We start from the raw sequence: 83,827 nt of genomic DNA, 5'->3' as shown, positions 1-83,827 counted from the left end.
GTCATCGGGGCGGCCCGGCCCGCCCAGTAGCTGACGGCCGCGGACAGCACGTCCGCGGCCGTCGCCGCGTCGGCGGGAGCCGACCGCGCGAAGGCGTCCCAGCCACGCACGAGGAGGAGCCGCCCGTGCTCCGGCGTATCGGTCCAGCCCAGGTCGGTGAGGGCGTCGGCGAGTCCGTCCCAGTCGTGGCCGAACCGCTCGGGGAAGCCGAGGGTGTCGGCACAGCGGGCCACGAATCCGGAGCCGTCGCCCACCCCGCTCAGGTCCACCGCACGGCTGTCCCAGCCGGCCTCCTCCGGCCCGCGGGAGGGCCCGGGGTCACCCGCGGAGGGGCGCCACCGGTAGAGGCCGGGGGGCAGTGATCCGTCGAGCACTCCGGTGAGGTCCGCTTCGGGGAGCGGGCCGGGTGTCTGGGGGTTGGTCATGGGGTCACCACCGATGTGAGGGTCTCGTCGTGCGGGCTCGCGGGTGCCGCCGTGCCGGCGGGAGGCACGCGGGCACCCCCGCCATGCTGTCAGCCCACCCTGCCCGGGCTCGTTAGGCTGGCCGCTGCAACGATGCCAGCGATCAGGAGGTTCTGACGTGACCGAGCAGAAGCGGCGTCCACTCCCCCACGACTTCCACCCGCCGGTGGCGTCCTTCACCGTCGTCAGCGACGACGTGCGTGAGGGAGCGGAGCTGAAGCCTGATCAGGTGCAGGCCGGGGGCAACACCTCGCCGCATCTGCGCTGGGAGGGGTTCCCGGAGGAGACGCGCAGCTTCGCGGTGACCTGCTTCGACCCGGACGCCCCCACCGGCAGCGGATTCTGGCACTGGACGGTGTTCGACATCCCGGCCTCCGTGACGGAGTTGCCCGCCGGTGCGGGCGGTGGCGACTTCGCCGGGCTTCCGCCGGGCGCCGTCCACGTGCGCAACGAGTACGGCGACAAGGAGTTCGTCGGGGCCGCGCCGCCGCCCGGGGACGGGCCGCACCGCTACGTCTTCACCGTCTACGCGGTGGGGGACGAGAAGCTCGGCCCCGACTCCGACGCCAGCCCGGCCGTCGTCGGGTTCAACCTGCGGTTCAAGGCGATCGGGCGTGCCCATCTGATCGGTGAGTACGAGGTGCCCGCCGGCTCCTGAGCCCACCGGCCGCCCTGTGCCCCCGTCCCGGAGGCGGGGCACAGCGGCGCCGGGCCACCGGCGCACGGCACCCGCGCACCGCCCTTCGCCCGGCCGCCCGCTCACCGTCCGCCGGTGGTCCCGCGCACGTCACCCGCCGTACACGGCGGGGAAATTGCGTTGTCCACGGAATCCCGCAGCGGCACAGTGGGGGCGTCCCGCAGCCGGGCGGGGCGCCGGGGAGGTGGACGGGATGCGCGAGACGCTGATTCTTAACGCGAGCTTCGAGCCGTTGTCGACGGTGTCGCTGCGACGGGCCGTGGTGCTCGTGATGCAGGACAAGGCCGTCGTGGAACAGTCGCATCCCGGGCTGCGGGTGCGGGCGGCCAACGTCGAGCTGCCGGTGCCGCAGGTCATCAGGCTGCGGCGCTACGTGCGGGTGCCGTTCCGACAACGGGCCTCGTGGTCGCGGCGCGGTGTGCTGGTGCGGGACCGGCACCGGTGTGCCTACTGCGGGCGGCGCGCGACCACGGTGGACCACGTCGTGCCCCGGTCGCACGGCGGCGGCGACACCTGGCTGAACACGGTGGCCGCCTGCGCGGAGGACAACCACCGCAAGGCCGACCGCACTCCGGCCGAGGCGGGCATGCGGCTGCTGACGCGACCGTTCGAGCCCACCCCGGCCGACGCGCTGCTGCTGGCCCTGCGGCTGAGGGACGGCGAGACCCTGCCGGAGTGGCTGGCGCTGCCGACTCCCGCGTGACGCTCCCCCGACGGCGGGCGGACGTGCGCGTGGCCCCGGCGAACCGTGCGGTTCGCCGGGGCCACCGGCATGTCCGTGGGTGGTACGGGTCAGTCGATCTCCGGACGCTCCGGGGGGCGCTTGCTCATGCCCGGGGTCGGTGCGGGGATCGTCGGCCCGGCGTCTCCACCGTGCTTCTTGAAACCGTCCAGCGCACCCCCGAGGCCCTTGAGGGCGTCGCCGATCTCGCTGGGGACGATCCAGAGCTTGTTCGCGTCGCCCTCGGCGATCTTCGGCAGCATCTGGAGGTACTGGTAGGAGAGCAGCTTCTGGTCCGGGTCGCCCGCGTGAATGGACTCGAAGACGGTGCGGATGGCCTGGGCCTCACCCTCGGCGCGCAGGGCGGCGGCCTTGGCGTCACCCTCGGCGCGCAGGATCTCCGACTGCTTGTGGCCTTCGGCCTGGAGGATCTCGGACTGCCGGACGCCCTCGGCCTGGAGGATGGCGGCGCGCTTGTCGCGGTCGGCGCGCATCTGCTTCTCCATCGAGTCCTGGATGGAGGTGGGCGGCTCGATGGCCTTGAGCTCCACGCGGTTGACGCGGATACCCCACTTGCCGGTGGCCTCGTCCAGCACGCCGCGCAGCGCCGCGTTGATCTCCTCGCGGGAGGTGAGCGTGCGTTCCAGGTCCATGCCGCCGATGATGTTCCGCAGCGTGGTGACCGTGAGCTGCTCGATGGCCTGGATGTAGCTCGCGACCTCGTAGGTCGCCGCCCGGGCGTCCGTCACCTGGTAGTAGATGACGGTGTCGATGTTCACGACCAGGTTGTCCTGGGTGATCACCGGCTGCGGCGGGAAGGGGACGACCTGCTCACGGAGGTCGACCCGGTTGCGCACCGTGTCGATGAACGGCACGACGATGTTGAGGCCCGCGTTCAGGGTGCGCGTGTAGCGGCCGAAGCGCTCCACGATGGCCGCACTCGCCTGCGGGATGACCTGGACCGTCTTGATGAGCGCGACGAAGACGAGCACCACCAAGATGATCAGGACGATGATGACGGCGTCCACCGTGCCCCCTGGACTCGTGTGTTGACGTGTGTAGTTGACGGACCGTGTCGGTCCGGTCCCGCGTGGGCCATCACATCACGACGGCGGTGGCGCCGTCGATCTCCACCACATCGACCTTACGTCCCGGCTCGTAGGCGTCGTCGGCCTCCATCGCCCGGGCGGACCAGATCTCGCCCCCGATCTTGACGCGGCCACCGCTGCCGTCGACCCGTTCGACCACGACGGCCTGCCGCCCCTTGAGGGCGTCCACACCCGTCGCCAGTTCGGGGCGCTCGGCGCGCATGCGCCGGGCCATGGGCCGGACGACGAGAATCAGGGCCGTCGAGACGACGGCGAAGACGACGACCTGCGCGACGAGACCCCCGCCGAGCGCCGCGACGAGCGCTCCCCCTCCGGCGCCGACCGCGAGCATGCCCAGCTCGGGCATCGCGGTCATGACGAGCGGGATACAGAGCCCTACGGCTACGACGAGCCACCACACCCATGCGTCCACACAGGTCATCATAGGTGCCCGGGACCGCGCGGGACAGGGGCCCGGCGGACCGGTCCAACCTCAGGACAGCGGAAGGCCGTTGGCGGTCCAGCGGTCGCCGATCCGCTCGACCACGAGCGGGAGGCCGAAGCAGCGGGAGAGGTTGGAGGAGTTCATCTCCGTCTCCAGCGGACCGGCGGTCAGCACCCTGCCCTGACGGATCATCAGTACGTGGGTGAAGCCCGGCGGAATCTCCTCCACGTGGTGGGTGACCATGATCATCGAGGGGGCGAAGGGGTCCCGGGCGAGGCGTCCGAGCCGACGGACGAGGTCCTCGCGGCCCCCGAGGTCCAGTCCGGCGGCGGGCTCGTCCAGAAGCAGCAGCTCGGGGTCGGCCATCATCGACCGGGCGATCTGGGTCCGCTTGCGCTCCCCCTCGGAGAGGGTGCCGAAGGAGCGGTCCACGAAGTCGTTCATACCGAGCCGGTCCAGGAAGGCGCGGGCGCGCTCCTCGTCGACGGCGTCGTAGTCCTCGTGCCAGCCGGCGGTCATGCCGTAGGCGGCGGTGAGGACGGTCTGGAGGACGGTCTGGCCGGGGGGCAGCTTGTCGGCGAGGCCGCTGCTGGAGACACCGATGCGGGGGCGCAGCTCGAAGACGTCGACGGAGCCGAGCCGCTCACCGAGGATGGTGGCCTGCCCGGCGGAGGGGAAGAGGTAACTGGAGGCCAGGTTCAGCAGTGTCGTCTTCCCGGCGCCGTTGGGGCCGAGGATGATCCACCGCTCGCCCTCCTTGACCGACCAGGAGACGTCGTCCACCAGAGCCCGACCGTCGCGGACCACGGATACGTCCACCAGCTCCAGTACATCGCTCATGAGCGCGGTTTCTCCCATTGCAGTCGCTTCGCCCGTGCCGGTGGGCACAGTCCCCAGGGAAAACCTACGCCACGTGTCGCCCGCGACGGCGGTCAGGCTTGTCGGGGCCGGGTTCTAGTCTGAAGGGATGCTGGAAGAACCACGTTCGGGGCGGCTGGCCGCCTGGGGGAACGCGCTGCTGGCCGGGGAGGCGTCGCCGGACGAGGCGGCGGTCCGCGTCGTGGCGGAGGACGCCGTCCACCGGGTGAGCGGGCTGCCGGGGGAAGCGGGTCCGGTGGGCTGGACGCTGGCGCTCGGCCGACTGCGCGCGCTCGGGGCGGTGGCCCTGCGGGTGGCGCTCCCGGCGCCGGGGCATCCGCTCGGGTTGAGCGGTCCGCCGGAGTTCAACGCCGCCGCGCTGGAGGCCGGGGAGGCGGTGCTGGCCTCCGGAGCGGCGCTCGGGCTGGTGCCGGACGTCGCGGAGGCGGGTCCGGCCGGGGACGTGCACGTGGAGGTGGTGTGGCGCTGTCTGCCGGTGCGGGAGGCCCCGCCCGCGGACGTGCCCTCGCTCGGGGAGGCCGAGCGGGAGCTCCAGCAGGCACTGCGGGAGGCGACGGAGGCGCTGACGCGGCTGGACGTCGCGGGTTCGGGGCCGGTGGCGCAGGCGGCGCTGGCGGCGTACCAGGCGCGGGCCGAGGCCGGGCGGCGGCTGCTGGCGCCCGGGTATCCGGGCCGGGCGGTCCGGGTGCTGGAGCTGGCGCAGCGGGTGGCGGCGCTGGTGAACATCGCGGAGGCGGTCGAGCCGGGTGCGGCGGTGAGCGCGGGGCAACTCGCGATGCGGGCGGACGTGCTGCGTCCGGTGGAGCGGATGGCGCGGCGGGCGCAGGTCGCGGCGTACAACGCGTACGCGGAGGAGCTGGAGCGGCGGCGCGGCTGAGCCGCGCCGCCGGCGGGGTGCCCCCGTCAGTCGTTGACGCAGGTGTTCCCGAAGGTGGGGTTCAGCGCGGCGATGACGTCGACGGTGTTCCCGCACAGGTTCACCGGGATGTGCACCGGGACGGTGACGACGTTGCCGGAGGCCACGCCCGGGGAGTTGGCGGCCACGGCCTGGCCCTCGGCGTCGGCGAACGCGGTACCGGCCGCACCGCCCACGGCGGCGCCCGCGGCTGCGATGGTGACGGCGACCTTCTTGGCTGCGTTCATGGAAGTTCTCCTGAAATCGTCGACAGGGTGCCTGGCCTTGCGCCTCGGCACGGATACGCGGCGGAGCCGCACGCTGAGCAACGTCGGCGGGCGATGGGCGACACGGGCGCCGGGGCGCCGCCCCCCGTTCGGAGCAACGGCCGGGCACGCCTCGGCCCCCGGGCACGGTGCCCGGGGGCCGGAAGGGCGGCCCCCGGGGCCGCGGGGGTCAGGCGTTGAGGCAGAAGGTGCCGAACGTCGGGTTGAGCAGGCCGACGACGTTGACCGTGTTGCCGCAGAGGTTCACCGGAACGTGCACCGGGACCTGCACCACGTTGCCGGAGCCGACGCCGGGGGACTGGACGGCCGCGCCCTCGGCCGAGGCACCGCCCGACGTGGCGGAGGCCGCTCCGGCACCGGCGGCGACGAGGCCGCCGGCCAGCATGGTGACGGCCGTGATCCTGTTGAACTTCTTCACTTTCCGAGCCTCCTTGGGGGCCGCGACCGGTCGTCGCGGCACGCCCTGGAGAACGGGTGCGGACCGCTCGGGTTGCGGCCTGCGGGCGTTCATCACACGACGGTATGAATCATTCGTAGGAAGAGAACCACGGGCCGCTTCCCGGCGTCTCCGTCGTCCTCACTCCGTGACGCCGTGCCGGACGGCCCACAGGGCGGCCTGGGTCCGGTCGGCCAGGTCGAGCTTCATGAGGATGTTCGAGACGTGCGTCTTGACGGTCTTCTCCGACAGCACGAGTGCGCGGGCGATCTCGCGGTTGGAGCGGCCGTCCGCGATGAGGCCGAGCACCTCGCGTTCCCGGTCGGTCAGCCCCGAGGAGCGCCCCGGGGCCGGCGGCGTGCCCTCCTCGGTGAGCAGCGCCGCCGCCACCTCCGGTTCGAGGATCACGTGACCGGCGTGCACCGAACGGATCGCGCCGGCCAGCGCGTCGGGGTCGATGTCCTTGTACAGGTACCCGGACGCGCCCGCGCGCAGGGCCGGGACGGCGGTGCGCTGCTCGGTGAAGCTGGTGACGACCAGGACGCGGGCGGCGCTGCGCACCTCGCGCAGCCCGCGCAGCGCCTCGATGCCGTCGCTGCCGGGCATCTTGACGTCCAGGAGGATGACGTCGGGGGCCAGCCGCCGGGCCTCCTCCACGCCCGCCGCGCCGTCGGCCGCCTCCCCGACGACCTCGATGTCGTCCTGCACCTCCAGGAAGGTGCGCAGCCCCCGGCGCACCACCTGGTGGTCGTCCACGAGCAGGACGCGGATGCGCTCAGCCACCGGGCACCTCCATCTCGACGCGGGTGCCCTTCCCGGGCTCGGAGCGCACGGTGAGCCGGCCGCCGACGGAGGCGGCGCGGTCGCGCATGGAGACCAGGCCGAGGTGGCGGCCCGCGCGGCGCACCGCGCCGGGGTCGAAGCCCCGGCCGTCGTCGGCGACGCACAGCACGGCGCCGCCCGCGCCGCGCCGTTCCAGCGTGACGGTGACGCCCGCGGCCCCGGAGTGGCGCAGGGCGTTGTGCAGGGCCTCCTGGGCGACCCGCAGGACGGCTTCCTCCTGCGCGGCGGGCAGCGCGCGGACGCCGTGCACGGTGAAGCCGACGGCGGCCGTGTGGGCCCGGTCGAGGACCCGGACCTGGGTGCGCAGGGTGGCGACGAGCCCGTCCTCCTCCAGCGCGGCGGGGCGCAGCTCCACCACGGCCGCCCGCAGTTCGTCGGCGGCGTCGGCGGCGAGCCGGGTGATCTCGTGCAGCTCCGCCTTGGCGCGTCCCGGATCGCGGTCGACGAGCGCGGTCGCCGCCTGGGCGGTGAGGCGCAGCGAGAAGAGCTTCTGCGCGACGGCGTCGTGCAGCTCGTGGGCCAGACGGGCCCGCTCCCCCGCGACGGTCAGCTCGCGGGCGCGCTCGTAGAGGCGGGCGTTGGTGAGGGCGATGGCGGCGTGCTCGGCCAGCAGGCGCAGCAGGTGCTCGTCCTCCTCGGTGAAGGAGCGCTCGTCGTGCGGGCCGGAGGGGCGCTTGTTGGCGAGGAAGAGGGCGCCGAGGACCTCGTCGCCGTCGGCCACCGGCATGCCGAGGAAGTCGGACAGCTCGGGGTGGGCGGCCGGCCAGCCCTCGAAGCGCGGGTCCCGGCGGACGTCGGCGAGGCGCTGCGGGGCGGCGTCGTCGAGCATGGCGGCGAGGATGCCGTGCCGCCGCGGCAGGGGGCCGATGGCCTTCCACTGCTCGTCGCTGACGCCGGCGACGACGAACTGGGCGAAGCCGCCGCGGTCGTCGGGGACGCCGAGGGCGGCGTACTCGGCGTCGAGCAGGTCGCGGGCGGAGTGCACGATCGTCTGGAGGACCTCGCGGACCTCGACCTGGCGGTTCATGGCGAGGAGGGCCGCGCTGACGGCGGCCAGCCCGCTTCTGATCACCATGTGATCACCGTACTCGTATCCGTCGCGCGGGCGCCGGACTCCCGCCGGGCGGCCCCGGTCGGGACGCCCGGCGGGAGGAGGCGTTCACTCGCGCATGACCTCGGGCTCGTGGCGGCGCAGGAGGCGGGAGACGACGAAGCCGCACAGGACCGCCATGCCGAGGAGGACTACCATGTTGAGCAGCCACGCGCTCAGCTCCGGCTCCCACAGCGGGTCGCCGCCCGCCTCCGGGTCCCAGGGCAGCAGCACGTTCAGGTCGGCGGTGTTGCCCATGCCGGCGACCGCCCAGCGCGAGGGCATCAGCCAGGCGAGCTGCTCGATGCCCGCCTTGCCGTAGATCTGGAACAGGACGCCGGTGAAGACGACCTGGACGATGGCGAACATGACCAGCAGCGGCATGGTCTTCTCGGCGGTCTTGACCAGCGAGGAGATGATCAGGCCGACCATCATCGAGGCGAGGCCGAGGGAGATGACCACGAGCGTCATCTCGAGGCCCGGGGAGCCGGAGAAGAGCACGCCCTCGTCGGGCATCTCCCGGGGCAGGAAGCCGATCACACAGATGATGACGCCCTGGACGGCCGTGATCACCCCGAGCACGATGACCTTGGACATCAGGTACGCGGAACGGGACAGGCCGGTGGCGCGTTCCCGTTCGTAGATGACCCGTTCCTTGATCAGTTCACGGACGGAGTTGGCCGCCGCCGAGAAGCACATGCCGACCACGAGGATGAGCATGATGGTGCTCGCGTCGCGGTTGGTCCTGCCCTTCTCCGCCGGGCCGTAGCCGAGCCCGAAGTCGGACGGGATCACGACGCTGACGACGCCGAGCACGGCGGGCAGGATGAGCATGAGGGCCATGAAGCCGCGGTCGGAGGCGATGACCGACGCGTAGCGGCGCATGAGCGTCCACAGCTGCGAGCCCCAGCTCTGCGGTTTCTGCAGCCCGGCCTGGGCCTGGTGCCAGTCGACCTGGACGGGCTGCGGGGCGACGGAGTCGATGTCGGCGGCGTAGAGCTGGTAGTGCTGCGAACCGCGCCAGCGGCCCATCCAGTCGTAGTCACGGTAGTTCTCGAAGGCGGAGAAGACGTCGGCCCAGGAGTCGTAGCCGAAGAAGTTCAGCGCCTCCTCCGGCGGTCCGAAGTAGGCCACCCCGCCGCCCGGTGCCATGACGAGCAGCTTGTCGCACAGGGCCAGCTCGGCGACCGAGTGGGTGACGACGAGGACGGTGCGGCCGTCGTCGGCGAGGCCGCGCAGGAGCTGCATGACGTCGCGGTCCATGCCCGGATCGAGGCCGGAGGTCGGCTCGTCGAGGAAGATCAGCGACGGCTTGGTGAGGAGCTCCAGCGCGACCGAGACGCGCTTGCGCTGTCCGCCGGACAGGGAGGTGATCTTCTTGTCCGCGTGGATGTCCAGCTTCAGCTCGGCGAGCACCTCCTCCACGCGGGCGTTGCGCTCGGCCTCGGCGACGTCGCCGGGGAAGCGGAGCTTGGCGGCGTACCGCAGGGCGGTCCGGACGCGCAGGGCCGTGTGCAGGATGTCGTCCTGCGGTACGAGGCCGATGCGGTGCCGCAACTCGGCGAAGTGCGTGTACAGGTTGCGGTTGTCGTAGAGGACCTCGCCCTGGTTGGCGGGTCGGTAACCGGTGAGGGCCTTGAGCAGCGTCGACTTGCCCGAACCGGAGGGGCCGATGACGGCGATGACCGACTTCTCGGGGACGCCGAAGGAGACGTCGTTGAGGATGGTCTTGCCGCCGTCGACCTGCACGGTCAGGTGCCGGGCCGCGAAGGAGACCTCACCGGTGTCGACGAACTCCTCAAGCCGGTCGCCGACCAGCCGGAAGGTGGAGTGGCCGACGCCGATGATGTCGTTGGGGCCGATGCGGCGGCGGTCGTTGCGCGGGAGCTGCTGACCGTTGACGTAGGTGCCGTTGTGGCTGCCCAGGTCGCGGATCTCGAACAGGCCGTCCGGTCCGGCGAGGAACTCGGCGTGCAGCCGGGAGACCTGGAGGTCGGAGACGACCAGCTCGTTCTCCAGCGCACGACCGATGCGCATCACTCGTCCGAGTGACAGCTGGTGGAACGTCGTCGGGCTGCGGTCGCCCCGGCCGGCGCCCTGGACCTCGTGGAGGGAGGCCCCCTGCTGGGCGGGCACCGCGTGCTGCGGCGCGTGGTGCTGGGGGGCATGGTGCTGGGGCGCCGGCTGCCAGCCCTGCGGCTGCGATGCGTAGGCGGCCTGCTGCGGCGCCGCCTGCTGCTGCGCCCAGCCGCCGTGCGGCTGCTCGGCCTGCTGCGCCTGCTGCGGAGCCGTCGCGGGCGCGGTGAACACCAGGCGCGGCCCGTCGGTGGCGTTACCCAGATGCAGTACCGTGCCGGGGCCGATCTCCAGCTGCTGGACGCGCTGCCCCTGCGTGTAGGTGCCGTTCGTGCTCCCCGGATCGTCGATCACCCAGGAGCGGCCGCCCCACCGCAGCGTGGCGTGCCGCCACGAGACGCGTGCGTCGTCCAGGACGAGATCCCCCTGGGGGTCACGCCCCAGTACGTACGACCGGGACGGGTCGAGCGTCCAGGTCCTGCCGTTCAGTTCCAGTACGAGTTCCGGCACTCCATGCCCCACAGATTTCTTCCCCCGAGCTACCCCCTGCCTGGAGGGTCTAGGGATGGCGAACATCGTGGGGAACTATTCCAGGCCGGGCCCGTGGACAGGAAGTCGGGCCACGCGAACCCGTGCCCCGACCCGGCGGAATCCGCCGCGAGCACACAAGGCGGACATCCGCGAGCGCCGGCGCGGGCACCCGTCCGGGGTACGGACAGGAGTACGAGGGGGCGGCACCTGCCGATACGGTGGAACCACCATGAGCGCGACGCAGACTCCCCCGCTCCCGCCCGGCATGCCCGGCGAGGACGCTCCCACCCTGCTGGTCAAGATCTTCGGCAAGGACCGTCCCGGCATCACGGCGGGCCTCTTCGACACCCTGGCCGCCTACGGCCTCGCGGTGGTGGACATCGAGCAGGTCGTCACCCGGGGCCGGATAACGCTGTGCGCCCTGGTCACGGCGCCGGACGGCACGGGCTCCGGGACGAGCGAGGGGGCGCTGCGGGCCACCGTGCACAGCTGGGCCGAGTCGCTGAAGCTCCAGGCCGAGATCATCTCCGGGCACGGGGACAACCGGCCGCGTGGTGTGGGCCGTTCGCACGTGACGGTGCTGGGCCAGCCGCTGACCGCCGAGTCGACGGCGGCGATCGCCGCCTGCATCACCGGCGCGGGCGGCAACATCGACCGCATCTTCCGACTGGCCAAGTACCCGGTGACCGCTGTGGAGTTCGAGGTCTCCGGCGCGCTGACGGAACCGCTGCGGACGGCGCTGGCCACCGAGTCGGCGGCCCTCGGCGTGGACGTCGCCGTCGTCGCCTCCGGGTTGCAGCGGCGCGCCCAGCGGCTCGTCGTGATGGACGTCGACTCCACCCTGATCCAGGACGAGGTCATCGAGCTGTTCGCCGGGCACGCGGGCTGCGAGGACAAGGTGGCCGAGGTGACGGCGGCCGCCATGCGCGGTGAGCTGGACTTCGAGGAGTCGCTGCACGCCCGCGTCGCCCTGCTGGCCGGGCTGGACGCCTCCGTGGTGGACGAGGTCCGGCGGCAGGTGCGGCTCACGCCCGGCGCGAACACGCTCGTGCGCACGCTGAAGCTGCTCGGCTACCAGGTGGGCGTGGTCTCCGGCGGCTTCACCCAGGTGACGGACGAGCTCAGGGAACGGCTGGGGCTGGACTTCGCCTCGGCCAACACACTGGAGATCGTCGACGGCAAACTGACCGGCCGGGTGACCGGGGAGATCGTGGACCGTGCGGGCAAGGCGCGGCTGCTGCGCCGGTTCGCCGAGGAGGCGGGCGTCCCACTGGCGCAGACCGTGGCCATCGGTGACGGCGCGAACGACCTGGACATGCTGAACGCCGCCGGTCTGGGCGTGGCCTTCAACGCCAAGCCGGTCGTGCAGGAGGCCGCGCACACGGCCGTCAACGTGCCGTTCCTCGACACCGTGCTGTACCTGCTGGGTATCACCCGGGAAGAGGTGGAGGCGGCCGACGCGGCCCGGTGACCCGGGCCGGGCTCGGGCCCGGCCACGGTCCGGCCCCGGTCTCAGGCGTGCGGGGCCGGACCGGCGCGGTCAGGCGTGCGGGGCCCAGAAGTCCACGAGACGGCCGGCGCCGGGCTCCACCGACTTCCAGGAACCCTCCACGGTGAGGACCGCCATCGCGGAGGTCGGGAAGCCGCGCTCCATGCGGCCGCGTGCCTCCGGCTCCGCGGAGCCGGTCAGGACCTCGGCCAGCCCCTGCATCCCGGGGTTGTGGCCGATGACGAGGAGCTCGCGGACGTCGTCGGGCACCTCGTTGACCACGGCGATGATCTCGCCGGGCGACGCGTCGTACAGACGCTCCTCGTAGACGGTCCTGGGGCGCTTGGGCAGCTGCGGCACGAGCAGCTTCCACGTCTCGCGGGTGCGGGCGGCGGTCGAGCACAGGGTCAGCTCGGGGCTGATGCCCTGCGACGCCAGCCAGCCACCGGCCAGCGGGGCGTCCTTGCGGCCGCGTTCCGCCAGCGGCCGCTCGTGATCGGGTACCTCGGGCCAGTCTGCCTTGGCGTGTCGGAGTAGGACCATCCTGCGGGGCTGATCGACGCTCATGCCTTCCAGCTTCGCACGAAACCGACCACCGGGCTCAGGCTGTTGACGACTTGCGTCCCTCAGGCGGAGCCGAGGCCGTTCAGCTTCTCCCACAGCGCGGAGGCCACCTCTCCGAAGCCGCTCGCCGTGTCGGTTGCCGCGCCGCCTGAGCCCTGCCCGCCGCCGAGCAGCAGCAGGGCCAGCAGGAGCGTGAAGACGGCCACGGGGAGCGGGAGGGCCCACCAGCGCAGCCGCGGACCCGTGGCTCCGTCGTGCCCGCGGCGGGGGGTCGGGTGGGCGCCGGCGGCGGTCGTCATCGGCTCGCCTTTCGTCGGGGCGTTCGGTGCGTCGAGCGGTACCTCGACGCTAGGCCGCGCGACGGCACGGGCCTACCCGGGAAGCCACCCACCCGTCCCTGACCTCGCCCCCCTAGGGGTCGGTGGGGCTACCCCCACCCCTCCCGCCGTCTGCGGTCGGACGCGCGTCACGGGCGGTGCGTCGCCGTCCCACGGCCCGTGCCGTCGTCCCACGGGGTGCCAAGCCGGTCCAGGACGGCCTCGGCCAGCTGACGGAACTCCCGGTAGCAGGTCTTCACGTACTGCTGGGTACTGCCCAGCGCACCGTCGGCCGGACGCAGGTCGAACATCGGTTTCCGGGCGTCGTGGGCCAGCGGCATGAGGCTGCGGTAGTTGCGCAGGGTGGCGATGCGGTGCCGGTCGTCCTTGGCCGGGGACGACTCTCCGAGCACGGCGGCCGTGTAGACCCACGGGATGCGCTGGAGCCATCGCTGGTACGCCTTGACGGGGCGGTCAAGACGCATTTCGGGCTGCATGATCACGTAGCCGAGGGGGCGCATGTCCGCGTTCGGTGCCGAGATACCGGCGGGTACTCGGGGCAGGACGAGCGTCTGCCAGTCGGTTCGCCACTGGCGCAGCGTCGGTCCCAGGTTGCTCAGGCCCTTCAGGGAGAAAAGATCCGCCGCCAGGGGCATGAGCACGGTGTCGGCCGAGATGAGTGCGGCGCGGTTGATCGCGCCGAGGTTCGGCCCGACATCGATCAGGACGACGTCCGCCTCCACTGCGGCCACGGCCTGTTCGATGATGCGGTGGAACGCGGTGGAGGTGCGGATCGCCGCGATGTCTCCTCCGTAGGCCCGGGACCACTCGTTGGACAGCTTGTCCTCGAACCGACTCAGGTCCAGGCTGCCGGGAAGCAGCCACAGACCCGGTTCGAGCTGAGCGGGCTCGACGTGTGCGACGTCACCGGTGCCCTCCATGATCGGCCGAACCGCGTCGGCGATGGTCTGGCCGCTGCGCACCCGGCCGGTGCCGGGCGGGCCTCCCGGAGCGGCCCCCTGATCGATGAGCTCGGAGCTGTTCTCCCACAGCTCCTCGATCTCCGTCTCCTCCAGGCACATCGAGGTCAGGTTCGCCTGCGGGTCGAGGTCCACCGCCAGCACGGTGAGCCCGAGCCGTCGGATCATGTGGGCCAGGTGGTAGGACAGGGTCGTCTTTCCCACACCGCCTTTGTTGTTGAACAGCGCGATCGATGTCATGCCGCACTCCGGATGACGACGGCCCACGAGAAGTCGTCGACCTGGAACTCGGCCGCCGGGTTCCCGTTGTTCTCCAGCGCCTTCCGCACCCGGCCCACTCCGCGGCCGAACCGGTTGACGTATCCGAGCCCCTTCATCGCAGCGGCGAGGGAAGGATTGCGGTAGTCCGTCACACGGTCGAAGTTGTCGGCGCGCACCTGGCCGAACGGACCGCCGGGGTTGGTCACCTCGATCCTGTCCTCGAACCAGACGATCCGCGTCGGGGCGTAGGACGTCTCGTAGTTGCGGTGCATCAACGCGTTCATGCAGACCTCCCGCAGTGCCTCCAGCGGATAGTCCGGCCGGGGCGTCTCACGGAAGCCGTCCTCCGTGAGACGCGTGCGCAGGTTGCTGCGCAGCAGGGGTTCGAGGCGGGCGGACAGCGCGACCAGGTTCTGTCGCAGTTCCTGCTCGTCCGCGACCGGGGCGTCGAGGTCCGTGCCCTGGTAGCGGACGAACTGCACGTAGGCGCCCGGAATGTAGCTGCCCGGATCGAGGCCGATGGCGAGCAGGCCGAGCGCGGTGGGGCGACCGTCGGGAGCGACGAGGTTCAAGGAGGAGAGCTGGACCTCGATCGGCCGACCGTTCTCCTCGATCACCTCAGGGGCGACCATCGAGGGCAGGTAGGACTGCCGAAAGACGTCCAGGTCCAGGTCGTCCTGGTGAGCCAGGGTGACGGGCCGCGTGTCGAACGGCTGGTCCGCTGCCCTTCTGCGCTCCTCCAGGACGCGCTCGTCCTCCCGTCCGGCTCGGCGGGTGGTCGGGCCGGGGCGCACCCAGACGACGCCCTCGAAACGCACCGGTGGGGAGGCGCTGGCGCTGACCCGGACGCGGACCACCGGCTTGCCCCGGAACCGTCCGCGCTCGACGGTGAGCGAAGGGCGGTCAAGGATGCGACCGTCGTCCCGCAGATCGGTGAGTTGCAGCAGCGCTCGGTCACTGTCATCGACGCCGTCCACGGGTTGCCCCGTGTCGTCGACCCCGATCAGGACGTCCCCGCCGCCGTGCCCGCAGAGGTCGTTGGCCATGGCGCACACGGCCTTCCCGATGGCGTCACCGCATCTCCCCTCCCGCTTCGCGGTGCTCTTGAACTCCAGCGTGGGGCCCTCCTGCGTGCCGAGGAGGTCGGCAAGGTCTACGTCGTCTGCGCTCACGGGCGCCATTGTGCCGTGTCGACGGAGGCGGAAGGGCCGGTCGGTCGGCGCGGCCGGGGCGTCAGGGGCGGGGTGGGCGGGGGGTGAGGACGGCCCAGACGGTCTTGCCGCCGGGCGGGCAGGGCTCGGTTCCCCAGGCGTCGGCGAGGGTCGTGACGAGCATCAGTCCGCGTCCCGTCTCGTCCTCCGCGCCGGGGGTCGGGGCGCGCAGCGGGACGTGGGTGCCGCGCGCGTCGGTGACCTCGGCGAGGACGCTCCCGGCGACCGGGTCGTGGGTGAGAGCGACCCGGAAGTCCCGTCCCTGGACGCGGCCGTGGAAGAGGGCGTTGGCGGCCAGCTCGGCCACGACGACCTCCGCCCGTTCCGCCACCTCCGGCGGCACGCCCCAGGTGCGGAACTGGTCGGCGGCGAGCAGGCGGGCGAGCCGGGCGCCCCGGCGGGTCGAGGAGTAGAGCTGGCTGAACGTGCGGACGGCGGGGCGGTGCTGGCGTTCCAGGGAGTCCATGAGGGCCACTTTGGTGGCCCCTCTACGCCGTTGACCAGGCATGACGCTCGTACCTAGGGTCACCGTACGCTGACGCGGAGTCGCGGGTACGGCAACGGCAGGGCGGGCCTGTAGGAGTGCTGCGCCGGGGTGGGCGCGCTACGCACCGCGATGCTGGTTATCGTACCGGTGACCGGGGGGAACGGGCCAGGACGTGAGGGTGGGGGCGTCGCGTGCGACTGACCGAGCACATCGCCGCCGTGCGGGCGGGACAGGGCGACCCGCACGCGATGCTGGGCGAGTTCCGCAGAACGCCCGTGCTGCTCCCGCACCCGGAGGACGGGCTGCGGGTGGGGACGTGGGGCGGGTTCCAGTGGATCTACGCCTTCACGGACGAGGAGCGGCTCGCCCGGTTCGTGGTGGCGCGCGGCGCGCGGCCGGACGAACCGGTGGCGTACCGCTCGGTGCTGGGCGCCCGACTGCTGGACGCCGTCGTGCCGAGCCTGGACGCACCGACCGGCGTCGCCCTCGACGTCGACGACGAGGCGACGTCGATGCTGTTCCCGCCCGTGCGCGGCATCGTCCCCGACGGGGCGGCCGTCGACCGTACCGAGGACACGACCGCGCGAGAGGCGCAGCGATGAGCGGCGAGAACGACGACCTGCGGGTCGCTCCGGAGACGGTGCACCTGCTCACCAAGGGCATCAACGACGCGATGGCCGAGCTCCGCACGTTCACCTCGGAGACGAGCGCGCTGCGCGGCTCCGGGTTCAACGACCTGACGCTGACGACGATGGAGGCCGGCGCCCCGGGACTCGCGGAGGCCCTCGACGGGTTCTGCGGGAACTGGGAGTGGGGGGTGCGCGGGCTGATGGCGCGGGCGAACCTCGTGGCCGAGCGGCTGGACCTGGCGGCGGGTCTGGTCTGGGCGGAGGACGCGTACTGGTCGGCGAAGTTCAAGTACGCGCTCAACGGCTTCTCCCCGACCGGCAATCCGCACCTGACGCAGGAGGAGGTCGCCGAGCAGAGCTACGCGGACATCCTCACCCCCGACGCCCCGGACTTCAGCCCGGAGTCGTTCGCGCGGGCCCGCGAGGACATCAAGGGCACCTGGACGGGCGAGGGGCCCGGCGCGGGCGGTGAGGGCTGATGCCCGACTTCCTCGACGACGCCAAGGACTTCGTGGGGGAGAAGAGCGGCAACGTCGTCGACGACCTGGGGGACGCCGGGGCGGCGGGGCTGGACTTCGTCGGCGCGGAGGGTGTGGCGGACACGGTCCGGGAGAAGTCGGACTCGGCGGCGAACTGGCTGGGCGCGGACGTCGCCGAGATGGCGCTCGGCGACACCGACGACGCGAAGAAGCTCGTGCACGGCAGCCCGGGCAAGCTGCGCTCCACCGGGCAGCACCTGCTGAACCTCAAGGACGCGTTCGACACCGTCGGCGCCGGCATGAAGGGCGTGGACCCGAGCGATCTGCGCGGGGAGACGGCGCAGGCGTTCGAGGAGAAGATCTCGGCCGAGCCCAGGAAGTGGTTCGAGGCGGCGGACGCCTGCCAGATGGCGGGACAGGCGCTGAAGGACTTCGCGGACACCGTGGAGTGGGCCCAGGGCGAGGCCGCCTCGGCCATCGAGCTCCACCGCCAGGGGCAGAAGGCTTCGAAGGAGGCGCGGGCGGCGCACGAGAGCGAGGTCGAGGCGTACCGCCTGGCCTTCATCGCCCACAACTTCAACCGCGACAACCCCCTTCCGTCGGAGCCGAAGCCGTTCTCCGACCCCGGCACGGCCGACGTCGAGGCCGCCGTGGAGAAGCTGGAGGAGGCGCGGCGGCAGCGCGACGAGGCGGCCCGTGCGGCGCAGCGCATGGTGGCCGCCGCCCGGGACGCGGCGCCGCCCAAGCCGTCGCTGAAGGAGCAGATGGACTCCGACGCCGAAGGGATGAAGCTGGGGGTCCAGCACTTCGGGGGCGGCGTCCTCGAAGGCGGCACGGACCTGTTCCTGTGGGGCCGCAAGCACAGCGTGATCGACCCGTACAACCTCACCCACCCGGGTGAGTACCTCACCAACCTCAACTCCAGCGTCCACGGCATCGCGACGACCGATCCGCGCACCATCCCCAGCACGATGATGCAGGCGATGCGCAACGACCCGGCCGAGTTCCTCGGCACGCTGGTGCCGGAGCTGATCGGCACGAAGGGTGCGGGGCTGCCCGGCAGTGCCGGGCGGCGGGCGGCGGGCACGATCGACGACGTCGCCCCCAGCCGGCCGCACGTCGAGCGGAAGGAGCCGGGCCAGGCCGAGACCCAGAACAAGCAGAAGTCCACGGACAACACGGACCCGGTCGACCTGGCGACCGGCATGATGTTCCTGCCGCAGACCGATGTGGCCCTGCCCGGCGCCCTGCCGCTGGTCTTCAGCCGCCAGGTCGACTCCGGCTACCGCTCGGGCCGCTGGTTCGGGCCGTCCTGGGCCAGCACCGCCGACCAGCGGCTGGAGATCGACGCGAAGGGCGTCATCCTCGTCACCGAGGACGGCCTGCTCCTGGAGTACCCCCACCCCGCGCCGGACGTCCCCACCCTCCCCGCACGCGGGCCGCAGTGGCCGCTGGAGCGGCACCCGGACGGCGACTACACCCTCACCGACCCGGACACCGGGCACGTGCGCCGCTACACCGGCCTGGAGGAACCGGGCGCGAACGGCGTCGCGCTCCTGGCCGAGATCAGCGACCGCAACGGCCACACCCTCACCTTCAGCTACGACGAGGCGGGCACCCCCACCGCCATCGCCCACTCCGCCGGGCACGTGCTGCGCCTGACGGCGTCCGAGGGCCGCATCACCGCCCTGGACCTCGTCACCGACGACGGCCGGGCCACCCCCGTCGTCCGCTACGGCTACACCGACGGCGAACTGACCTCCGTCACCGGCTCCTCGGGCCTGCCCCTGCGGTTCGAGTACGACGCCGAGCACCGCGTCATCGCCTGGATCGACAGCAACGAGCGGCGCTACGACTACGTCTACGACGACCGGAACCGCTGTATCGCCGAGGGCGGCACCGAGGGCCACCTGTCGATCCGGCTCTCCTACGACGAACGCGACGAGGCGACCGGCCACCGCGTCACCACCCTCACCACCGCCGAGGGCCACGTCACCCGCCACCTCGTCGACGACGCGGGCCGGGTCGTCGCCGTCACCGATCCGCTCGGGCACACCACCCGCACCTCCCACGACCACCGCGGCCGCGTCCTCACCCGCACCGACGCCCTGGGCCGCACCACGGCCGTCGAGCGGGACGCGGCGGGCCGCCCGGTCACCGTCACCCGGCCCGACGGCACGCGCACCGCCGTCGAGTACGACGCCCTCGGGCTGCCGCTGACCGTCACCGGGCCCGACGGCACCTGGCGGCACACCTACGACGAGCGGGGCAACCGCACCTCCGTCACCGACCCGGCCGGCACCACCACCCACTTCGGATACGACGACGCCGGGCACCTGGCGTCGGTCACCAACGCCCTCGGCGCCACCACCCACGTCACCTGCGACGCCGCCGGGCTGCCGCTGACGATCACCGACCCGCTCGGCGGCGTCACCCGCTACGCCCGCGACGCGTTCGGCCGCGTCACCCGCGTCACCGACCCGCTCGGCGCCGTCACCCACCTGGAGTGGAACACCGAGGGCAAGCTGCTCTCCCGCACCGGCCCGGACGGCGCCACCGAGCGGTGGACCTACGACGGCGAGGGCAACTGCGTCGCGCACACCGACCCGGCGGGCGGCGTGACGACGTACGAGTACACCCACTTCGACCTGCTCGCCGCGCGCACCGGCCCCGACGGCGTGCGCTACGCCTTCGAACACGACACCGCCCTGCGCCTGCGTCAGGTCACCGACCCGCAGGGCCGGGCCTGGAGCTACACCTACGACCCGGCCGGGCATCTGACGTCCGAGACCGACTTCGACGGCCGCACCCAGGCTTACGCCTACGACCCCGCAGGCCACCTCATCGCCCGCACGGGCCCCCTCGGGCAGGTCAGCCGCTTCGCCCGCGGCCCGCGCGGCGAGATCCTGCGCAAGGACGCCGACGGCGCCGTCACCGACTACACCTACGACACCGCCGGACGCCTGCTCAGCGCCGTCAGCCCCGAGGCGGAGCTCTACCTGCACCGGGACCGGGCGGGGCGCGTCAAGTCCGAGACGGTGAACGGCCGCACCACCGCCTTCAGCTACGACCGGCTCGGCCGCCGCACCCGCCGCGTGACGCCCATGGGCGCCGTCACCACCTGGGAGTACGACGCGGCCGGCCGCCGCACCGGCATGACCTCCGGCGGGCGGAGCCTGACCTTCGCGCACGACGCCGCAGGCCGCGAGACCCACCGGACCATCGGCGACGGCCTCGCCCTGACCCAGCACTGGGACCCGGCGAACCGCCTCACCGAGGCCGTCCTCACCGGCGCGGCCCCCGACCCGGTCACCCACCGCAGCTACGCCTACCGGCCCGACGGCGCGCTGACCGCCGTCCACGACCTTCACACCGGCAGCCGCCGCTTCGACCTCGACGCGGCGGGCCGCGTCACCGCCGTCCACGCGGCCGGGTGGACCGAGTCCTACGCCTACGACGACACCGGCAACCAGACGCACGCCGCCTGGCCCGCCGAGCACCCCGCCCACGAGGCCACCGGCCCGCGCACCTACACCGGCACCCGCATCACGGGCGCCGGCCGCGTCCGCTACGAGCACGACGACGCGGGCCGCCTGGTGCTGCGCCAGAAACCCCGCCTCTCCCGCAAGCCCGACACCTGGCGCTACACCTGGGACGCCGAGGACCGCCTCACCGCCGTCACCACCCCCGACGGCACCCGCTGGCGCTACCGCTACGACCCCCTCGGCCGCCGCACGGCAAAGCAACGCCTGGCCGCCGACGGCGAGACCGTCGTCGAGGAGGTGCTGTTCGCCTGGGACGGCCCCACCCTCATCGAGCAGACCACAACCGCACCGGACCTCCCCCACCCCGTCACCCTCACCTGGGACCACCAGGGCCTGCACCCCGTCGCCCAGACCGAACGCCTCACCGACGCGACCGGTCAGCGCGAGATCGACAGCCGCTTCTTCGCCATCGTCACCGACCTCGTCGGCACCCCCACCGAACTCGTCGACGAGACCGGCGCCGTCGCCTGGCGCACCCGCTCCACGCTCTGGGGCCACACCACCTGGAACACGGACGCCACCGCCTACACCCCGCTCCGCTTTCCCGGCCAATACAGTGACCCCGAAACCGGCCTCCACTACAACGTCCACCGCTACTACGACCCCGAAACCGCCCGCTACACCACCCCCGACCCCCTCGGCCTCTCCCCCGCCCCCAACCCCACCACCTACGTCCACAACCCCCACACCTGGACCGACCCCCTCGGCCTGGCGCCGGACTACGAGGACTCTCGCGAGAGGTTGTATCGAGCGCCGCACGCTGGAAACCGAGAGTCCGAGGCGTTTGGGCTCGATCCGAGCAACCACCCTCATACCGAACTGGGCGGGCCAGGAACCGCATACCTCGGCGACTCGGAAAGAGTTGCCCAACAGTATGCGGCGCAAGGAGTGTACGAGGACGGCTACCACGAGTACGTGATGAAGTCAGAATTTCGTGAGTCTTTTCCCCCAGAACAGTACCGCACCAGCCACGACAATAAGCCTGGCGAACACCAGTGGATTATCCCTCAAAGCGAAATCACTCGCTTTAACGAATTCATCGAAGAAGTGCACTGGATAAACTTCTACAACGGATACACCTGGAAGGGGTGACTCGAGAGCATGTCCACCAACGCCATTCCATCACCCGCTAACCCATCTCCAGGAGATGTACACCGGGGAGTCGTGCAAGAAGTCACAGATTCCGGCGCATTCATTTCATTTCAAGGATGCATCGGCTTGGTGACAGTGCCGAATCTCGCATGGACACGCATTGATTCGCCGCGCGACGTCATCTCTGTCGGAGACGACGTGACGGTGGTAGTGCTGGCTGTAGACGAAGCGCGCAGTAGAATTTCTCTCTCAATCAAAGATCTACAACCCGATCCATTGCTCGAGTTCGCTACTCAGTTTTTGGGAGAAGAGATCAGTGGCAAGGTTACGAAGGTTGCCCCGATCGGCATCTTTCTGAGAATCTTCCCCGGCCTCGAAGGACTGCTACCGGCAGAGGAGTTGCACCAAATGCAAACAGATTGGCACAATCTGCGAAGTGGAACCGTCATGGATGTCAAGGTATCGGCCGTCAACGTTCAGCTACGTAGAATCGCTCTGTCTCTGACGAAACGAGCGAACTAACTCTATCAGCCGCCGGAGTGCAGCGGCTCATCGGGCGCATCGCACGGTACGAAGCCCGATTCCGAGCAGACAGGATTCTCGGGGAACGCGAGTATGTCCGCAGCGTGGAGTCGTGGGACTACGGCCGGGCCACTGGGATGGCACGGTGGGTTCTGGCGGCGCGCTACTGCACCCTGAAGGAAGCAGAATGGTGACCGCGTTCCACATCCTCGTGACGGAACCTGAGAGCCCTTGGTTGACGATTCCATGGAAATGACTGTGGGAAGTGCAGACCTTGACGGTGAGGAACCAACACCTCCTGTCTGCGGGCTCGACCGGTCAGCCGGGCACGACAGCTCCAGCTCACACCACAAATGAGAGGCGCTGATGACCGCCAATTTGCCGCACTTCCGCTATCACCCGGACCCACTCTCGACCGGGTCCATCAGTGCGTCCACAGAAACGTGTGCCTGCTGCAGGCGAGACAGAGGGTGGATCTACACGGCGCCCTTCTACACAGCTCAGGACGTCAGCGGGCGTTTCTGCCCCTGGTGCATAGCGGACGGGAGCGCCGCTGAACGCTTCGCAGGTGATTTTGTCGACTCTTACGGACTCGTCGGTGTCAGCCAGGACGTCTTGCACGAAGTCACTCGCCGCACCCCAGGTTTCAGTGCCTGGCAAGACCCGTACTGGCTCGTCCACTGCGGCGATGCAGCAGCCTTCGTGGGCGAGGTGGGATACGCCAAGTTGGCAGCGCACCCCGAAACGCTCACCCGGTTGCGAGACGACATGCGTGTCGATGGCTGGCACGACGAAAGACGACTCGAGTGCTTTCTCGCGGGCTTGGGCTCTGGGCCAATGGCCATGCTCTTCCGCTGCACCGAGTGCGGCACTCATCTTGCCTACCCCGATGTTCCGTAAAAAAACTCATGCCTCTCTGATGCGCCAGAAGCCGAATGTCATCACGAGGACCCGGTTGGGCCTGGCCCGCGGCTGAGACCGCACGTGGGTTCAGTAGCTCTGCGTGAGGCTGACTCATTAATGACGCCGCATGGCAAGTAGTTGACAGGTGATTGCTGTCCGGGCTGTGCGCTGCCTACGCTCCGGTGGAGCACGACTTCTCATCGGATTTCACGGCAACGGGGGTTCTACGTGGTACTGGAGAGTACGAGCACGCTCAGCGAAACGGTGCCGAAGGTCGACGGCCGAGCGGTCATCGGAAACACCTGGGAGTTCAAGAAGGACCGCCTTGAACTCTTCCAGCGCACGTTCGAAACCTGTGGCGACCTGGGGGTCTACTCGCTCGCCGGTGACGACGTCTTCCTGGCCAACTCCGTCGAGTTGGTGCACGAGATCCTGATCAAGAACGGCAGCCTCTTCGAGAAGACCGACCGCTTCCGCGCGTTCGCCCGGCCGCTGTTGGGCGACGGGCTCCTCACCGCCACGAATGAGGACCACAAACGGAATCGCAGGCTCATCCAGCCGAGGTTCCGCACCGCTGTGATCCGGAACTCCGCCGACTCCGCCGCCCAGGTCGCGGGAACAGTGGCAGAACGGTGGGAGGACGGCAGCGTCATCGACGTGCGCCGGGAGATGGTCCGGCTGGTCCTGGGCATGGTCGGCCGGAACCTCTTCAGCAAGGACATCCTGGGTGAGGCGGACGATCTCGGCAACGCCCTCACGGACGCCATCCACGGGTTCGACTCGCAGGCCAGCGCACTCGTCCCGCTGACCATCGGCTGGCCGACACCGGCGAACCTGCGCTACCGCAGCGCCATCCGGCGGCTGGAGCGCACCTTCTACACGTTCCTCGCCGAGCGTCGCGCCATGGACGAGAAGCCGGACGACTGGCTGAACCTCCTCATGGAGTGCACCGACGACAACGGGATGCCCTTCGACGACAAGGAGATCCGCGACGAGGCGCTCAACATGTTCATGCCCGGGCATGAAACCACCGCGACCGGCCTGGCCTGGAGCTTCCACCTCCTGAGCAAGCACCCCAAGGTCTACGACAGGCTCCTCGCGGAGTCCGACGAGGTGCTGGGTGGCCGACTGCCGACCCTGGAGGACCTCGACCGACTGCCCTATGCGCTCCAGGTCTTCAAGGAGGCCATGCGGCTGTATCCGCCGGTCTACATGTTCTCCCGGCAGGCGATGGCCGACGTGGACATCCTCGGCCATCGCATCCCGGCCGGCGCCAGCGTCATCTTCAGTCCCTACGTCCTGCACCGGCGCGCGGACTACTTCCCCGACCCGCAGCGCTTCGACCCCGACCGGTTCGCCCCGGAGGCCGAGAAGACGATGCGGCGCCACGCCTACATCCCGTTCGGCGCGGGCCACCGGGTCTGCATCGGCAACCACCACGCGCTGCTCGGTGGCCACGTCGCCCTGGCCACCATCGCCGGTCAGGTGCGCCTGGAGTCGCTTCCCGGGCCATCGCCGGTCAAGGAACCGATGGTCACCCTGCGTCCCAAGGGCGAGCTGCGCATGCGGGTCACGCGTCGGAACCGGGGCACCACGGCGACAGCGGCCCCGCCGCCTCGCACGGCTGAGACCGACGCCGCCCCGGCCTGCCCGTTCGGACATCAGGCCGAGACGACGTAGGCGGAGCGACTCCACGCCGCAGGCTCCGTGTCCGTCCGGATCGCCGGTGAGGGATGGTCCTCCCTCCCGGCGAGGGCACGGAGCACGTGGCGTGGTGAGCGGTGGTCAAGACCTGCGGTCGTGAGCAGGGATGGGGCTTCTGCCTCCACCGAGGCCGCGCCCTCGGGACATGCCGATGCCGCACGCCCGACGCGGGTCAGGTCACGGGGGCATCGGCTTGTGCCGGTACGGTGCGCGGGCGCAGGACCATGAGCGAGTCCTCTACAGCCGCCACCATGGCGAAGGGGAACCGGTCGAGCTCAAGGCAGAGTGCGACGTCGTCAGGATGCGTTCCCTGACGCACCCCCTCCGCGAGCTCGGCGGCGGCGCGCGACTCGGCAGCTCGGCGGAGGAACGGAGAAGCGTCCACCTCCGCGCCGTTCGACCTGCGAGCGATGTACTCAGCACACGCCAGGTCTTCGTCGGCCTGTCCGTCTTCGCCGGTGACGACGAACGTGACGCTGCCGTGCCCGCGCGTCCGCAGGAGCCGAGCCGTCGCCTCCGCCACCACGAAACCGGCGCACAGCACCAGCGCCGCGTCCTTCACGGCAAGGGCGCCGACCGTCCCTGCGGTGGTCTTCTGCACGACAGTCCGTCCATGAAGGTCGGCTGCGCGCAGCACTCCGGGAGAGTTGACCAGGTCGAACCCCTCAGCGGGCGGGCCGTCCTTGAGTGCCACCCAATCCGGGTGGCGGGTCTTGAGTGCCCGAGCGTCGTCCAACGACTCGGCGAGCACGATCTTTTCCGCGCCCTGGGCAAAGGTCCAGGCGGCCACGGTGAAGGCCCGCATCACGTCGACCACGACCGCCACGGACGGGGCTTCGACCAGCCCGGCGATACCAACGAAGCGAGCGTCTGTTCCGGTCATGCCAGCGCAGCGTACTCAGGCTGCTCGCGCCTCGGTGCGTGCGACCAGTCGGCCCGTTGTCGAAGATCAACTGCCCGAGGGCTCAGATCCTTTGGCCAGAGCTGCGGTCCGTACGGTACGTCAGCGTACGGGCACTCACGGTGGACAGTACGACGTGGCGCGCGTCACGCTGGTGTGTGGTGAGCGGGAGCGTTCGGGCTCACGCACGGTGGCGAAGGGGCCGCACATGTGGACAGGGGATGTCGTCGGTTCGGTGGCGGAGAGCGAGCGGGAACCGGACCCGTCGGACAGTCTGCGGACGTTCGGCGCCGTCGTCCAGGCCCTCCGCGAGCACGCGGGGCTCAGCCGCGCCCAGTTCGCCGAGCACGTCCGGTTCTCCAAGCACACGGTCGAGTCCGTGGAGCTGGGTCGCCGCATGCCCGACGAGCAGTTCATCGAACGGGCGGAGGCCGTCCTCGGCAACACCGGCGCCCTGCGCCGCGCGGCCCGTCACCTCACACGCGGCGAGCCCGGCCTCGCAGCCTGGTTTCGCCGCTGGGCCCGCCTGGAGCGCGAGGCCGTCAGCCTGTGCACGTACGAGTGCCGCCTGGTCCCGGGCTTGTTGCAGTCGGAGGCGTATGCGCGAGCTGTCTTCGACAACGGCATCCCTCTGCTGACGGACGAACAGCTTGAGGCTCAGGTCACGGCGCGACTCGAACGGCAGAAGATGCTGTCCGCACGCCCGCAGGTGCCGTTCAGCTTCATCGTGGAGCAGGCAGTCTTTCACCGAAGGCTCGGGGGTGAGGAAGCACGGCGGGAGTTGATTGATCACGCATTGGAGCAGTCCCTGCCGCGCAACGTGACACTTCAGCTCGTCCCCCTGGACGCCGAGTACCACGCCTGCCTTGACGGCCCGCTCCAACTCCTGGAGACGCCTGACGGCAGACGGCGTGCGTACTCAGAGGGTCAGCAGAACGGTCGGCTCATCACCGAACCGAAAGAGGTGAGTTTGCTTCACCAGCGGTATGACACACTGCGCTCGCAGGCCCTACCCCCGAAGGAGTCGAGGGCCGTGTTGGAGCGACTGCGAGGAGAGCTGTGAGCATGAACGAACTCACCTGGTTCAAGTCCAGCTACAGCGGCACCCAAGGCGACAGCTGCGTAGAGGTGGCCGTCAGCAAGGCCGTCGTGCACGTGCGGGACTCCAAGGACTTGACGCGTCCTGACTTTGCTGTCTCTTCTGAAGGTTGGGCACAGTTCGTGAGGTTCGCGACCGGCGCGTAGCGGACTCGACTGCGGGAGGGTCATGAGGACGAACGACGAGGCGTGGGTCAAGTCCAGCTACAGCAGTGCGCAGGGCGACGACTGCGTAGAGGTCCTCGTCAGTGGGCCTGCTGTGCTCGTGCGGGACTCCAAGGACGTGACGCGTCCCCATGTCGGCGCCTCGCCTGCGGCGTGGGCCTCTCTCGTGGGCTTCCTCGGCGGTCGGTGACGGTGCTCGCCGTCGTGTGACGGCGAGCACGGGCGCCGGACAGGCGCGGTTCTCGCGCGGGCTGCTCGTCCCTACAGTGGGAGCGCCAGGAATCCCCACGCGAAGGACTCCCGCATGGCTTCACGCACCCCGCTCTTACGGCGGCGGACCGCCCGGCTGATGCAGGCCGGGGCCGTCGCGCTCGCCACGCTCACCGCGCTCGTCGTCCACGCACCCACGGCCGCCGCCTCGGACGTCTGCGGTCGTCAGGTCGGCGGGGACATCCTCGTCGCCTACAACGCCACCGGCGGTCAGGGCGGGCCGCTCGGCTGCCCCACCACCGACGAGCTGGCCACCCCCGACGGCATCGGCCGCTACAACCATTTCAGCGGCGGCAGCGTCTACCTCTGATCTTGGCCAGTGCTCCGCCCTTCAGAGCGGGGGTGAAGGCCATCCTTGACGCGCAGGCGCGAAGCGCCGGAGTTCGCTGCGCCTTTGCCATGACGGTCAGACAGGCCGCTTCTGGTTCTCGATGTACTGCTTGACCACGGTCAGCGGTGCGCCGCCGCAGCTTCCGGCGAAGTAGGAGCCGGACCAGAAGTGTCCGCCCCACAGGTACCGCCGGACGTGGCTGTCGTACTCCTTGCGCAGCATCCGGGCGGATACCCCCTTGAGGGAGTTGACCAGCTTGGAGAGCTGGACCTTGGGCGGGTAATGCACCAGGAGGTGCACGTGGTCGTCCTCGCCGTTGAACTGCTTGAGCTCGGCCTCGAAGTCCGCGCACACCTCGCGCATGATCTCCTCGCACCGCGTCAGCATGGCGCCAGTCATGGCCTTGCGCCGGTACTTCGTGACAAAAACCAAATGCACATGAAGGTTGTAGACGACGTGACGGCCCTTGCGCACATCGGGATCGGGGTTCCATCGTGGTGACATAAACCAAAGGGTATAGTGATCGGCGTGCAGCTTCGGTACAGCTTCCGCGTGTACCCGAGCGCCGGTCAGCGTACGGCGTTGGCGAGGGCGTTCGGGTGTGCTCGGGTGGTTTTCAACGACGCCCTTCGGGCTCGTGAGACCGCCCGCGCCGCCGGGTTGCCGTTCATCCCGTCCGGCGAGTTGTCCAAGCAGCTCACCGCCTCGAAGAAGACTCCCGAGCGGGCATGGCTCGCCGAGGTGTCGTCGGTCGTGTTGCAGCAGTCCCTGCGGGACCTGGACACCGCCTACAAGAACTTCTTCGACGGCCTCAAGGGCAAGCGGCCGAAGATGGGGCCGCCCCGGTTCAAGTCCCGCAAGGACACCCGACAGTCGGTCCGGTTCACCGCGAACGCCGGGTGGAAGATCACGACCGGCGGGAAGCTCCGGCTCCCCAAGGTCGGCGACGTGCCGGTCAGGTGGTCACGCTCCGTGCCGTCCGTGCCGTCCACGGTGACCGTGGTCAAGGACAGTGCCGGCCGGTACTTCGCCTCGTTCGTGGTCGGGACCGAGACCGAGACGCTGCTCGCCACGGATAGCGTGGCCGGCATCGACCTGGGGCTGACCCACTTCGCGATTCTGTCGGACGGCACGAAGATCGACAGTCCCCGCTTCCTGCGCCGGGCCGAGAAGAAGCTCAAGAAGGCGCAGCAGGATCTCAGCCGCAAGGCGAAGGGGTCGAAGAACCGGGCGAAGGCCCGGATCAAGGCTGCACGTGCCCACGCGCGGACCGCCGATGCGCGGCGCGAGTTCCACCACCAGCTCTCCACGAAGATCATCCGCGAGAACCAAGCGGTTGCAGTGGAAGACCTGGCGGTCAAGGGCCTCGCCCGCACCCGCATGGCCAAGTCCGTACATGACGCCGGATGGTCGGCGTTCACCACGATGCTGGAGTACAAGGCCGCCCTGTATGGGCGCACCTTCCACCGCATCGGCCGCTTCGAGCCCACGTCTCAGGTGTGCTCGCAGTGCGGCGTCAAGGACGGCCCCAAGCCCCTGCACATCCGAACGTGGACATGCGGGGCCTGTGGGACACACCTTGACCGGGACATCAACGCGGCGGTCAACGTCGCGAAGGCGGCCGGACTGGCCGTGTCAGCCTGCGGAGCGCGGGTAAGACCGGGACTCGTCCCGGCACAGCGCGAAGAAACAGGAACCCACCCGAAGACGAGCCGGGCATCCGGCAGCCAGGCGGGAATCTCCGCCCTTTAGGGCGGAGAGGATGTCAACAGCGCTACTCGAAGAACAACCTCAGCCTGTTCTGGTCGGCGGGCAACGGTGTCGAGGGCTGCCACGGCGAGTGCGTCGGCTACTCCGGCACCACCGGTACGGACTGGTTCCGCGAAGTCCGCGTGGAGATCCCGTACGGCACGAGCCACGTCGTCGTGCGCGCGTTCCCGACCGAGGCGGGGTTCCACCACGCGCGCACCGACTTCCAGGGCGCCTGGTACCAGATGTGGTCCCTCGCGCCCTACCCGAACGACGTCAGTCAGAGGGAGCACAACTCCCTGTACCAGCAGCACGCCTGCCACGCGAAGTTCGCCGCCCAGCTGCTGCCCGGCGGGTGGAACACCGACGAGAGCTTCGACCTGGAGTCGTGGCTCCGCGACATCGGCATGGAGGACGCCACGAGCCTGACGAAGTTCCTCGACCACACCTGCCAGTGGGACTGACCGGGAGCCCCTGAGCGCACGTCCCCGGCCGCCGAGAGGCGTTACGGGGGGCGGGGCGGGCGTCGGCAGGGACGGGTCAGGGGGCGAAGATCGAGGCGATGACGCCGATGACGACGCAGATGCCGATCATCGCGCCGAAGACGTACAGCAGCTTCTTCTGACCGTTGCCGGGGTTGGGGTCGAGCACAGGCATGGCATCAGTGTCGCACCCGGAGGTCGTCCTCCACGCACCGGTTCCGTCCGGCGACGAGGCCGACGCCCAGCTGGACCACCATCAGGACGGCGAGGAGGGCCAGCGGGGCGTCCCAGCCGCCCGTCGCACCGTGCAGGGCGCCGACGAGCAGCGGGCCGGGGATGGAGATGAGGTAGCCGGTGCTCTGCACGAACGCGGAGAGCTGGGCCACTCCCCCGCTGGTCCGGGCGCGCATGCCGATCATGGTGAGGACCAGCGGGAACGCGCAGTTGGAGACGCCCATGAACAGCGCCCAGGCCCAGGCGCCCTCCGCCGGGGCGAGCCACAGGCCGGTGTAGCCGGTCAGGCCGCACACGCCGAGGAGGAGGACGAGGGGCGCCTGGTGGCTCAGCCGGGCCGCCACCCGGGGCAGGACGAAGCTGAGCGGGATGCCGAGGCCCATGGTGACGGCGAGCAGCACCCCGGCGGTGGAGGCGGACAGCCCGGCGTCGCGGTAGATCTGCGGCACCCAGCCCATGGTGACGTAGGCGGCGGTGGCCTGGAGGCCGAAGAAGCAGCCCAGTGCCCAGGCGATGCGGGAGCGGGTGACGCGTAGCGGTGCGGACGGCGGGGTGTCCTGGGCTCCGGCCCCGCCCGTCCCGCCCGGCCCGGTGGGCTTCACGGGATGGTGGTCGCGGTCGTGGTGGCGGTCGCGGAGGAAGACCGCGAACCAGGGCAGGAGGGCGAGCGCGGCGAGGACCGCCCACAGGCCGATGCCGGTGCGCCAGGTGCCGCCGAGGGCCTCGGTGGCCGGGACGGTCAGGGCCGCCGCTGCCGCCGTGCCCAGGGAGAGGGCCATGGAGTACAGGCCGGTCATGGCGCCGACGCGGTCGGGGAAGTAGCGCTTGACGATGACGGGCATCAGCACGTTGCTGACGGCGATGCCCGCGAGCGCGAGGGCGGTGGTGAGGAGGAAGACCGTCGTGCCCCCGGCCAGCGGGCGCAGGGCGAGCCCGGCCGTGATGGCGGCCATGCCGGCGAGGACGACGGCGGCCGGGCCGTGGCGGCGGGCCAGGCGGGAGGCGACGCTGCCGAAGACGGCGAAGCACAGGGCCGGCACGGAGGTGAGGACGCCGGCGACGGTGCTGCTCATGCCCAGGCCCGTGCGGACCTCTTCGAGCAGGGGCCCGAGACCGGTGACGGCGGGGCGCAGGTTGAGCGCGGCGATGACGAGGCCGAGGACGACCAGGTGCGGCGTCCAGCGTGCCGCCGTGGAGGCGCGCCCCGGGCCGCCCGGGGCCGCCGGGCCGCCCGCGTCCCGCGCGTCGCCCGCACTCCCCGGGGCCCGTGCGGCGCGGGGGCCCGGTGGGGCGGGCGCCGGGGCGGAGGGGGCGGGCGCGTCGAGGGTCGTCGGGTCTTCCTGAGGCATGGCGCCCATCATAGAATCATCGGATGAATCTGAGCCAGCCGCTGTCCCGCCACCAGTCCCCCGAAGGGCGATGAGCCGATGCCGCTGAACTCCCCGCGCCGCTCCGCGCTGGCCGACCAGGTCATCGACGCGCTGCGCGCGCAGATCACCTCGGGCGAGTGGCCGCTCGGCAGCCGCATCCCCACCGAGCCCGAGCTCGTCGAGCAGCTCGGGGTGGCGCGCAACACCGTCCGGGAGGCCGTCCGGGCGCTGGCCCACAACGGGCTGCTGGACATCCGGCAGGGCTCGGGCACCTACGTCGTCGCGACGAGCGAGCTGGCGGGCGTCATGCACCGGCGCTTCGCGCAGGCCGATCCGGTGCACATCGCGGAGCTGCGCGCGACGCTGGAGGCCGAGGGGGCCCGGCTGGCCGCGCTGCGCCGCACCGAGCAGGAGGTGGCCCAGCTGTACGCGCTGCTGGAGCGGCGGGAGGAGGCGTGGGCCTCGGGGGACGTGGAGCGGTTCGTCGGCGCGGACGCCACGCTGCACCTGGCGGTGGTGCGGGCCTCGCACAACGAGGTGCTGACCGCCCTGTACTCCGACGTCGGCTTCGTGCTGCGGGACTACCTGCGCCGGGACGTCGGGGAGGAGCTGCGGCCGGAGGAGCACCTGGACCACGCCCGCATGATCGACGCCGTCCGCGACGGGGACGCCGAGCTGGCCGCCCGCGAGGCCGCCTCCTACACCGCCCACTGCCGGGGGTAGCGCGGCCCGGCGGGTCGGAGGAGTCCCAGGACGCCCGACCGTCGGGATGTGCCGACGCGGAAGGACTGCCGTGGTCACCCGAATGGAGCACTTCCCCGTGCGACGACCCCGCGCCCCAGGGACGCTGGGTGCAGAGGTACGTGAGCACATCAGAAGATGACGATCGGGCTCCCTGCGCCGTCGTTCGTGAACGCACGTTCTCCGGAACGACGCGGAAGGCGACGTCCGGCACCGCAGCGCCGTGCTCACCGTTTCATGCGTGCCTCCCTGTCCTAGACCAAAGGGAGAACACCCCCATGCGCACACTGCAGATCACCCCGAAGAACGGGCCCGCGCCCTCCGAGGACGACGTGCATCGCGCCGCCTCCTCGCTCTCCGACCTCGAACTCGTCGAGGTACAGCCCGTGAACGGCGGGCTTGGGGTCCGCTACTCGGGGGCGGAGAAGCCCAGCACGCTGCTGTCGCACCTCGCGGAGACGACCGAGACGGACGTCGACGCCTGGGAGATCCCCTGGGACGTCGACCAGCCGCTGGAATCGATCTTCGGGGCGACGACGCGGAACATCAAGATCACGATGGACTCCGAGACCGTCAACACCCTGGCCCAGCAGCAATACCGCCTCTTCGCCTTCAAGGCCGTCAAGTTGGAGCCAGGCTCGACGTCCCCCGGAGCCGAGCCGCTCGTGTGGTTCAGCTCTTCGAAGTTCTCGGAGAAGACCGTGGTCACCTGGGAGTCGGTGTACGAGGCGTACTGGTCCGACACGCAGATCGTTCCGAAGGGCACGGTCGAGGCCTCGTGTGCCAGGCCGATCGACCTCGGGCAGACGTTCAACGTCACGGCCGACCGGGGATGCGACGTCTCGGGATCACGGGACGCCAACCAACCCATCTATCTGGCGAGCCAGGCCGGCGAGGCCCGCACGTGCGGCATCGGTCAGCAACTGCCCGCCGGGATGCAGGAACTGTGTGCCCTGCCGATCAACGACCGCACCCGGATCGCGGTCAGGCCCGTCGAGAAGATCCTGCTGATCTTCGCCCAGGAGAAGTACAACACCGGCACGGTCATCGCCCAGGCGTTCGCGCCCGGGGCCTGTATCGACCTCACGGACCAGTCGTTCCGCGAGGTCAGCTTTCAGCTGAACCCCACCAAGTGGGGGCCCGCGAAGCCCTGGCTCGAGCCGGTCAGCGAGAACGACACCCTGGACTTCCTGATCGAGCGCTGACCGGTTAACGGCCCCGGAACCGAGGGGAACGACATGACGACCACGGAGACGAGTCCGTTCACAGCGGCGGTCACCCTCACGGGCTCGGTGCGCTCACAGCCCATGGCGCAGGACGCCTTCGTCGCGTTCTGGGAGGGCGAGATCGAGTCACCCAAGCGCCGGGCCAGCGTGAAGCAGGCCGTCCAGCAGGCGTTCATCGGGAAGGGCAAGCCCACGGGGTGGACCTTCTCGGGGCGGAAGGTCCACCACGCCAGCGCGGGCTCGGTGGGGAAGGAGGTCAGCGCCACGGTGTTCTTCGTCGTGGACGACGTCCGGCAGGACATCGCCGCGGTGATCGCGCTCGGCGCCCACGTCACGCCGGACACGTACGAGATCTGCGACTGGGGTCAGCCCAGCGGGGACTTCAAGTTGGGCCGCACGGTACGCATCTGAGGAGGAGGCGGCCCGGCACGGAAGTGAGGTGGACGGCGATGACGACTCTGGTGGGTTTCGCCAGTGCCCACGGCTCGACGGCCGAGATCGCCGAACGCGTCGGCGCGGGGCTGCGGGCCCGGCACGTCGAGGTCGACGTGCGGGCCGTTGCGGAGGTCGGCGATCCGTCGCGGTACACGGCGTTCGTCCTGGGCAGCGCGGTGCACGACATGGCCTGGCTGCCGCAGGCGACGGACTTCGTCGCGGCGCACGAGGACCTGCTCGTCACGCGCCCGGTGTGGGTCTTCAGCGTGGGCATGCCGGCGGCGTTGCGCGGCCCCTGGAAGGCCTTCGCCCCGCGTGAGGAGCAGCACGTGGTGGGCGAGCTGCTGGCGCGGCTGCGGCCCCGTGGGCACGCCCTCTTCTCCGGTGTGGTGGCCGAGGACCACCTGCCCCCGGCGGGCCGGGCGATCTTCCGGGCGATGGGCCTGCGCTTCGGCGACTACCGCGACTGGGGCGCGATCGACGCCTTCGCGGAGGACGTAGCCCGGGTGCTGGCCCCCGCGCCCCCGCCGGGGACGCCGCCGGAGGGTGGGGCGGGCCGGGGGACGCCACCGTGATCCGCGTCCTCGCCGTGATCCTGCTGCTGGCGCACGGCTGGGTCAACATCCAGGTCTGGGTGGCCCGGCCCAGGCCCGGCGGCGAGCCCCCGTTCGACCCCGGTCACTCGTGGGCGCTGGCGTCCGCCGGGGTGCCCGACCATCGCGCCCGATCGACGGCGAAGGCGCTGGCGGTGCTCACCGGTGTCCTGGGGATCGCCGCCGGCGCCGCCCTGATCGCGGGGGCGGGCTGGTGGGCCCCGGTGGCCGCGGTCTCGGCCGGGTGCGGGCTGGTGCTCAAGCTGCTCTGGTTCAACCCGTGGCTGCTGCTGGGCGTCGCGCTCGACGCCGGCATCCTGCTCGCGGTGGCGCTGGGCTGGCCCGCGTCCCTGTACTGACCGGGCGGTCCGCCGTGCGACAACGGGCAGGTCGGGCGGGGAACGTGGGGCACCGGACGCCGGGGCGGGGAACCGGGGTCGTTGCTGGGGGATCCACCGGGGCGGACGGTGGCGGCACCAGCCAGGATCGGCGTCCGGGGCACGCCGGGCGGAGGCGGCCAAGGGCCGGCGCGCCCGGAGAGGAGTGCTCGTCTTGCTGTTCGAGGATCTCTACATCGCTGGTCTCGGTGCCTGCCTTCCCCCACGGGTGTCCGTGCGCCACGCCGTGGAGCAGGGCTGGTACGACGCGGCGGAGGCGGAGAGCCTGGAGTGGGAGTCGGTCGCCGTGGCCGGGGACCGTCCGGCTCCGGACCTGGCCGTCGAGGCCGCGCGGGAGGCGCTGGCGCGGTCCGGCCACGCGGCCGAGGACGTGGCCGTCCTGCTGCACGCCTCGTGCCACCACCAGGGACCGGATCTGTGGTCGCCGCAGCACTACATCCTGCGGCACACCCTCGGCGGCACGATCCCCGCCCTGGAGATCCGGCAGGGCTGCAACGGCTTCCTCGCCGCGATGGAGCTCGCGGGCAACCACCTCGCCGCAGCGCCGGGACGCACGGCGGCCCTGATCACCTCGGCGGACAACTGGGGGGACCCCCTGATCGACCGCTGGCGCGCCACGCCCGGCGGGCTGTTCGGTGACGCGGCGACGGCCGCCGTCCTCTCCCGCCGCGCGGGCTTCGCCCGGCTGGTCAACGTGTGCGCCACCTCGCTGCCCGAGTTGGAGGAGCTGAACCGCGGGGGCGAGCCCCTGTTCCCGGCGGGGTGCAGCACCGGCGTGCGGGTGGACCTGCGGGAGCGGGCGGCCACCTACCAGGGCGAGCAGGACCTCGTGCACGCCGGACGTCTGATGGGGGAGACCCAGCGCGACCTCATCGCGCGCACGATCGAGGAGGCCGGGCTCACGCCCGACGCCGTCACCCGCGTGGCGCACCAGTTCGTCGGGGACCGGCAGGTCCTGCGGCGGCTGCTGGAGCCGTTCGGCGAGGACGCCGTGGACCGGGGGGTGTTCGACTTCGGCCGAGCGCTGGGCCACACCGGCGCCAACGACCAGACCAGCGGCCTGTACCACCTCCTGACCACCGGCGGCGTCGCACCGGGCGACCATGTGATGCTGCTGGGCGCGGGCGCCGGCATCGCCTTCTCGTGCGCCGTCGTGGAGATCGTCGACGTGCCCGCGTGGGCGGGTGCCTCGGACGGTTCCGCGTGACCGTGGGCACGTCCGCGCTCCGGGACGCGTCCGAGCGGTGGGTCCTGCGGCCCGTGGAGTCCACCGGCCCGCCGGGCCGTGGGCGGGCCGCCCCGCTGCTGCGGCTGGTCTGCGTGCCCTACGCCGGGGGCGGCGCGGCCGCCTTCCACGGCTGGTCGCGGGAGCTGCTCCCGGCCATCGAGCCGTGGACGCTCCGGCTCCCGGGCCGGGAGGCGCGTCGGCAGGAGCCCCTGCCGACGGACCTGGTGGCCGTGGCGCGGGACGCGGCGCGGGCCCTGGCCTCGCTGCTCACACCGCCGTTCGCGCTGTTCGGGCACAGCCTGGGGGCCTTCCTGGCGTTCGAGACGGCGCGCGCGCTGCGCGACACGTGGGGCATGGAGCCGGCGCTGCTGGCGGTCTCCGCGCGCAACGCACCGCAGGAACCCACGTACCGGGGCACGATCCACCAACTGCCCGACGAGGAGTACCTGGAGGTGCTGGACCGCCGCTACGGGGCCATCCCCCCGATCATCCGCGAGGACGCGGGGATGCGGGCCCTGTACCTGCCCATCCTGCGGGCGGACACCGCCCTGCTGGAGACCTACCGGTACGTGGAGGGCTCGCCGTTGAGCTGTCCCATCGCGGCCTACGGCGGCACCGAGGACCCGGAGTCCTCGCACGCCTCGCTGGCCCGGTGGGGCCACCAGACGACGGCCGGGTGCACCACGAGCCTGCTGCCCGGCGGGCACTTCTTCCTCCAGACCCAGCGGGCCCGGCTGCTCGAGAGCCTGCGGGAGGAGGCGCTGCGCTCGCTGGTGCCCTGAGATCCGACGCGCGCGGGATCGGGCGGTGGGCGGGGCGGGGCTGAGGGGCCCGCCCCGCCCGACACTCATGAGCGGTCGTAGTACCAGTTCAACGGGGCCGCGGTGGCCGGGGTTCCGGCGGGGGCTTCGGCCGGGGCTTCGGCGGGGGCGGGCGTCCGGTCCTCGGCGGGCGCGCAGCGGCGGCGGAGTGCGTCGAGTGCGGGGAGGGCGTCGAGGACGGTCTGGAAGGGCAGGCCGAAGTCGACGAGGCAGGCCACCTCGTCGACCCCGATCGAGCGCAGCCGCTCCACGGTCGCCGCGCACTTGTCGGGCGTCCCCAGCAGCGAGCGGCGCGCGTAGTAGTCCTCGGCCATCAGCTCGGCGACCTTGTCCTGTTCGGCGGCCCCGGAGTCGCGCTTGGCGCCACCGACCGCCTCGTCGGCGCGCTTCTGGGTCATGAACGAGGCCAGGTACCGCTTGACCGGTTCGTGCACGAGGTCCCGTACGGCCTGCTCGTCCTCGCCGACGAACGTGTGCATGCCGACCGTGACCACGCCGCCGTGCGGGTCGTGGCCGGCCCGCTCCCGTGCCGTGCGGTAGGAGGCGATGTTCTCCTCCAGCTTCTCCCAGCTGGTGAGCAGGGAGAGGACGTTGAGGTCGCGGCTCCCGGCCTCGATCCACGTCTGGGGGTTGGAGGTGTGCACGAGCCACAGCGGCAGTTCGGGCTGCCGGGGCCGGGGGTAGGTCCGCACGTCCAGGTCGCGCCCGCCCGGGCCCGGGAAGGCCACGGTCTCACCGCGCCACAGCGAGCGGAGCGTGGCGACGTGGTCGAGGGTGTACTCCCGGCGCCCCTCGTAGTGTTCGGGGTAGAAGACGAAGTCGCCCTGGTGCCAGCCGGTGGCCACACACACCCCCGCCCGTCCGCCGGAGAGCTGGTCGACGAGCGCCCACTCCTCCACGACGCGGACGGGGTGGTGGTGGGGCAGGACGACGCTGCCCGCCCGGATGCGCAGGTGGTCGGTGGCGACGGCGAGCGCGGCGGACAGCACGGCCGGGTTGGGGAAGCTCCCGCCGAACTCCTGGAAGTGCCGCTCGGGGGTCCAGATCGCCGTGAAGCCGTGGCGGTCGATGAACCGGGCCACGTCGAGGATGAAGCGGTAGCGCTCCCCGAAGTCGTGGCGGTCGTTGGCGGAGAAGAAGTAGACGCTGAAGTCCATGGGTCGCGATCACCTGCTGCCGTTGGGGGAGGCGGGGGAGAGCGTCGCCGGGAAGAGGCTGCCCGGGAAGTCCTGCCGGCGCAGGAGCGGGGTGAGGGTACGGGCGATCCGCCCGAGGTTGTCGTTGTGCGCGATGGTGTGGTGGTCGGCCGTCATCTCGTGGATGGTGAGCAGGTCACCGACGTGTTCGGCGAAGCCGTTGGACCGGTCGTCGCTGGTGCGCGGCACGGCGGGCAGGCCGTTGTCGTTGCCCGGCGCGAGGAAGCCCTGGGTGGCGTGGAAGAGGGTGGTGGGGACCGGACTCTGCAGCGGCTCGGGCCGGTACTCCTGGAGGAGGTCGCCGTTGCGGAGCATGACCTCGTGCCGCACGAGGACCTGCCGCTTGATCACCTCGGGGTCGGGGCGCGCGGCGGAGCGCTCGTTGATGTGCCGGGCCACCACGTCGAGTTGCCCGTCCAGCTCCAGCCCGGCCAGGGAGTCGAGGGTGATCTGCTCGGCGACGCCCCAGCGCTGGCACATCGCGTTCCCCAGCATCACCAGGGAGAACGCCTCGGCCTCGACGGCGGTCACCGTCCCCCAGTCCACGCTGTCCCACGCCTCGGTGCCCGGCATGATCGGGTCGATGGCGATCAGGTGGGTGACCTCCTCCCCGGCGCACTGGAGCTGCCGGGCCATCTCGTAGGCGAGCACCCCGCCGAAGGAGCACCCTCCGAGCAGGAAGGGCTCGCCGGGGAACTGCTCACGCAGCTCCCGCACGTAGTGGCCGGCCATCTCCTTGACGGAGGCGTAGGCGTGGGGACGGGCCGCCGTGGGTCCCACGCCGAGCTGCTCCAGTCCGACGACGGGCTTGCGGGCGCCGAGGTGGCGGGAGAGGTAGATGGCGTAGCTGACCTCCCCGTACAGGTTGTGGGCCCAGATCGACCGCCGGTCGGCGCCGTGCCGGTTGATGGACACGACGGGCGAGGGTTCCTCCCGGGCGGTGGCCAGCGAGGGGCGGCGGGCACGCGAACGGGCGGTCTCCGCCGCGCCGTGGGGTGAGGCCAGCCGCCACGGTTCGACGTCCAGCTCGTGGACCACCGGCGGCGGAGCGATCCAGCGGTCGTAGCCACCCGTCGGCACCCGCACGCCCCGGACGGCGCGGACCACGCCGGCGGACCCCAGCCCGCTCACCGGACGGGCGTGGTACGCCTGGGCGGACCGCACCAGGGCCTCGCGCCAGCGCACGGCCGTGGACACCCAGTGGTGCAGCCGCTCGCGGTCCATGGGGGCGTGGGCGGCCAGCCCCCGGACGGCGTCGGCCACCCGTTCCCGGGCCTCCTCGGACTTCCCTGGCTCCTGGTCCTGCGGCCGGACGGGCCGGTCGGGGGCGCCCCACACGGCGGCGAACACGTCGGTGACCTCGGCGACGGACGCGGCCGGGGTCTCGCGGGCGAACCCGAGGCCGGGTTCGGGGGTGCCAAGGAGCAGGAGTTCGGCGACCTCCACGCCCCGGTCCTGGAGCCGGCGCGCGGTCTCGGCGGCGACGAGCCCGGCCAGTCCGTGGCCGACGACCCGGCAGCCCCCTCCCGCGTGCCGCCGGGCGATGGCCTCGGCGCAGCGGTCGGCCAGGATGTCGATGCCCTCGACCGGAGCCGCTCCCGTCGCGAAGCCCGGCGCCTCCAATCCCCACACGGGCCCGGCCTCGGCGAGGTGGTCGCGCAGGTGGAGGAGCCAGCTCAGCTCCCCGGTGTCGCCGAAGAGGCAGTAGGCGGGCGTCCCGCCGTCGCCCTCCGCGAACGGGACGAGGCCCACCGGGTCGGGTTCCGCCGCCGGGGGCGCTTCGGCGGACGGGGACTCCCCCGGTGTCTCGTCGGCCGGGGGCACGGCGTCGGGCAGGACGTAGGAAGCGTCGAGGTGGGTCGTCAGCCGGTCGATGGTGGGGTGTTCGAGGATGGCGGCCATCGGGATGTGGTCGCCGTAGCGGGCCTGGATGGTCTGCATGATCCGCATGGCACCGATGGAGTCCACCCCGTAGCTCGCGAACTCCCGTGCGGGCTCGACCTCGTGGGCGGGGATGCCGATGCCGTCGGCGACGGCGTCGAGCACGTGCCGACGCAGCCGGGCCAGCCGGTCGTCGTCGGGGCCCGCCCCGGCGGGTTCACCGGCTGCGGCCGGTTCCGGTACCGGGGTGCCGCGCCGGGGGGCCTCGGCGGGGCGGGGCCCGGACGGCGGGACGGGCGGGCCGACGGCCGGACGGCGAACGGGGGCGGGAGCCGAAGCGGGAGCCGGAGCCGGGGCGGGAGCCGGAGCCGGGGCGGGAGCCGGAGCCTGCGCCGGCTCGGGCCGGGGGCGCGCGTCGGCTTCGGCGGGACGCTCGGCGGCACGGCGCGGCCGGGCCGGCGGCAGCCAGTGGCTCTCGGGGGCGAACGGGTAGGTCGGCAGGGACAGCCGGGCACCGCGTCGCGCGGGCTCGAGCGTCCGCCAGTCGACGTCGGCGCCCGCCACCCACAGTTCGGCGAGCCGCTCGAGGTCGCCCCCGCGCGCCCGGTCCAGGGCATGGGCGATGTCCTTGGCGTCCCGGGCGTCCTGGGCGTCCGGGCGACGGCCGGGGCGGGGCGGGGCGGAGTCGGTGACGTGCAACCGGTGGTCGTCCCCGCCGTCCAGGTGGGTGCGCAGGACCTCCGCCAGTTCGGTCAGGGTCGAGGCCGCGACGGCCAGCCGCACCGGCAGCGCGGTGCGTCCGACCTGGAGGGTGTGGGCGACGTCGGCGGCGGACGTCCGCCCGAGCGAGCCGTCCGCCGCACGCCGGGCCACCCAGGCGTGGAGGCGCTGCGCGTACGCGCGCAGCCGCTCAGGGTCGCGGGCGCTGAGCACGTAGAGCCGGGGCCGCCCGGCCTCCTCCGGTCCGCGCTCCTCCGGTCCGGGCTCCGCGCCGGGACGGTCCGGGGCCTCCTCGACGACCAGGTGCGCGTTGGTGCCACCGAAGCCGAAGGAGCTGAGCCCCGCCCGCCGGGGCAGGGCACGGCCGGTGGCCGCGTCGGTGCGGAGCGGCCACGGCCGTGCGGTGGTGACGAGGTGGAAGGGCGAGCCCGCCAGCTCGATGCGCGGGTTCACCTGCCGGAGGTGGAGCGAGGGCGCCAGCATGCCGTGCCGCAACTGGAGGAGGACCTTGACCAGCCCGGCGATGCCGGCGGCCGTCTCCAGGTGCCCGATGTTGGTCTTCACCGTGCCGAGCCCGCAGTACTGCTCGGGCGCGGCCGACCCGAAGGCGCCGCGCAGCCCGGTCACCTCGATGGGGTCGCCGAGGGCGGTGCCGGTGCCGTGGGCCTCCACGTAGCCGATCGTTTCGGGTGCGACGCCCGCCCGTTGCTGCGCCCGGGTGATGACCTCGGACTGGGCGGCGGGGTTCGGCGCCGTCAGCGAGGCGGCCCGGCCCCCGTGGTTGGTCGCGGTCCCGGTGATGAGGCCGTGGATGTGGTCACCGTCGGCCCGGGCCCTGCTGAGCGGCTTGAGCAGGACGGCCCCGACGCCCTCCCCGCGCACGTAGCCGTCCGCCCGGTCGTCGAAGGTCTTGCAGCGGCCGTCGGGGGCGAGCATCCCCGAGCGGGTGAAGGCGTCGAAGCCCGTCGGTCCGACGATGACGTTGACGCCCCCGGCGACGGCCAGGTCGCACTCCCCGGCCCGGATGGCCTGGACGGCGCGGTGCACGGCCACGAGCGAGCTGGAGCAGGCGGTGTCGACCGGTTCGCTCGGACCGCGCAGGTCCAGCAGGAACGAGACGCGGTTGGCGAGAACGCTGTGGTCGTTGCCGGTCATCAGCTGACCGTCGATGTCGGCGCCCCGCTCGCGGGCGAGTTCGCCGTACTCGGAGGAGGCGACGCCCACGTACAGCCCGCAGGAGGACCCGGCCAGGTCCGTGGGGTCGTAGCCGGCCTCCTCGATGGCCGACCACACCGCCTGGAGGAAGAGCCGCTGCTGGGGGTCCATGACGCGGGCCTCGCGCGGGGTGATCTGGAAGAAACCGGCGTCGAAGCGGTCGACGCCGTCGAGGAAGCCGCCCCAGGGGCCGGGCTCACCGGTCTCCGCCTCCTCCGTCGCCCCGAAACGGTCGGCGGGGGCCCGGGTGATGAGGTCGTGCCCGGAGACCAGGTGCTCCCAGAACGCGTCCACGTCACTCGATCCGGGGAACGCGCCCGCCATTCCGACGACCGCGATGGGGTCGGGCGTGGATCCGGCGGGCGCGGGCGGGGCCGTCGGTGCCGGGGCCGGGGCCGGCGTGCCGGGGGGCTCGGGCGCGGGGGGCGCCGCCGGTCGGGGGCTTGGCGGCCGCGCGGCGGCCGGGGCCGGGGGTTCCGGGGACGGCGGTTCCGGGGACGGGGCTTCGCGGGTCTCGGCGACCAGGTGCGCCACGAGGGAGGCGAGGTCACGGAAGCCGTAGAGCAGCATCGGGCTCAGCTCGGTGGCGAACCGGTCGGAGAGGCGGTCGGCGAGCTGCACCATGGTGATCGAGTCGAAGCCGAAGTCGCTCAGGTGGTCGCCGGGATCGATGTCGGCGGGGGCGACGCCGAGCAGCCCGCAGATGACGTTGATCACCACGGCCTCCACGGACTCCACGGCCTTCGCGTCCGGGGCGTCCGGGGCCGTCGGGGCGGCGCCAGGTCCGGGGGCGTGCGGGCCCTCCTCGGCCGGCAGGGGTGTGGTCACGGCGGGCTCCTCGGTCTCGCGCACGGGGGTGTGCGGCTGCTCGGGCTCGGCGGGCGGGGTCGCTTCGGGGCGTTCCAGCCAGTAGCGGGCGTGGGCGAAGGGGTAGTGCGGCAGATCGACGACGTCTCCCGGCCTGCCGCCCCGGTCGGGCGCCTCGTCCGAGGCGACGCCCTCGGTCCAGGCGCGGCCGAGTGCCAGCAGCGTGTCCTCGGTGGCCCGTGCCGGGGGCGCGGGCAGGAACCCGCCGCGCTGGTCGGCCGGGCGGGCCCGCCCGGTCAGGCATCGGCGGTCCTCGCGCCCCGAGGCGTGGGCGTCGAGCACCTCGGCCGCTTCCGCCACGCCGCGCACCACGACCACCAGGCGTGCGGCCAGGGGTTCGCGCCCGACCCGGAGCGTGTGCACGACGTCCGCGAGCGGGAGCCGGGCTCCGGGCCCCCGCAGGTGGTCGGCGAGCCTGCGGGCCGCGGCGCGCAGCCGGTCGGGCCGGCGGGCGGAGAGCGGCAGGAGCATCGGCTCCCCGGTGTCGTCCGGCCGGGGGGACGCCGTCCGGTCCGGTGCCTCCTCAAGGATGACGTGGGCGTTCGCGCCCCCGGCCCCGAAGGAGCTGACGGCGGCGCGACGCGGTGTGCCGTCCGCCGCCCGCTCCCAGGGGACGGGTTCGCGGACGACCCGGAAGCCGTCCGGCGCGGCGGGTGCGCCGCTGCCCGGCGTGGGGGCGAGCGTCGAGTGGCGCAGCTGGAGGAGGACCTTGGTCAGCTGCAGCAGGCCCGAGGCCGCCTCCAGGTGGCCGGTGTTGGGCTTGACGGAGCCGACGTCGAGCCGCCGTCGGCCGTCCAGACCGTAGGCGCGGCGCAGCGCGGCCAGCTCCACCGGGTCGCCGACCGGTGAGCCCGTCGCCTGGGCCTCGACGTACTGGACGGAGTCCGGCTCCACGCCCGCGGCGTGCAGCGCCCGGCGGATCACCGCGACCTGGGCCGTCGTGCTGGGCACGCCGTAGCCGTCGGAGGGGCCGTCGGCGTTGAGGGCGGAGCCGAGGACGCAGGCGTGCACCCGGTCGCCGTCGCGCAGGGCGTCCGAGAGGCGCTTGAGGACGAGCGCGCCGACGCCCTCCCCGGTGACGATGCCGTTCGCCCCGGGGTCGAAGGCCCGGCTGTGACCGTCCTCCGAGAGCATGCCGGAGGCCGCCAGGGCCGTGTGGTGGCTGGGGTGCAGGATGAGGTTGACGCCGCCGACCACGGCCGCCGAGCACTCCCGCTGACGCAGGCTCACCGAGGCCAGGTGCAGGGCGGTCAGCGCCGACGAGCACGCGGTGTCCACCGCCATGCTGGGGCCGGTGAAGCCGAAGGTGTGGGAGATCCGGTTGGCGACGGACCAGGCCGAGGCGGCCGGGACGGGACGGTGGCCCCGGCCCCACTGCTCCGCCGCGAGGAGCTGGTACTGGTGGTGCATCACACCGGCGAAGACCCCGACGCCGGGGGCGCCGGGCGTGGTGGCCGCCCGCAGGGCGGAGGGGGGCAGGGCGGCGTCCTCCAGCGCTTCCCAGGTGACTTCGAGCAGCAGGCGTTCGGCCGGGTCCATACGTTCCGCCTCGCGGGGCGAGACGCGGAAGAGGAGGGGGTCGAACCGGTCCACGCCGTCGAGAAAGCCGCCCCAGCGCTGCGCGTCGCGCTCCGGTGCCACCCCCTCGGGGCCCGCGTGCTCGGCCAGGTCCCACCTGCTCGGGGGCACCTCGCCGACGGTGCGCCGTCCTGCGCGCAGCCCGGCCCAGAGGGTGGCGAGGTCCGCCGCTCCGGGGTAGCGGCCCGCGACGCCGACCACGGCGATCGGCTCGTCCGCCCGGCGGGCGGCGGCGGGTCGGGGGGCGGCGGCGGGTCGGGGGGCGGGCTCGTCCGGTGCGGGGTCCTGCTGGCGGGCGGCCGGGTCCTGCGGGCGGGGAGCGGGCTCCGGGGCGTCGGCGGGGGCGCCGGCGTCGGCCGGCGGGCCGCCCGTCCCGGCGGCTTCCGCCGCCGCGTCCGGCCAGCGCCGGGCCAGCGCCGGGCCCATCGCTTCCACGAGCCCCTCGGCGACCGAGCGGACGGACGGGCGGTCGACGAGCAGACCCTTCGGTACCGGGCCGAGGTCCCGCTCCAGCCGTTCGACCGCTTCCATGGTGGTGAGGGAGTCGCTGCCGTAGGAGGTGAGCGGGGCGCCGGGGTCCAGCTCCTCGCTGTCGAGCCTGAGCAGTTCCGTGTAGAGGCGGGTGAGGTGCTCCACGGCACGCTCCACGAGCGGGTGCTGGGCGACCTCCCGTTCCCGCGCGGCGGCCCGGGGTTCCGGGCCGGCCGGTGTCGGGTCCTGACGGGGGGTCGGCCCGTCGTGGCGGTCGCGCCCGGCGGGCCCGGTCGCAGGGACGGGCGCGGTGCGCTCCCGCCAGGCTCCCCGCTCGGCGACCAGGAGGTGCTGGCCCGCGCGGTGGTCCGACCAGCCGTCGACGGCGAACCGGCGGACGCCGCGCAGGCCCGCGTCGACGAGCAGCGCCGACCAGGCCCCCGGTCCGAGCAGCGGGGAGTGCGGCAGCCTCAGCTCGTGGTCCCGGGCGAGCCACCAGCCGTCCGTGAGGCCGAAGACGGGCGTGATGCCGTCCAGCACCCGGGTGGCCTCGTTGAGGACGAGTACCGCGCCCGGCCGCATGAGGGCGGCGACGTTGCGCAGCGTGCGCCGGATGTCGGCCGTGGCGTGCAGGACGTTCGTCGCGACGACCACGTCGTAGCGGTCGCCGCCGAAGCCCTGGGCGTGCAGGTCGCCCGCGATGTCGAGGACGCGGAAGGCGGCGTGGGGCCGCCCGGTGCCCAGCCGTTCGCCCGTGGCGCCCACCAGGGTCCCCGAGAGGTCCGTGACGTCCACGTGGAGCCGGTCGGCGTAGGCGTCCAGGGCCGCGAGCACCGGTTCGGTGGTCCCGCCGGTCCCCGCGCCGATCTCCAGGACGCGCACGGGGGCGCCGTCGGCTCCGTGGCCGGGTCGCAGCCGTTCGTGCACGGCGGTCCGGACGGCGCGGGCGCTGAGGGCGTTGAAGTGCCGCGTGCGCGGGTCGTCGTGGTAGAGGGCGGCCACCCGTCGGTCCGAGCCGCCGGGGAAGAGGACGTCCAGCCCCTCTCGCGCCCCGGTGAGGACCTCGGGCAGGGCGGCCACGCAGTCGTCGAGGAGTTCGAGCAGCGGCCGCACGTGGGGGAAGCGGCCCAGGAGCACGGCGCGGTCCGCCGCGAGGTCGCCGGGGGCGGTCGCCCCCGGCGTCTCGGGCGGCACCCGGAACGCCTCGCCGTCCGCGTCGAGGTGGCCGCCGTGGGTCAGGGCCGCGAGCAGCGCCTCGAACAGCCGATGGCGCTGCGGCACGACGCGGTGGCGCCGGGCGAGTTCCGCCGTCGTGAGCCGCTCCCCCGGCCTGCCGAGCCCACCCGGGGACGAGGTGAGGGCGGTCAGCACCGCCCGGCGAGCGTAGTCGTCCACGGCGTCGAGGTAGTCCCCGTCGTAGGGTTCGCCGCGCTCGGCGACCTCGGCGCGCAGCGCCGCGTCGAGCGCCGGGAGCAGGGACACGGCGGGGGGTTCGGCGTGGTGGACGGTCTCCGTGGCCACCGGCGTCACCTCGGCCAGGGCCGTCGAGGCCTTGAGCGGGACGATGTGGCCGTCTCCCCCGGCCAGGCCCTGCCGGAACGCGGTGACGCCCTCCTCGGCGGACAGGGGTGCCACGCCCCACCGCGCGAGCCGGGCGCGGTGCTCCCCGGTCGCCACGGCGCCCTCCTCGCCCCAGTACCCCCAGTCGAAGACGGTGACGGGCCAGTGCAGGCGGGCGGCCAGGTGGCGTCCGTAGGCGTCCTGGAACGTGGAACCGGCCGCGTAGTTGGACTGGCCCGGGTTTCCGGTGTGGGCGATGGCGGACGAGAACAGGGCCAGGAAGTCCAGCGGTTCGGTGCTGAGCGCGTCGCCGAGCGCCACGGTGCCGCGCACCTTCGGGTCGAGGGCCGCCCGGAACGTCGCCTCGTCGGCGGCGGCGATGGTGCGGTCGGCCAGCACGAACGCCGTGTGGATGACGCCGTCGACGCCGCCGAAGCGTTCGCGCATGTGGGTGACGGCCGACCGCAGGGCGTCGGGGTCGGTCACGTCGGCCCGCAGGTACGCGGCCTCGCCCCCGGCGCTGCGGAGGTCGGCGAGGACGGCGGGGTCCAGGTCCTCCTCCGCCCGGCGCCCGACGAGCAGCAGCCGGGCGCCGTGGACGGCGGACAGGTGGCGGCCGATGACCCGGCCGAGGCCGCCCGCCCCGCCGATCAGCAGGTAGCGGCCCTTCTCGCGCAGCGGCAGCCGCTCGGGCCCGGCCTCGGGGAGACGCGCGGGTTCGAGCCGCTTGACGAACCGGGCGCCCTCCCGCCAGGCGACCTCGGCGAAGGGCAGGCGTGCGGGCTCGGCGGCGACGTGGGCCAGCAGGTGCCCCCAGTCGCCCGACGCCGCCGCCCGCGCCAGGTCCGGGCCGGCCAGGTCCAGACAGACGGTGTCGAGGAAGGGCAGCTCGCGGGCGAGGGTGCGGGTCATGCCGTGCAGCGAGGCGGCGAACGGGTTGAGGGTCGGCACCAGGGGGTCGACCTGCTGGCTGTCGCTGGTGAGGACGACGAGGCGGGTGCCGCGCGGGCGCACCTCGGTCAGGGCCCGGGCCAGGTGGAACAGGGCCAGGCAGCCGCGGCGCTGGGCGTCCTCCAGGTGGTCGAGGTCGGTGGGCGAGTAGCGCCGGTCCTCCACCCCGCCGAGGAAGTACACGGTCGCGGGTTCCCCGGCGTCGGGCAGGACGCGGGCGTAGTCGGCGGGCGTGCGCAGGCCGGTGAGGTCGAGGAGCCGGGCCCGGTCGCCGTGGTGGGCCGTCAGCGCGGCGCCGAGTCCGTGGTCGTGCCCGCCGGAGAGGACGAGGACGGGCCCCCGGTGGCTCAGGTCGCCCGGCGGGGCGGGCGGGTCCACGCGCCAGACGGGCCGGTAGTAGGGGACGGGCTCCGCCGCCCGTGCGGGGCGCACCACGGTGAGTCCGGTGAAGCGCACCAGGGCGCGGCCCCCGGCATCGCACAGGGTGACGTCGCAGCGCACGGTGGACCGGTCGGGGTCGGCCGAGACCAGGCGGGCATGGGCGAAGCGCGCGGTGTGCGGCCGCTCCCACAGGTCGATCCGCTCGATCGAGGCGGGGCGGGTGGGCGGCTCCTCGACCTCGGACAGAGCGCCGTGGAGGGTGTGCAGGGCGGCGTCGGTCACGCCCGGTTCGAGCCACCAGCCGGTGCGGGCGGCCTCCGGTGGGGAGGCCAGCTCGGCGAGCGCCTCCCGCTCCCCGTGGTGGAGGTGTTCGACGAGGCGGTAGGAGGGGCCGAAGCGCAGGCCGTCGTCCTCGGCCCGGCCGTAGAGGGTGGTGCCCGGGGACCGGCGGGGGCAGCGGGCGCGGATCGCGGCGAGGTCGAGGTGTTCGGCGGCCGGGGCGGTCGCGGTCGCCTCCTCCCGCGTCCCGGGCGCGGACGGATGGGCGGTGACCGTCGCGTGGACGACGGGCCGGTCACCGCCTTCGGCGCGGATCTCGACGAGGACGGCGTCCCCCTCCCGCACGGCCCGGACGGTGGGGGGCGTGCCGTCCACGACCAGCGGGGCGCGCAGCCGGACGGAGGACAGGGCGGTGATCGGCCGTCCGGTCAGCCGGTGGGCGGCGGCGCGGGCCAGCTCCAGGTGGGCGACCCCGGCGAGGACGGGACGCCCGTCGACCCGGTGGTCGGCGACGACCGGGTCCCCGGGCGCCAGGTCGACGGTGAACTCGGCGCCGTCCGGGGTGCGGGACGTCTCCGTCAGGGGCGGGGCGGTGCCGGGTGCGGCGCTCGGTCCCGGTGCGGCGCCGGGCTCCGCCGGGAGGACGGCGGGCCAGTGGGAGGGGCCGGCGAAGGGGTAGCCCGGCAGGGGGACGATCCGCGGCCGGGCGGGGTCCGCCGCCTCGGTGAGCGCCCGTTCGTCGATCGCGGCGCCCCGCACCCACAGTGCGGCGACCTCCTCCCAGCGGCGGGCGGCGCAGGCGTCCGCCGTCGTGGCGGGCCGTTCACCGCCCGGGCTCGCGGGGTCGGCGCGGCCGGTGAAGTCCGCCTCGCCCTCGGCGACGAACCGGTCCAGCTTCTCGCGCAGTTCGCCGACGGAGGCGACGACGAGTGCCAGCCGGTGTTCCAGCGCCTCGCGCCCCACGAGAAGGGTGTGGGCGATGTCGGCCAGGGTGCCGTCCGCGTTCGGGCCCGACAGGTGGTGGGCGAGCCGTCCGGCCATCGCCGTCAGCCGATCCGGGGTACGGGCCGACAGGACGACCAGCCGCGGGCGGTCGTCCTCGCGCTGGGACGCGGGAGCGGCCGGTACGTACTCCTCCAGCACCGCGTGGGCGTTGGCGCCGCCGGCGCCGAAGGAGCTCAGCGCGGCGCGCCGGGGCTGGCCGCCGGGGCCCGGCTCCCAGGGCGCGGCGGCCCGCTGGAGCCGGAACGGGGTGGCGGAGAGGTCGATCCGGGCGTTGGGCGGATCGCTGTGCAGCGTCGGGGCGAGGGTGCGGTGCCGCAGCTGGAGGAGGATCTTGGTCAGGCCGGCGATCCCGGCGGCGGCCTCGGCGTGGCCGATGTTGGCCTTCACCGACCCCAGGGCGCAGAACCGCCGGTCGGCGGTGTGGGCGGCGAAGGCCCGGGTCAGTCCCTCGATCTCGATGGGGTCGCCGAGTTCGGTCCCGGTGCCGTGGGCCTCGACGTAGCCGATGGTGCGCGGGTCGACACCGGCCCGGCGCAGCGCGGCCCCGATCACGGACGCGTGGCCCCGGGGTGAGGGGACGGTGTAGCCGTGCGTGCGTCCGCCGTGCCGGACGGCGGTGGACCGGATGACCGCGTGCACGTGGTCCCCGTCGGCCAGGGCGGCGCGCAGCGGCTTGAGGACGACGGCGCCGACGCCCTCGCCGGGCACGAAGCCGGACGCGCCCTCGCCGAACGGGCGGCAGACGCCGTCCGGTGCCATCATCCGCTGCTCCGAGAGCATGGCGAACTTCATCGGGTGGAGGTTGAGGTAGGCGCCTCCGGCGACGGCCATCCGGCACTCGCCGTGGCGCAGGCTCTCGCAGGCCAGGTGGAGCGCGGTCAGCGACGCCGAGCAGGCCGTGTCCACCACCAGGCTCGGGCCGTGCACGTCGAGGAGGTAGGAGAGGCGATTGGCGAGCGAGAACTCCATCGAGTAGGCGGAGACGGGGTTGCCCTTGCCCCACTCCTCGGCGGCGACCAGGTCGTAGGCCATGCCGGTGGTGCCGACGAACACGCCCACCGCGTTCTCGTCACCGTCCCGGGAGAGGCGGTGGAGGCGCGCCAGGGAGTATCCGGCGTTCTCGATCGCGGACCAGGCCACCTCCAGGAACAGGCGCTCGGCCGGGTCCATCCGGCGGGCCTCGCGCGGGGCCACGGAGAAGAAGAGCGAGTCGAAGTGGGAGACGTCGTCGAGGAAGCCGCCCCAGCGGGCGTAGCTGGAGCCCGGACGCCGGTCCCCGGCGTCGGCCCAGCGGTCCTTGTCCCAGCGGTCGGGCGGTATCTCCCGGATGGCGTCCCGGCCGTGCAGGAGGAGGTCCCACAAGGCGTCCGGGTCGGCGGCCCCGGGGTAGCGCCCGGCGAGTCCGACGATCGCGACGGCGTCGTCGGGGACCGGGGGCGCCGGGGTCGCCGGGGTCGACTGTGGCGTCGCCGCCGGAACCGGCGGGGCGGGCGTGGGCGCCGCCTCGGGTCGGGGCGCCGCCCCGGGCCCGGCGTCCGGGTCGGGGCTCGCGGGCCGTTCGGCGGCCTGGGCCTCGGGCGGCGCGGCGTCGGCCGACCGGCCGGTGAGGGCGCGCGCCGCGTCGGCGTGGTGCTCCACCAGGTACCGGGCGAGGTCGTCGACCGTGCGGTGGTCGAACAGCAGGGTGACGGGCAGGCCGCCGAACCGGTCCTCCAGGGCGACGGACAGCCGCTTGACCATCACCGAGTCGATGCCGAGGGCGGAGAACTCCTCGTCGCCCCGCAGGCGGCCGGGCGGGATCCGGGTCAGCTCGGAGACCAGGCCGAGCAGGTGGCGACGGGTCGCCTCGGCCACCTCCGACGGCGCGGGGGCCTTACCGTCGGGGCGGCGGTCCTCGGCGGCCCGCTCGGCGCGAGCGCCGTCGAGGCGCCGCCGCACGAAGGCGCCCGCACGCTCCGCGTCACCGTGGACGACGACCAGTTCGGGCGCCCCGGACCGCAGGGCGGCGGCCATCGCCCGCAGCCCGACCTCCGGTGGCATCTCCACCATGCCCTGGTGCTCGCGCACCGCCCGCCGGTCCGCCGCGCTCAACCGCATGCCGCCGCCGGACCACAGGGGCCAGCCGATGGAGACCGTCGTTCCGGCCCGCTGCCCCCGGGCGACCTGCGCGGCGCGGTGGGCGGCGAAGCCGCCGAGCGCCCGTCCGGCCGCCGCGTAGTCGCCCTGCCCGGGGTGGCCGACGTAGCCGACCATGGAGGAGAACAGCACGAAGTGGTCGAGGGGTTCGTCGCGGGTCGCCTCGTCCAGGTTGCGGGCGCCCAGCAGCTTCGGGGCCAGCACCCGGGCGTGCGTGCCGGGGGCCTTGTTGACGACGTACGCGTCCTCGTTGACGCCGGCGAGGTGCAGGACGCCCGTCACCGGGCCGAACTCCGCGCGGGCCAGTTCCACGGCGGCCCGGACGTCGGCGAGGCGGGTGACGTCGCCGCGCAGGTGCCGGACCCGGCCGCCGGCGCGCTCGATCCCGTCCAGGGCGGCCCGGCGTTCGGCGTCGAGCTCACCGCGTCCCAGCAGGACCAGGCGGGCGGAGGTGTGCCGGGCCAGCTGGGTGGCCAGGCCCAACCCGATGCCGCCCGCACCGCCGGAGAGCAGGAGGACGCCCCGCTCGGGAAGGTCGAGGTGCGCGGGGAGGGGCAGCGTCTCAGGGACCATCGTGCGCACCCAGCGGCCGTCGCCGTCGATCCGGGCCTCCGCCAGGGGCCGGTCCGACGCTCCGAGTTCGGCGAGGGCCGCACGGAGCGGGTCGTGGCCGTCGGCGACGGCGAGGGCGACCGGGCGCAGCCGTCCGTCCTCCTGCGCAGCGACGGAGCAGAACCCGCCCAGCGCGTCGGCGGCCTGCTCACGTGCGGGGCCGACGGCGACGCAGGCCAGCGTGATCCGCTCGGTGCCCGGTCGGCGGATGAGGGCCCGGGTCAGGGGGTACACGGCGTCCAGGCAGTGCTCGGGGTCGGCTCCGGTGACCAGCACCACGCTGCTCGGCGCCGGGTCCGTCCCGGAGAGCTCCTGCCACAGCCGGGCCCAGTCCTCGTCCCGGCCGGTGCCGATCCGGTGGTGGCCCGGGCCGGTGCGGCGCGGTTCGCCGTCCACGTCGCCGCCCGCGTCGGCGTCCGCGTCGGCGTCCGCGTCGGCGAGCACGACGGTGGCCGCCGCCGTCGTCGGCCAGCCGTGCTGCTCCCGGTGCCGGGCGGCGGCGCCGTCGAGGACGAGGAGCGTGCGGGCGGTGTCGACGGAGCCGTCCGGCGCCGCCGCCCCGCGCTGCCAGCCGGGCCGGAACCAGGCCAGCGTCCCGTCGCCGGGCGGGGACGGCTCGGCGTCCCGGGGCCCGGTCCGGAGCAACGCCTTCGCCTCGGCGACGGACAGCTCTCCGCGCCGCAGCCGTTCGAGGATGTTCCGCCTGGACTCCTGCGGGTTCACAGCACACCTTCCATCAACCGTTCGGCTTCCACGACCGAGATCCGTCCGCTCTCCAGTGCGCCGAGCAGGTCGGTCAGCCGCTCCTCCCCGTCGCGGTCCCCGGGTGCGGGGGTGCCGTCCAGGGGGTGCGCCCAGTACCGCGTCGCGGCGAAGGGGTAGGTCGGCAGGGGCACGCGGCGCGCGGCCCGCCACCCCCCGGCGGGGCTCCACGGTGCTCCCCCGTCGACCCAGCGCCGGGCGGCCTCGCGGAGGGCGGCCCGCTCCGGGTCGGGGGCCGGGTCGGACGCGGCGGCCGGGGGTGCGCCGAGCACGTCCGGATCGGGGGTGCCCGCCGTGTACCGGTGCAGGGAGGCCGCCAGCTCCTCCTCCGTCGCGGCCAGGACCGCCAGGCGGTGCGGCATCGCGTCGCGGCCCACCCACAGGGTGTGCGCCAGGTCCCGTAGGGACGGCCGCTCCTCCGCCGCAGGACCGGTGCGCCGCTCCGCCAGGAAGGCGTGGAGCTGCCGGGCCTGGTCCCGGAGCCCTTCGGCCGTCCGGGCCGACAGCGGCACGATCCAGGGGCCGTCCGGCGCCCGGTCCCCGGCCGTCCGGGGGTCGACGAACTCCTCCAGCAGCACGTGGGCGTTGGTGCCGCCGAGTCCGAAGGCGCTCACGCCCGCGCGGCGCGGGACGCCGTCCTCGGTGGTCCACGGAGTGAGGCGGTCGACGACGAAGAACGGGCTGTCGTCGAGGTCGAGCAGGGGGTTCGGTTCGGTGTAGTGCAGCGTGGGCGGGAGCTGCCGGTGCCGCAGCGCCAGCACGGTCTTGACCACGCCCGTCAGCCCGGCGGCGGCCTCGGTGTGCCCCACGTTGGACTTGACGGTGCCCAGGCCGCACCACGGCGTGTGGTCGCCGGGACCGGCGGCGCCGTCCGACCCGGTGAAGGCCCGGCGCAGGCCCCGGACCTCGATCGGGTCCCCCACCTCCGTCCCGGTGCCGTGGGCCTCGATGTAGCTGATGGTGCGGGGGTCGACCCCGGCGTCCCGGTGGACGGAGGAGATCAGCTCCGCCTGGGCCGCGGGGTTGGGCATCATGAGCGAGTCCATGTGACCGCCCCCGCCGTGCGACACGCCGCTGCCGCGTACCAGGGCGTACACCGTGTCGCCGTCGGCGAGCGCCCGGGAGAGCGGCTTGACCAGCACCGCGACCGAGGCCTCGCCGCGCACCATGCCGTTGGCCCGCCGATCGAACGCGGCGCACCGGCCGTCGGGCGACATGATGCCCAACTGGCCCAGGGCGACGAAGAGGTCGGCCGTGAGGAACAGGTGCACGCCGCCGACCAGGGCCGCGTCGCACTCGCCGCCCCGCACCGCACGGACCGCGCGGTGCAGCGCCGTCAGCGAGCTGGAGCAGGCGGTGTCGACCGCTTCGCTCGGCCCGCGCAGGTCGAGCTGGTAGGAGACCCGGTTGGCGATGAGACAGTGCCCGTTGCCGCTGACGACGTGCCCCTCGCGGTGGCGGCCGGCCCGGTGGAGGGCCCAGTCGTAGTCGTGGGAGGTGGCCCCGATGAAGACGCCGGTGCGGGTGCCGCGCAGGTCGGCGGGGCGATGACCGGCGTCCTCCACCGCCTTCCAGGCCGTCTCCAGCATCATGCGCTGCTGCGGGTCCATGAGTTCGGCCTCCATCGGCGTCATGCCGAAGAAGTCCGCGTCGAAGCGGTCGACGCCCTCGATGAAGGAGCCCCAGCGGCTGTTGACCGTGCCGGGCGAACGGTGCGGGTCACCGAACACCTCACGCCAGTCGAAACGTTCGGCCGGGATCTCCTCCACCAGGTGAACGCCGTCCCGCAGGTGCCGCCACCAGGTCCGGACGTCGGGCGAGCGGGCGAAGCGGCCCGCCAGTCCGACGATGGCCACGGGGTCGTCCTCGGCCCCGCCGCCCGCGCGGGCCGGGGCCGGCTGCGGCCGGGCGGGGGCCCGGGTGCCGTCCGGTGCGGCCGACGTCGGGGCCGGAACGGACACCTCCCGACCGCTCAGGTCGGACGGCTCGGCGGTGGGACCGGACGGCTCGGCGGTGGGACCGGACGGCTCGGCCGTGGCGGCGGGGCGCTCCTCGGGCGGCCCGGTGCGGCTGGGCGCGGGAGCGTGCTCCACGAGGTAGCGGGCCAGCGAGGCGAGGGTGGGGTGTTCGAACAGCAGCACCTTCGGCAGCTTCCCGAACTCCGGCTCCAGGCTCCGGATGAGCTGGATGGCGCTGAGGGAGTCCATGCCGTAGCTGTCGAAGGGGGCGTCGGGGGTCACGGCCTCCTCGGCGAGGCCGAAGAACCGTGCGAAGACGGTCCGCAGCCGCTCGGTGACCTCCTCGGGGCCGGCCGTCACCGGCTCGGCGGGGGCGGCCGGGGCGGGCGCGGGGGCCGGGACCACCTCGGGCACGGGGTCAGGGGCCACCTCGGGCACGGGGGCCGCGAGGACCGGCTCCGGACGGGCGGCCGGCGCGGCGGGGACCCGGCTGACGAGGACGGCGTTGTCGAACTCGTCCTCGGCCAGGTCGGGCGCGCCCAGCGCCCAGGTGCGCTCGAAGCCCTGTTCCCGCAGGGCCCGACGCCAGCCGGCCACGTCGAGGAACGGGGAGTCGGGCAGCCGGACGCCGGGGTCCACGCTGGACCAGTAGCCGGGCAGCGGTCCGATCATCGCGGTCATGCAGTCGCGGTTGCGGACGAGTTCCTCCAGGACCACGATGCCGCCCGGAGCGAGGAGGCGGCGGACGCGTCCCAGGCTGCCCGCCATGCTGCGGGTGGCGTGCACGGAGTTGGCGGCGATCACCACGTCCACGCCCGACGCCTCGAAGCCCTGCTCCTCGGGGTCGCGGTCCAGGTCGAGCACGCGGCACTCGAAGGAGACGGGGGTGTCGGCGAAGCGCTTGCGGGCGGCGGGCAGGAAGGCGGGCGAGACGTCGGAGAACACGTAGTGCACGCCGTCCCCGTGGTCGGCCAGGGCCTCCAGCAGCCGCCGGGTGGTGCCCCCGGTCCCGCCGCCGATCTCCAGCAGGCGCACCGGCTCCTCGGGCCTGCGCTCGCGCAGGGACCGCACCTGCTCGGCGACCAGCCGGGCGACGATCTCGTTGTGGTGGTCCGCGACGGCGTTGCCGTCGTAGATGCGGAGCAGCAGGTCGGGGTGGTCCGGGGCGAAGAAGACCTCCAGCGCGTCCGCCTCACCAGCGAGGAACTCGGGCAGCCGGGGCAGGCACACCTTGATCAGGTCGATCCAGGGCGCCAGTTCGGGATGGTCGGCGGCCAGGGCGTCGGCCTCCTCGACCAGGCGCGCCTGCGCCGCCGGACCCCCGGTGCGGGCGCCGGGCTCGGCGGGTGCCCGGGCGATCAGGGCGGCGAGGGCGTCGGCCAGCCTCCCGTACCGCTCCTCGTCGGCGAGACGGCTCCGGAGCTCCTCGGCGGTGGGCGGGGTGTCCCGGCCGCCGCCGAGCAGCTGCCGGCACCAGCGCCGCAGCAGGTCGTCGACGCGGTCCATGCCGGCAGCCGCGCGGCGCCCGGAGAACGGGCTCCGGGCGACGAGGCGTTCGACGGCGCGGACGGCCGACGCGGTGTCGTCCGCCGGCTCGGCGCGGTGCGCCGGGAGGGCGTCGCCCGGGACGGGGGCGTCCTGCTCCGGGGGTGTGGTGGCCGAGGCCGGGGTGGCCGGGGGCGGGGCGTCCGGGGCCGGGGCGAACCAGTAGGTGCGACCGGCGAAGGGGTAGACCGGCAGGGGCACACGGGGCGGCTGCGGGCCGGGGGCCGGAAGGTCCGCCGACCCGCCGCGCACCCAGTCCTCGGCGGCGGTCCGCGCCTCGGCCGCCGCCGGGTCGCCGAGATCCACCGCCCGGCCGCCGATCCGCGGGGCGGCGAGGCAGTGCTCCAGCCCGGCCAGGAGCCGCGCCCGCGTCTCGGCGACGACGGCGGCGCGGAAGGGCAGCGCCTCGCGGCCCGTCCGCAGGGTGGCGGCGACCTGGTCGAGCCGCAGTCGGGGGCGTTCCCGCAGGAACTCCAGGTGGTCGGCGAGGCGTGCGCGCAGCGCGTCCTCGTTGTGGGCGGAGAAGGGGAAGACCAGCGGGCCCGGGACGACCGCGGGCACGTCGCGCGGAGGCGGCTCCTCCAGCACGGCGTGCGCGTAGGCACCGCCGAACCCGAACGAGCTGACGCCGGCCCGACGCGGCTCGTCCCCGACGCGGTCCCACGGCACCGGCTCGGTGTTGATGTAGAGCGGGCCGCCGTCCAGGGCGCACAGCGGGTTCGGGGTGGCGAAGGACGGCATCGCCGGGATCGTGCCGTGCCGCATGGACAGCAGGGTCTTGACCACGCCGACCAGCCCGGCGGCCCCCTCGGTGTGCCCCAGATGGCCCTTGGCCGAGCCCAGGGCGCAGAAGCCGGTCCGCGCGGTGTGCCGGCGCAGGGCGGCGACCGCGCCGTCGACCTCCACCGGGTCGCCCAGCGCCGTCCCCGTGCCGTGTGCTTCCAGGTAGGTGAGGGTGGCGGGGTCGATGCCCGCCTCGGACCAGGCGCGCAGGAGGAGGTCGGTCTGGCGGGCCGGGTTGGGGGCCGTGATCGACCCGGCCCGGCCTCCGTGGTTGACGGCCACCGCCCGGACGACTCCGTACACCGGGTCCCCGTCGGCCAGTGCCTGCTCCAGCGGCTTCACGAGCACCGCGGTGACGGCCTCCCCCGGCACGTAGCCGTCCGCCCGCGCGTCGAAGGCGTGGCAGCGCCCCGAGGGCGAGAGCGCGCCCAGCGCCGAACTGCGCAGGTAGTGCTGCGGACTGAGGATCAGGTTGGTGCCGGCGGCGAACGCCATGGCGCACTCCCCGCGACGCACGGCGCTCACGGCGAGGTGGAGGGCGTACAGCGAGGAGGAGCAGGCGGTGTCCACGACGCTGCTGGGTCCGGAGAGGTCGAAGACGTAGGAGGCCCGGTTGGCCGACATCGCCACCGAGGTGCCGGTGACGTCGTGGGCGCCCGGCGGGCGGCCCCGGACGAGCATCTCCAGATCGTAGTCGTTGAAGCAGCGGCCGACGAAGCATCCGGTGGACGAGCCCCGGAGCCGGGCGGCGACCCCGGCGTCCTCGGCGGTCTCGTACAGGACCTCCAGCAGCAGCCGTGTCTGCGGGTCCATGCCCTCGGCCTCGGCGCGGGGCACCCCGAAGAACTCGGCGTCGAAGCGGGCCACGTCGTCCAGGAACGCGCCGTGGCCGCAGTCGGTGCCGTGCGGGCGGGTGCCCGTGGGGTCGTGGTGGAGCCGGTGGTCCCACCGGTCGGCCGGGACCTCGCTCACCAGGTCGCGGCCGGCGAGGAGGTCGGCCCAGAACCCGTCCACGTCCCGGGAGCCGGGGAAGCGTCCCGCCATGCCGATGATCGCCACGGGCTGTTCGGCTCCGGAGCCGCCGGAGGACGTCGGCACCGCTCGGGCGGCGCGGCGCGGGGCCTCGGCGCCCGGTCCGGCGGAGGTGGGAGCGGGGACGGAGGCGGGGGCTGGGGCGGCCTCGGCGGAGGCGGTGGGCTCCGGCTCGGGCGTGGGCCCGGCGGACAGCCACGTCCGCACCTCCTGCCCGTACGCGTCCACCAGGTGTGCGGCGAGGGCCCCGATGTCGGGGTACCGGAAGAGCGCCGTGGGCGGCAGGTCCCGTCCCAGCTCCCGCGACAGGCCACGCACGAGTTCCACGACGTCCACCGACGTCAGCCCGAGCTCCAGGAACCCGCTGGCCCGGTGCGTGCTCCGCGCGGCTCCCGGGTCACGGTGGTCGAGCAGACGGGCGACGGCGGCGGTCAGGTACTCCTCCGTGCGGCTCAGGACCTCCGTCCGTCCGACTTCGGTCGCGGCCGGGTCGGCGGCTCGCGCGTCCCCGGTCGCTTCGGTCGCGCCGATGACGTCGAAGTGGCCGAGCAGCCGGGCGCGGTCGCCGTGGACCACCACGACCTGGGGCTCGTCGCGGCCGAGCACGGTGCGGAGCAGGGCCAGGGCGTCCGCGGTCTCCAGCGGGCTCGATCCGGTGCGGGCGAGGACCCGGTCCCGGACGGCCGCGTCGACGGACATGCCGCCGTCGCGCCACAGCGGCCAGTTGACGGCGGTGGTGCGCCCACGGCGTTCGCCCGCCCGGCGCCGTTCCTCCCGCCACACGGCGAAGGCGTCCAGGTGGCGGTTGGCCGCGCTGTAGTCGGTGGCGCCGGGGTTCCCCAGGACCGAGGCGACGGAGGAGAACATCAGGAAGTAGTCCAGGTCGGCGTCGGCCGTGGCCGCGTCCAGGTTGGCCGTGCCCCGCACCTTGGGGGCCAGGACGCGGGCGGCCGCCGCGCGGTCCTTGTTGACCAGGAGGGCGTCGTCCACGATCCCGGCACTGTGGATGACCCCGGTGAGCGGGCCCAGACGTGTGGTCACCTCGGTCAGGGCCCGCCGGAGGGCCGCGCCGTCGGCGAGATCCGCCCTGACGTACAGGGCCCGGGCGCCGAGGGCCTCGAGCTCGGCCACGGCGGCCTCCGTGGCGGCGTCGGGGGCGGAGCGCCCCAGCAACGCGAGGGAGACCCGGGCCGATTCGGCGAGCAGCCGTGCGGTGTGCCGGCCGAGGCCCCCGGCTCCCCCGGTGATGAGATACGTGCCGCCGTCCCGGGCGAGCGGTACCTGCGGGCGGGGGCCGGCGGGCGGTTCCGCCGGGAGGGCCGGAGCCGGGTCCAGCGGCTCGAAGGCCAGGACGGTCCGGCCGGTCCGGGTGTGCCGGACCTCGACGGGGGCGTCCGGGGCCGTCCGCGCGGCCACGGCCTCCGAGAGGAGCGTCGACACGTCCCGCGGTCCGGCGTCGAAGCGCACCGTGGTGACCGCCAGCCGGGGCTGTTCGAGCCGCACGCTGCGGGCGAGGCCCCCCACCGCCGCCTGCGCGGGCGACTCGCCGTCGGCCGTGTGGGCGTGCAGGACGGGCAGCGTGTCGGTGCGTCCCAGGAGCCAGGTGCGGCACAGCAGCAGCATCGAGAGCACGGCTCCGGCGTCGCCCGGCGGCGGGGACGCCTCCGCGCGCAGCCCCCACAGGTGCAGCAGCGCGTCGGGCTCCTCCCCCTCCTCGCGCAGGGCCGCCGCGAGGGCGCGGTAGTGCTCCTCCTCCCCCGGATCGATCTCGAAGCCGTCGGCGGAGGTGCGGGCGTAGGCCATCGCGGGGCGGACCTGCACGACGCGGCGGACGTGGGCGCGCAGGGCCTCCACCCGGCCGTCGTCGGTGTCGAGGACGACCAGCAGGGCGCGGGCGAACGCGTCGGGCCGGTGGGCGTCCGGCGGCAGCGCGCGGGCGTGCCAGCGGGGGGCGAGGACCAGGGTCCGCGCCGCGTTCACCGCCGGGGCCCCGGACGGCCGGGGGGAGCCGGAGCGGGCCGGTGGCGCCGGCTCGTCCAGCCAGTGCCGTTCCCGTGCGAAGGGGTAGGTGGGCAGCGGGACCCGGACGGCGGAGTCGTCGGACGGCCAGGCGGCGAGGGTGCCCGCCGCCCAGGCGGCGGCGAGCGCGTCCTCGCCCGCGGCCGCGTGGACGTCGTGGGGCGGCTCCCCGGCGACCGCCGCACCGGGGGCCACCCGGCCGCGGCGTGTCGGGCAGGCGGGCTCCTGACCGGTGGCCAGGGCCTCCAGACCCGAGGCCAGTTCACCGAGGTCCGCCGTGACGAGTGCGGCGCGGTGCTCCATCGGCCGACGGCCGTGCCGCAGGGTGTGCGCCACGTCGGCCAGGCGCAGCCCGGGGCAGTCCCGCAGGTGGGCGGCGAGCCGCTGGGCCAGCACGCGCAACCGCTCCGGGGTGCGGGCCGACACCGGCACGGCGAGCGGGCGGGGCGCCGTCGGCCCGAGGTCCCGCACGGGCTTGCGGTACTCCTCCACGATCAGGTGCACGTTCGCGCCCCCGGCGCCGAAGGCGCTCAGCGCGGCGCGACGGGGGGCCGGCCGGCCGGTGTCCGGCTCGACGGGCTCGGGCCAGTGCCGGGCGGTCCGGGGCAGGTAGAAGGGCGTTTGGTCCAGCCGCAGCGCGGGGTTGACCTCGCCGGTGTCCGGGCCGGGGGGAATGGTGCGGTGCCGCAGGGCCAGCAGCAGCTTCGTCAGCCCCGCCACCCCGGCGGCGGCCTCCAGGTGGCCGATGCTGCCCTTCACCGAGCCGACCGCGCAGTACTCGCGGTCCTCGGTGTGCGCGGCGTAGACGGACGAGAGGGCCTCGATCTCGATCTGGTCGCCCAGGGTGGTGCTCGACGCCTGGGCCTCGACGTAGCCGATCGTGCGGGGGGAGACGCCGGCGTCGGCCAGGGCGGCGGCCACCACCCGGGCCTGCGCTTCGGGGCTGGGGACGGAGTAGCCGCCGGTCCGGCCGCTGTGGCGCATTCCGGAGCCGCGGATGACGGCGTGGACGGGGTCACCGGAGGCGAGGGCGTCGGCCAGCGGACGCACGACCACGGCCCCGACGCCCTCACCGGGCACGTAGCCGTCGGCGTCCCGGGCGAACGGACGGCAGCGGCCGGTGGGCGAGAGCAGCCCCAGCCGGGCGAGCCGCAGGTACTTGTACGGATGGAGCGAGAGGTTGACGCCGCCGACCAGGGCGGCCCGGCACTCGCCGCGCCGGATGCTCTCCCCGGCCAGGTGCAGGGCGGTGAGGGCGGCCGAGCAGGCGGTGTCCACGGTCAGGCTCGGGCCCTGGAAGTCGAACGCGTACGACACCCGGTTGGCCAGGTCGGACGCCCAGGACCCGGCCGGGCCCGCGTCGGCGTGCTCGTGCAGGTGCTCCAGGCCGAGGAGTTGGTAGTCGTTCCACATCTGGCCCGCGAAGACGCCGACGCCGCCCCCGGTCTGGGCGGCCAGGCCCTCCGGCGTGTGACCGGCGTCCTCCAGGGCGGCCCAGGCCGTCTCCAGGAACAGCCGCTCGTGCGGGTCCATCAGCCGGGCCCGGTCGGCGGGGATGTGGAAGAAGCCGGCGTCGAACTCCGCCACGCCCTCGCAGAACGCGCCCCAGGGGCCGGGCCCGTCCGGGTCACCGCTGCTCGGAACGTGGTGGCGCCGGCGGTCCCAACGTTCGGCGGGGACCTCGGTGACGCAGTCGCGGCCCTCGGTCAGGACCTCCCACAGTTCGTCCGGGTTCCGCGCTCCCGGGTAGCGCCCGGCCAGGCCGACGATGGCCAGCGGCTCGTCCGCCGGGGCGGCGGAGGGACGGTGCGCGGCGCCGTCGGGTCCGGAGGTGTGGGTGGCGGCGGGCGGCGCGACGGGCACACGGGGTGGCGCGGCCGGGGCGGTCGGCGGGTGGGGCGCGGTCGGGGCGGGCTCCGGCGCGGGGGGTCCGTCCGTCTCCGCCCGTGGGCCGTGCTCCGCCGAGGCGGTGAGGGCCCTCTCGTGCCCCTGGTCGCGCAGGTGGTCGGCCAGCGCCCGCACGGTGGGGTACTCGAACAGCAGCGTGGGGTAGAGCGGGCTGCCGATGCGCTCCTCCAGCTCACCGGCGATGCCGAGCAGGTCGACCGACGTCAGTCCGTGGTCGTAGAAGCCCAGGTCGGGGTCGACGCTCCCGTGTGGCCGTCCCAACCGGGCGGCGACCAGCGCGCCGAGCGCGTCCAGCGCGTCCGGCGCGTCCGGTGCGTCCGGCGCGTCCGGCGCGTCGGAGGAGGGCGGGGGCGGTGCCGGGGGCGCGGGCACGGCGGCGGGCGCGGGGGCGGCCGGTGCGGAAGCCGTCGGTGCGGACGCGGCGTCCGGTGCATCGGGGGAGCCGAGTCGGCCGGTGATCAGCTCCGCCGACCGCACGCGCTTGGCCCGGAAGCCGAGGATCTCGGCGACGACGGTCCCGTCGGGCGAGCAGATGCGCAGGTCGGCGTCGAAGAGTTCCGCGTCCAGCCGGCCGCCGACCGGGCCGGGCACCTGCACGAGGTTCTCCGGGCCCACCCCGTGGGTGGCGTGGAAGCGGTCGATGTAGATGGGGATGAACGGGTGGTCCGCGCTGCGCCGTTCCGTCTCCCGGAACAGCAGCATCGGGACGAGGGTGGCGAAGTCGAGCACCGCCGGGTGGACGTGGAAGTGGTCCAGGTACGGCTCGGCCTCGGCGGCCAGACGCATCCGGGCCAGGGCCTCCCCCGCCGCGACGTGGACCGTCCCGGAGGCCTTCATGAAGCCCCGGTGGTCGATGTCGAGCCGCTCGCGGACGAAGCCGTACAGGTCCGCGACGTCGACGGTGTCCCGGGTGGTGTCGGTGAGGCCCGCCACGTCGACGCGGGGCCGGGCGGCCGCCGGGGCGGGGAGCGGGTGGAGTTCCGCCGTGCAGTTGACCTCCCAGTCGGCACGGGACGGGTCCCGGTCCCCCGGTCGGCTGCGGACGGTGACGGGCAGTCCGGGCCCCGGTGCGTCCTCGGCGACGACGACCTCGACCCGGCGGCCGTCCGGGGTGCCGAGGACGGGCGCGCGGAAGACGATCCGCCGCAGCTCCACGGTGGCCGGGTCGATCCCGGCGCGGCCGACCAGGCGCAGCACGAGATCGAGGAGGAACACCCCCGGGAGGACGGGGACGGTGTGCACCAGGTGGTCGCGGACCGCCTCGTCCTCGGCGTGCACGGTGGTCGCGGTGCGCCGTCCGGCGAGGGGGGCGAGCGGGTGCTCCGCGCGTGGGTTCTCCGCCATGGCTAGATCCATTCCTCCAGCTCGAGCAGGGGACGGGGTCCGGGGGTGGGGGCCGGGGGCGCCGTGCGGGGTCGTTCGACCCAGTGGCGCGCCCGTCGGAAGACCGGGGCCGGAAGCGGAGCACGCCGGATCTCGCGGCCTTCCCGTTCGGCGTCCGTCGGACCGCGCAGGACGACGTGGCAGTTGGTCCCGCCGAAGCCGAAGGCGCTGATCCCGGCGCGGCGGACGCCGTCCCGGGGGCGCCAGGGCTCCAGCTCGGTCTGCGGGCGGAACGGTGACGCGTCGAAGCTGAAGCGGGGGTTGGGACGCTCGCAGTGCAGCGTCGGCGGCAGTGCCTCGTGGACGAGGGAGAGGATGACCTTGTGCAGTCCGGCCATGCCGGCGGCCATGAGCAGGTGGCCGACGTTCGACTTCACGCTGCCGACACCGCAGAAGCCGCGGTCTGCGGTGTCCTCACGGAACACCTCGGTCAGGGCACGCAGTTCGATCGGGTCTCCGATCATCGTGCCGGTGCCGTGGGCCTCGACGTAGGAGACGCTTCCCGCCGACGCCCCGGCCCGGTGCAGCGCGCTGCGGATGACCTCCTGCTGGGCGTCCGGGTTCGGGGTCGTCAGGCCCATCGTGCGGCCGTCGTTGTTCATCGCCGTGCCCTCGATGACGGCGAGCACCCGGTCGCCGTCGCGCAGGGCGGCGTCGAGGGGTTTCACCAGGACGGCCCCCACCCCCTCGCCCGGGACGAAGCCGTTCGCCGAGGCGTCGAAGACGCGGCAGGTCCCGTCGGGGGACAGCGCCCGGGCGGCGCTCAGCGACAGGTAGGGGGTCTCGTCCAGGATGAGGTCGGCACCGCCGACGACGGCCATCTCGCACTCGCCGGTCCGCAGCGCCTGGTGGGCCAGGCACAGGCTCGTCAGGGAGGACGAGCAGGCCGTGTCGACGACGAGGTTGGGGCCGCGCAGGTCGCGGAAGTGGGCGAGGTGGGCGCCGATGAAGTTCTGGTTGGTGCCCGTGGCGGTGGCCCGGCCGGGCACGGCGATGCGCGAGCCGTAGGTACTCGTGCCCGAGCCGACGAACACCCCGACCCGGCGGCCCGCGACCTCCTCGGGCCGGTACCCGGCGTCGGCGAGGAGTTCCTCGGCCGTCTCCAGGAACAGCCGGGTGAGCGGGTCCATGTGCGCGGCGTCGGCCTCCGGGATGCCGAAGTAGCCCGGGTCGAAGTCCTCGATGCCGTCGAGGAACCCGCCCCACTTGCTGACGCTCCGTCCCTCCCGGTGCTCGGGCGCGTACAGGGAAGCGATGTCCCAGCGGGACCGGGGCACCTCCCGGATGCCGGACCGGCCGTGCCGGAGCAGGTCCCAGAAGTGCGCGGCGGTGGGCGCGCCGGGGAAGCGGCCCGCCAGGCCGACGACCGCCAGCGGGAGGACGTCCGGCTCCGGCCGCCGGGCGGTGGACGGGACGGCCCCGGCAGGTTCGGCGGCTTCGGCGGCCCCGACGGCCGGCGGGGTGCGGTCGGCGGCGTCGGGGGCGGTGGACCGGCCGCGGTCCCAGCGGGCCAGCCCGTCCGGGTGCTGCTCGACCAGGTACCGGCTCAGCCGGGCCACGGTGGGGTGTTCGAGGATGACCGAGGGTTCGAGCGGGGCCCCCGCGAGCGTCTCCAGCCCGGTGACGATGGCGGCGATCAGGATGGAGTCGACACCGAGGTCGCTGAAGCGGGCGTCGGGGGTGATCCGGCCGTGCGCCAGCCCGAGTTCGCGGGCGAGGACGTCGGTGATGTGGGCGGCGCACCGCTCGACGAGCGTGCCCCCGGGGGGCGCCTCCCGGCGCTGCGCCTCCGCTCCGTCGGCCGACCGCTCGGGTTCCGTGGCCGGGGCGCCGAGGGGCGCGGGCGCGGGCCCCGGCAGGAGGGCCTCGGCCGCGTCGGGGCGGGCGTTGACGGCGACGAGGCTGGTGTGTCCGGTGGTGGCGAGCGCCGCGTCGAGCAGGGTCAGGCCCTGGTCCGGGGTGAGTGCCGCCAGGCCGTGGTCACGGTAGCGGCGGCTGGTCACCTCGCCCATGCCGATCCCCGACCAACTGCCCCAGTCCACGGCGATCCAGCGGGTGCGGGAGCCCCGCGCACGCTCCCGCCGGGTGGCGTGCGCCGCGTAGGCGTCCAGCACGGCGTTGGCGCTCGCGTAGTCGCTCAGTCCGGGAGCGAGGGCGGGGACGGCGGCGCAGACGGAGGAGTAGAGCACGACGAAGTCGGGTTCGTCCTCCCGCAGCGCCCGGTCCAGGGCGAGCAGACCGGCGCCCTTGGGCTCCCAGCAGTCGGTGATCTCCCGGTAGGACTTGTGCACGAAGGCGGGCGTGGGGGAGACCGAGCCCGCGCAGTGCAGGACCCCGGCGACCGGGCCGAACCGCGCGCGAGCGGCGGCGAGGAAGGCTTCGGTGGCGCCGGGGTCGGTGAGCGGGGTCTCGGGGAGCATGACCTCGGCCCCGGCGGCCTCCAGCCCACGGACCGCCGCCACGCGTCCGGCCCACCACTCCCCCGGCGCGTCCTCCGCCCACCGGGAGCGGCCGGGCAGGGTCCGGCGGCCGGTCAGCACGAGCCGCCGCGCGCCCTTCGCCACGAGCAGTTCGGCCGCCGCCAGGCCCAGTCCCCCGGTGCCTCCGGTGATCAGGTAGGGGCGGTCGGGACGGACGCGGAACGCGCCGAGGTGGCCGTCGGCGCCGGGGGCGGGGAGCGGCAGCCGTTCGAGCCGGGCGACGTGCCGCGCTCCCCCGTCGTAGCGCACGTCCGGTTCGCTGCCGGCGGCGTCCAGCTCGCGGAGGGCGACGGACAGCGGTCCCGGCGGCCGGTCGTCCGCGCTGCCGGGCCGGGTCGCGACGGTGACGGTCCGCAGTGCCGCGTACTCCGCGCCCAGGGCCCGGACGAGACCGGCCATCCGGGCCCCGGCCATCGCCTCCCCGGGGAGGGACGCGGACGCGTCCGGTTCGGGCCCCGCCTCCCCCCGGACGTGGACGACGCGCGGGGCGTGCCCACGGCGGTCGGTGGCCAGCACCCGCAGCAGGGCGACGCGGGCGGCCTCCCGGGCGGGGCCGGGGCCGCCCGTGGCGTCGACCAGGTCGATGACGGCGTCGAGCGGTCCGTGGGACGCCAGGATCCGCTCGGCCAGCCGTCCGCCGCCCTCGTGGTCGTCGAGGTCGAGCTCGAACTCGTCGGCGGAGAGCGCCGGGAGGGCGGACGGTTCGCGGAGGACCAGCCAGCGCACGTCCTCGGTCGCGGCCAGTTCCTCGACGAGTCCGATACCGGCTTCCCGTCCCACGAGGAGCAGGCGGGTGGCGGGGCCCTCGGGGGCCCGGAGCCCGGGCTGCGGCGCCGGCCGCCAGCGCCTGGCCAGGAGGTGCGGCGTCGGTTCCGCTTCCGGGGTCGCTGCGGGAGTTGCCGCAGGGGTTGCTGCCGGTTCCGGAGACGGCGCCGGGCGGGCGGGCGCGGGGCCGTCGGTGAGCGCCGGGCCGTGCGCCGTGGAGTGGTCGAAGGGGTAGGCGGGGAAGGGAACGCGGCGTCCGCCGGGGGTCCGGGGCAGCGTGACGGGCTCGCCCAGGGCCCAGCGCCGGGCGGTCCCGGCCAGCGGGGTGCGGTCCGGGGGGTCGTCGGACAGGCCGCTCTCGGTCGCGTACAGGCCCGGCGCCCGTCGGCCGTCCAGGTAGTGGTCGAGCCGGCTCACGGCCTGGTCGAGGTCGGCGGCGAGCAGGGCGAGCCGACAGGGCAGGGCGCTGCGCGCCACGCGCGAGGTGTGGGCGAGGTCGGCGAGCCGGTGGGGTGTCGCCGTGAGCGCCGTCCGCAGTCGGCGGGCGTACGCCCGCAGCCGGTCCGGCCCGTGGGCGGACAGGACGAGCAGGTGCTCTCCGGCGCCCTCGTCGGCCGGTGCCGGGACGGCCCGGGAGGGCGGTTCCTCCACGACGACGTGGGCGTTGGCGCCACCGAAACCGAAGGCGCTCACCCCCGCCCGCAGGGGCAGCGGACGCCCGTCCGGGTCCTTCGGCTCCCAGCTCCGCGTCCCGCGCAGGACGGTGAAGGGGCCGGCGGACAGGTCCAGGTGGGGGTTGGCGCGGTCCCCCGCCGCGTTGGGCGGCAGCGTGCGGTGGCGCAGCGCGAGCAGCACCTTGAGCAGGCCGGCCAGGCCGGCGGCCGACTCCAGGTGGCCGATGTTGGTCTTGACGGCGCCCAGGTGGCACCACGGCCCCTCCGCGGCGGCGCCGGGCCGGGTGAACGCCTCGGTCAGACCGGCCACTTCGATGGGGTCGCCCAGCCGGGTCCCCGTGCCGTGCGTCTCGACGTAGGACACCGTCCGCGGCTCCACCCCGGCCCGCCGGAGCGCCTCGGTGACGACCTCCGCCTGCGCCTCGGGGCGGGGTGCGGTCAGGGAGTGCGCGCGACCGCCGTGGCCCACGGCCGACCCCCGGATCACGCCGTGCACCTCGTCCCCGTCGCGCAGGGCCCGGTCGAGGGGTTTGAGGACGACGGCTCCGACCCCCTCCCCCCGGACGAACCCGTCGGCGCGCTCGTCGAACGTCCAGCAGCGTCCGGTGCCCGAGAGCAGCCCCGCCCTGCCGAGGGACTCGAACCAGACGGGGTTGAACAGGGCGTTGACGCCGCCCGCCACCGCCAGGTCGCACTCCCCGGCCTCCAGGGCGCACAGCGCGCGGTGCAGCGCCGTCAGCGAACTCGAACAGGCGGTGTCCACGACCTCGCTGGGACCGCGCAGGTCCAGCAGGTAGGAGAGCCGGTTGGCGATGACGGACTGCACGTGCCCGGTGATGGTGTGGCCGCCCACCTCCTCGGCGGCGCGGGCCAGGTGGTCGGCGTAGTCGGAGAGGGTGGCGCCGACGAACACGCCGGTGCGGCTGCCCGCGAGGCCGCGCGGGTCGAGGAGCGCGTCCTCCAGCGCGTGCCAGGCCGCCTCCAGGAAGAGCCGCTGCTGCGGGTCCATCAGCCGGGCCTCACGCGGCGGGATGCCGAAGAAGTCCGCGTCGAAGGCGAGGATGTCGTCGAGGAAGCCGCCGCGCGGCGCGTCCCCGGTGAACCGTCCCGCCGGTGCGGGGCCGACGAGATCACGGCCGTCCAGGAGATGACGCCAGTAGGTGTCCAGGTCCGGGCAGCCGGGCAGCCGGGCCGCCATCCCGATGACGGCCACGGGCCGGGGCCCTCGCTCCCCCACCGACGGCGCGGGCGTTCCGCCCGGTGCGGCGGGCTCCGGAGCGGGCGGGGGCTCCGGAGCGGGCCCCGGCGGGGCCGGGTCGGGGTCGGGGCGTGGCCCGGTTGCCGCGTCGCGGCCTTGGGCGGCGGCGATCGCGTCCCCGTACCGTGCGCACAGCGCGGAGGCCAGCGCGTCCACGGTGGAGTGCTGGAAGAAGGCAACCGGGGTCAGCGCCAGCCCGAAGCGGTCGTTGAGGCGGTTGGCGAGGTCGGTGAAGAGGACGGAGTTGAAGCCGTAGTCGCCGAACTCGACGTCGGCACGGACCTGTTCGGCGGGCACCTTGACCAGTTCGGCCGCCTCCGTCCGCAACAGGGCGCACAGCCAGGTCCGCAGGCCGTCGGCGGGCGGGCCGCCGGGCTCCGGACGGTCCGGCTGCGGGCCGGACGCCTCCGCCCGCACCGGAGCGGGTTCGAGGGCGTCCAGGGCCGTGGCGATCCGTCGCTGGTCACCCCGGGCGACCAGCACGGTGGGGGAACCAAGGCCGAGGGCGTCCCGCAGCGCCGTGAGGGCCTCCTCGGAGGTGATCGCCGCAAGGCCGGTGGTCGTCCCGGTGAGGCGCCGCACGGCGTCGGGCATGCGCATGCCGCCGTCCTCCCACAGGGGCCACACCATCGAGACCGAGGCGCCGTGGCGCAGCCCCCGGGCGACGCGGGCGGCCCGCTGCTCGGCGAAGGCGTCCAGGAAGCGGTTGGCGGCGCAGTAGGCGGCCTGGCCCGCGTTGCCGAAGGTGCCGACGAAGGAGGACATGAGGACGAAGAAGTCCAACGCGTCGGCGGCCGTCCTCTGGTCGAGCAGCACCGTCCCGGTGACCTTCGGCGCGAGGACGTCGCGGACGGCGTCCTCGGTCAGGTCCGCCAGCGGCGCGTCCCGCAGGACGCCGGCGGCGTGGACGACACCGTGCGGCGGGCCGAAGCGCCTCCGTGCGGCGGCCAGTGCCCGGCCCAGAGCGTCGGCGTCCGTCACGTCCGCACGGAGGTACAGCAGGTCGCCACCGGCGGCGCGGCACCGCTCGCCCAGCTCCTCCACCGCGTCCGGGGCGGCGGAGCGTCCCAGCAGCGTGACCGACGCGGCGCACGCGTCGGCGAGGTGGACGGCCAGCCGTCGGCCGATCCCGCCCGCCCCGCCGGTGATCAGGTAGTGCCCGCCGCGCCGGAGGCCGACGGGGCGAGCGGTGGTGGGCTCGGCGCGGCACCAGCGGCGCGTGCGGCGCTCCCCGCCGCTGTGGCGGACCTCCGTGGTGCCCCGGCCCGCCTCGGCCACCACGTCGGCGAGCGCGGGGGCCTGCGTGTCGGCCCCGACCTCCACGCGGACCACCCTGAACCCCGGGAGCTCGTGCGCCAGGGCCCGTCCGAGCCCGGGGACGACGGAGCTGTGCGGGTCGTCCTCGTCGGCCGGTGCCACGGACACGTAGGTGAGCGGGCCCCCGCCCGACGCGGCGCGCCGGGCCAGCGCGAGCAGCGTGGCGGTGGAGCGCTCCACGCCCTCCGCCACCGGTCCCCCGGCGCCGTCCAGTCCCCGGCGGTCCACCACGATCAGCTCGCCCGGGGCGGGGGGCGGGTCGTCCGGGCCGGTCAGGTGGTGGTCGGCCCCCGCGCTCCAGTCCCGGGGGCCGCCGATCACGACGACCGTCGCATCGGTGCCGGGTCGCTCCTCGGGAGCGGGGCGGGTCGTCCAGCGCGGCGTGTAGTAGGCGAGCGGCGCCGCGTCGGGCCGGGGCGCCGCGTCGGCCTGCGGGGGGACGGCCTGCGTGGGGACGGGGTCGGGGACGGGGAGCCGGTGGCGGGTGCGGGCGAAGGGGTAGCCGGGCAGGGGCACGCGGCGGCGCCCGGTGCCGGGCAGGACGGCCGACCAGTCGCAGCGCGCCCCGGCACACCAGAGCCGACCCAGCTTGTGCAGGTCGCCGCGCTCGGCCAGGCCGCGCAGCAGGCCGGTGGTCTCGGGCCCACCGTCGAGCAGGTCCGCCAGGTCGCGCCCGGCACCGGACCGCTCGAACGCCACCCCGGACAGCTCCCGCGCCGCCTCCTCGACGGTCCGGCCGGAGGCCGTCAACGCGTCGAGGACGTCCTGGAGGTGCCGCCGGTCGCGGGCGGGGAACGCGAGGCGGACGGCGTGCCGCTCCCGTCCCTCCCGCAGCGTGAACGCGACGTCGGCCAGGTCCTCGTCGGCTCCGGGCCCGCGCAGCCACGCCGCGAGCCGCAGGCAGACGTCCCGCAGGGGGGCGTCCTCCCGCGCGGACAGCACGATCAGCTCCGGCAGTGCCGGGCCGGGTCCCGCAGGCGTGCCCGGGCCGGTCGACGGCGGCTCCTCCACGACCAGGTGGACGTTGACCCCACCGGCGCCGAACGAGCTGATCGAGGCCCGGCGGGGCGCTCCGCCCCGGCCGGAGCGCCAGGCGGCGGCCTCGCGCTGGACCTGGAAGAGGCCGGCGTCGAAATCGATGGCCGGGTTGAGCCGCTCGGAGTGCAGCGAGGGCACCAGGGTGCCGTGGCGCAGCTGGAGCAGTACCTTGGTGAGCCCGGCCAGCGCGGCGGCCGCCTCGGTGTGACCGATGTTCCCCTTGATGCTGCCGACCGGGACCGCGCCGTCCGGACCGGGTGAGCCGAACGCCTCGGTCAGTCCGCGGATCTCGATGGGGTCGCCGAGCGCGGTCCCGGTCCCGTGCGCCTCGACGTATCCGATGGTGGACGGGTCGGTGCCGGCCCGCCGCAGCGCCGCGCCGATCAGCTCCGCCTGCGCGGCCGGGCTCGGCACGGTGAAACCGCTGGTGCGCCCGCCGCTGTTGGTGGTGACCGCCTTGATCACTCCGTGGATGTGGTCGCCGTCGGCCAGCGCGTCCTTCAGCGGCCGGAGCAGCACCGCGCCGACGCCCTCGCTGGTCACCATGCCGTCGGCGCCCGCGCCGAAGGGGCGGCAGCGGCCGGTGGGCGAGAGCATGCCCAGTTGGGCGTACTGGATCCGGCGGGCGGGGTGCAGGATGACGTTCACGCCCCCGGCGATCGCCGCCGAGACGGTGCCCGCCCGCAGGGCGTCGCAGGCGAGTTGGAGGGCGACGCCGGAGCCGGAGCAGGCGGTGTCCACCGCGATGCTGGGGCCGGTGAAGTCGAGGAAGTACGAGACGCGGTTGGCGATCTGGTAGATGTCGCTGTTGGGGTAGCGGCTGAGGCCGTCCAGCGCCGCGTTGGCGCTGAGCACGGCGTGGTCGGGGCCCATGGAGGCCACGTACACGCCGACGTCGCGGCCGAGGCTCGCCGCCGTGTGCCCGGCGTCCTCCAGCGCGTGGTAGGCGGTCTGGAGGAACAGCCGCTGCTGCGGGTCCATCGTCTCCGCCTCGCTCGGGGCGAGACCGAAGAACAGCGCGTCGAAGGCGTCGACGTCGTCGAGGAGCCCGGCGGCGGAGGTGTAGGTGCGGCCGGGGCCTCCGGCGGGGTCGACGAGGTCCGCGCGGCCCCACCGCCGCACCGCGTCCCCCAGGGACTCGGCGCCGGCCAGGAGGTTGCGCCACAGCTGGTCGAGGTCGGCGGCGCCCGGGTACCGCCCGGCGACGCCGACGACGGCGATGGCGTCCTCGGCCGCCGGAGCCGGTGCGCCGGGAGCGGCGCCGCGTCCGGCGTCCTGGGCGGACACCGGCGTCCGGGGGGCCTCGGGGCCGACCGGCTGCGCCGGGTCGGTCGCCCGCACCGGGTCGGTCGTCGGGCGCGGCGTGCGGGCCGACGGGGGGAGCACGGCGCGGGCGACGTCCCCCAGCGTCCGGTGTTCGAAGAAGAGGGTCGTCGGCAGCCGGCCGAAGTGCTCTTCCAGGGCGACGGTGGCGTCGACGATCTCCAGCGACTCCAGACGCAGCGACTCGACCGTGGTGTCCGGGCCGAGGTGCGCCGCCGTCCGCCGACCGGGCCGCGCCAGCACCGCGCACACGCGGTCCAGCGCCTCGGCCCACCCGTGGGGGGCGACGGCGTCCGCCGCCCGGCCGGCTCCGGCCTCCTCACGGGCGGCGGGCGCCGGGTCCCCGGCGACCGCCCGGTGCAGGGCCTCGGCGTCGACGAGGACACCGGCGAGGTCCGCGAGGGCGTCGAGCCTGGCCGTACCACCGGCTGGGGACGCCGTCGGTGCCGGGGGCGAGGTGCGATCCGCAGCGGGCCCGGTGGTGGGGTCCGGGGCGTCCTCCGGCTGGAACGTGACGCGCGCGACCTCCGCCAGCGGCGCGTGGTAGACGACCTCGCCCTCCGCCGACGCCGGTGACGCCCGGTGGCCGAGGACGGAGTCGAAGAAGGTGCGGACGGGCGTGTTGCGGGCCGTCGGCCGGTGCACCGCGGTGAGGTCGCGGCATCCGTCGTGTTCCTCGACGGCGGAGGCGACCGCCGCGAGGAAGGCGTGCTCCACGCCCCGTCCCAGGACACGGCAGCTCAGCAGGAACGTGTCCAGCGTCGCGGTGTCCCGGTCGCCGTCCGCCCCGGCCCGGGTGATCGCCACACCCACGAGGCCGTAGTCACCGAAGCGATCGGTGACGTCGGCGACCCAGCAGCGGGCCCCCTCCGCCAGCAGCGCGCCGAGCTGCGTCTCCGTCCTGCGCACCGGTGCGAGGTTGAACTGGTTGGTCCGCTGGGTGAGTTGCGCCACTCGCGCCAGCTGCTCCGGGGCCACGGGGCGCACGTCGACCCGCAGGTCGAGCCCCTTGATGAACTCGCTCAGCGTCGCGGTCGACTCGCGCAGGGCCGCACGCTCCCGGCCGGCGCGGTACATCACCGTCCGCCGTCGGTCCTCGTCCGTCACCTCCGCCTTGTCGAACGCCCACAGCCGGTCCAGGAACCCCGGCCACCGCGCGACGTCGGTGGGCAGGGTGAGCGCGAGCACCTCCGGGAGCTCGGCACGCACGGCCGCGACCTCGACGGGGTTGTCGTCGAGGAAGACGAAGGCGTCGGTGCCCAGGCCGAGTTCCTCGGCCAGCGCCCGGATGTTGCCGGGCTTGGGGTTCCAGTCGATCCGGCGGGCCGCCAGGTGTTCCGGGCGCAGCGGCATGTCGGGCCGGTGCGCGAAGACGGCGTCCACGTCCTCGGAGCTGTTCTTGCTGCACAGGCAGAGCAGGACGCCCTCGGCGTGCCGCTCCACGGCCCACTGCTGCAGTCGGCGGTGCGCGGACTCGATCTCGACGCCCCCGGCACCGTCCTCACCGCACACCCCCCGCCACAGGGTGTTGTCGCAGTCGAGCACGAGGACCTTGAACGGCGGGGCCAGCAGGGAGTGCGCCGTACGTGCCACGGCCGTCGCCAGGACCGTGCAGGCCGGCGGGGTGTAGGGGATGTGAGCGTGCTCCTCCCGTGCCGCGTCGTGGGGGCGCGGCACGGAGTAGGGGGTGCGCCAGTCCGGGCCGGAGACCAGGTGGACGCCCCGCACGTCCTCCAGCGCGGTCCGCACCCGCTCCTCGAGGGAGGAGAGCTCGTCCGCGTGCCGGGCGGCGGCCGTCGGGGAGGGCGGGCAGACCATCACGACGAGGGGCACGGCATCGCGTCGGGCCGCCGTCGTGGCGGCGGCGGCGAACTCCTCGGCCGTCCGCACGCCCCCGGCCCCGCGCGGCCAGTCCTCGAAGCGGAGCAGGATGACGTTGCAGCCGCCGACGTTGCGGGCGAACCCGCCCGCCGGGTCGAGGAGTTCCTGGAAGACCTGCCCGTAGGGCGAGAGCCGGACGGACAGGTCGAGGCCGAGCCGCCGCGTCCAGTGCTCCAGGGCGTCGCGCAGCGGTTCCGTGGTGAAGGTCGCGGCCACCGCCAGCGCCGCCCCGGCCCGTGCGGCGGGGCCGTCGCCGGGCGCGGACGGTTCCCGGGCCGGGGCGGCGGCCGTGGCGGGGGCCGGGTCGGCGGCGGGAGGCGCGAAGGCGTCGATGACCTCGGTGCCGCCCGGTGTGCCGCCCGGTGTGCCGCCCGCCACGATCCGGCGCACGATCGCGACCGCCGCCGTCTCCACCGGCAGCGCCTCCTCGGCGGCGGTGACGCTGTCGGCGAAGGTGGTGGCGAGCCGGGGCGGCCGGGCGAGCAGGCCGGACAGCGCCGGGTACTCGGTGACGGCGGCCCTCACCAGCCCCTCCACCGCTCGCTTGGCGGCGCCGTAGTGGCCCAGGCCGCGTGGTGGCGCGGTGGCGTAGGCGGAGGAGACGGCCACCACCTGACCGCCCCGACCCGCCACGTCCTCGGCGAACGCCGCGAGCGGTGCGTGCGCGAGCCGCAGGGCCGCCTCGACATGCGCGGCGGCCCGCGCCACGGCGGCCGGGTGCAGGTCCAGCGGCTGCGCCGGCGGCCCCGCGTTCAGCACCAGGAGCCCGACCGGCCCCTCGGTCTCGGCGATCCTCCGCCGTGTCTCCGCACACCACCGGGGGTCACCGACGTCGCCCTGGTGGAGGACCAGCCGCGCCCCGTCCGCGCCGAGGGCGGTGCGCAGTTCCTCGGCCTCGGCCGTGCTGTCCCGGAAGGCGACGTGCACCCGGGCACCGGCCAGGACGAGCGCGGCGGCCACGGCGGCGCCCAGACCCCGGCTCCCGCCGCTGACGAAGGCGGTCCGGCCGACGAGCGGCCCCGGCCCGGGATCACGGCCCAGCAGGGTGCGGAGCAGTTCCAGGGAGGGCGCGGTCCCCTCCCTGCGCACGTGGACCCGCAGCCCCACCCGGGCGCGCAGGTGACCGGCCGTCACCTCGCCCCGCAGGCGCAGCTGCCGGTAGCGCTCGTCCACCTCGGTGATCTCCCCACGGGCCCGGAAGGCCGAGCGCCGGGGTGCGGACTCCCCGTCGAGGTCGAGCCCGCTGACCAGGGCCGCGCGGCCGGGCGCCTCCATCCCCGCGAGTTGGCTGGCCCAGGAGAGCACGGCCAGGTGCTCGGTATCCAGGGCCCGTTCGGTGAGCCCCAGCCGGTCCGCCAGGGCGGACAGGGCCGGCCAGTCGGGGCGGTAGGCGGCCCCGACGGCCTGTCCCGGGGCGAGGCGGGCCCACGGTGTGCCGGCCGCCGTCCGCCGCAGCCGGGGGCGGGCGGGGCGGGCGGGGGCGTCCCGGAGGGTCCCGGGTTCCACCGTGGCCAGCACCTCGACGAGGTCCCGCCGCCCGTCCCGTAGACGCAGGACGAGGCGGCGCGGCGGCTCCGCCCCGCCCTCGGGGCCGGTGTCCTCGGGTCCGGTGTCCTCGGCCGACCAGTCGTACCGCTGGCCGGGCGTCACCGGGCCGCGGAACCGGGCGGTGAGCGAGGACACCCGCAGGTCGGTACGGGCGGGGCCCGCGGCGAAGAGCTTGAGCACGCACAGCGCGCCGTGGACGACCGGCCGGCCGAACGGCGTGCGACGCGCGTAGGCGTCGTCGACGTGCAGCGGGCTGGCGTCACCGCTCGCCTCGGCGAAGGCCCGGACCTCCTCCGGGGTGACGGTGAGGGTGCCCGTGACGAGGTGGGGGTTCATGCGGTGCTCTTCCTCTCCGGAGAATCGCACGTCCGCGCCTGGGGGCGGACTCCCTGCCGAGCGTGGGGCCGTCAGGTGGCGACCGCGGAGCGTTCTTTGGACTCCTGGACCCGCCGCGTCAGCCCGGTCAGCACGTTGCCGGGGCCGATCTCGCGCAACCGCGGGTCGGGGAGGTCGAGGACGTACTCGACCGTCTCGCTCCAGCGCACCGGCTCGGTGAGCTGCCGGCACAGCACGTCGGCGACCCCGGCGTCGCCGTAGGGACGGGCGGTGGTGTTCGCGATGACGGGGATCCTGAGCCGTCCGAAGACGTAGCGGCCCAGGAACGCGGCGAAGCGGTCGGCGACGGGCCGCATGTGACGCGAGTGGAAGGCGCCGCTCACCTTCAGCGGGACGACCGTGGTCGCGTGGGCCGCGAGGGCGCGGGACGCCCTCCGGACGTCCTCCGGGCGGCCGGAGACGACGATCTGGTCCGGGGCGTTGAGGTTGGCGACGTCCACCTCGCCGCCGTCCGCCTCGATCACGGACCGGACCGTGTGCTCGTCGGCTCCGATGACGGCGGCCATGGCACCGGGTCCCGCCTCGGCCATGAGGGCCGCGCGTTCGGCGACGATCTCCAGCCCGGTGCGGAAGTCGTAGGCCCCCGCGGCGAAGAGGGCCGCGTACTCGCCGAGGCTGTGTCCGGCCACCACGTCGGGGATCACCCCCGTGGTGCGGACCGCGTCCACGTAGGCCAGGGCGTCGACGACGTAGACGGCGCACTGGGTGTAGCGGGTGTCGGCCAGCCGCTCGGCGGGACCCTCGAGGCAGAGGTCGGCGATGGAGTAGCCGAGTGCGGAGTCGGCCTGGCGCACCAGGTTGGGGTACGCCGCGAGCAGCTCCCGGCCCATTCCGAGCCGCTGCGAACCCTGACCGGCGAAGAGATGGACTGTGGTCACCAGCTGCTCCGGTTTCGTGTCTCGGAGGCCAGGGCCCCCAGCCGGTCGGACAGGATGCGGGCCGCGCCGCGCATCAGCATCTCGCCGAGCTCGTCGACGTGGCGGTCGCGCCAGTGCTCCCACGCGGTGCCGCGCAGGTGGGCGTTGAGGGCTCCCAGCGCGGGACCGCAGTTGATCTGGTAGTCGACCTGGTGCTCGGCGGAACCGCTCATCGCCAGCCGGATCGACTGGACGAAGTACGCCTTGAACACCAGCAGCATCTTGTGCTTGGGGTCGCGTTCGGCGAGCTCCAGGGCCGCGGGGTTGGCCTTCTCGTAGTAGGCGCGGGTCTCGTCCCAGACCTCGTCGAAGCTGCGCCGGAAGTAGCGGCGTTGCAACTGCTCCGCCGTGCGCTCGTCGAGTTCCTCCAGGCTCCCGTGACGTTGGTAGAGCTCGTAGAGCCGGTTGGCCCGGGCCGGGTAGAACAGGCCGCGCCGCAGCACCTGGGCGCGCGCCCCCGTCTCCAGCATGTCCCCGGCGGGGACCACCGCCATGTCGTGGGCCTCGGCGGTCTGCAGCATCTCCTTGACCCGCTCGCTGGTGCCGCACTCCGCCGTGCACTGGTTGATGCTGCCCGTGAGCACGAAGTCGGCGCCGAGGACGAAGGCCGCGGCCACGGCCTCCGGGACGCCCAGTCCACCGGCCGCACCGACCCGTACCCGGGCCGCCTCGGGGAAGTCCCGGGCGACGCGCTCCCGTTGCCGGACGGTGTCGGGCAGCAGGACGACCAGCTGCCGCTGGTCCGTGTGGCCGCCCGAGTCCGCTTCGGCGCACACGTCGTCGGCCAGCGGGACCCGCTCGGCCAGCGCGGCCTCCTCCTCGGTGACGCGCCCCTCGGCCAGCAGGGCGTCCACCAGCGCACGCGGTGCCGGTTCCAGGAACCACTGGGCCACCTCGGGCCGGGAGATCTTGGCCAGCACGCGGTGGGGGGCCCGCACCGAGCCGTCCCGGGCCCGGCGCAGACCGCTGAGCCGGTAGTGCACCAGCGCCGGTGTCGGCCGGATGAACGAGGCCGCCTCCACCCGGCGCACGCCGTGCCGGAGGAAGAGCCGGACCTGCTCCTCCTCCTTGGCCGGGTTCTCGTGGCTGGCCAGCAGGTTGAGCCCGTAGGGCCGTTCGCCCAGTTCGCGGGCGAACCGCTCGATCGCCGAGACGATCTGCTCGGGCCGCAGCCCGCCCGTCCCGAAGTAGGCGAGCAGGCCGGCGCGGCCCATCCGGACCACCATGTCCTCCGAGGCCACCGCCTTGTACATGGACCCCGCGACGTAGGCGTACCGCGCCCCGTGGTCCGCGCGGAAGGCGGAGCTGCCCAGAGCCTCCGGCGCGATCACGCCCGGCTCCGGGGGGTGCGGGTCGTTCGGTGCGACCAGTGCGGTCACCTCTGTCTCCCCTCGCCGCGCCGGCTCTGCTCCACGGTCGTTCGTCAGCGGCTCCCCGCCGACCCCCGCTGCTCGTAGCGGTCCAGGATCGCGGGCATCTCCCCGCTGACGAAGCGGAGGAACCGCTCCATGTTCGCCAGCCGCAGCAGCCGCTCCTCGGTCGCTCCCTCGGCCCGCAGCTCCTTCAGCCCGCGCTCCGTGATCCGGTGGAAGTCGGGGAACTCCGCGAAGATGCCCCGCACCTTGGGGCCCCAGCTGTTCTCCCGGAGGCGGATCGTGTAGTCCCCGTCCAGCGGACCCGAGCGCTCGAAGACGCTCACGGGGTCGTTCTCCGGGGTGAGCTGGTCGACGATCCGGTCGATGGCGGCGCGCGGCACGCCGAGGACCTTCTCGATCTCGGCGGGGCTCTGGACCGGCGGGTCGCAGATCATCATGTAACCGACGACCCGGCCGCGGTCGTGCGGCATGCCGTCGTTCTCGAAGTAGTACTGGGCGACCTTCTCGACGAAGGCCTTCTCGCCCTCGTCCAGGCGCGCCGATGAGGTGTCGGTGGTCATGCGGCTTCCCCTCGCTGCGGGTACGGGTCGTCAGGCGGAGACGCTGCGGCGGTGTTCCTCCCACCGCCGCGACATGTCGGCGAGATCGCCGACGATGTGTCCGAAGAGCTCCTCGATCTCGGCGACGCGCTGGCGCCGCTCCGCACCGGCGTCGGCCAGCACCTCCAGGCCGAACTGGAAGATCCGGTGGTACTCGGGCCAGCTGGCGAAGGTGTCGGAGACGGCCTTGGGGTACCCGTCGTCCACGAGGCGGTAGCGGGGCTCGCGGCCGGGCTCCTCGACGCGCTGGTAGAGCCCCGCCAGCGTCAGCTGCTCGATGAGCTGCTCGATGGCCTCGGGGGTGGCGTCCACCGCGGCGCAGATCTGGTCCAGGGTCTGCTCCGGCGGGTCGCTGATGATCATCCAGGCCATCACGCGCCCCTTCTCCCACGTCACGCCGTGCGCGGCGTGGTAGTGGTGGGCGACCTCGTCCACGAACGACCGCTCGGCGGCGGTGAGCGTGTCGTACCGCTTCTCCGTCCCGGTGCTGTTCTCCACTGCTTCCGCCCTTTCCGCTGCGTTGGACCGCGCCGCGTCCCGGGTCCCGGTGACGAACGGCTTGGACTCGGTCGCAAGCGTTCCTCAAGGGGCTGCGCGGGCGCCCCCGGAGGACCCCCAGCAGCGACCCCAGTCCGTCGCGGGTCCGCCGTGCGAACGCGCTGGTGGCGGCCTCGAAGGGGACTTTCGGAGGGCTCGATTCCGGGGGTGCGGCGGTCGGTGCGACGACGGCTCGGCGGGCCGCCGCCCGGGTCACGCGGGGGTGCGCTCCCCCACCCGCAGCCCGCGATCGGCCAGCACCCGGGGCAGTTCGGCCCGCCTGCTGATCCCGAGCTTGGCGTAGGCCTGGCTGAGGTGCCACTCCACCGTCTTGACCGTGACGAAGAGGGCCTGGGAGATCTCCCGGTTGCTCATCCCCTCCGCCGCCTTCAGGGCGACCCGCTCCTCGGCCGGGGTGAGCGAGGCCGGGGAGTGCAGCGTGCCTCCGGCCAGCCGGTCGCCCGCCAGGCGCAGTTCGGCCCGCGCGGCGTTCTCCAGGGCGGAGGCACCGCTGGCGCGGGCCAGTTCCAGTGCGTGCTGGAGCTGCTTCCGTGCGGCGCTGCGGTTCCCGTCGCGCCGCAGGGCCGAGCCGAGTGCGAGCAGCGTCCGGCCGCGGTCCGGCAGGTACGGCAGCGGCTCGATGATGTGGTGGGCCTCCTCCAGCCAGCGCAGGCCCTCCGGGCCGCCGAGGCGTTCGCCGTAGGTGCGCAGGGCCACCGCGAGGGGCCGGGCCGCACCGAACGCGCGGGCGTGCTCGACCTCCTCCCAGGCGAGTCTGCGGGCCGTGCCGGGGTCGGAGGTGAGCGCCACCGCGTGCACGGCGTCGGGCAGCACCGCGCAGACGGCGGCCGGGTACCGCCAGCCCTCCCTGCGGGACTGTTCACGGCAGGCGCACAACTCGGCGAGGCCCGCCTCGGGCTCCCCGAGGCGGATGCGCAACCGGGCCCTGGCCAGGCGCAGCGGGACGAAGTGGGCCGCCTCGGGGAGGCGGTGCGCGAGGTCGAAGCGCTCCAGCAGTTCCCGGGCCTCTTCCGGCCGCTGTGTGTCCACCAGGCAGTGGACGAGGGCCGCCGCGGCGAGCGGGACGCCCATCGTGGTCAGCCGGCGGGCGTCGTGATCGCCGAGCACACCGCGCGCCAACGCCTCGGCCTCCGCCGTCCGACCCGCGTCGAGCAGGACCCCGGCGCGCAGCCCGGCCGCCGTCGCCTCGGCCAGGAGCCAGCCGGCCTCCGACGCCTGGACCACCAGGTCGGCGAGGATCCTGTCGGCGAGGTTCGGACGGTCGCACTGGGCCAGGGTCCAGGCCGCCACGGAGGCGTCCGTGATCTCGGTGTCGTGGGTCGGCAGCCGGAACGTGCGGCCGGCCGCCGACGCCAGCCGCCTGACGCGGTTCACCGGCAGCCCCCGGGCCATGGCCTCGAACGCGGCGTGCGCCGCGGGAAGGGGGCTCCGCCCGGTGGCGGTGCTCCTTCTCAGCCGCCCGGCTCCTCCGGCCAGACGGGAGGCCATCGAGGCCGCTGACGACCAGTGGGTGAGGACGGGCCCGCCCGGCTCCTCCTCGGTCAGCTGGCCGAAGACCCGGACGGCCTCCTCGGAACGGCCCACCGCCAGCAGGGCCAGGCCCATGTCCAGGCGTACCCGCAGGTCACGCTCGGCGTCCGGGGACCGGCCCAGTGCCTGCCTCAGGTGGACGAGCGCCTCCGGGTCACGCGAGCGCAGCTGTGCCGACCCGAGGGCCCCCAGCAGGCGCGGTCGGTCCTTGGGGGACACCGGCTCCGCCAGGGCCCGGCGCAGGTAGCGCACGGCGTGCTCCGGGCGACCGCCGCGCATCTCCTCCTGCGCCGCCAGCACGAGCACGTCCGCGGCCCAGCTCGCGGCGCCCGGCTCGGCCCGGCACAGGTGAGCGGCGACCGTGGTGCTGTCGGCCCCCGCGGCGTACAGGCAGTGGGCCGCCCTGCCGTGGGCGGCGCTGCGGGCGTGGGCGGGTGTCTCGGCGAACAGGATCCGCCCCAACTCCGGCCGCTGGAAGCCGTAGGGCAACCCGGGGCCGAGAACGCCGACGTCCCGCAGCGCGGCGGCCTGCGCCGCCGCCTCCGCCTCACCGAGTTCCGCCACGGCCGCGCAGTGCCGGGGCCGGGCGTCGGCTCCGAGGACCGCCACGGCGGTGGCCAGCGCCGTCGCCTCGTGCGGCAGCCGGCTCAGCTGGCGCAGGAGACGGCGGGCGACCCTGGCCGGGGTCAGGAGGGGAACCTGTTCGGCGGCGGACTCCACCGGGGCCAGTCCGTGGCGGTGCAGCTCCTTGAGCAACTCCTCCAGATGGAGGGGGTTTCCGCCGGTCGTGGCCAGGCACGCCGCCGAGAAGCCGGCGTGGGGCTCACGTCCGAGGTGCTCGGCTATCCTGCGGCGGACCGCTTCGGGGCTCAGCGGCGCGAGGACCGCGTGGGAGGCCGACGGCAGCACGGAGGCGGACGTGATGAGGTCCCGGGTGTCGGCCGGGCCCGACTGCCCGCAGCTCAGGACGAGCAGGATGCCACTGCCCTCCAGGCGGTTCGCCACGTAGTTCACGAACCGCAGGGACTCGACGTCCGAGCAGTCGGCGTCGTCGATGAGCAGGAGGAGCGGACGCTCCCGGGCGAGGTTCCTGCACAACCAGTACAAGCCGTGCAGGGCGGAGTAGAGGTGCTCGTCGCACGACGCCGTGTCCTCCAGGCGCGGGTTGCGCGTGTAGTCGAAGAGGTCGCCGGCCAGGACCGCCGGACCGACCAGCGCGCCGTCCAGCACCTCCGAGGGCCCGACGCCCGGGCGGCGTTCGAAGAGCTGCCGCACCACGCCCCAGCGGAACCGCTGTTCCAGCACGTTGCCCCGGGCCTGGAACACCTGGAAGCCCCGGTTGACCGCGTCGGCGCGGACGGAGGTCAGCAGACTGGTCTTCCCGAGGCCGTCGCCGCCCTCGAAGATCACCATCGCCCCGTCCCCGGAGCCCACCCGCCGCAGGGCGGCGTCCGACAGCGAGACCTCGTCGTCGCGTTCGAGCAGAGAACATACCTGTCCCATCGCGCATCCCTTCGCACAGAACCGAAATGAATCTGACGGACGGGAACGAGGGAGCTACGTGGGACGCACCCGCTCCTGGGGTCGGAGGGCGGCGTGGACGTACGAACTGAACAGCGAAGACGTCATCTTCGGTTCCCCCGAGTACGCGGTGAGGTCGGCACCTGTATGTGTTCGGAAACTAACACGGCGGCGCGAGGGCGACTATGCCTGCGACATGACGGCGGCCGGCGGGCGGCGCTCGTCGGCCTGCCGCGGTCACACACAGCACGACGCCTCCCGGAGGACCGAAGTCCTCCGGGAGGCGGGTGTGTGCGACGTCAGGCGGGCCGGAGGTTCACCGGCAGCTTGTCGAATCCGACCATCTGCGGCGGCACGGCCCAGACGATGTCGCCGTCGCGGTCCACGGTGATCTCCTTGAACCGGTCGAACAGGACGTTCAGCACCAGCCTGGTCTCCAGCCGACCGAGCGCGTTGCCGATGCAGTGGTGGGTCCCGAAGCCGAACCCGAAGTGCCGTCCCTCGCTGCGCCGGTGCACGTCGAAGGCCTCGGGCTCGGGGAACTGGCGCTCGTCGCGGTTGGCGGAGCAGAAGCTCGCAGCGACGTGCTGGTTGGCCGGGATGGTCACCCCCGCCAGCTCCACCTCCCGGGTGGAGGCCCGCAACCCCGTGGTGATCGGCGGGCGGTGTCGCAGCACCTCCTCGACGGCCTGGGGGATCAGCGCGCGGTCCGCGCGAACGGCCTGACAGGCCTCGGGGTTGAGGTCCAGCAGGTCGATCGAGTTGGCGATGGTCATGGTGGTGCTGATGTGGCCGCCGGCGAACATCACGTTCGCGAAGTTCACGGTCTCGTCCTCGGTGAGCCGCTCGCCGTCGAGCTCGGCGTTGGCCAGCCGGGTGAGCATGTCGTCCCGGGAGGCGCCCTTGCGTTCCCGGACGCGCTCACGGAGGTAGGCGATGGCCTCCTGCTGAAGCTCCCCGAGCGCCTCCAGGTAGCCCTCCTGGGCCATCTCCTCAGGGGTGACGTTCATGACCTTGCGCGCCCAGTCGTAGAACAGCACCCGGTCCTCGGCGGGCAGTCCGAGGATCTCCAGAATCACGGCGATCGGAATGGTGTAGGCGAGGTCGGCCACCAGGTCCGCCTGGTCCCGGCCCATCATCTCGTCCACGATCTCGTTCGTGATGCGGATGATCTGCGGTTCGTAGGCGGCGATCGAGCCGGGCGTGAACGCGGTGCTCAGGATCTGCCGCACCCGTGTGTGGCGCGGCGGGTCCATCTGCGGGAGGCTCTCCAGCCCGGACTCGGGGAAGCCCATGCGGTGCATCTCGGACGAGTAGGTGCCCGGGTTGGTCAGGACGTGCCGGGCGTCGGCGTAGCGATACACCACCCACCAGCCGGTCTGCGCATCCCTGTGCACCGGATGCTCGTCCCGCATCAGTCGGTACCAGTCGTAAATGGCGGGGTCGTTCACGTTCGGCTGCGGAGGTACATCGTGTTCGGCGTCGGACACCCCATCACCCTTCTCACCCGGCGGGTCGGCCAGGGCAGCATCACGGGCCCCGGACCCGTAACGCACCGGGGAACGCCCCAGCACCGACCCCAGCAGGCGGGGCCGGTGCCCGGGGCGACACGGATCAGGCGTTGACGTCCCGGCGGTTGAACCGGAACAGGCCCAGCCCGACGAACACGGCCGAGGCGACCACGAGGACGGCCGCGTCCGCCCACTGGAAGCCGTGCCGCAGCGGCT

At 74.0% G+C, this 83,827-nt stretch carries 52 protein-coding genes and 1 pseudogene (2 of these 53 cut by a window edge); 24 read left to right on the top strand and 29 right to left on the bottom strand.

Annotated features, from left to right (window positions below; translation table 11 throughout):
• Positions 1-425, bottom strand: partial view of a barstar family protein gene (locus V6D49_RS23475; protein ID WP_340562652.1) — the 5' portion only. It extends 16 nt beyond the left edge of the window; 425 of the gene's 441 nt are visible here — the first part of the coding sequence; the start codon lies at positions 423-425; the stop codon falls past the left edge of the window.
• A gap of 157 nt (positions 426-582) precedes the next feature.
• On the opposite strand from V6D49_RS23475, the gene V6D49_RS23470 reads away from it, so the two are divergent.
• Both V6D49_RS23470 and V6D49_RS23465 read left to right on the top strand, forming a co-directional pair.
• A complete protein-coding gene (locus tag V6D49_RS23470; protein WP_340562649.1) occupies positions 583-1,122 on the top strand; it encodes a YbhB/YbcL family Raf kinase inhibitor-like protein in 540 nt (179 codons plus the stop codon).
• A gap of 232 nt (positions 1,123-1,354) precedes the next feature.
• Complete coding sequence (locus tag V6D49_RS23465) at positions 1,355-1,864, top strand: HNH endonuclease (protein ID WP_340562647.1); 510 nt, start codon at positions 1,355-1,357, stop codon at positions 1,862-1,864.
• A gap of 89 nt (positions 1,865-1,953) precedes the next feature.
• On the opposite strand, the gene V6D49_RS23460 is transcribed toward V6D49_RS23465, so the two are convergent.
• From V6D49_RS23460 to V6D49_RS23450, 3 genes are all read right to left on the bottom strand, one after another.
• Positions 1,954-2,910, bottom strand: coding sequence for an SPFH domain-containing protein (locus V6D49_RS23460; RefSeq protein ID WP_191207284.1), 957 nt, complete (start codon positions 2,908-2,910; stop codon positions 1,954-1,956).
• Between the two features lie 70 nt (positions 2,911-2,980).
• Positions 2,981-3,412, bottom strand: coding sequence for an NfeD family protein (locus V6D49_RS23455; RefSeq protein ID WP_340562644.1), 432 nt, complete (start codon positions 3,410-3,412; stop codon positions 2,981-2,983).
• Between the two features lie 51 nt (positions 3,413-3,463).
• A complete protein-coding gene (locus tag V6D49_RS23450; protein WP_340562641.1) occupies positions 3,464-4,255 on the bottom strand; it encodes an ABC transporter ATP-binding protein in 792 nt (263 codons plus the stop codon).
• 127 nt (positions 4,256-4,382) lie between these two features.
• Here V6D49_RS23450 and V6D49_RS23445 point away from each other — a divergent pair, with 127 nt between their 5' ends.
• Positions 4,383-5,171 carry a hypothetical protein gene (locus V6D49_RS23445; protein ID WP_340562638.1) on the top strand — a complete coding sequence of 263 codons (789 nt, stop codon included), beginning with the start codon at positions 4,383-4,385 and terminating at the stop codon, positions 5,169-5,171.
• 26 nt (positions 5,172-5,197) lie between these two features.
• Here V6D49_RS23445 and V6D49_RS23440 read toward each other — a convergent pair whose 3' ends face one another.
• The 5 genes from V6D49_RS23440 to V6D49_RS23420 all read right to left on the bottom strand — a co-directional run bounded on the left by V6D49_RS23440 (position 5,198) and on the right by V6D49_RS23420 (position 10,431).
• On the bottom strand, positions 5,198-5,437 hold the full coding sequence (locus tag V6D49_RS23440; protein WP_340562636.1) for a chaplin: 240 nt from the start codon (positions 5,435-5,437) through the stop codon (positions 5,198-5,200).
• 208 nt (positions 5,438-5,645) lie between these two features.
• Positions 5,646-5,894, bottom strand: coding sequence for a chaplin (locus tag V6D49_RS23435; RefSeq protein ID WP_340562635.1), 249 nt, complete (start codon positions 5,892-5,894; stop codon positions 5,646-5,648).
• A 159-nt stretch (positions 5,895-6,053) separates the two neighbouring features.
• Complete coding sequence (locus V6D49_RS23430; protein ID WP_340562632.1) at positions 6,054-6,695, bottom strand: response regulator transcription factor; 642 nt, start codon at positions 6,693-6,695, stop codon at positions 6,054-6,056.
• Complete coding sequence (locus V6D49_RS23425) at positions 6,688-7,830, bottom strand: GAF domain-containing sensor histidine kinase (protein WP_340562630.1); 1,143 nt, start codon at positions 7,828-7,830, stop codon at positions 6,688-6,690. Before V6D49_RS23425 ends, V6D49_RS23430 begins: the two co-directional genes overlap by 8 nt.
• Before the next feature lie 84 nt (positions 7,831-7,914).
• The gene (locus V6D49_RS23420; protein WP_340562628.1) at positions 7,915-10,431 is read right to left on the bottom strand and encodes an ABC transporter ATP-binding protein/permease; all 2,517 of its coding nucleotides are present in this window, start codon (positions 10,429-10,431) and stop codon (positions 7,915-7,917) included.
• A gap of 250 nt (positions 10,432-10,681) precedes the next feature.
• On the opposite strand from V6D49_RS23420, the gene serB reads away from it, so the two are divergent.
• Positions 10,682-11,923, top strand: a complete 1,242-nt coding sequence (gene serB, locus V6D49_RS23415) for a phosphoserine phosphatase SerB (RefSeq protein WP_340562625.1) — start codon at positions 10,682-10,684, stop codon at positions 11,921-11,923.
• Between the two features lie 69 nt (positions 11,924-11,992).
• Here the strand turns inward: serB and V6D49_RS23410 are convergent, their stop codons facing one another.
• The 5 genes from V6D49_RS23410 to V6D49_RS23390 form a co-directional block, all read right to left on the bottom strand.
• A complete protein-coding gene (locus V6D49_RS23410) occupies positions 11,993-12,508 on the bottom strand; it encodes a SixA phosphatase family protein (protein WP_340562622.1) in 516 nt (171 codons plus the stop codon).
• 59 nt (positions 12,509-12,567) lie between these two features.
• On the bottom strand, positions 12,568-12,804 hold the full coding sequence (locus V6D49_RS23405; protein WP_340562620.1) for a hypothetical protein: 237 nt from the start codon (positions 12,802-12,804) through the stop codon (positions 12,568-12,570).
• A 167-nt stretch (positions 12,805-12,971) separates the two neighbouring features.
• The gene (locus V6D49_RS23400) at positions 12,972-14,042 is read right to left on the bottom strand and encodes a ParA family protein (protein ID WP_340562617.1); all 1,071 of its coding nucleotides are present in this window, start codon (positions 14,040-14,042) and stop codon (positions 12,972-12,974) included.
• Complete coding sequence (locus tag V6D49_RS23395; RefSeq protein ID WP_340562614.1) at positions 14,039-15,244, bottom strand: ATP-binding protein; 1,206 nt, start codon at positions 15,242-15,244, stop codon at positions 14,039-14,041. The genes V6D49_RS23400 and V6D49_RS23395 overlap by 4 nt, the downstream gene beginning before the upstream one ends.
• Before the next feature lie 52 nt (positions 15,245-15,296).
• Positions 15,297-15,740, bottom strand: coding sequence for an ATP-binding protein (locus tag V6D49_RS23390; protein WP_340562612.1), 444 nt, complete (start codon positions 15,738-15,740; stop codon positions 15,297-15,299).
• A 212-nt stretch (positions 15,741-15,952) separates the two neighbouring features.
• On the opposite strand from V6D49_RS23390, the gene V6D49_RS23385 reads away from it, so the two are divergent.
• From V6D49_RS23385 to V6D49_RS23345, 7 genes and pseudogenes are all read left to right on the top strand, one after another.
• Complete coding sequence (locus tag V6D49_RS23385) at positions 15,953-16,363, top strand: hypothetical protein (protein WP_340562610.1); 411 nt, start codon at positions 15,953-15,955, stop codon at positions 16,361-16,363.
• The gene (locus V6D49_RS23380) at positions 16,360-16,869 is read left to right on the top strand and encodes a hypothetical protein (protein ID WP_340562609.1); all 510 of its coding nucleotides are present in this window, start codon (positions 16,360-16,362) and stop codon (positions 16,867-16,869) included. The genes V6D49_RS23385 and V6D49_RS23380 overlap by 4 nt, the downstream gene beginning before the upstream one ends.
• Positions 16,869-21,506 (top strand): putative T7SS-secreted protein, encoded by a 4,638-nt coding sequence (locus tag V6D49_RS23375; RefSeq protein WP_445330585.1) that lies wholly within the window; start codon positions 16,869-16,871, stop codon positions 21,504-21,506. Before V6D49_RS23380 ends, V6D49_RS23375 begins: the two co-directional genes overlap by 1 nt.
• 9 nt (positions 21,507-21,515) lie before the next feature.
• Entirely contained in the window at positions 21,516-22,028 is a 513-nt protein-coding gene (locus V6D49_RS23360) for a S1 RNA-binding domain-containing protein (RefSeq protein WP_340562606.1), read from the top strand.
• A gap of 11 nt (positions 22,029-22,039) precedes the next feature.
• Positions 22,040-22,216 (top strand): annotated as a pseudogene (locus V6D49_RS23355) (DUF1266 domain-containing protein); the annotation flags it as partial.
• Between the two features lie 178 nt (positions 22,217-22,394).
• Positions 22,395-22,928 (top strand): CbrC family protein, encoded by a 534-nt coding sequence (locus V6D49_RS23350; RefSeq protein WP_340562604.1) that lies wholly within the window; start codon positions 22,395-22,397, stop codon positions 22,926-22,928.
• A gap of 231 nt (positions 22,929-23,159) precedes the next feature.
• Entirely contained in the window at positions 23,160-24,611 is a 1,452-nt protein-coding gene (locus tag V6D49_RS23345) for a cytochrome P450 (RefSeq protein WP_340562601.1), read from the top strand.
• Positions 24,612-24,807: 196 nt separating this feature from the next.
• Here the strand turns inward: V6D49_RS23345 and V6D49_RS23340 are convergent, their stop codons facing one another.
• Positions 24,808-25,518, bottom strand: coding sequence for a 2-phosphosulfolactate phosphatase (locus V6D49_RS23340; protein ID WP_340562599.1), 711 nt, complete (start codon positions 25,516-25,518; stop codon positions 24,808-24,810).
• Between the two features lie 226 nt (positions 25,519-25,744).
• Between V6D49_RS23340 and V6D49_RS23335 the strand changes: the two genes are divergently transcribed.
• The 4 genes from V6D49_RS23335 (at position 25,745) to V6D49_RS23320 (ending at position 27,379) form a co-directional block, all read left to right on the top strand.
• On the top strand, positions 25,745-26,599 hold the full coding sequence (locus tag V6D49_RS23335) for a helix-turn-helix domain-containing protein (RefSeq protein ID WP_340562597.1): 855 nt from the start codon (positions 25,745-25,747) through the stop codon (positions 26,597-26,599).
• 2 nt (positions 26,600-26,601) lie between these two features.
• The gene (locus V6D49_RS23330) at positions 26,602-26,781 is read left to right on the top strand and encodes a DUF397 domain-containing protein (protein ID WP_340562596.1); all 180 of its coding nucleotides are present in this window, start codon (positions 26,602-26,604) and stop codon (positions 26,779-26,781) included.
• A 22-nt stretch (positions 26,782-26,803) separates the two neighbouring features.
• Positions 26,804-26,989, top strand: coding sequence for a DUF397 domain-containing protein (locus V6D49_RS23325; RefSeq protein ID WP_340562595.1), 186 nt, complete (start codon positions 26,804-26,806; stop codon positions 26,987-26,989).
• Positions 26,990-27,103: 114 nt separating this feature from the next.
• On the top strand, positions 27,104-27,379 hold the full coding sequence (locus tag V6D49_RS23320; protein WP_340562594.1) for an LGFP repeat-containing protein: 276 nt from the start codon (positions 27,104-27,106) through the stop codon (positions 27,377-27,379).
• Between the two features lie 96 nt (positions 27,380-27,475).
• Here the strand turns inward: V6D49_RS23320 and tnpA are convergent, their stop codons facing one another.
• Positions 27,476-27,904: an IS200/IS605 family transposase gene (gene tnpA, locus V6D49_RS23315; RefSeq protein WP_340562592.1), complete on the bottom strand. Its 429-nt coding sequence runs from the start codon at positions 27,902-27,904 to the stop codon at positions 27,476-27,478.
• 24 nt (positions 27,905-27,928) lie between these two features.
• Here tnpA and V6D49_RS23310 point away from each other — a divergent pair, with 24 nt between their 5' ends.
• On the top strand, positions 27,929-29,152 hold the full coding sequence (locus V6D49_RS23310) for an RNA-guided endonuclease InsQ/TnpB family protein (protein WP_340562588.1): 1,224 nt from the start codon (positions 27,929-27,931) through the stop codon (positions 29,150-29,152).
• Positions 29,153-29,292: 140 nt separating this feature from the next.
• Entirely contained in the window at positions 29,293-29,613 is a 321-nt protein-coding gene (locus tag V6D49_RS23305) for a hypothetical protein (protein ID WP_340562586.1), read from the top strand.
• A 76-nt stretch (positions 29,614-29,689) separates the two neighbouring features.
• Here the strand turns inward: V6D49_RS23305 and V6D49_RS23300 are convergent, their stop codons facing one another.
• Together V6D49_RS23300 and V6D49_RS23295 are read right to left on the bottom strand one after the other, a co-directional pair.
• A complete protein-coding gene (locus tag V6D49_RS23300; protein WP_263576191.1) occupies positions 29,690-29,806 on the bottom strand; it encodes an SGM_5486 family transporter-associated protein in 117 nt (38 codons plus the stop codon).
• Between the two features lie 4 nt (positions 29,807-29,810).
• A complete protein-coding gene (locus V6D49_RS23295; RefSeq protein WP_445330584.1) occupies positions 29,811-31,223 on the bottom strand; it encodes a CynX/NimT family MFS transporter in 1,413 nt (470 codons plus the stop codon).
• A gap of 69 nt (positions 31,224-31,292) precedes the next feature.
• On the opposite strand from V6D49_RS23295, the gene V6D49_RS23290 reads away from it, so the two are divergent.
• From V6D49_RS23290 to V6D49_RS23260, 7 genes are all read left to right on the top strand, one after another.
• Complete coding sequence (locus V6D49_RS23290; RefSeq protein ID WP_340562584.1) at positions 31,293-31,958, top strand: FadR/GntR family transcriptional regulator; 666 nt, start codon at positions 31,293-31,295, stop codon at positions 31,956-31,958.
• Positions 31,959-32,254: 296 nt separating this feature from the next.
• The gene (locus tag V6D49_RS23285) at positions 32,255-33,181 is read left to right on the top strand and encodes a hypothetical protein (RefSeq protein ID WP_340562582.1); all 927 of its coding nucleotides are present in this window, start codon (positions 32,255-32,257) and stop codon (positions 33,179-33,181) included.
• A 33-nt stretch (positions 33,182-33,214) separates the two neighbouring features.
• Positions 33,215-33,613 carry a hypothetical protein gene (locus tag V6D49_RS23280; RefSeq protein ID WP_340562580.1) on the top strand — a complete coding sequence of 133 codons (399 nt, stop codon included), beginning with the start codon at positions 33,215-33,217 and terminating at the stop codon, positions 33,611-33,613.
• A 38-nt stretch (positions 33,614-33,651) separates the two neighbouring features.
• Entirely contained in the window at positions 33,652-34,212 is a 561-nt protein-coding gene (locus V6D49_RS23275; RefSeq protein WP_340562577.1) for a flavodoxin domain-containing protein, read from the top strand.
• Complete coding sequence (locus V6D49_RS23270; RefSeq protein WP_340562574.1) at positions 34,209-34,589, top strand: hypothetical protein; 381 nt, start codon at positions 34,209-34,211, stop codon at positions 34,587-34,589. The genes V6D49_RS23275 and V6D49_RS23270 overlap by 4 nt, the downstream gene beginning before the upstream one ends.
• Before the next feature lie 193 nt (positions 34,590-34,782).
• Entirely contained in the window at positions 34,783-35,835 is a 1,053-nt protein-coding gene (locus V6D49_RS23265) for a ketoacyl-ACP synthase III family protein (protein ID WP_340562571.1), read from the top strand.
• Positions 35,832-36,638, top strand: a complete 807-nt coding sequence (locus V6D49_RS23260) for a thioesterase II family protein (RefSeq protein WP_340562568.1) — start codon at positions 35,832-35,834, stop codon at positions 36,636-36,638. The genes V6D49_RS23265 and V6D49_RS23260 overlap by 4 nt, the downstream gene beginning before the upstream one ends.
• A 65-nt stretch (positions 36,639-36,703) precedes the next feature.
• On the opposite strand, the gene V6D49_RS23255 is transcribed toward V6D49_RS23260, so the two are convergent.
• From V6D49_RS23255 to V6D49_RS23205, 11 genes are all read right to left on the bottom strand, one after another.
• Positions 36,704-37,834, bottom strand: coding sequence for a MupA/Atu3671 family FMN-dependent luciferase-like monooxygenase (locus V6D49_RS23255; protein ID WP_340562565.1), 1,131 nt, complete (start codon positions 37,832-37,834; stop codon positions 36,704-36,706).
• A 9-nt stretch (positions 37,835-37,843) separates the two neighbouring features.
• Positions 37,844-52,252 (bottom strand): SDR family NAD(P)-dependent oxidoreductase, encoded by a 14,409-nt coding sequence (locus tag V6D49_RS23250; RefSeq protein ID WP_340562563.1) that lies wholly within the window; start codon positions 52,250-52,252, stop codon positions 37,844-37,846.
• Positions 52,249-62,880 (bottom strand): SDR family NAD(P)-dependent oxidoreductase, encoded by a 10,632-nt coding sequence (locus tag V6D49_RS23245; RefSeq protein WP_340562561.1) that lies wholly within the window; start codon positions 62,878-62,880, stop codon positions 52,249-52,251. Before V6D49_RS23245 ends, V6D49_RS23250 begins: the two co-directional genes overlap by 4 nt.
• A gap of 2 nt (positions 62,881-62,882) precedes the next feature.
• Positions 62,883-75,539 carry an SDR family NAD(P)-dependent oxidoreductase gene (locus V6D49_RS23240; protein WP_340562559.1) on the bottom strand — a complete coding sequence of 4,219 codons (12,657 nt, stop codon included), beginning with the start codon at positions 75,537-75,539 and terminating at the stop codon, positions 62,883-62,885.
• Between the two features lie 71 nt (positions 75,540-75,610).
• Positions 75,611-76,477 carry an ACP S-malonyltransferase gene (gene fabD, locus V6D49_RS23235; RefSeq protein WP_340562557.1) on the bottom strand — a complete coding sequence of 289 codons (867 nt, stop codon included), beginning with the start codon at positions 76,475-76,477 and terminating at the stop codon, positions 75,611-75,613.
• Positions 76,474-77,895, bottom strand: a complete 1,422-nt coding sequence (locus tag V6D49_RS23230; RefSeq protein ID WP_340562555.1) for a PfaD family polyunsaturated fatty acid/polyketide biosynthesis protein — start codon at positions 77,893-77,895, stop codon at positions 76,474-76,476. Before V6D49_RS23230 ends, fabD begins: the two co-directional genes overlap by 4 nt.
• Before the next feature lie 44 nt (positions 77,896-77,939).
• Positions 77,940-78,452 carry a hypothetical protein gene (locus V6D49_RS23225; protein WP_340562553.1) on the bottom strand — a complete coding sequence of 171 codons (513 nt, stop codon included), beginning with the start codon at positions 78,450-78,452 and terminating at the stop codon, positions 77,940-77,942.
• A 30-nt stretch (positions 78,453-78,482) separates the two neighbouring features.
• On the bottom strand, positions 78,483-78,989 hold the full coding sequence (locus tag V6D49_RS23220; RefSeq protein ID WP_340562552.1) for a hypothetical protein: 507 nt from the start codon (positions 78,987-78,989) through the stop codon (positions 78,483-78,485).
• Positions 78,990-79,241: 252 nt separating this feature from the next.
• Positions 79,242-82,082: a LuxR C-terminal-related transcriptional regulator gene (locus V6D49_RS23215; RefSeq protein ID WP_340562550.1), complete on the bottom strand. Its 2,841-nt coding sequence runs from the start codon at positions 82,080-82,082 to the stop codon at positions 79,242-79,244.
• A 317-nt stretch (positions 82,083-82,399) separates the two neighbouring features.
• Positions 82,400-83,590: a cytochrome P450 gene (locus V6D49_RS23210; protein ID WP_340562547.1), complete on the bottom strand. Its 1,191-nt coding sequence runs from the start codon at positions 83,588-83,590 to the stop codon at positions 82,400-82,402.
• Between the two features lie 124 nt (positions 83,591-83,714).
• Positions 83,715-83,827: the final stretch of an ABC transporter permease subunit gene (locus V6D49_RS23205; RefSeq protein ID WP_340562545.1), read on the bottom strand. Its footprint extends 658 nt past the window's final position; only the last 113 of its 771 coding nucleotides appear in the window; its start codon lies beyond the right edge, outside the window; it ends in the stop codon at positions 83,715-83,717.

This window comes from Streptomyces sp. GSL17-111 (genome assembly GCF_037911585.1).
Lineage (GTDB): Bacteria > Actinomycetota > Actinomycetes > Streptomycetales > Streptomycetaceae > Streptomyces.
This window is presented reverse-complemented; position numbering and strand designations above follow the sequence as displayed.

Coding starts and splice junctions, on each gene's coding strand:
- V6D49_RS23465 (WP_340562647.1), top strand. CDS start 1,355: ATGCGCGAGACGCTGATTCTTAACGCGAGCTTCGAGCCGTTGTCGACG.
- V6D49_RS23455 (WP_340562644.1), bottom strand. CDS start 3,412: ATGACCTGTGTGGACGCATGGGTGTGGTGGCTCGTCGTAGCCGTAGGG.
- V6D49_RS23450 (WP_340562641.1), bottom strand. CDS start 4,255: ATGAGCGATGTACTGGAGCTGGTGGACGTATCCGTGGTCCGCGACGGT.
- V6D49_RS23445 (WP_340562638.1), top strand. CDS start 4,383: ATGCTGGAAGAACCACGTTCGGGGCGGCTGGCCGCCTGGGGGAACGCG.
- V6D49_RS23440 (WP_340562636.1), bottom strand. CDS start 5,437: ATGAACGCAGCCAAGAAGGTCGCCGTCACCATCGCAGCCGCGGGCGCC.
- V6D49_RS23425 (WP_340562630.1), bottom strand. CDS start 7,830: ATGGTGATCAGAAGCGGGCTGGCCGCCGTCAGCGCGGCCCTCCTCGCC.
- serB (WP_340562625.1), top strand. CDS start 10,682: ATGAGCGCGACGCAGACTCCCCCGCTCCCGCCCGGCATGCCCGGCGAG.
- V6D49_RS23410 (WP_340562622.1), bottom strand. CDS start 12,508: ATGAGCGTCGATCAGCCCCGCAGGATGGTCCTACTCCGACACGCCAAG.
- V6D49_RS23405 (WP_340562620.1), bottom strand. CDS start 12,804: ATGACGACCGCCGCCGGCGCCCACCCGACCCCCCGCCGCGGGCACGAC.
- V6D49_RS23400 (WP_340562617.1), bottom strand. CDS start 14,042: ATGACATCGATCGCGCTGTTCAACAACAAAGGCGGTGTGGGAAAGACG.
- V6D49_RS23395 (WP_340562614.1), bottom strand. CDS start 15,244: ATGGCGCCCGTGAGCGCAGACGACGTAGACCTTGCCGACCTCCTCGGC.
- V6D49_RS23390 (WP_340562612.1), bottom strand. CDS start 15,740: ATGGACTCCCTGGAACGCCAGCACCGCCCCGCCGTCCGCACGTTCAGC.
- V6D49_RS23380 (WP_340562609.1), top strand. CDS start 16,360: ATGAGCGGCGAGAACGACGACCTGCGGGTCGCTCCGGAGACGGTGCAC.
- V6D49_RS23375 (WP_445330585.1), top strand. CDS start 16,869: ATGCCCGACTTCCTCGACGACGCCAAGGACTTCGTGGGGGAGAAGAGC.
- V6D49_RS23360 (WP_340562606.1), top strand. CDS start 21,516: ATGTCCACCAACGCCATTCCATCACCCGCTAACCCATCTCCAGGAGAT.
- V6D49_RS23350 (WP_340562604.1), top strand. CDS start 22,395: ATGACCGCCAATTTGCCGCACTTCCGCTATCACCCGGACCCACTCTCG.
- V6D49_RS23340 (WP_340562599.1), bottom strand. CDS start 25,518: ATGACCGGAACAGACGCTCGCTTCGTTGGTATCGCCGGGCTGGTCGAA.
- V6D49_RS23335 (WP_340562597.1), top strand. CDS start 25,745: ATGTGGACAGGGGATGTCGTCGGTTCGGTGGCGGAGAGCGAGCGGGAA.
- V6D49_RS23330 (WP_340562596.1), top strand. CDS start 26,602: ATGAACGAACTCACCTGGTTCAAGTCCAGCTACAGCGGCACCCAAGGC.
- V6D49_RS23325 (WP_340562595.1), top strand. CDS start 26,804: ATGAGGACGAACGACGAGGCGTGGGTCAAGTCCAGCTACAGCAGTGCG.
- V6D49_RS23320 (WP_340562594.1), top strand. CDS start 27,104: ATGGCTTCACGCACCCCGCTCTTACGGCGGCGGACCGCCCGGCTGATG.
- tnpA (WP_340562592.1), bottom strand. CDS start 27,904: ATGTCACCACGATGGAACCCCGATCCCGATGTGCGCAAGGGCCGTCAC.
- V6D49_RS23300 (WP_263576191.1), bottom strand. CDS start 29,806: ATGCCTGTGCTCGACCCCAACCCCGGCAACGGTCAGAAGAAGCTGCTG.
- V6D49_RS23295 (WP_445330584.1), bottom strand. CDS start 31,223: ATGGGCGCCATGCCTCAGGAAGACCCGACGACCCTCGACGCGCCCGCC.
- V6D49_RS23290 (WP_340562584.1), top strand. CDS start 31,293: ATGCCGCTGAACTCCCCGCGCCGCTCCGCGCTGGCCGACCAGGTCATC.
- V6D49_RS23285 (WP_340562582.1), top strand. CDS start 32,255: ATGCGCACACTGCAGATCACCCCGAAGAACGGGCCCGCGCCCTCCGAG.
- V6D49_RS23280 (WP_340562580.1), top strand. CDS start 33,215: ATGACGACCACGGAGACGAGTCCGTTCACAGCGGCGGTCACCCTCACG.
- V6D49_RS23275 (WP_340562577.1), top strand. CDS start 33,652: ATGACGACTCTGGTGGGTTTCGCCAGTGCCCACGGCTCGACGGCCGAG.
- V6D49_RS23255 (WP_340562565.1), bottom strand. CDS start 37,834: ATGGACTTCAGCGTCTACTTCTTCTCCGCCAACGACCGCCACGACTTC.
- V6D49_RS23245 (WP_340562561.1), bottom strand. CDS start 62,880: ATGGCGGAGAACCCACGCGCGGAGCACCCGCTCGCCCCCCTCGCCGGA.
- V6D49_RS23240 (WP_340562559.1), bottom strand. CDS start 75,539: ATGAACCCCCACCTCGTCACGGGCACCCTCACCGTCACCCCGGAGGAG.
- V6D49_RS23225 (WP_340562553.1), bottom strand. CDS start 78,452: ATGACCACCGACACCTCATCGGCGCGCCTGGACGAGGGCGAGAAGGCC.
- V6D49_RS23215 (WP_340562550.1), bottom strand. CDS start 82,082: ATGGGACAGGTATGTTCTCTGCTCGAACGCGACGACGAGGTCTCGCTG.